Origin of the sequence: Allobosea sp. OAE752 (assembly GCF_050433265.1) — a bacterium.
Taxonomy (GTDB): domain Bacteria; phylum Pseudomonadota; class Alphaproteobacteria; order Rhizobiales; family Beijerinckiaceae; genus Allobosea; species Allobosea spartocytisi.
The window spans coordinates 111,497-225,704 of record NZ_JBNPXO010000007.1 but is presented as its reverse complement, the minus strand read 5'-3'; the positions used below and the strand labels follow the sequence as shown (position 1 = coordinate 225,704).

General features: G+C 67.0%; 103 protein-coding genes (1 of these 103 only partly in view). 55 read left to right on the top strand and 48 right to left on the bottom strand.

The window, feature by feature from the left end:
• From GGC47_RS19305 to GGC47_RS19295, 3 genes are all read right to left on the bottom strand, one after another.
• Positions 1 to 739: the 5' portion of an ABC transporter permease gene (locus GGC47_RS19305; RefSeq protein ID WP_038357710.1), read on the bottom strand. Its footprint begins 233 nt before the window's first position; the window shows 739 of its 972 coding nt (coding positions 1-739); it begins with the start codon at positions 737 to 739; its stop codon lies beyond the left edge, outside the window.
• A 107-nt stretch (positions 740 to 846) separates the two neighbouring features.
• The gene (locus GGC47_RS19300) at positions 847 to 1,746 is read right to left on the bottom strand and encodes a LysR substrate-binding domain-containing protein (RefSeq protein WP_038357708.1); all 900 of its coding nucleotides are present in this window, start codon (positions 1,744 to 1,746) and stop codon (positions 847 to 849) included.
• Between the two features lie 159 nt (positions 1,747 to 1,905).
• Positions 1,906 to 2,715 (bottom strand): GntR family transcriptional regulator, encoded by an 810-nt coding sequence (locus tag GGC47_RS19295; protein ID WP_081925032.1) that lies wholly within the window; start codon positions 2,713 to 2,715, stop codon positions 1,906 to 1,908.
• Between the two features lie 135 nt (positions 2,716 to 2,850).
• On the opposite strand from GGC47_RS19295, the gene GGC47_RS19290 reads away from it, so the two are divergent.
• From GGC47_RS19290 to GGC47_RS19260, 7 genes are read left to right on the top strand one after another with little or no spacing between them, the layout of a single operon-like run.
• Entirely contained in the window at positions 2,851 to 4,176 is a 1,326-nt protein-coding gene (locus GGC47_RS19290) for a M20 family metallopeptidase (RefSeq protein WP_185748072.1), read from the top strand.
• A gap of 11 nt (positions 4,177 to 4,187) precedes the next feature.
• Positions 4,188 to 5,741 carry an ABC transporter substrate-binding protein gene (locus tag GGC47_RS19285; protein ID WP_142023364.1) on the top strand — a complete coding sequence of 518 codons (1,554 nt, stop codon included), beginning with the start codon at positions 4,188 to 4,190 and terminating at the stop codon, positions 5,739 to 5,741.
• Positions 5,742 to 5,760: 19 nt separating this feature from the next.
• Entirely contained in the window at positions 5,761 to 6,708 is a 948-nt protein-coding gene (locus GGC47_RS19280) for an ABC transporter permease (RefSeq protein ID WP_038357702.1), read from the top strand.
• Positions 6,701 to 7,525, top strand: a complete 825-nt coding sequence (locus GGC47_RS19275; protein WP_038357698.1) for an ABC transporter permease — start codon at positions 6,701 to 6,703, stop codon at positions 7,523 to 7,525. Before GGC47_RS19280 ends, GGC47_RS19275 begins: the two co-directional genes overlap by 8 nt.
• 3 nt (positions 7,526 to 7,528) lie before the next feature.
• Complete coding sequence (locus GGC47_RS19270) at positions 7,529 to 9,148, top strand: dipeptide ABC transporter ATP-binding protein (RefSeq protein ID WP_142023363.1); 1,620 nt, start codon at positions 7,529 to 7,531, stop codon at positions 9,146 to 9,148.
• Positions 9,149 to 9,165: 17 nt separating this feature from the next.
• Positions 9,166 to 10,386 carry a M20 family metallopeptidase gene (locus tag GGC47_RS19265; RefSeq protein ID WP_142023362.1) on the top strand — a complete coding sequence of 407 codons (1,221 nt, stop codon included), beginning with the start codon at positions 9,166 to 9,168 and terminating at the stop codon, positions 10,384 to 10,386.
• The gene (locus tag GGC47_RS19260) at positions 10,383 to 11,519 is read left to right on the top strand and encodes a M24 family metallopeptidase (protein WP_142023361.1); all 1,137 of its coding nucleotides are present in this window, start codon (positions 10,383 to 10,385) and stop codon (positions 11,517 to 11,519) included. The genes GGC47_RS19265 and GGC47_RS19260 overlap by 4 nt, the downstream gene beginning before the upstream one ends.
• Before the next feature lie 10 nt (positions 11,520 to 11,529).
• On the opposite strand, the gene GGC47_RS19255 is transcribed toward GGC47_RS19260, so the two are convergent.
• The 7 genes from GGC47_RS19255 to GGC47_RS19225 form a co-directional block, all read right to left on the bottom strand.
• The gene (locus tag GGC47_RS19255; protein ID WP_038357693.1) at positions 11,530 to 12,837 is read right to left on the bottom strand and encodes a TRAP transporter large permease; all 1,308 of its coding nucleotides are present in this window, start codon (positions 12,835 to 12,837) and stop codon (positions 11,530 to 11,532) included.
• Positions 12,834 to 13,376: a TRAP transporter small permease gene (locus GGC47_RS19250; RefSeq protein ID WP_038357691.1), complete on the bottom strand. Its 543-nt coding sequence runs from the start codon at positions 13,374 to 13,376 to the stop codon at positions 12,834 to 12,836. The genes GGC47_RS19255 and GGC47_RS19250 overlap by 4 nt, the downstream gene beginning before the upstream one ends.
• Positions 13,373 to 14,410 carry a TRAP transporter substrate-binding protein gene (locus GGC47_RS19245; RefSeq protein WP_081925031.1) on the bottom strand — a complete coding sequence of 346 codons (1,038 nt, stop codon included), beginning with the start codon at positions 14,408 to 14,410 and terminating at the stop codon, positions 13,373 to 13,375. The genes GGC47_RS19250 and GGC47_RS19245 overlap by 4 nt, the downstream gene beginning before the upstream one ends.
• 33 nt (positions 14,411 to 14,443) lie before the next feature.
• Complete coding sequence (locus GGC47_RS19240) at positions 14,444 to 16,105, bottom strand: FAD-dependent monooxygenase (protein ID WP_142023360.1); 1,662 nt, start codon at positions 16,103 to 16,105, stop codon at positions 14,444 to 14,446.
• 39 nt (positions 16,106 to 16,144) lie between these two features.
• Positions 16,145 to 17,029, bottom strand: coding sequence for a fumarylacetoacetate hydrolase family protein (locus GGC47_RS19235; protein WP_142023359.1), 885 nt, complete (start codon positions 17,027 to 17,029; stop codon positions 16,145 to 16,147).
• Between the two features lie 68 nt (positions 17,030 to 17,097).
• Positions 17,098 to 17,520, bottom strand: a complete 423-nt coding sequence (locus GGC47_RS19230; RefSeq protein ID WP_051987371.1) for a nuclear transport factor 2 family protein — start codon at positions 17,518 to 17,520, stop codon at positions 17,098 to 17,100.
• 23 nt (positions 17,521 to 17,543) lie between these two features.
• A complete protein-coding gene (locus GGC47_RS19225) occupies positions 17,544 to 18,125 on the bottom strand; it encodes a VOC family protein (RefSeq protein WP_210245714.1) in 582 nt (193 codons plus the stop codon).
• A 159-nt stretch (positions 18,126 to 18,284) separates the two neighbouring features.
• Here GGC47_RS19225 and GGC47_RS19220 point away from each other — a divergent pair, with 159 nt between their 5' ends.
• Entirely contained in the window at positions 18,285 to 19,223 is a 939-nt protein-coding gene (locus GGC47_RS19220) for a LysR substrate-binding domain-containing protein (protein ID WP_142023357.1), read from the top strand.
• Positions 19,224 to 19,308: 85 nt separating this feature from the next.
• Here GGC47_RS19220 and GGC47_RS19215 read toward each other — a convergent pair whose 3' ends face one another.
• The 7 genes from GGC47_RS19215 to GGC47_RS19185 all read right to left on the bottom strand — a co-directional run bounded on the left by GGC47_RS19215 (position 19,309) and on the right by GGC47_RS19185 (position 25,673).
• A complete protein-coding gene (locus GGC47_RS19215) occupies positions 19,309 to 19,941 on the bottom strand; it encodes an HAD-IA family hydrolase (protein ID WP_142023356.1) in 633 nt (210 codons plus the stop codon).
• A 128-nt stretch (positions 19,942 to 20,069) separates the two neighbouring features.
• A complete protein-coding gene (gene eutC / locus GGC47_RS19210) occupies positions 20,070 to 20,888 on the bottom strand; it encodes an ethanolamine ammonia-lyase subunit EutC (RefSeq protein WP_142023355.1) in 819 nt (272 codons plus the stop codon).
• Complete coding sequence (locus GGC47_RS19205) at positions 20,885 to 22,273, bottom strand: ethanolamine ammonia-lyase subunit EutB (RefSeq protein ID WP_142023354.1); 1,389 nt, start codon at positions 22,271 to 22,273, stop codon at positions 20,885 to 20,887. Before GGC47_RS19205 ends, eutC begins: the two co-directional genes overlap by 4 nt.
• Before the next feature lie 159 nt (positions 22,274 to 22,432).
• Entirely contained in the window at positions 22,433 to 23,095 is a 663-nt protein-coding gene (gene trhA / locus GGC47_RS19200; protein WP_038357677.1) for a PAQR family membrane homeostasis protein TrhA, read from the bottom strand.
• A gap of 88 nt (positions 23,096 to 23,183) precedes the next feature.
• The gene (locus GGC47_RS19195; RefSeq protein WP_248311052.1) at positions 23,184 to 23,861 is read right to left on the bottom strand and encodes a GntR family transcriptional regulator; all 678 of its coding nucleotides are present in this window, start codon (positions 23,859 to 23,861) and stop codon (positions 23,184 to 23,186) included.
• A gap of 254 nt (positions 23,862 to 24,115) precedes the next feature.
• Positions 24,116 to 24,925, bottom strand: coding sequence for a sugar phosphate isomerase/epimerase family protein (locus GGC47_RS19190; protein WP_429068599.1), 810 nt, complete (start codon positions 24,923 to 24,925; stop codon positions 24,116 to 24,118).
• A 7-nt stretch (positions 24,926 to 24,932) separates the two neighbouring features.
• Positions 24,933 to 25,673 (bottom strand): SDR family NAD(P)-dependent oxidoreductase, encoded by a 741-nt coding sequence (locus GGC47_RS19185; RefSeq protein ID WP_142023351.1) that lies wholly within the window; start codon positions 25,671 to 25,673, stop codon positions 24,933 to 24,935.
• 153 nt (positions 25,674 to 25,826) lie between these two features.
• Here GGC47_RS19185 and GGC47_RS19180 point away from each other — a divergent pair, with 153 nt between their 5' ends.
• The 11 genes from GGC47_RS19180 (at position 25,827) to GGC47_RS19130 (ending at position 36,277) form a co-directional block, all read left to right on the top strand.
• Positions 25,827 to 26,522 (top strand): hypothetical protein, encoded by a 696-nt coding sequence (locus GGC47_RS19180; RefSeq protein ID WP_429068598.1) that lies wholly within the window; start codon positions 25,827 to 25,829, stop codon positions 26,520 to 26,522.
• Positions 26,523 to 26,675: 153 nt separating this feature from the next.
• A complete protein-coding gene (locus tag GGC47_RS19175; protein ID WP_038357674.1) occupies positions 26,676 to 27,506 on the top strand; it encodes a transporter substrate-binding domain-containing protein in 831 nt (276 codons plus the stop codon).
• Positions 27,507 to 27,600: 94 nt separating this feature from the next.
• A complete protein-coding gene (gene aroQ / locus GGC47_RS19170; protein WP_142023349.1) occupies positions 27,601 to 28,035 on the top strand; it encodes a type II 3-dehydroquinate dehydratase in 435 nt (144 codons plus the stop codon).
• Positions 28,032 to 29,090, top strand: coding sequence for a Gfo/Idh/MocA family protein (locus GGC47_RS19165; RefSeq protein ID WP_142023348.1), 1,059 nt, complete (start codon positions 28,032 to 28,034; stop codon positions 29,088 to 29,090). Before aroQ ends, GGC47_RS19165 begins: the two co-directional genes overlap by 4 nt.
• The gene (locus tag GGC47_RS19160; RefSeq protein ID WP_113252896.1) at positions 29,087 to 29,926 is read left to right on the top strand and encodes an aldo/keto reductase; all 840 of its coding nucleotides are present in this window, start codon (positions 29,087 to 29,089) and stop codon (positions 29,924 to 29,926) included. Before GGC47_RS19165 ends, GGC47_RS19160 begins: the two co-directional genes overlap by 4 nt.
• 27 nt (positions 29,927 to 29,953) lie before the next feature.
• Positions 29,954 to 30,616 carry an amino acid ABC transporter permease gene (locus GGC47_RS19155; RefSeq protein ID WP_112764774.1) on the top strand — a complete coding sequence of 221 codons (663 nt, stop codon included), beginning with the start codon at positions 29,954 to 29,956 and terminating at the stop codon, positions 30,614 to 30,616.
• Between the two features lie 11 nt (positions 30,617 to 30,627).
• On the top strand, positions 30,628 to 31,272 hold the full coding sequence (locus tag GGC47_RS19150; RefSeq protein ID WP_038357668.1) for an amino acid ABC transporter permease: 645 nt from the start codon (positions 30,628 to 30,630) through the stop codon (positions 31,270 to 31,272).
• Positions 31,273 to 31,337: 65 nt separating this feature from the next.
• Positions 31,338 to 32,069: an amino acid ABC transporter ATP-binding protein gene (locus GGC47_RS19145; RefSeq protein WP_185748073.1), complete on the top strand. Its 732-nt coding sequence runs from the start codon at positions 31,338 to 31,340 to the stop codon at positions 32,067 to 32,069.
• 139 nt (positions 32,070 to 32,208) lie between these two features.
• Positions 32,209 to 33,153, top strand: a complete 945-nt coding sequence (gene hemC / locus GGC47_RS19140; protein WP_142023346.1) for a hydroxymethylbilane synthase — start codon at positions 32,209 to 32,211, stop codon at positions 33,151 to 33,153.
• 205 nt (positions 33,154 to 33,358) lie between these two features.
• On the top strand, positions 33,359 to 34,909 hold the full coding sequence (locus GGC47_RS19135) for an ABC transporter substrate-binding protein (protein WP_133565823.1): 1,551 nt from the start codon (positions 33,359 to 33,361) through the stop codon (positions 34,907 to 34,909).
• 24 nt (positions 34,910 to 34,933) lie between these two features.
• On the top strand, positions 34,934 to 36,277 hold the full coding sequence (locus GGC47_RS19130) for an MmgE/PrpD family protein (protein WP_142023345.1): 1,344 nt from the start codon (positions 34,934 to 34,936) through the stop codon (positions 36,275 to 36,277).
• Here GGC47_RS19130 and GGC47_RS19125 read toward each other — a convergent pair.
• Positions 36,264 to 37,181 (bottom strand): LysR substrate-binding domain-containing protein, encoded by a 918-nt coding sequence (locus GGC47_RS19125; protein WP_142023344.1) that lies wholly within the window; start codon positions 37,179 to 37,181, stop codon positions 36,264 to 36,266. The two genes, GGC47_RS19130 and GGC47_RS19125, sit on opposite strands and share 14 nt — an antisense overlap.
• A 92-nt stretch (positions 37,182 to 37,273) precedes the next feature.
• Between GGC47_RS19125 and GGC47_RS19120 the strand changes: the two genes are divergently transcribed.
• From GGC47_RS19120 to GGC47_RS19095, 6 genes are read left to right on the top strand one after another with little or no spacing between them, the layout of a single operon-like run.
• Positions 37,274 to 38,392: an NAD(P)/FAD-dependent oxidoreductase gene (locus GGC47_RS19120; protein WP_142023343.1), complete on the top strand. Its 1,119-nt coding sequence runs from the start codon at positions 37,274 to 37,276 to the stop codon at positions 38,390 to 38,392.
• Positions 38,373 to 38,669 (top strand): (2Fe-2S)-binding protein, encoded by a 297-nt coding sequence (locus GGC47_RS19115; RefSeq protein ID WP_112764767.1) that lies wholly within the window; start codon positions 38,373 to 38,375, stop codon positions 38,667 to 38,669. Before GGC47_RS19120 ends, GGC47_RS19115 begins: the two co-directional genes overlap by 20 nt.
• Entirely contained in the window at positions 38,666 to 40,069 is a 1,404-nt protein-coding gene (locus GGC47_RS19110; protein WP_142023342.1) for an FAD/NAD(P)-dependent oxidoreductase, read from the top strand. The genes GGC47_RS19115 and GGC47_RS19110 overlap by 4 nt, the downstream gene beginning before the upstream one ends.
• Positions 40,066 to 41,196 carry an NAD(P)/FAD-dependent oxidoreductase gene (locus GGC47_RS19105; protein ID WP_142023341.1) on the top strand — a complete coding sequence of 377 codons (1,131 nt, stop codon included), beginning with the start codon at positions 40,066 to 40,068 and terminating at the stop codon, positions 41,194 to 41,196. The genes GGC47_RS19110 and GGC47_RS19105 overlap by 4 nt, the downstream gene beginning before the upstream one ends.
• Complete coding sequence (locus GGC47_RS19100) at positions 41,193 to 42,137, top strand: ABC transporter permease (RefSeq protein WP_038357652.1); 945 nt, start codon at positions 41,193 to 41,195, stop codon at positions 42,135 to 42,137. The genes GGC47_RS19105 and GGC47_RS19100 overlap by 4 nt, the downstream gene beginning before the upstream one ends.
• On the top strand, positions 42,134 to 43,003 hold the full coding sequence (locus tag GGC47_RS19095) for an ABC transporter permease (protein WP_112764763.1): 870 nt from the start codon (positions 42,134 to 42,136) through the stop codon (positions 43,001 to 43,003). Before GGC47_RS19100 ends, GGC47_RS19095 begins: the two co-directional genes overlap by 4 nt.
• On the opposite strand, the gene GGC47_RS19090 is transcribed toward GGC47_RS19095, so the two are convergent.
• Complete coding sequence (locus GGC47_RS19090) at positions 42,995 to 43,903, bottom strand: hydrogen peroxide-inducible genes activator (RefSeq protein ID WP_142023340.1); 909 nt, start codon at positions 43,901 to 43,903, stop codon at positions 42,995 to 42,997. The genes GGC47_RS19095 and GGC47_RS19090 overlap by 9 nt on opposite strands.
• A gap of 323 nt (positions 43,904 to 44,226) precedes the next feature.
• Between GGC47_RS19090 and katG the strand changes: the two genes are divergently transcribed.
• The 8 genes from katG to GGC47_RS19050 all read left to right on the top strand — a co-directional run bounded on the left by katG (position 44,227) and on the right by GGC47_RS19050 (position 52,505).
• Positions 44,227 to 46,404: a catalase/peroxidase HPI gene (gene katG, locus GGC47_RS19085; RefSeq protein ID WP_142023339.1), complete on the top strand. Its 2,178-nt coding sequence runs from the start codon at positions 44,227 to 44,229 to the stop codon at positions 46,402 to 46,404.
• 352 nt (positions 46,405 to 46,756) lie between these two features.
• Entirely contained in the window at positions 46,757 to 47,929 is a 1,173-nt protein-coding gene (locus tag GGC47_RS19080; protein ID WP_038357646.1) for an ABC transporter substrate-binding protein, read from the top strand.
• A 185-nt stretch (positions 47,930 to 48,114) separates the two neighbouring features.
• A complete protein-coding gene (locus GGC47_RS19075; protein ID WP_112764760.1) occupies positions 48,115 to 49,041 on the top strand; it encodes a branched-chain amino acid ABC transporter permease in 927 nt (308 codons plus the stop codon).
• Positions 49,038 to 50,027, top strand: coding sequence for a branched-chain amino acid ABC transporter permease (locus tag GGC47_RS19070; protein ID WP_370954778.1), 990 nt, complete (start codon positions 49,038 to 49,040; stop codon positions 50,025 to 50,027). Before GGC47_RS19075 ends, GGC47_RS19070 begins: the two co-directional genes overlap by 4 nt.
• On the top strand, positions 50,020 to 50,769 hold the full coding sequence (locus GGC47_RS19065) for an ABC transporter ATP-binding protein (protein ID WP_142023338.1): 750 nt from the start codon (positions 50,020 to 50,022) through the stop codon (positions 50,767 to 50,769). Before GGC47_RS19070 ends, GGC47_RS19065 begins: the two co-directional genes overlap by 8 nt.
• 2 nt (positions 50,770 to 50,771) lie before the next feature.
• A complete protein-coding gene (locus tag GGC47_RS19060; protein ID WP_142023337.1) occupies positions 50,772 to 51,470 on the top strand; it encodes an ABC transporter ATP-binding protein in 699 nt (232 codons plus the stop codon).
• Between the two features lie 60 nt (positions 51,471 to 51,530).
• Positions 51,531 to 51,989: a cupin domain-containing protein gene (locus tag GGC47_RS19055; RefSeq protein WP_142023336.1), complete on the top strand. Its 459-nt coding sequence runs from the start codon at positions 51,531 to 51,533 to the stop codon at positions 51,987 to 51,989.
• A 162-nt stretch (positions 51,990 to 52,151) separates the two neighbouring features.
• On the top strand, positions 52,152 to 52,505 hold the full coding sequence (locus GGC47_RS19050; protein ID WP_370954779.1) for a PilZ domain-containing protein: 354 nt from the start codon (positions 52,152 to 52,154) through the stop codon (positions 52,503 to 52,505).
• Here GGC47_RS19050 and GGC47_RS19045 read toward each other — a convergent pair whose 3' ends face one another.
• Complete coding sequence (locus GGC47_RS19045) at positions 52,506 to 53,753, bottom strand: flavin-dependent oxidoreductase (protein WP_142023334.1); 1,248 nt, start codon at positions 53,751 to 53,753, stop codon at positions 52,506 to 52,508.
• A gap of 305 nt (positions 53,754 to 54,058) precedes the next feature.
• On the opposite strand from GGC47_RS19045, the gene ppk2 reads away from it, so the two are divergent.
• Positions 54,059 to 54,964: a polyphosphate kinase 2 gene (gene ppk2 / locus GGC47_RS19040; RefSeq protein WP_142023333.1), complete on the top strand. Its 906-nt coding sequence runs from the start codon at positions 54,059 to 54,061 to the stop codon at positions 54,962 to 54,964.
• A 181-nt stretch (positions 54,965 to 55,145) separates the two neighbouring features.
• Here ppk2 and GGC47_RS19035 read toward each other — a convergent pair whose 3' ends face one another.
• The 5 genes from GGC47_RS19035 to GGC47_RS19015 all read right to left on the bottom strand — a co-directional run bounded on the left by GGC47_RS19035 (position 55,146) and on the right by GGC47_RS19015 (position 61,910).
• Entirely contained in the window at positions 55,146 to 56,579 is a 1,434-nt protein-coding gene (locus GGC47_RS19035) for an amidohydrolase family protein (RefSeq protein ID WP_142023332.1), read from the bottom strand.
• Between the two features lie 191 nt (positions 56,580 to 56,770).
• Positions 56,771 to 58,360 (bottom strand): ABC transporter substrate-binding protein, encoded by a 1,590-nt coding sequence (locus GGC47_RS19030; protein WP_142023331.1) that lies wholly within the window; start codon positions 58,358 to 58,360, stop codon positions 56,771 to 56,773.
• 34 nt (positions 58,361 to 58,394) lie between these two features.
• Positions 58,395 to 59,306 carry an ABC transporter permease gene (locus GGC47_RS19025; RefSeq protein ID WP_112764752.1) on the bottom strand — a complete coding sequence of 304 codons (912 nt, stop codon included), beginning with the start codon at positions 59,304 to 59,306 and terminating at the stop codon, positions 58,395 to 58,397.
• Complete coding sequence (locus GGC47_RS19020; RefSeq protein ID WP_112764751.1) at positions 59,306 to 60,247, bottom strand: ABC transporter permease; 942 nt, start codon at positions 60,245 to 60,247, stop codon at positions 59,306 to 59,308. Before GGC47_RS19020 ends, GGC47_RS19025 begins: the two co-directional genes overlap by 1 nt.
• 16 nt (positions 60,248 to 60,263) lie before the next feature.
• Positions 60,264 to 61,910, bottom strand: a complete 1,647-nt coding sequence (locus GGC47_RS19015) for an amidohydrolase (protein WP_142023330.1) — start codon at positions 61,908 to 61,910, stop codon at positions 60,264 to 60,266.
• 322 nt (positions 61,911 to 62,232) lie between these two features.
• Between GGC47_RS19015 and GGC47_RS19010 the strand changes: the two genes are divergently transcribed.
• The gene (locus GGC47_RS19010) at positions 62,233 to 62,811 is read left to right on the top strand and encodes a cupin domain-containing protein (protein ID WP_038357621.1); all 579 of its coding nucleotides are present in this window, start codon (positions 62,233 to 62,235) and stop codon (positions 62,809 to 62,811) included.
• Between the two features lie 54 nt (positions 62,812 to 62,865).
• Here GGC47_RS19010 and GGC47_RS19005 read toward each other — a convergent pair whose 3' ends face one another.
• Positions 62,866 to 63,054: a DUF3008 family protein gene (locus GGC47_RS19005; RefSeq protein WP_113252918.1), complete on the bottom strand. Its 189-nt coding sequence runs from the start codon at positions 63,052 to 63,054 to the stop codon at positions 62,866 to 62,868.
• A gap of 119 nt (positions 63,055 to 63,173) precedes the next feature.
• Positions 63,174 to 64,454 (bottom strand): MFS transporter, encoded by a 1,281-nt coding sequence (locus GGC47_RS19000; RefSeq protein WP_370954781.1) that lies wholly within the window; start codon positions 64,452 to 64,454, stop codon positions 63,174 to 63,176.
• Between the two features lie 106 nt (positions 64,455 to 64,560).
• Between GGC47_RS19000 and GGC47_RS18995 the strand changes: the two genes are divergently transcribed.
• Together GGC47_RS18995 and GGC47_RS18990 are read left to right on the top strand one after the other, a co-directional pair.
• Entirely contained in the window at positions 64,561 to 65,469 is a 909-nt protein-coding gene (locus GGC47_RS18995) for a LysR substrate-binding domain-containing protein (RefSeq protein WP_113252914.1), read from the top strand.
• Positions 65,470 to 65,864: 395 nt separating this feature from the next.
• Positions 65,865 to 68,120, top strand: a complete 2,256-nt coding sequence (locus GGC47_RS18990) for a DNA translocase FtsK (protein WP_429068597.1) — start codon at positions 65,865 to 65,867, stop codon at positions 68,118 to 68,120.
• Between the two features lie 138 nt (positions 68,121 to 68,258).
• On the opposite strand, the gene GGC47_RS18985 is transcribed toward GGC47_RS18990, so the two are convergent.
• Positions 68,259 to 68,705 carry an RbsD/FucU family protein gene (locus GGC47_RS18985; protein WP_133565805.1) on the bottom strand — a complete coding sequence of 149 codons (447 nt, stop codon included), beginning with the start codon at positions 68,703 to 68,705 and terminating at the stop codon, positions 68,259 to 68,261.
• A complete protein-coding gene (locus GGC47_RS18980) occupies positions 68,699 to 69,676 on the bottom strand; it encodes an aldo/keto reductase (protein WP_142023320.1) in 978 nt (325 codons plus the stop codon). The genes GGC47_RS18985 and GGC47_RS18980 overlap by 7 nt, the downstream gene beginning before the upstream one ends.
• A 190-nt stretch (positions 69,677 to 69,866) precedes the next feature.
• Here GGC47_RS18980 and GGC47_RS18975 point away from each other — a divergent pair, with 190 nt between their 5' ends.
• Positions 69,867 to 71,216, top strand: coding sequence for an amidase (locus GGC47_RS18975; RefSeq protein WP_142023319.1), 1,350 nt, complete (start codon positions 69,867 to 69,869; stop codon positions 71,214 to 71,216).
• Between the two features lie 74 nt (positions 71,217 to 71,290).
• On the opposite strand, the gene GGC47_RS18970 is transcribed toward GGC47_RS18975, so the two are convergent.
• A complete protein-coding gene (locus GGC47_RS18970; protein ID WP_142023318.1) occupies positions 71,291 to 72,628 on the bottom strand; it encodes a dicarboxylate/amino acid:cation symporter in 1,338 nt (445 codons plus the stop codon).
• A gap of 197 nt (positions 72,629 to 72,825) precedes the next feature.
• Here GGC47_RS18970 and GGC47_RS18965 point away from each other — a divergent pair, with 197 nt between their 5' ends.
• The 8 genes from GGC47_RS18965 to GGC47_RS18930 all read left to right on the top strand — a co-directional run bounded on the left by GGC47_RS18965 (position 72,826) and on the right by GGC47_RS18930 (position 83,878).
• Positions 72,826 to 74,676, top strand: a complete 1,851-nt coding sequence (locus GGC47_RS18965) for a sensor histidine kinase (protein WP_142023317.1) — start codon at positions 72,826 to 72,828, stop codon at positions 74,674 to 74,676.
• 11 nt (positions 74,677 to 74,687) lie between these two features.
• Complete coding sequence (locus tag GGC47_RS18960) at positions 74,688 to 76,049, top strand: sigma-54-dependent transcriptional regulator (RefSeq protein WP_142023316.1); 1,362 nt, start codon at positions 74,688 to 74,690, stop codon at positions 76,047 to 76,049.
• 213 nt (positions 76,050 to 76,262) lie between these two features.
• The gene (locus tag GGC47_RS18955) at positions 76,263 to 77,855 is read left to right on the top strand and encodes an ABC transporter substrate-binding protein (RefSeq protein WP_038367241.1); all 1,593 of its coding nucleotides are present in this window, start codon (positions 76,263 to 76,265) and stop codon (positions 77,853 to 77,855) included.
• A 123-nt stretch (positions 77,856 to 77,978) separates the two neighbouring features.
• A complete protein-coding gene (locus GGC47_RS18950; protein WP_370954785.1) occupies positions 77,979 to 79,595 on the top strand; it encodes an ABC transporter substrate-binding protein in 1,617 nt (538 codons plus the stop codon).
• Between the two features lie 301 nt (positions 79,596 to 79,896).
• Positions 79,897 to 80,907, top strand: a complete 1,011-nt coding sequence (locus GGC47_RS18945; protein WP_038367236.1) for an ABC transporter permease subunit — start codon at positions 79,897 to 79,899, stop codon at positions 80,905 to 80,907.
• A gap of 58 nt (positions 80,908 to 80,965) precedes the next feature.
• Positions 80,966 to 81,877, top strand: a complete 912-nt coding sequence (locus GGC47_RS18940) for an ABC transporter permease subunit (RefSeq protein ID WP_038367235.1) — start codon at positions 80,966 to 80,968, stop codon at positions 81,875 to 81,877.
• Between the two features lie 4 nt (positions 81,878 to 81,881).
• Positions 81,882 to 82,901, top strand: a complete 1,020-nt coding sequence (locus GGC47_RS18935; RefSeq protein ID WP_038367232.1) for an ABC transporter ATP-binding protein — start codon at positions 81,882 to 81,884, stop codon at positions 82,899 to 82,901.
• Complete coding sequence (locus GGC47_RS18930) at positions 82,898 to 83,878, top strand: peptide ABC transporter ATP-binding protein (RefSeq protein ID WP_112762568.1); 981 nt, start codon at positions 82,898 to 82,900, stop codon at positions 83,876 to 83,878. Before GGC47_RS18935 ends, GGC47_RS18930 begins: the two co-directional genes overlap by 4 nt.
• A 74-nt stretch (positions 83,879 to 83,952) precedes the next feature.
• On the opposite strand, the gene GGC47_RS18925 is transcribed toward GGC47_RS18930, so the two are convergent.
• The 6 genes from GGC47_RS18925 to GGC47_RS18900 form a co-directional block, all read right to left on the bottom strand.
• Positions 83,953 to 84,651 carry an SDR family oxidoreductase gene (locus GGC47_RS18925; RefSeq protein WP_142023314.1) on the bottom strand — a complete coding sequence of 233 codons (699 nt, stop codon included), beginning with the start codon at positions 84,649 to 84,651 and terminating at the stop codon, positions 83,953 to 83,955.
• Between the two features lie 277 nt (positions 84,652 to 84,928).
• Positions 84,929 to 87,220 (bottom strand): glycoside hydrolase family 31 protein, encoded by a 2,292-nt coding sequence (locus GGC47_RS18920; RefSeq protein WP_142023313.1) that lies wholly within the window; start codon positions 87,218 to 87,220, stop codon positions 84,929 to 84,931.
• Between the two features lie 19 nt (positions 87,221 to 87,239).
• Positions 87,240 to 88,307 (bottom strand): ABC transporter ATP-binding protein, encoded by a 1,068-nt coding sequence (locus GGC47_RS18915; RefSeq protein WP_142023312.1) that lies wholly within the window; start codon positions 88,305 to 88,307, stop codon positions 87,240 to 87,242.
• 16 nt (positions 88,308 to 88,323) lie between these two features.
• Positions 88,324 to 89,376 (bottom strand): carbohydrate ABC transporter permease, encoded by a 1,053-nt coding sequence (locus GGC47_RS18910; RefSeq protein WP_112762571.1) that lies wholly within the window; start codon positions 89,374 to 89,376, stop codon positions 88,324 to 88,326.
• The gene (locus tag GGC47_RS18905; RefSeq protein ID WP_038367217.1) at positions 89,373 to 90,395 is read right to left on the bottom strand and encodes a carbohydrate ABC transporter permease; all 1,023 of its coding nucleotides are present in this window, start codon (positions 90,393 to 90,395) and stop codon (positions 89,373 to 89,375) included. Before GGC47_RS18905 ends, GGC47_RS18910 begins: the two co-directional genes overlap by 4 nt.
• A 5-nt stretch (positions 90,396 to 90,400) precedes the next feature.
• Complete coding sequence (locus tag GGC47_RS18900; protein WP_142023311.1) at positions 90,401 to 91,687, bottom strand: ABC transporter substrate-binding protein; 1,287 nt, start codon at positions 91,685 to 91,687, stop codon at positions 90,401 to 90,403.
• 164 nt (positions 91,688 to 91,851) lie between these two features.
• On the opposite strand from GGC47_RS18900, the gene GGC47_RS18895 reads away from it, so the two are divergent.
• Positions 91,852 to 92,883: a LacI family DNA-binding transcriptional regulator gene (locus tag GGC47_RS18895; protein ID WP_051988423.1), complete on the top strand. Its 1,032-nt coding sequence runs from the start codon at positions 91,852 to 91,854 to the stop codon at positions 92,881 to 92,883.
• Between the two features lie 86 nt (positions 92,884 to 92,969).
• Here GGC47_RS18895 and GGC47_RS18890 read toward each other — a convergent pair whose 3' ends face one another.
• Positions 92,970 to 93,443, bottom strand: a complete 474-nt coding sequence (locus tag GGC47_RS18890) for a peptidoglycan-binding domain-containing protein (protein ID WP_142023310.1) — start codon at positions 93,441 to 93,443, stop codon at positions 92,970 to 92,972.
• 283 nt (positions 93,444 to 93,726) lie between these two features.
• Here GGC47_RS18890 and GGC47_RS18885 point away from each other — a divergent pair, with 283 nt between their 5' ends.
• From GGC47_RS18885 to GGC47_RS18850, 8 genes are all read left to right on the top strand, one after another.
• Positions 93,727 to 94,302 carry a TetR/AcrR family transcriptional regulator gene (locus tag GGC47_RS18885; RefSeq protein WP_185748069.1) on the top strand — a complete coding sequence of 192 codons (576 nt, stop codon included), beginning with the start codon at positions 93,727 to 93,729 and terminating at the stop codon, positions 94,300 to 94,302.
• Positions 94,303 to 94,357: 55 nt separating this feature from the next.
• On the top strand, positions 94,358 to 94,837 hold the full coding sequence (locus tag GGC47_RS18880; RefSeq protein ID WP_185748068.1) for a tripartite tricarboxylate transporter TctB family protein: 480 nt from the start codon (positions 94,358 to 94,360) through the stop codon (positions 94,835 to 94,837).
• Positions 94,837 to 96,351 (top strand): tripartite tricarboxylate transporter permease, encoded by a 1,515-nt coding sequence (locus tag GGC47_RS18875; protein ID WP_142023308.1) that lies wholly within the window; start codon positions 94,837 to 94,839, stop codon positions 96,349 to 96,351. The genes GGC47_RS18880 and GGC47_RS18875 overlap by 1 nt, the downstream gene beginning before the upstream one ends.
• A gap of 40 nt (positions 96,352 to 96,391) precedes the next feature.
• A complete protein-coding gene (locus GGC47_RS18870) occupies positions 96,392 to 97,378 on the top strand; it encodes a Bug family tripartite tricarboxylate transporter substrate binding protein (RefSeq protein ID WP_142023307.1) in 987 nt (328 codons plus the stop codon).
• 51 nt (positions 97,379 to 97,429) lie between these two features.
• A complete protein-coding gene (locus GGC47_RS18865; RefSeq protein ID WP_142023306.1) occupies positions 97,430 to 98,761 on the top strand; it encodes a CapA family protein in 1,332 nt (443 codons plus the stop codon).
• Positions 98,758 to 99,699, top strand: coding sequence for an NAD(P)-dependent oxidoreductase (locus GGC47_RS18860; protein ID WP_142023305.1), 942 nt, complete (start codon positions 98,758 to 98,760; stop codon positions 99,697 to 99,699). The genes GGC47_RS18865 and GGC47_RS18860 overlap by 4 nt, the downstream gene beginning before the upstream one ends.
• A 324-nt stretch (positions 99,700 to 100,023) precedes the next feature.
• Positions 100,024 to 100,446 (top strand): tripartite tricarboxylate transporter TctB family protein, encoded by a 423-nt coding sequence (locus GGC47_RS18855; protein WP_038367199.1) that lies wholly within the window; start codon positions 100,024 to 100,026, stop codon positions 100,444 to 100,446.
• Positions 100,446 to 101,960 (top strand): tripartite tricarboxylate transporter permease, encoded by a 1,515-nt coding sequence (locus tag GGC47_RS18850; RefSeq protein ID WP_038367197.1) that lies wholly within the window; start codon positions 100,446 to 100,448, stop codon positions 101,958 to 101,960. Before GGC47_RS18855 ends, GGC47_RS18850 begins: the two co-directional genes overlap by 1 nt.
• A gap of 116 nt (positions 101,961 to 102,076) precedes the next feature.
• Here GGC47_RS18850 and mmsB read toward each other — a convergent pair whose 3' ends face one another.
• The 11 genes from mmsB to GGC47_RS18795 all read right to left on the bottom strand — a co-directional run bounded on the left by mmsB (position 102,077) and on the right by GGC47_RS18795 (position 114,201).
• On the bottom strand, positions 102,077 to 103,192 hold the full coding sequence (gene mmsB / locus GGC47_RS18845) for a multiple monosaccharide ABC transporter permease (RefSeq protein WP_142023329.1): 1,116 nt from the start codon (positions 103,190 to 103,192) through the stop codon (positions 102,077 to 102,079).
• Positions 103,193 to 103,284: 92 nt separating this feature from the next.
• Positions 103,285 to 104,820 (bottom strand): multiple monosaccharide ABC transporter ATP-binding protein, encoded by a 1,536-nt coding sequence (gene mmsA, locus GGC47_RS18840; RefSeq protein WP_142023304.1) that lies wholly within the window; start codon positions 104,818 to 104,820, stop codon positions 103,285 to 103,287.
• Between the two features lie 61 nt (positions 104,821 to 104,881).
• Positions 104,882 to 105,952 (bottom strand): multiple monosaccharide ABC transporter substrate-binding protein, encoded by a 1,071-nt coding sequence (gene chvE, locus GGC47_RS18835; RefSeq protein WP_142023303.1) that lies wholly within the window; start codon positions 105,950 to 105,952, stop codon positions 104,882 to 104,884.
• 105 nt (positions 105,953 to 106,057) lie between these two features.
• Positions 106,058 to 106,981 (bottom strand): SMP-30/gluconolactonase/LRE family protein, encoded by a 924-nt coding sequence (locus GGC47_RS18830; protein WP_370954788.1) that lies wholly within the window; start codon positions 106,979 to 106,981, stop codon positions 106,058 to 106,060.
• Positions 106,978 to 108,075 (bottom strand): aldose epimerase family protein, encoded by a 1,098-nt coding sequence (locus GGC47_RS18825; protein ID WP_142023302.1) that lies wholly within the window; start codon positions 108,073 to 108,075, stop codon positions 106,978 to 106,980. The genes GGC47_RS18830 and GGC47_RS18825 overlap by 4 nt, the downstream gene beginning before the upstream one ends.
• A complete protein-coding gene (locus GGC47_RS18820; protein ID WP_142023301.1) occupies positions 108,069 to 108,995 on the bottom strand; it encodes a Gfo/Idh/MocA family protein in 927 nt (308 codons plus the stop codon). The genes GGC47_RS18825 and GGC47_RS18820 overlap by 7 nt, the downstream gene beginning before the upstream one ends.
• 2 nt (positions 108,996 to 108,997) lie before the next feature.
• Positions 108,998 to 109,930: a dihydrodipicolinate synthase family protein gene (locus GGC47_RS18815; protein WP_142023300.1), complete on the bottom strand. Its 933-nt coding sequence runs from the start codon at positions 109,928 to 109,930 to the stop codon at positions 108,998 to 109,000.
• A 68-nt stretch (positions 109,931 to 109,998) separates the two neighbouring features.
• Positions 109,999 to 110,721, bottom strand: coding sequence for a FadR/GntR family transcriptional regulator (locus tag GGC47_RS18810; RefSeq protein ID WP_038367182.1), 723 nt, complete (start codon positions 110,719 to 110,721; stop codon positions 109,999 to 110,001).
• A complete protein-coding gene (gene yjfF / locus GGC47_RS18805) occupies positions 110,718 to 111,695 on the bottom strand; it encodes a galactofuranose ABC transporter, permease protein YjfF (RefSeq protein WP_038367180.1) in 978 nt (325 codons plus the stop codon). The genes GGC47_RS18810 and yjfF overlap by 4 nt, the downstream gene beginning before the upstream one ends.
• Entirely contained in the window at positions 111,692 to 112,675 is a 984-nt protein-coding gene (locus tag GGC47_RS18800) for an ABC transporter permease (RefSeq protein ID WP_142023327.1), read from the bottom strand. The genes yjfF and GGC47_RS18800 overlap by 4 nt, the downstream gene beginning before the upstream one ends.
• Before the next feature lie 8 nt (positions 112,676 to 112,683).
• Positions 112,684 to 114,201, bottom strand: coding sequence for a sugar ABC transporter ATP-binding protein (locus GGC47_RS18795; RefSeq protein WP_142023299.1), 1,518 nt, complete (start codon positions 114,199 to 114,201; stop codon positions 112,684 to 112,686).
• Between the last annotated feature and the right edge of the window lie 7 nt (positions 114,202 to 114,208).

The following is a 114,208-nucleotide window of genomic DNA, read 5'->3' as shown; positions in this document are numbered from 1 at the left end:
CGAGCGGGATCATGATCGTCTTCAGCACATGCACCAGCACGACCCGGCGCTCGGTGAGGCCCTTGGCCCGGGCGAATTTCACGAAATCGAGCGGCATGGTCTCGCGCACGCCGGTCCGCGTCAGACGGATGACGAGCGCCAGCTTGAACAGAGCGAGATTGATCGCCGGCAGGATGAGGTGGCGGATGCCTTCCCAGGAGGCGAAACTGGTCTCGATGCCGAAGATGTGCCCGGTCGGGCCGCGCCCGCTCGAGGGCAGCCAGCCCAGCCAGACCGAGAAGATCATCACCAGCATCATGCCCTGCCAGAAATTCGGCAGGCTGAAGCCGAGGATCGACCCGGTCATGATCGTCTCGTCGGTGACGGAGCGCGGCTTCAGGCCAGCGATCAGGCCGAGCGGAATGCCGAGCACCAGCGCGATCAGGATCGCGACCAGAGCGAGCTCCAGCGTCGCCGGTAGGCGTTCCAGGATCAGCGAGATCGAGGGCTGGTTGAACACGAAGGAGCGGCCTAGGTCGCCGTGCAGCGCATTGCCCAGGAAGGCGAGGAACTGGACGGGGAGCGGCTTGTCGAGGCCGAGCGAGGCCTCGACCTGCGCCCGCTCGGCCGCGGTCGCGTCGGGCGCGATCAGCATCTCCGCCGGGTCGCCGATGGCGTAGACGCCGATGAAGACGATGACGGCCGTCGCGGCCAGCACCAGAATGCTCTGCATCAATCGTCGGATGACGAAGACGGTCATCGAAGGCTCCCGGCGTCCGGCACGGCGGCGTGATCGCCGTTCACGTGTCCCGGCGACCATGGGCGGCGCCGGAAACGCGCGCAACCGTATGCGCAAAGCGCATCGGGCTATGCCGTCGCCTCCGCCTCCAGCCGGCTCTTCAGGATCTCGATGAAGGCCTCGGCAGAGCGCGACATCGGCGCGCCCTTGAGGGTGACGATGCCGTAGGCGCCGTGGATGCACGGGCTGAAGGGACGCTGCTCGATCGGCAGATGCCGATAGAGCCCGGCGATGAGCTCGGGCACCACGGCGACTCCGAGCCCGCGCGCGACCAGCCCGCAGGTGGCCTCGACCGAATGGACCTCGATACGCACGATCGGAAAGACGCCCGCGCGCCGCAATTGCCGCTCGAAGGCGAGACGCGCCGGCCGCTGGCGGCCGAGCATGATGATGCCGTGCCCGGACAGGTCGCGCGGCGTCAGGCTCGCCCTGGCGGCCAGCGGATGGCCTGCCGGCATGATGCAGACGGATTCGGAGCGCACGATCTCGCGGGCATCGAAGCCCTTGTCGCGCGGCGGCAGGCCGACGAAGCCGATATCGGCGACGCGCGCCAGGATCATCTGCTCGATGGCGTCGTAATGGCCGCCGATCAGCTCGATCGAGGCGTCGCGACGCTGCGACAGATAGGTCTCGATCACCTCCGGCATCAGCGTCGCGATGAAGGAATGCGGCACCGCCACCTTGAGGAAGCGCTGGCCGACGGTGCCCGCCCGCAGATCCTCGGTATAGCGCTTTAATCGCGCGACGAGAGAGGTCAATTCGCCGACCTCGTCCATCAGGGCGAAGGCCTCCGGCCGGGGAAGCAGGCGCCCCTTGCTGCGCTCGAAAAGCTCGAAGCCCAGCTCCTCCTCGAGCTGCGCGAGCTGGCGGCTGACCGCCGATTGCGACAGGCCGAGCGTCGCGGCGGCGGCGATGGTCGACCCGCCCGCCATCACGGAGCGGAATATCTCGATCTGCCGGATCTTCATGGGCTGGTGTTCACAGGCTGCGGCGGCACGAGGTCACGCGAAATCGTCTTGATCCGAAAGCGATGCCGGTGCTCGCCGGCCGATCAGCAAACCGGACAAATTGGGTTGGTGTCAAAGTCCGCGCTGCACGCCCGTTCCAGATGGGCCAGAACCGCGCGCCTATCGCACCTCATTGACATAGATATGGGCAGCCGTCGTGGCGCGATGCCAGCCGAGGATGGTGGGCACGCCCGCCTGGTCGTAGGCGACCTCGTCGATGGTCAGGATCGCCTCTCTGCCGCCGAGCTGGAGCAGCGCGATATCCTCGTCGCTGGCGAGATCGGCCGTGATCTGCTCGCGCACGGCGGAAATCCGGATGCCGTAGCGCTCCACCAGATGGAGATAGAGCAGCGGCGGCAGCTCGGCAGGATCGCGCGGCAAGCCGGGCAGCCTTTCCTCCGCCATCACCAGCTTGTCATGCATCACGGGGCGGCCATCGACCTGACGGATGCGATGGATCTTGAGCACGCCGCCGGTCCTGATCCGCAGTGCCTCGGCCTGCGCCTCCGTCGCCGGCTGCGCCTCGATGCTCAGGAACTGGCTCGTCGAGCGCACGAGGCTGCCATCGGCGCGGTGCAGGCGGAAATACTGGAAGAAGAAGCGCAGGCTGTGATGCGGCGTGCGCCCGGTCACGACCGTTCCGGTCTTGCGGCGGCGCGTGAGCAGGCCCTCCGCCACGAGATCGCTCATCGCCCGGCGGACCGTGCCGACAGCGATGCCGAAACCCTGGGCCAATGCGGTCTCGTTGGGCAGCACCATACCGGGCGGCCACTCGCCGACGAGGATGGCCTCCGACATGTGCCTCTTGACGCGCTCATAGAGCGGAGCGGCCTCGCCGGCACCGAAATTGGGCAGGATCGGCGGCCCATCGGCGCCGTTGCCTGTTCCGGCGGCAGCACGCGTCGGTTTTTTGGCATTGACAGAAGGCATGCCGTTCGGTCCTATTTCTATATAGTTTATATGAAAGAAGAGGATCCGCAAATGGCGCAGCCAACTGCGGCGTTTCAGTGGTTCCATCGCAGATCGTGCCAGCGCTGGACAAGCGCGGCGTGGCGGAGCTGAGGCATGTCAGGGACCACCTCCCCGCGGCAGGATGCGTCGGCGCTGGCCCAGGCCGGCGACTGGATTTCGGCCCATGCCGAAGGTGCCATCGCGGACCTCGGCCGGATGATCGCGGTCGACACCTCCTTCCCGCCCGGCCTGGGCTATGACGACTTCGCCGGGCTGATGGAAGAGCTCGTCGCGCCGCTCGGCTTCGCGACCGAGCGCGTCACCGTGCCGGAAGCGCTGTGGCAGGTTCCGCACGGCCCGGCCGCCGGCCCGCGCACCAATCTGATCGCCCGCCGCGCCAGCGGGCGGCCGGTCTGCGGCCTTTATTTCCACGTCGACACCGTGCCGGCCGCGGCCGGCTGGAAGACCGATCCGTTGCGGATGGAGCGCGAGGGCGAGTGCCTGATCGGCCTCGGCGCCGCCGACATGAAGGGCTGCGTCGCCGCGGTGCTGCTGGCCCTGCGGGCGGCCGAAGCCTGCAGCGTCCCGCTCGCCTACGACCCGATGCTGCTGCTTTGCACCGACGAGGAAGGCGGGCTGTACCCCGGCATCCGCTACCTCGCCGAGCAGGGCCGGCTCGAAGGCCACATCGTCAACTTCAACGGCAGCGCCGAGGCGCGGATCTGGGCCGGCTGCTTCGGGCTGTTCAACCTGCTGGTGCGAATCCATGGCGAGGCCGTTCATGCGGGCGAGGGTAACCGCCGCGGGCTCGGGCACAACGCGATGGACGGAGCGCTGCCCCTGCTCAATGCACTCGCCGCTCTGAAGGCACGGATCGCCTCGCGCGCATCGGCTCTGCCGCCGCCGCCCGGCAAGCCGCCGCTCACGGGACAGCTCAACGTCGCCACGATCAAGGGCGGCACCTCAGGCGGCCAGGTTCCCGCCCTTGTCGAGATGACGCTGAACCGCCGCTACGCGCCGGAAGAATCCTTCGAGGCCGCCCTGGCCGAAATCGAGGAGACCATCAGGCGCGCCATCGCCTCCGTCCCGGGCCTGACCGTCGAGACGGCCCTCGTCGGCCATCTCGCCCCGACGGACGATCCGGGCGGGCCGCACTGGCCGCGCTGGCAGGCGGCGGTTGGCTCCGGCTTCGGCTATGCGCCGGAGGAGTTCCGCCGCTGGGGCGCTGCCAGCGCCTCCGATTTCGGTTGGGTCCAGCGCGCCACCGGGCACAGGGAAGTCCTGCTCGGCGGCCTCGGCCGGCCCTCCCGCAATATCCATGCGCCGGGCGAGCACACCACCAGCGGCGACATCGTCTCGCTGGCGCAGGCCGTGTTGAATTACCTCGCCGCCGATTTCCGGCCCGACATCAATCCCGATCTGAGCCCGTCCCTGAGCTGAAGGAGCGTTCCATGCCGAGCATCCATCGTCGCGATTTCCTCGCCGCTTCCGCCGCTCTGAGCGGCCTCGCCCTGTCCGGCGTCCCGGCCTTCGCGCAGACGCCGCGCCGCGGCGGCACGCTGCGCGTCAGCGTCGACCAGGCGGTCTCCAAGCTGAACCCGCTCGTGACCCGCGTGAACCCGGAATATCTCGTCGCCGAATTGCTCTATTCGAGCCTGACGCGGCTGAAGGTCGATATGAGCGCGGAGCCCGACCTCGCGGAGTCCTGGACGAATTCGGCCGATCTCACCGAATGGACCTTCGTGCTCCGCAAGGGCCTGTCCTTCCATGACGGCTCGCCTTGCACGGCCGCCGATGTGGTCGCAACCTTCGAGGCGATCCTCGACCCGAAGACGGCTTCGCCCGCCCGCCAGAATATCGGGCCTGTCGCGAAGGTCGCCGCCAAGGACGAGACGACGGTCGTCTTCACGCTCTCGGCGCCCTTCGCCGACCTGCCGGTGACGCTGGCCTATCTCAACGCCAAGATCGTTCCCGCCGCCGTCATCAAGGGCGGCCTTGAAAAGCTCGACCGCCAGGCGATCGGCACCGGCCCGTTCAAGCTCGTCTCCTTCGAGCCGGAGCGGCAAGTCGTCGTCACCCGCAACGACGCCTATTACGACAAGGCCCGCCCCTATCTCGACAAGATCGAGGTCCTGGTCTTCCCGGATGTCAGCGCCGAGGCTTCCGCTCTGATCTCCGGCGACACCGACCTGCTCGGCACCACGCCGCCGACCGAGTTCGGCCGGCTGCAGAAGGCCTCCGGCGTCAAAGCGCTGCGCCTGGCCTCCGGCCAGTTCTGCAACGTCAATTTCGGCTGCGACCAGAAGCCCTTCAACGATGTCCGCGTGCGCCAGGCCCTGGCGCTCACCGTCGACCGCGCCGCGATGGTCGACTTCGTGACGGAAGGCTTCGGCTCGCCCGGCAACGACACGCCGCTCAACCCCGCCTACCGCTTCTATGCCGATTTGCCGGCCAAGAAGGCTGATATCGCCAAGGCCAAGGCACTGCTCGCCGAAGCCGGCTACCCCAAGGGGCTCGAAGCGACGCTGATCGCCTCCGACCGGCCGGGCCAGCGCACGCAGCTCGCCGTCGCGCTGCGCGAGATGGCCAAGCCCGCCGGCTTCGACATCAAGGTCGAGACCATGCCGCACGCGACCTATCTCGACCAGGTCTGGAAGAAGGGCTCCTTCTATGTCGGCTTCTACAACATGCAGGCGACGGCCGACGCCATCTTCTCGCTGCTCTACACCTCCAACGCCGCCTGGAACGAGACGCGCTGGAACAACGCCGCTTTCGACAAGCTGGTCTCCGAGGCCCGCACCACGATCGACGACGCCAAGCGCCGCGCGCTCTACGCCGAGGCGCAGAAGCTGATGTATGAGGAGGTGCCCTCGATCATCCCGGCCTTCTTCGATCTGCTGGCGGGGCAGCGCGATTGGGTGGAGGGCTATGAGCTCCACCCGCGCGGCTCGGTCTACCGGCTCGACTTCGTCTCGCTCGGCGCCAACGCGCCGAAGCGCGGCTGAGCGGAAACGGGCAGCGGACGTGTCGCCGGCCTATATCCTCAAGCGGATCCTGCTGATCGGCTACACGCTTCTCGTCGTGTCGCTGATCGTCTTCGCGATCACCCAGATCCTGCCGGCCGATGCCGCCGTCATGATGCTGGGCGAGAATGCGACGCCGGACGCGCTGGCGGCGCTGCGTCTCAAGATGGGGCTGAACGACCCCATCTGGATGCAGTATCTGCACTGGCTCGGCGGGGTCGTGCGCGGCGATTTCGGCGTCTCGATGCGCACCGGCCAGCCGGTCGCACCGGCGATGATCGAGGCGCTCGGCCGCTCGCTGCTGCTCGCCCTGTTCTCGATCGTGCTGATGCTGGCGGTCGCGATCCCGCTCGGCATCGTCGCGGCGGTGCGCCGCGGCCGCGCGGCCGATCTCGGCGTCAGCTTCCTCTCCTATATCGGCGTCTCCTTGCCGGAGTTCGTCACGGCGACGCTGGTCGTTCTGGTGCTGGCCGATTGGCTGCAATGGCTGCCAGCGACCGGCTATGTGCCGCTGACCGAAGACCCGCTGCGCGGGCTTAAGCATCTCGTCCTGCCGGTGCTGACGGTGTCGATGATTCTGATCGCCCATGTCTCGCGCATGGTGCGCTCCGAGCTCGTCGACGTGCTGCACTCCGACTATATCCGCGCCGCCCGGCTGAAGGGCCTCTCGAAGCGGCAGGTGCTTTTCAAGCATGCTTTGCGCAACGCGCTGCTGCCGACGATCACCATCGTCGCGCTCGATGTCGGCTACCTGCTCGGCGGCGTCATCGTGGTCGAGGAGATCTTCGCCCTGCCGGGGATCGGGCGCCAGCTCATCGTCGCGATCCAGGCGCGCGACCTGCCCTCGATCCAGGCCGGCGCGCTGATCATGGCGACGACCTATGCCGTCGCCAATTTCCTCGCCGACATCGCTTACGCCTGGCTCGACCGGAGGATCCAGTATGATTGAGATCCTCAAGCGCATGCTGCGCTCGCCGCAAGGCGCGCTCGGCCTCGTCATCGTCGGGCTGATCCTGCTCGTCGTGATCGTCGGGCCGTGGTTCGCCCCTTACGACCCCGAGAAGATGGCGCCGCTGATGCGCTACAAGCCGCCGAGCGCGCAGTTCTGGCTCGGCACCGACCAGTACGGCCGCGACATCCTGAGCCGGCTTCTGCACGGCGCCCGCGCCACCGTCGTCCTGGCCATTCTGGCGACGGCGCTCGGTACGCTCGTCGGTGCCGTCATCGGCACCGTCTCGGCCTTTCTCGGCGGGCGCAGCGACGAGGCGATCATGCGCACCGTCGATGCGATCATGTCGATCCCGAGCCTGCTGCTGGCGCTGCTGATCGTGAACCTGCTCGGCAAGAGCAGCCTCAATGCGCTGCTCGCCATCGCGCTCGCCTTCGCGCCGGGCATGGCGCGGGTGACGCGTTCGGTCGCGCTTTCCGTGCGCAAGCAGGACTATGTCAATGCCGCCATCGCGCGCGGCGAGAGCGCGGCCTTCATCGTCGGGCGCGAGATGCTGCCGAATGTGGTGGCGCCGATCATCGTCGAGATGACCATCCGCGTCGCCTTCGCGGTGATGCTGTTCGCGACGCTCTCCTTCCTCGGGCTGGGGGCGCAGCCGCCGGCTTCTGAATGGGGGCTGATGGTCTCGGAGGCGCGCCGCTTCATGCATCTGAGCGCCTGGATGATCCTGTGGCCGAGCCTTGCCGTCGCGCTGGTCGCGATCGGCTTCAACCTGCTCGGCGACGGGCTGCGCGACGCGCTGAACCCGAGGAGCTGAGCGATGGGTGCGATCCTCGACATCGCCGGCTACGGCCTCGACTACGCGACGCCGGCCGGCTTCACCCGCGCCCTCGACGATGTCTCCCTGTCGGTCGCCAAGGGCGAGGTGCTCGGCCTCGTCGGCGAATCCGGCTCCGGCAAGACCTCGCTCGCCTGGGCGATCATGCGCTATCTGCCGCAGAGCGCGCGCGAGGCGGGCAGCATCGCCCTGACGGGCCAAGACCTGCTCAAGGCTTCCGAGACCGAGATCGATGCGATCCGCGGCAAGCGCATCGGCATGGTCTTCCAGGACCCGAGCACCTCGCTCAACCCGACACTGCCGCTCGGCGAGCAACTGGCTGAAGTGCTGGTGCGCCATCGCGGCCTGACGCGGAAGCAGGCCTGGGCCGAGGGCGAGGAGCGCCTCGCCCATGTCGGGCTGAAGGTGCCCAGGCAGATGATGCGGCGCTATCCGCATGAGGCTTCCGGCGGCGAGAAGCAGCGCGTCGTCATCGCCACCGCCTTCGCCTGCCAGCCGGAATGCATCATTTTCGACGAGCCGACGACCGCGCTCGACGTCATCACCGCCCGGCAGATCCTCGACCTGTTCAAGGAATTGCAGGCCGAGACCGGCGTCGCCTCGCTCTACATCTCGCACGACCTCGCGCTGGTCTCGCAGATCGCCACCAAGGTCGCGGTGATCCATCGCGGCAGGATCGTCGAGCAGGGCGCGCTCAGTGAGGTCTTCGCCCGGCCGCAGGACGCCTATACGAAGAAGCTGCTCGCCGCCGTGCCGCGGCCGGACCATCGGCTGGTCGAGACGCAGGCTCCTGAAGCCGGCAAGCCGCTGGTCGAAGTCGAGAAGGTCAGCGTGCTCTATGGCCGCAAGCCCTTCCTCGGCAGCCTGCTCGGCCGGACGAATACGCAGTTTACCGGCAATCGCGAGGTCAGCCTCTCGGTGATGCCTGGCGAGATCCTCGGCATCGTCGGGGAGTCCGGCTCGGGCAAGTCGACGCTCGCCAAGGCGATGACGGGCTTGAACCGTTTCGAGGGAGAGATCCGCTTCGCCGGCCGCCGTATCACCGGCCTCTCCGACATGGACCGGAGCTATCGCCGCGACGTCCAGATCATCTTCCAGCACCCGGATTCCTCGCTCAATCCGCGCCAGCGCATCCGCGAGATCCTGTCGCGGCCGCTCGCGCTCTATGGCGAGCCGGGGGCGAGGCGGGATGCCGCGAGGATCGGCGAATTGCTGGAGCAGGTCCGGCTGCCGGCAGCTTACGCCGAGCGCTACCCGCACCAGCTCTCCGGCGGCGAGAAGCAGCGCGTCGCGATCGCGCGGGCCTTCGCCTCGAAGCCGAAGCTCGTGATCTGCGACGAGATCACCTCGGCGCTCGACGTCTCCGTGCAGGCTTCCGTGGTCGAATTGCTGGTCGACCTGCAGAAGCGCTTCGGCACGGCCTATCTCTTCATCACTCATGATCTCAATCTGGTGCGCCAGATCGCCCATCGGATCGCGGTGATGTATCGCGGCGACCTCGTCGATCTCATCGATATCGCGACGCTCTCGACCGGGCCCCTCCATCCCTACACCCAATCCCTGCTCGAAGCCGTGCCTGCCCCGGCCACGGCTGCTGCCTGACATCAGAGGCCACATCCATGAACCCGCGCGACCTGATCCATTCGCTCGACGAGAAGGCCTGCCTCGCGCTGCTCTCGGACTGGGCCAAGCACAAGAGCTATTCGGAGACCGAGGGCGAGAAGGCGCTGGTCCGCCACGTCGTCGGCCAGATGCAGGCGATGGGCATCGAGGCGGAAGAGCAGCCCTTCGACGAGGGGCGCCGCGCCAATGCCATTGGCCGCTGGAAGGGCACGGGCGGGGGCAAGAGCCTGCTGTTCAACGGCCATCTCGACACCAACCCGGCAACCGAGGGCTGGACCGTCGATCCCTGGGGCGGCCTCGTCGACGATGAGTTCATCTACGGCATCGGCGTCTCCAACATGAAGGCCGGCGATGCCGCCTCCTATTGCGCGGTCAAGACGCTGCTCGATGCCGGGGTGAAGCTGAAGGGCGACGTGATCCTGACCTATGTCGTCGGCGAATTGCAGGGCGGCGTCGGCACCGTCGCGGCGATCCGCAACGGCATCCGCGCGGACTATTTCGTCAACAGCGAGCCGACCGACGTGCAGGCCGTGACCATGCATGCCTGCGCCTTCTCCTTCGTGATCGAGCTCACCGGCAATACCCGCCACCTCTCCAAGCGCGAACAGGCGGTCGACGCGATCATGGCCGCCTGCGACCTGATCCCGCGCCTCAACGCCATGACCTTCTCCGGCGCGCCCTCGCCCGAGCATGAATCGATCAATCGCGTCCATGTCGGCGTCGTCCATGGCGCGCTCGGCAAGGAGCTGCATGAGTGGCGCGCGCCGCAGGTGGCGGATTATTGCAAGCTCAAGGGCTCCGGCCGCTATGCGCCTGGCCAGACGCAAGAAGGTGCGCTCGGCGACATGCAGCGCGAGCTTATCGCGCTGGAACAGCGCTTTCCGGGGCTGAAGACGTCGATCCGCATCGAGAAGAAGGAAGGGCACCAGTCGATGCCGGCCTTCGAGGTCGCCAAGGACGCCCGCATCGTCAGGACCGTCAACGCAGCCTATGAGGCGGTGCGCGGCGAGAAGCAGCCGACGGGCGCGATCAAGCCGCCGGGCTTCTTCGGCACCGATGCCGGCCATCTCTATGCCGAGGCCGGCATGGAGGGCATCGTCTGCGGGCCGGGCGGGCGCTACAACACCATGCCCGACGAACGCGTCGAGATCCGTGATTTCCTCGACATGGTCCGCATCTACATGCTGACCATCCTCGACATCTGCGAAGTCGCGTGAGCCCGCTCTTCCCGCGCGAGGAATTCGTCGCGCGGGTGGCCAAGGCCCGCGCGGCGATGGCGGAGGCCGGCGCGGAGCTTCTGCTGGTCGACCATGCCGAGTTCCTGGCATGGCTGACCGGCTACACCGTCTCGGAGACGATGTATCGCGCCGCCTTCCTGCCCCGCCAGGGCGAGCCCTGGTTCGTGCTGCGCGAGCTCGATGCCGGCCCTTGCCGCGACGCCTGCTGGTTTTCCGATGTCGTCGGCTTTCCGGACACGGCCGAGCCGCAGGCCGTGATGGTCGAGGAGCTCCGCCGTCGCGGCTTCGCGAAGGCCCGCATCGGCGCCGACCACGCCTCCTATGGTTTCACGGCCGCGGCGCGGGACCGCTTCGCGGCGCTGTTGCCGGATGTGCGCTTCATCGATCTGCCGCGGGCGAGCGACCTGCTCCGAGCGGTGAAGTCGCCGGCCGAGATCGCCCTGATCGCGGAAGCCGCCGGCATTGCCGACAAGGCGATGGCCGCCATCGCCGCGCAGGCCCGACCCGGGCTTTCGCCACGCGCGGCGGCGGCGATCGCAGCGGCCTCCTTTCTGGAGAACGGCGCCGATACCGGCGAGACGGGGCCGATCCTGCCGGGCGTCGGCGATCATGAATTCCTGCACGGCGTCATGACCGCCGATCCGCTGGCGGATGGCGATATCCTGCATGTCGAATTGATCCCGAAGCGCCGCAATTACGGCGCGAGGCTGATGCGGCCGGTGCTGATCGGTGCCGACCGGCGCGGGCTCTCGCCCCTCGCCGAGCGCCTCGTCGCCTTGCAGGACAGGCAGTTCGCGGCGATGCGGCCCGGCACCCTCGCCTGCGAGGTCGATGCGGTCCTGCGCGAGGCCGTGCTCGCCGAGGGCCTGCGCCCGGCCTATGACAACGTCACCGGTTACACGCTGGGCCTCTACGGCCGCACGCCCCGGACCAGCGACTTTTCGCGCGTCTTCCTGCCCAATGCCCGCTGGCGGCTGGAGGAGGGCATGGTCTTCCACATGTATGTCTCCGCCGCCGGCCTGGGCTTCAGCGAGACCGTCGTCGTCGAGGCCGAGGGCGGGAGGCGGTTGACCTCGACGCCCCGCGCGATGCTGACAAGCCGTCTGCGCTGAGGCGCGAACGTCACAGCCCCCCGAGATGGCGCGGCAGCCAGAGCGCAAGCTCGGGCCAGGCGAGCAGCAGCGCGATCAGCACGAAAGGCGCGACCAGGAACGGCAGGACCCCGCGATACATCGCGCCCAGGCCGATCTCCGGCGCCTGCGTGCGGATGACGAAGAGGTTCATCCCGACCGGCGGGTGGATGAGCCCGATTTCGACGACGATGACCAGCAGGACGCCGAACCAGATCGGATCGTAGCCCGTCGACAGCACGAGCGGCAGCAGCACCGGCACCGTCACCAGCACCATGCCGATCCCTTCGAGGAAGCAGCCGAGGAAGACGTAGAAGGCGACGAGCAGCAGCATGACCGCCAGCGGCGGCAGGCCGAGGGCATTGATGCCCCGGACCACGGATTGGGCCATGCCGGTCTGGACGACGAAGTAGGAAAAGATCGTCGAGCCCAGCACGATCAGGACGAGATTGGCGGTGATCCGCGTCGTCTCTGTGAAGGCCGTGCCGACATCGCCGGGCTTGAAGCCACGCCGCAGCAGCCCGAGCAGGAGCGCACCGAAAGCGCCGACGGCGGCGGCCTCGGTCGGGCTGAACCAGCCCAGATAGATGCCGCCGAAGGTGACCGCGAACAGCAGCACGACGTCCCAGATCGAGAGAACCAGGCGTAAGGACTGGGCCCGCCCGTCCGTCGGCAGGCGCGGTGCCGCCTCGGGCCTGAGCCTGACCCAGATCGCGACGGTGGCGAGGTACAGCGCGGTCAGAACGAGGCCGGGAATGAGCGCTGCGGCGAACAGCTTGATGATCGAGAGCTGCGCGATGATGCCGTAGATCATCAGGATCAGCGATGGCGGGATCAGGATGCCGAGCGTCCCGCCGGCGGCGACCACGCCCGCGGCGAGCGCAGGCGAATAGCCCGCTTTCAGCATCTGCGGGATCGAGATCCGGCTCATCGTCGCCGCCGTCGCCAGCGAAGAGCCGCAGACCGCGCCGAACGCCGCCGAGGCACCGACCGCCGCCATGGCGAGCGAACCGCGCATGCCGGCGAAGACGGCATTGCTGGCGCGGAAGAGATCGCCCGAAAGCCCGGCCATGGTCGCGAGCGCGCCCATCAGCGTGAACAGCGGCAGCACCGAGAGCGCATAGGCCGAGGAGAGTTCGAGCGGCACCGCGCCGAAGACGAGCCGCGCCTTGGCGAAACCGTCGATCGCGGCATAGCCGACGAAGCCGACGAGGCCGAGCGCGACCGCGACGGGGATGCGGGCGAGGATCATGCCGACGAGCGTCGCCATGCCGATCAGGCCGATCGAGGTCGCGCTCATGGGGTAGCCTCCTCGTGGCGGTGGAGGGTTGGGGCCTGCGTCTCGGCGCCCGGCGGCTGCAGGGCGGCCCTGATCTGCGCCCCGATCCGGCGCAGGACGACGAGCATGGACACGACGAGGGCCAACTCGATCGTCAGCAGCAAGGTCCAGATCGGAACCGGCAGATCGGGCTTCTGATCGCCGAAACGATAGGCATCCGCGAGCGGCTGCCACAGCGTGGCAGCCAGCAGGCCGAGGAAGGCCAAGGTCGCGATCTCCCCGATCAGGGTCATGCGCCCGAGCGTGCGCGGGCTCACCATCGTGTCGAAGAGATCGACCTTGATCAGTTCGTCGCGCCGGAAGCACTCCGGCAGCGCGAGAAAGGCGACGAGCACCAGCGTGACCTCGACGAGATCGAGCGTGCCGTGGATCGGCCGGTTGAAGGCGAGGCGCCCGCCGATGTCGAACATCGTCCAGAACAGCATCACGGCGAGGGCTATCGCGCCGCAAAGGGTGAGAAGGCGGGCGGGATCGAGCCGCGAACCCGCGCGACCGTTCACTGCGCCCTCCCCACGGCGGCGCGCAGCCGCTCGTAGAAGCCGCGCGCCTTCGGGTTCTTCGCTTCGGCCTTGGCCAGGAAGGTCGCGGCCAGCGGCTTGGTCTTCTCCTCGAAGGCGGCGCGCTCGGCCGGCGTCAGGTCGAGGATATCGACCTTGGCCGCACGCAAATAAGCCTCGCCCTCATCCTCCGCCGCGTCATAGAGCGCGCCGATCTTGCGGGCGGCTTCCGGGCCGGTGGTCTCGTCGATGAGCTTGCGCAGGTCCTCCGGCAGCGATTTGTAGCGTTCGGCGTTCATGACCAGCGCGAAAGTGCCGGCGGAAGCCTTGACCGGCGTCACCGACTTGATGCTCTCGGCCATCTGGAAGGATTTGGCGGCCTCGTAGTTGAACAGCATCCCCGCGATCGTGCCCTTGGCGAGCGCGTCCGAGAGTTCGGCCGGCGCGACGGCGGCGGGGCTACCGCCCCAGGCCTCGATGATCGCCGAGGCGATCGGCCCGTTGTGCCGGATGCGCAGGCCGCGCACGCCTGCGGGATCGCGCACCGCGCCCTTGTTGAAGAACAGGCTCACTGTCGGCGTCGCGATGAAATAGAGCAGCTTGGTGCCCTCGTGCTCGGCGGCGAGATCGTCGGCCATCCCCGTCACGATCGCGGATGCCTCTGCCGTGCTGATCGCCTTCGAGGCAGCGCCCTCACCCCGATTGAAGACATAAGGGAGCTGGGTGATCTCGGTCAGCGGGAAGCGGCCAGGCAGCGCGCCATGCAGGAAGAAGGCGATATCGGCGACGCCGGTGCGGGCGAGGTCGTATTGCCGCGGCATCGGCCCCATCTGCGCCGCCGGGAAGATGGTCAGCTTGAGCCGACCGTTCGAGCGCTTGGCGAGTTCCTCGCCCCATTCCTCCAGTTTCTTGTGAAGCTGATGGTTCGGCGGCAGGTAATGCGAGACCTTGAGCTCGATGGTTTGCGCGAATGCCGCCACCGACAAGGACAGGCTGAACAGCGCACCCAGCAGGGCGCCCACCACTCCTCGTATCATCGTTTCCTCCCCGGTTGTTTTATCGTTGGGTCTTCAGGCTGCCGTCGCGGATACCGGCGTGACGGCTCCCTTTTCGATGGTGCCGGTGACATGGGCGAGCAGCCCCGCCGCATCGGCCGGCAGGGCGTCGCCGCGCCAGGCGACGTGCTGGTCGGGCCGGATCAGGGCGAAACGCGCGCCATAACGCGCCGGCAGACGCCGGTCGGCCGGAGCGAGAACCGTCAGCGGGATGTCCAGAGCCGCGGCCCTGGCAGAGAAATCCGCCGCCTGCCCGGCCTCGCCCGCCGTGACCAGCAGCGTGAACCCATCTCCGAAATGGTCATAGAGCGACGAGTCGTCGGCCAGCCAGAGATGCGGGGCAAGGCAGCCGGGATGGGCCGAGGGCACATAGAGCATGAAATGCTCCGGTGGCGGCTCGCTGCCATCGGAAACGATGATCGGCGAATCCTCGTAGCGCGAGCCCAGCACGATGCCGAGCGTCCGGAATTCGCGCAGCTTGGTCGCCTCGATGATCTCGCCGACCTCGCGGCGCGTCGCCTCGCCGAGTGGCCCCGGATCCTCCAGCCCCGGCCGGACGAGCTGGTTGCTGAGCACGCCGTAATTGATCACCGCTTCCGCGATGGTGCGCTCATGCACCTTGCGCCGCTCGGCCTCGTAGCTCGCCAGCAGTTCCGGCCCGCCCCAGCCCTGGAGCGTGGCCGCGAGCTTCCAGCCGAGATCAACGGCATCGCCGATGCCCATATTCATCCCGAAGCCGCCGAAGGGCGGATGCAGATGGCAGGCATCGCCCGCCAGGAAGACGCGGCCCTTGTCGTAGCGATCGGCGACGAGCTTGTGCGCCACCCAGGGATCCTTGCCGACGATCTCGATTGCGAGGTCATGGAGGCCCGTGCCTTGCCTGATCAGCGCGACCGGGTCGACGCTCGCCGGATCGACATCGTTGGCGAGCTTGGTGACCATGAAGAACCACAAGCCCTCGCCGTCCATCGGGCCGAGCAGCGAGGGCAATTCCTCATTGACCATCCAGTACATGATCGCCTCGCCATGCGCGTGGCGGCGGGCGAGGTCGGGCGCGCGGAAGATGATGTTGTAGTTGCGCGAATAGGCCCGGTCGCCGGTCATCACCGCGCCGATCGCGTCGCGGACCAGGCTGCGCGCGCCATCGGCACCGATCAGGTAGGAACTCCTGACGCGGCGGACCGCCCCGGTCACGAGATCCTTCAGCTCACCCGTGACGCCGCTGCCGTCCTGCTCGAAGGCGGTCAGTTCGGTGCTGAAGCTGATCGTCACGCCGGGCAGCGAGGCGGCATGCTCACGCAGGACTTCTTCCAGCACATATTGCGGCACCCATTGCGCCGATTCCGAATAGAGGTCGTTGCGCGCCGGGCTGCCGTTCAACGCATTCTCGAAGCGCGCGAGCCCGGGGCCGGTCATCCGCGTGGCGAAGACGACGTTCGAGGGATAGTCGCGCGGGATCGGCGAGACCTCGCGCAGCCTGTCCGCGATGCCCCAGCGACGCAGATGCTCGCGCGTGCGGACATTCGTCGTCTTGGCGCGCGGCGCATAGCCGACGCGGTCGTTGCGCTCGACCACGAGGCAACGGATGCCGCGGCGGCCGAGCTCGATGGCGGCGGCCAGCCCCACCGGGCCGGCGCCAGCAATCAGCACGTCGACATCCCAACCGCTGTCTTTCACCGCGCGCTCCTTCTGTCCTGCGCCGCACCGCCCGCCCGTTCAGGCGGCGCTCCGCACGGCTTCTTCCTGGGCAATGGGGTTGACCAGCAGGCCGATGCCCTCGACCTCGACCTCGCAGACATCGCCCGGCTTCATGAAGAGCGGCGGCTTGCGCGCCACGCCGACGCCGGCCGGCGTCCCGGTGACGATGACGTCGCCCGGCTCCAGCGTGATCGCCTCGCTGATGATCGCAATCAGGCTCGCCACGTCGAAGACCATGCTGTCGGTCGAGGCGCTCTGGACGGTCTGGCCGTTGAGCCGGGTCTCGAGCTTCAATCCCCTGGCGCCCGGCGGCAATTCATCGGCCGTGACCAGGGCCGGTCCGAAGGCGCCGGTTCCGTCGAAGTTCTTGCCGACGGTCCATTGCGGCGCCTTGAACTGGTATTCGCGCACCGAGCCTTCGTTGAAAACGGCGTAGCCGGCGACATGGTCGAGCGCACGGGCCTTGGGAACATGCTTGGCGCGCCGGCCGATCACCGCCGCGATCTCGCCCTCGTAATCGAGCTGATCGGAGAGGTTCGGGCGGATCATCGGTGCGCGGTGGCCGATCAGCGTCGTCGAGAAGCGGCCGAACAGCGTCGGATAATCCGGCTGCTTGAAGCCGCTCTCGGCCGAATGGTCGGCATAGTTCAGGCCGACGCAGATGATCTTGCCGGGGCGGGGCAGCACCGGCAGGAAGGTCGTCCGCTCCGGGTCGAGCAGCGCCGATGAAGGCGCCTTGTCGAGCGCGGCGGCGATGGCCGCCCGCGCCACCTCCCCGCCCTCGACGAAAGCGAGCATGGTCTCCGGCAGGCCGGAACCGGCTTCCGAGAGATCGATGAGATCCTGGCCGCGATAAGCCGCGAGCCGGGCCTTGCCGTCGCGAAGAATGGTGGCGAGACGCATGAAGGCTCTCCTTCCAATGGGGTAAAAGGCATCGGTCGCCACTGCGGCCGGAGCGGAAGCGATCGGTGTCAGGCTTCGCCGAAAAGCACGGCGAGGCGTCGCTCGGCGAAGCGCCAGGCCCCGTCCGGCTCCTTGCGATAGCGGTCGGCGTATTCGCAGATCAGGAACGGCGCGGCCGCACCCGGCCCCGGCCCGTCATGGCGATAGAGCGTCAGCACGACGCAGCCGTGCGCCGCATCGGACGAGACCGGCTCGATCAGGATGTTGCTCTGGACATGGCGGGAGCGGCGCTCGCGCATTGCGGCACGTTCCGCACCCCATGTCGCGATGGCGGCACGCCCGAGCTTGTCCGGGCCGACGCCATAGAGCCCGGCATCCTCCGTGAAGAGCGCGCCGATGCGATCCGCCTCGCCATGGTCGATCAGCCAGGCATGGCGCTGGATCAGATCCTCGATCGCCGCACGATCCTCTGGGTTCAACGACAGCGTCATCGCGGACGAACCTCCGCCCGCCGTCAGACCGGCAGCCCGAGATCGGGCGGCGCGCCCGCCGGCTCGTAGTCGCCCTTGCGCATGCCGGCATGTAGCGCATCGAAGCCCGAACCCGCCCTATGGGCCTGGTAGACGCGCTCGGGGTCGAAGAAGGTGCCGATCGGATTGGCCTTGAAGTCCGTCGAGGTCCGCATCCACTCGCTGGACCGCTTCCAGTCGCCGTAGGTATCGCATTGCAGCTCGACGAAATTGCCCTCGGGATCGCGATAGTAGATCGAGATCGTCATGCCGTGATCGAGGCTGAAGGCCGGCAGGATGCCCTCGTCGCGCAGCCGGGCATAGGACGACATCAAATCGTCGAAACTCTCATATTCGAAGGCGCTGTGATGCATGCCGTTATGGCTGCGCTTGTCGGGGTCGTCGCCGAGCCCGGGCGCCGACAGGAAGGCGACGCGGTGATTGGCCGCGTCATTGGTGGTCCAGGCATTGTTCGCATCCTGGAAATTCGGCGTGGCGCCGACGACTCGGCCATACCAAGCGACCATTTCGGCGAGCCGGCTGGTCTTGAAGGTGACGTGATGGAAGGCGGGCTTGATGATGTCCATGCGTTCCTCCTGCGGTGCCATTCTTCCCCGGAGGGCGCGGCGCCTGCGTTTTCGGTGGAACAGAGCTAGCGGAGGGAGATATACCTGAACAGATGACAAGAATGCCGGAGCGATACTCATCTGATATCGCTTGAGGCTCTTCGCGAGGGAGACGCGAGGATGAAGCTTCATCATTTCGAGGAGGTCGTCGCGATCGCCGAGCGCGGCAGCGTCCGGGCGGCATCGCGCCATCTGCGCGTGGCGCAGCCGGCACTAACGCGCAGCCTCGCGCTGCTCGAACGCGAGTTGGGCGCGCCCTTGTTCGAACGCCGCGCCCGTGGTGTCGTCGCCACCCCTTTCGGCCAGGCCTTCATCACGCGTGCGCGTTCGATCCTGTCGGAGATCCGGCGCACGCGCGAGGAGATGGAGCAGTTGCGCGGGGCGGGCACCGGCACCGTGACGGTCGGGCTTTCGATCGCCGCGCATCTGGCGCTGCTGCCGTCGAGCCTGCGGCCCTTCCGCCAGCGCTATCCGAACATCAAGCTGCATATCATCGAAGGCTTCTATCCCACGCTCGAAACAAGGCTGCGGGACGGCTCCGTCGATTTCTACATCGGCCCGGAGGGTGGGGCGCAGTCTGTCCCCGAGCTCAGCCTCGAAGTGCTGTTCCAGAACCGGCGCGTCGTGCTCTGCCGGACCGGGCATCCGCTGGCGGGCGCGACGTCGCTGCGCGATCTCGTCGGGCAGGATTGGGTGACGACATCGATCACGGCAGACGACAGCGCCGAGATCAACGCGTTCTTCGCGCGCCACGACCTGCCGGCGCCGCATCTGGCCGTGCGCAGCCAGTCCGCCCTGACCTTGCTGACCTGTCTCGCCAACACCGACCTGCTCGCGATGGTGCCGGGCCAATGGCAGGATTTCGAGATGACCGGACAGGCCCTGACCACGATCAAGATCGCCGAGACGCTGACGGCTCCGGCGCTCGTGGCCGTGCGCCGGGCCGACCTGCCGCTCACGCCAGCAGCACTTCACCTTCTCGACCTGATGCGGCGGGCGACGTCCCGGCTCGAGCCGCCCGGCAGGTTATCGCGCCCGACAGGAGACGCGGCGATCTAGAGCATTTCCGCGTTTCTCCGAATCGCAGAGATGCTCTATCGCATTTTCTTCACGCGAACCGGTGCCCACTTCGCTCGAAAATGCTCTAGCGGGCGAGCAGAAGTGCCGTCAGCTCCTCGGGCGTTGTCGCGAGAGCGCCCGCCTTCGCGGCCAGGAGCGCGTCGGGATGGGAAAGGCCCCACCCGACCGCGATGCAGTCGATGCCGGCGCGCCGGGCCGCCTCGACATCGCGAACCTCGTCGCCGACGGATATCGCCTGCACCGGCATCAGCTTCAGCTGCTTCAGCACGCGCTTGAATTTCGCCGACTTGCCGAAAAGCGACGCCCCGCTCTCATAGACATCGATCAATGCGGCCGATCGGCCGAGCAGGGCGCGGACATTCTCTTCGCTATTGGAGGTGACGATCGCCAGATGCAGCCCCTGCCCCTTCAACAAGGCCAGGAGGCCACCGACCCAGGCATAGAGCTCGATCTGATCCAGATTCTCGGAGGCCAGGCTGCGCATATGCCTTGCGATGATCGGCAGTTTCCATTTTGGAACGCCGAGCGTCTCCAGAATCTGCAACGGCGTCTGCCGCCGGAGCTGCTCGCGCTCCTCTTCCGTCGTTTGCCGAAAGCGATAGCGCTGAGCGACCTCGTTGAGGACGCCATAGAACCACTCCACGCTGCTCGCGAGGGTTCCATCGAAATCAAAGATGACCAACGTCTTTGGGGCCATTCAGGCCGCTTAAATGCTGCAGTGCGACTTAGCAACAATCGATGTGACGCAGGTACCCGCCGCACCCCTCGCCATCGCATCGTCGCTCGAGGCGCTCCGGCCTTCCCGCACGCCTGCGAGACGCTGGATCATGCGCTCGTCGGTCGTACCGACAGCCGAACGATCTCCGGCTCCGGTTCCCGGTCGCTTTCATCCTTGAGGCGCGTGCCGGTGACGTTCAGCGCGAAGGCGCGCTTCATCAGCCAGGCGATCTTGTAGGCCGCCGCTTCGCTGTCGAGGCCGCCCGGACGGATATTGGACACGCAGTTCCGGCTGGCGTCGCTCAAGCCCCGCCGCGGCGACAAGGTGAGATAGGCGCCCAGGCTGTCCGGCGCGGAAAGGCCGGGACGCTCCCCGATCAGGACGAGGCTCATGCGTGCCGCCAGCCGCTCGCCGACCTCGTCTCCAAGTGCGACACGGGCGCCTTCCGCCAGCACGACCGGCGCGACGCTCAGCCCCAGATGCGCGCAATAGGCGAAAAGATGCGCGAGAAGAGGCGGCGCGTTGCCGGCCACGGCGCGCGAAGACAGGCCGTCCCCGATGACGATGACCAGATCGCAGCCATGCTCTGCCGCGCCGTCGAGCCGTGTCGCGCTGTCCTGATCCAGCCGGCGTCCGAGATCGGGACGCCGCAGATAGAGATCGCGCTGCGTCGCATCCGACCTGACCCGCAGGCAGGAGCTTCCGAGCGCCTTCACCTCGGCTTCGAGGGCGTCGATATCGAGGGCGATATGGACCGCGTCGCGCGCCGCCGCATGGGCCATCTGGAAGCGCAGAACCTCGCGTGTCGGCAGGCTCGCGCCGACGCGGCCGAGCGCGACCCGCGCCGGGGTCAGCTCGGCGAGCCGCGACCACAGGGCATCGGCCTTCTTTCCACGCTCCATCTCGCCACGGTCGCGCTCGCTCATGCCGCCAGACCGATCGAGCGGGAGAGCAGCGGCAGCGCCCCTGGCTCGGCACGCAGCCGGCCGGTCGCGTCGGTGATCCCGACCTGCTGCAGCCAGGCCTCGAACTCCGGGGCGCGGCCGAGCCCCAGCAGCTCCCGGACGTAGAGCTGGTCGTGGAAGGAGGTCGACTGGTAGTTCAGCATCACGTCGTCGGCACCCGGCACGCCCATGACGAAGTTGATCCCCGATGTCGCCAGCAGGGTCAGGAGCGTGTCCATGTCGTCCTGATCGGCTTCGGCATGGTTGGTGTAGCAGATGTCGCAGCCCATCGGCAGGCCGAGCAGCTTGCCGCAGAAATGGTCCTCGAGCCCGGCCCTGATGATCTGCTTGCCGTCATAGAGATATTCCGGGCCGATGAAGCCGACGACGGTATTGACCAGGAGCGGGGAGAAGGCGCGCGCCACCGCATAGGCCCGCGCTTCCAGCGTCTGCTGGTCGACGCCGTGATGCGCCCCGGCCGAGAGCGCCGAGCCCTGCCCCGTCTCGAAATACATGACGTTGTCGCCGAGCGTGCCGCGCTTCAGCGCGAGGGCAGCCTCGCGCCCTTCGGCCAAGACCGCCAGATCGACGCCGAAGGAGCGGTTGGCCGCTTCGGTTCCCGCGATCGACTGGAAGACGAGGTCGATCGGCAGGCCCTTCTCGATCAGGCCGATCGTCGTCGTCACATGGGTCAGGATGCAGGATTGGGTCGGTATCTCCAGCTTCCCGATGATCTCCTCGAAGAGCCGCGCCAGATCGGCCATGACCTCCACCGAATCCGAGGCCGGGTTGACGCCGATGACCGCGTCGCCGCAGCCATACATCAGCCCGTCGACGACGGAAGCCGCGATGCCGCGCCGGTCATCGGTCGGGTGGTTGGGCTGCAGGCGGACGGAAAGCCTGCGGGGCAAGCCGATCGTGTTGCGGAACCGCGTGACCACCCGGCACTTGCTCGCCGCCAGGATGAGATCCTGATTGCGCATCAGCTTGGAGACGGCGGCGGCCATCTCCGGCGTGATGCCTTTCGCCAGCGCCGCCAGCATCCGGGTATCGGCGCTCTCGGAGAGCAGGAAGTCGCGGAAATCGCCGACGGTCATATGCGCGACCGGCGCGAAGGCCTGGGCATCGTGGCAGTCCAGGATCAATCGCGTGACCTCGTCGCTCTCATAGGGAACGAAGGTCTCGGTGAGGAAGGCCTTGAGCGGCACCTCGGCGAGGCAGAGCTTCGCCGCCACGCATTCCTCCGCCGAGCCGGCGGCGATCCCGGCGAGCATGTCGCCGGAGCGCAGGGGCGTGGCTTTCGCCATCACCTCCTTGAGATCGGCGAAGGCCCAGTTCTGATTTCCGACCGCCATGCGGTAGGCCATGGCCTCACCTCGCTTCAGAGACATCCGGACGCGGGCGGCCAAGCTGCGTTCTGGCCAGCATCCATCCTACATGAAGAGACTTAGCACGAAGAATGCCAGCTTTCGGCGGTGAGCGACCAGCCGGACCGCCCGGTGCGAGACCTTGCCCGCGAGGCGCGCTCAGGCCACTGAGACGACCGCATAGGCCCGAAAGACGGCCCCATAGAAGCAGCCGGAGGCCACGAGCACGAAGCCGTGCCAGATCGCGTTCTGGAACGGCAGGCTTTCCCAGACGTGGAAGATGACGCCGATCGAGTAGAGCAGACCACCCGCGAGCATGAGCCAGAGGCTGGTCGCGGGCAATTCGGCGATGCTCTGCCACAGCAGGATGCCGCTCCAGCCGATGACGAGATAGAGCACGATCGAAAGCCGATCGAGCCGGCCGGGAAAGGCGAGCTTCAGCACGACGCCCAGGACCGACGCGGCCCAGACCACGGCGAGCAGGATCTGCGCCATGAGGCTCGAGCCGAGCTTCATCAGGAAGGGCGTATAGGTTCCCGCGATCAGCACATAGATCGCCGAATGGTCGAAGCGCCGGATCAGCCACTTCATCGGCGAGACCGGCCATAGATTGTAGATTGCCGAAACGATCAGCACGGCCAGCAGCGCGGTGCCGTAGATCGCGACGGGGACGAGATCAGTCAAGGGCGCCGCCGTGAGCACGCGCAGGATGAGCGCGGCCACCGCAACAAGGCCGAGCACGATCCCGAGCCCATGGACCACGCCATCGGCCCACAGCTCGGCGCGGCTGACATCGAAGCGCCCATGTCTCGGTTGCAGCAAATGATGCCCTTTCACGATCGCGCCATGCTGCGCGAATCCGGAGCAGAGCGCAAAGCGTCACTTTGACCTGTGTCGGCGCAGGCTTCGATCAGTCCAAAAGCGGAGCGAAATGCTCCAGCGACGGGCTTCGCGAGGCCCGGCTCGTCGCCACGCGCTCCTGCGACGGCTCGACGCTATAGCGTTTCGCCATCTTCAGGATGTGGTTCGAGAGCGCCTCGAGCGCCGCCGGCAGATCATCCTCTTCCAGCCTGGCGATGATCTCGAAATGCTCGGCGCTCGCTTCGCCACGGATCGAATCCGTGGAGCGGTGCGAGCGCAGCGCCGCGACCTTTCCCGAGACGAGCCGATAGGCATTGATCAGGTAGCTGTTGCCGCTGTTCTCGATCGACACGCCATGGAACGCCGTATCCCCGTGCGAGCTGCGCAGATGATCGCCGGCGAGGACGGCCTCCTGCATGCCCTGCGCGGCCGCCTTCAGCGCGGCGAGCGTCTCGTCACGCCGGCGCCGCATGGCCAGGCGAAGCGCCTCCGCCTCGATCATCAGCCGGAACTCGCAGAGATTCTCGATGTCCTCCTTCGTCGGCAGGAAGACGAAGCTGCCGCGCTGCGGCTTGATGTCGATCAGCCCCTGCTGCTCCAGCGCCGTCAAGGCTTCGTGCACCGGGCTGCGGCTGACGCCGAGCCTGGTCGCGAGCTTGTCCTCCGAGAGCGCGTCGCCGAGCTCCACCTCGCCGTCGACGATCGCCTGACGCAGGCGTTCGGTCACGCGCAAGGTCAGACCTCCCCGCTGTCTTGCACCCACCTCGCCACATCTCCTTCCTGGCCACCGGGGCCGGACGATGCCCGGCTTCTCCCCCCGGCGGCACGCCTCGGCGCGCGGTATCCGCCGCTAGAGCCGGATGATTTCAAATGGGATCACGAGGTGATCCCATTTGAAATCTGAATCCGTCTCTCACCTAAGAGTTGGAGCAGGATTTTCGCGAAAAACCGGTTCCCACTTTTTCGCATCCTGCTCCGAACTTAAAGCGCATCGAGGAAATTGCGCGTTCCGGCGATGCCCCGGCGCGCCTTTTCCACAAAGCTCAACGACGCGTCGCCGCGATGCGGCGTCTCGACGCTGATCGCGATGTCCGGCGGCAGCTCCGCCATCAGCTCCCCCAGCCACAGGCCGCCCTCACCCGGAATCATGCGCGCGCCGCGCGCCTCGGCGATGCAGCCGGCATCATCGGAAGGCTGGCTCGCGGGAGCGTCGCAGAGCTGGAGATAGAGCACCTTGTCCCGCAGCGCCGCGACCGCCGCCGGCCCGCCGCCGGAGCGCGACAGATGCAAGGCGTCGAGCAGGATGCCGACATTCCCGCGTCCTGACGCGGCGGCGAGCTGCGCCGCATCCTCGATGGTCGCCGCGGCGCGCCAGCGCATGAACTCGATCGCGATCGCGATGCCGTGCCCGCCGGCGACATCCGCGATCCGCCCGAGATTGTCGGAGGCCCGCGACAGATCGGGATCCTCCGAGGTGATCTGCATCAGTGGCATGCCGAATTCCGCCGCCGTCTCGATGACGGGCAGCCAGGACTCAATCGCTGTGTCCGCTCGGAGGGTGAAGACCTCGCCATCGAGAAAGCCGATCCCGAGATCGGCGGCCGTCGTCCGGATCTCGCGGATCAGCGCCTTGTCGCCGACGATGGGATGCGCAAGCTCGAGCCCGAGCGGCGCGATCAGCCTGAGGCCGGCTGCGTCGTAGCCGGCCACCGCGGCGCAGCGGACATGCTCGACCGGCGGGCAACCCTGGACGGTGAGATAAGCCAGCGACAGGCTGTGCTGCTTGTACATGCCGTCCTCAATAGGTCGCGCGGCCGCCCGAGACGTCGAAGACGGCGCCGGTCGAGAACGAGCACTCCTCCGACGCCAGCCAGCCCGCCAGCGCCGCCACCTCCTCCGCCTGTCCGAGCCGGCCGACCGGAATCTTGGACACGACATAGGCCCTGAATTCGGGCGTGAGCTGCTGGAGCATCTCGGTCTCGATCGCGGCCGGCGTCACGCAGTTCACCCGGATCTGCGTGGTCGCGAGCTCCTTGCCGATCGACTTGGTCAGGCCGATCACGCCGGCCTTGGAGGCGGAATAGGCGACCGCGTTGGGATTGCCCTCCTTGCCGGCGATCGACGCCATGTTGACGATGCGGCCATAGCCCGTCTTGAGCATCTCGCGCACCGCCGCCTGGCAGCAATGGAAGACGGCGTCGAGATTGAGCGACATGACGAAACGCCAGCCCTCGCTGGGATACTCCGCGAACGGGGCCAGCGGCCCGTTATGGCCGGCGCAGGTGACGAGGATGCCGAGCGGGCCGAGTTCTCCGACGACGCGGGTCGTCGCACCCGCGACCGCCTTCTCGTCGGTCACGTCGACCGCATAACCCCTGGCGCCCGGCAGCTTCGCGGCCGCAGCGACGGCGCGGTCGCCGTCGATATCCCAGATCGCGACCTTGTGGCCTTTCGCGGCCAGGCGCGCAGCGATCGGAAAGCCCAGCCCGCCTGCCCCTCCCGTCACGATCGCGACGCGCGGTGTCTCGCTTCCCTGCATTTCATCCTCCCGGGAGCCGGGCCCTTCTGACAACGGGCACTTGACTCATTCGACATACTAACATTCTAGTAGGTTAGTTGGAGAGGAAACGAGCTCCTTGTCAAGCGGCCGATTGCAGAGCCCGCAGGCAGGAGCGTCTGAGAGACGGGTACGATGGGACTGAAGGGATCAGCTTTCCTCGCGATCTGGCACGATATCGCCGAGGGCGGACATGAAGCCTATATCGAGTGGCACACGCGCGAGCACATGCCGGAACGGCTGTCGATTCCCGGCTTTCGCACGGGCAAGCGCCTGCATGCGCCGCAGGCAGACCGCCATGTCTTCGGGACGATCTATGCGGCCGATGATGTCGAGGTCTTCCGCTCCCCGGCCTATCTCGAACGGCTGAACAATCCCACGCGCTGGACGGCGGAGATCGCGCCGAGCTTCCAGAATTTCCTGCGCGTCGCCTGCGACAGGGTCGCGTCGGCCGGGACCGGCGACGGCGGCAGCATGGCGACGCTGCGCTTCGATTTCGCGGAGGCCGGCAGCGGCGCAGTCCTGCGACAGGCGGCGCAGGGCCTCGTCGATGCCGTGCTCGCCCTGCCCGGCGTCGCCTGCGTCCATCTCGGGATCGCCCGCAGCGAGGTTTCCGGCGTCCGCACCCGCGAGACGGAGCTGCGCAGCGCGATGGCGGAGAGAGGCTTCGACGCCGTGCTGCTGCTGGAAGGCGCGTCCCAGGCCGGAATCGAGGCGGCCCTGCCCGAGGCACAACGGCTAGCGATAGCCACCGGGGCTCTCGCGGCACCCCGCGCCGATGTCTACGAAACCGCCTTCAGCCTCACCAGCGAGGATATGCAGGCGCAATAACCGCGCACAGCCTCGCGCGGGATGAACGACCCCGAAAGCCGGATTCAGCTTCCAGGCTTTCGACGAGGGGCAAGAGATCGAAGCGGCAACGCTTCGAGGTCAGGCAGCCGGCCCAAGAAGCCGGCGACATATCAGCACATCAGAGGAGGATTCATGTTGGGCATTTCTTCACTTCGCGCCGCCGCATTTGCCTTGGTGGCAGGGCTCGGCTTCGTCGGCGCCACCGCGCAGGCCGACGCCCAGTCGCTCGAAAAGATCAAGAAGGCGGGCGTCATCCGCATCGGCGTGATGGGCGAGCAGGCTCCCTGGGGCTCGATCGACGCGAGCGGCCAGAACATCGGCTACGACGTCGATGTGGGCCGGCTGATCGGCGAGGAGCTCGGCGTCAAGGTCGAGTTCGTGCCGAACGCGGTGGCCGCCCGCATCCCCAACCTGCTGACCAACAAGGTCGATCTGCAGATGGCCGTGATGGGCATGTATCCCGACCGCGCCAAGGCCGTGCAGTTCTCGAAGCCCTATTCGGGCCTGAAGATCATCCTGCTCTCCAGCAAGAAGAACAAGATCGAGACCATCGAGGATGCCCGCAACCTGCGCATCGGCGTGCCGCGCGGCGCCGCGCAGGACAAGTCGATCACGACGCTGCTCGGCGACGTCCCCAATATCCGCCGCTTCGACGACGACAGCTCGACGATGCAGGCCCTGGTCTCCGGCCAGGTCGATGCGATCGGCGGCAACACGACCTACAAGATCAATCTCGACAGGGCCTCGCCCGGCAACGACTACGAGCAGAAGCTGGTCTTCAACGAGCAGTGGCAGGGCATCTGCACCAAGCTCGGCGATGCCGAGATCAATGCCTGGCTCAACCAGTTCATCGACAAGGTCGCGGCCGATGGCCGGCTCGCGAAGATCAGCGAGAAATGGCTGGCCCAGCCCCTGCCGAGCTTCCCGGCTGCCGTCGAGGGCGTGCCCTTCACCGTGAAGTGACGGGCCGCACCGAGCGCCACCCGCCCCCCCTTAAAACGAGACGCGACCGCATCCATGCGGCCGCGGCCGGCTGCCGATCTCGCCAGGAACCGCCATGCGAACGATCTTCATCCTGAACGGGCCGAACCTCAATCTGCTCGGCCAGCGCGAGCCCGAGATCTACGGCCGCACCACCCTCGACGAGATCCGGGGCTGGTGCGAGGCCGATGCAGCCGAGCTCGGTCTTGCCATCGACTTCCGCCAGTCGAATTTCGAGGGCGAGATCATCGAGGCGGTCCATGCCGCACGGAAGGATGCCGCCGGCATCATCATCAATCCGGCGGGCTATACCTTCACCTCGATCGCCATACTCGACGCGCTCAAGATGTTCGATCGCCCGAAGATCGAACTGCACATCTCGAACATCCATCAGCGCGAGGCGATCTACCACAACTCGCTGGTCTCGAAGACGGCCACCGCCGTAATCGCCGGGCTCGGCGCCTATGGTTATCGGCTCGCATTGCGCGCCATGGCAGAGCTGACCCGATGATCCGCATCGCCCTGCTTGGAGCGGGCCTCATCGGCCGCGAGCACGCGGACCTGATGGCGTCGCATCCCGACATCGCCATCGCCGCCATCTGCGACCCCTCCCCTGAGGCCGCGAAGCTGGCCGAGCGGCTGTCGGTGCCGTACCGGTCCGACTATGTCGCCATGCTCGACGAGTTGCGCCCCGACGGCGCGATCATCGCGCTGCCGAACCAGCTCCACGCCCCGGCCGCGCTGGCCTGCATCGAACGCGGCATCGCCTGCCTGATCGAGAAGCCCGTTGCGGAAAGCATCGCTTCCGCCGCCCGGATCGTCGAGGCGTCCGAACGCACCGGCGTGCCGGTGCTGGTCGGCCATCAACGCCGCCACAGCCCCGACATCCGCGCGGCCAAACAGGCGATCACAGCCGGCGAGCTCGGCGACATCGTCGCCGTCAACGGCATGACGCTGTTCGACAAGCCGGCCAACTATTTCGACGTCGCCTGGAGGAAAAGCGCCGGCGGGGGCGTGCTGCTCATCAACCTGATCCACGACATCGACATCCTGCGCCATCTGGTCGGCGAGATCGACAGCATCCGCGCCTTCACCTCCCATGCGCGCGGCTTTGCGGTCGAGGATGGAGCGAGTCTCTCGATTCGCTTCGCCAATGGCGCGCTGGGCAGCTTCATCATCTCCGACAACGCCGTCAGCCCCTGGGCCTGGGAATACAGCTCCGGCCAGGCGCTCTACCATCCCACGCAGCCGGGGCCTTGCCTGTTCCTGGCCGGGCGCAAGGCTGCCCTGTCGGTCTCGGACATGTATCTGTGGCGTCACGAGCGCGACGACGAACACTGGCAGCACCCGCTGGCGCGGCATTACCGCGGCGCTGCCGGCCTGCCGACCTATGTCGCCCAGCTTACCCATTTCGCCGCCGTCGTCAGGCGGGAGCAGCAGCCGTTGATCACCGCCCGGGACGGCATGGCCACGCTGGCCGCGACGCTCGCGGTCGATCTTGCCGCCCGCGAAGACCGCACAGTCACGCTGGCGGAGATGCTCGCACAAGGAGGAGCAGCCCCATGACCGGCACGATCGCAGCGACGACCAAGACGATCCAGGGCGAGGTCATTCCGGCGCTGGGGTTCGGAACCTTCGAGATCACCGGCCCGGCCGGCGAGGCGGCGATCCGTACCGCGATCGATCTCGGCTACCGGCAGATCGATACGGCGATCCGCTATGGCAACGAGGCCGAGGTCGGGCGGGCGATCCGCGCCTCCGGCGTACCGCGCGGCGAGCTCTTCGTCACGACCAAGATCTGGTTCAACGACCTCGCGCCGGAGACCGTCCATCGCCGCGTCGACGAAAGCCTCGACCGGCTCGGGCTCGACCAGGTCGACCTGCTGCTCGTCCACTGGCCGACGAAGGATGTCCCGCTGGCTGAGACGCTGGCAGCCTTCGCCGAGGAGAAGCGGAAGGGACGCACGCGATTGATCGGCGTCAGCAACTTCCCGGTCGCGCTGCTCGACGAGGCGCTGGAGATCCACAAGGCCGAATTGTTCTGCAATCAGGTCGAGTATCACCCCTTCCTGTCGCAGGAGAAGCTGCTGGCCCGGATGCGGCGCGCCGGCATGCTGCTGAACGCCTACCAGCCGATCGCGCGCGGCAAGGTCTTCGACAACGATCTGCTCAATGCGCTCGGCCGCAAATACGGGAAGTCGGCGGGACAGGTGACGCTGCGCTGGCTGGTCCAGCAGGATGGCGTCGGCGCGATCCCGCGCTCGTCCAAGCCCGAGAACATGCGGGCCAATCTCGAGATCTTCGATTTCGAGCTGTCGCCGGAAGACATGGCTGCGATCCACGGGCTTGCGCGCGGCCAGCGCTATTCCAGCTTCGAGTGGGCGCCCGCCTGGGATGACTGAGACAAAGCGCACCGCAAGGGAAGAACGATGACTCTCGACTTCAGCGTCGTGGCCGACGCCTGGAAATCGCTGCTGTTCGGAGCGCTGGGAACCTTGTTCCTGGCCTTTTCCGGCATGGTCATCGCCATGGTCGTCGGTGTCATGGGCGTGGTCATCCTGCGGATGCAGATGCGGATCCCCTCGCTGCTGGTGACGCTCTTCGTCGAGATCATCCGCAACACGCCGTTTCTGGTGCAGATCTTCTTTCTGTTCTTCGCGCTGCCGCTCGCGGGCGTCCGCCTGAATCCGACGGTCACGGCCATCCTGGCGCTCGGCCTCAATGGCGGCGCCTATGCGATCGAGATCATCCGCGGCGGCGTCGAGAGCATCCCGAAGGGGCAGACGGAAGCCGGCCTGGCGCTCGGCCTGCACAAGCATGAGGTCTTCCGGCTGATCGTGCTCATCCCGGCGCTGCGCGCGATCTACCCGTCGCTCGCCAGCCAGTTCATCCTGCTGACGCTGACCACGGCGATCTGCACCTCGATCTCCGCCTATGAACTGACCTCGGTCGGCCAGCGCATCGAGGCGGAAACCTTCCGCAGCTTCGAGGTCTATTTCACGCTGACCTCGATCTATCTGGTGATCTCGCTCGTGACGATGTGGCTGCTCGCGGCGCTGGGTCGCTGGGCCTTCAGCTATCCGCAGCGCTGAGGAGGCAGGACATGGGCATCCAGGAACTGACCTATCTGCTGCAAGGCCTGCTCTGGACCTTGTTCCTCACCGTCATCGGCTTCGTCGGCGGCATCCTGTTCGGCATCGTCGTCGCGGTGCTCAGGGTTTCGCCTTCGCCCTGGCTGCGGATTCCGATGATCTGCTGGATCGGGGTGTTCCAGGGCACGCCGCTGCTGATGCAGCTCTTCGTCGCCTATTTCGGCCTGCCGCTGCTCGGCTTCAACTTCCCGGCCTGGGCCGCCGTCTCGGTCGCGCTGACGGCGCATGCCTCGGCCTTCCTCGGCGAGATCTGGCGCGGCGCGATCCAGGCCGTGCCATCAGGCCAGAGCGAGGCCGCCAATGCGCTCGGCCTGCCCGGCTGGAGCCGGATGGTCGACGTCGTCATGCCGCAGGCCTTCAAGCTCTCGCTGCCGGCGACCGTCGGCTTCCTCGTGCAATTGCTGAAGGGGACGTCGCTTGCCGCGATCGTCGGCTTCATCGAATTGACCAGGGCCGGCACCATCGTTTCCAACCAGATCTACAAGCCCTTGCTCGTCTTCGGCGTGGTGGGCGCGCTGTACTGCGCCATGTGCTGGCCGCTCTCGCTCTGGGGCCGCAGGCTCGAGCAGCGAATGGCGGCCGGGGCGGCAAAATGAGGGAGATCGACATGACCCGGACCCATGACAGCACCAGCCGCGCCGCCCAAGAAACCGCCGCTCCGATGATCGAGATGCGGCAGGTCGAGAAGTTCTACGGCCCGTTCCATGTCCTCAAGGGCATCGACTTCTCGGTCACCAAGGGCGAGAAAATCGTGCTTTGCGGCCCCTCCGGCTCGGGCAAGTCGACACTGATCCGCTGCATCAACCATCTCGAACCGATCGCGAGCGGAGAGATCACGGTGGCTGGCCACCGGCTGAGCGACAGCCAGGACGCCGTCGATGCCGTGCGCCGCGAGGTCGGCATGGTGTTCCAGCAGTTCAACCTGTTTCCGCACAAGACGGTGCTGGAAAACTGCATCCTCGCGCCGATGCGGGTGCGCAAGCTCTCGCGCGCCGAGGCGGAAGAGACCGCCCGGAAGTACCTGGAGCGGGTGCGCATCGACGACCAGGCTGCGAAATACCCGGCCCAGCTCTCGGGCGGCCAGCAGCAGCGCGTCGCGATCGCGCGCGCCTTGTGCATGGAGCCCAAGGCCATGCTGTTCGACGAGCCGACCTCGGCGCTCGATCCGGAAATGGTCAAGGAAGTGCTGGACACGATGGTGTCCCTGGCGCGCGACGGCATGACCATGATCTGCGTCACCCATGAAATGGGCTTCGCGCGCCAGGTGGCCGACCGCGTGATCTTCATGGCCGATGGCGAGATCGTCGAGGAGAACGCGCCGGACGCGTTCTTCTCGAACCCGCGGCACGAGCGCTCGCGTGCCTTTCTCGGGGAAATCCTCGCGCATCATTGAGCAGATCCGCCGGACATTGGCGGCCTGCCCGCATTCAGTCGCGGCTCGTTCCCGCATGGCGGCACTAGGCGCGCCGGGTGAGCGATGTTACAGCCCCGGTCACATTGGGCAGTCCGCTACCTGAATTCGGAAAGAACAAATGTTGCTTCGAGTCGGCACCCGCCGAAGCCCGCTGGCGATGGCTCAGACCAACTTCGTCATCGGTCTGATCAAGGCGGCATTCCCGGAGATCGAATTCGAGATCCGATCGGCTTCGACCGTCGCCGATCGCGACAGGGTGTCGGAATTCCACCAGTTTCGCATGGTCGGCGTCTTCACGACCGAGCATGAGGAACAGCTTCTTCGCAACGAGGTGGACTTCGTCGTCCATTCCCTGAAGGACCTGCCGACGACCCTGCGCGACGGGCTCGTGCTCGCCGCCGTGCCCAAGCGCGAAGATCCGCGCGACGCTCTCTGCGGCGCGACGCTGGAAAGCCTGCGTCCCGGCGCACGGGTCGGCACAGGCTCCTTGCGCCGGCGCGCGCAGATCCTGAGCCTGCGGCCGGACGTGACGGTCGTGCCGATCCGCGGGAATGTCGGCCCCCGGCTGGCCAAGATCGAGGGGGACGACGCCCTCGATGCCGTGATTCTCGCCGAGGCCGGCCTGAGGCGCCTCGGCCTCGCCGATGCGACGACCGAGACGCTCGATCCCCATGCCTTCCCTTATGCCGTCGGCCAGGGCGCCCTCGGCATCGAGGCGCGCGCGCAGGACAGCGACATCCTCAAGGTGCTGCAGGCCATCCAGTGCCCGCAGACGCGCGCCGAAGTCGATGCCGAGCGCGCTATGATGCATACGCTGGGAGCAGGCTGCAGCCTGCCGGTTGGGGCCTGCGCCAGCTGGAAGGACGGCCGGCTGACGCTGCAGGCTCAGGTCACCTCGCTCGACGGGCAGGAGCGCATCATCGCCACCGAGGAAGGGCCGGCGGAGACAGCGGCCGATCTCGGCGTGGCGACCGGCGAGGCGCTGAAGACACAAGGCGGCACCAGGATCCTGGAAACCAGCTACCGGGAATTCAACAGCCACTTCAAGCTGTTCAAGTCCTGACACGACCCGCAGGCCCGTCCGGCCATCGGCATCGCAGCCTTTTCAAACGTCGCGGTATCGCGTCACCCGCGTGATGCCGTCGATGGCGGCTGCCGCGAGCCCCTCTTCTATAACCAATCAGAATACGCCCCACCCGATTTCGACTTGGACAGCCTGGGATCGCAGCGCCCAGACTGGAGCCAAGAAACAAAGTCGAGGGGATTGCATGATCAGGAACTCTGTCGTCGGGCTCGCCGGCCTGGTGCTCGCCGCCTGCCTGCCGGTCGCGGGCATGGCCCAGGAGACCGTGCTGCGCGTCGCCGGGGACGGCAACGTCTCGACGCTCGATGCGCACCGCGCCAGCTCCACCAGCGACAAGACCGTGATCGGCTGGATGTATAACGGCCTCGTCCGGTTCAAGCCGGGGAGCGCCGATCCGAAGGATATCGAGCCGGATCTGGCCGAGCGCTGGGAGCAGTCGCCGGACGGCAAGGTCTGGACCTTCCATCTCCGCCAGGGGGTCAAGTTCCATGGCGACTGGGGCACGCTCTCGGCAGACGATGTCGTCTATTCATTGCAGCGCTCGGCCGACCCCAAGCGCTCGACCTTCTCCTCGGATTTCGCGGCGATCGAAAAGGTCGAGAAGCTCGACGACCTCACGGTTCGGGTCACGCTGAAATATACGGACGTCAATTTCCTCGGCCGCGTCACGAACTACCATGGCGGCAACATCGTCAGCCGCAAGGCGGCCGAGGAGCTGGGCGACAAATTCGGCACGAATCCCGTCGGCACCGGCCCCTTCACCTATGTCGAGCAGGTGACCCAGCAATACGTCAAGCTCGCCGCCAACCCGAACTATTTCCGCGGCAAGCCGAAGATCGACAGCATCGTGATCCGCGCCATCCCCTCCGACAGCGCCCGCGAGCTCGCCTTCACCTCCGGCGAGGTCGACCTGATCTATGCCAAGCGCGAGCAGCGCTGGGTCGATTCCGCCCGCAAGCGTGCGGGCTTCAATGTCGAGATCTTCCGGCCCGGCGAATACCGGCTGCTGCACCTCAACCAGAGCCAGCCGCCGCTGGACGACATCCGCGTGCGCCGCGCCATCGCCGCCGCGGTCAATGTCGACGATCTCGTGCGCTATGTCGGCAAGGATGTCGGCCCCAAGGGCTGCTCGATCGTGCCGCCCGGCTATCTCGGCGAGGACTGCTCGGTCCGCTACGACTTCAACCTCGCCAAGGCCAAGGAACTGCTCGCCGAGGCCGGCCACAAGGATGGCGTGACGATCAAGGCCATCGTCTCGAACATCTCGGCGCAGCAGCCGATCATGGAGATCATCCAGGCGCAGCTCGCCAAGGCCGGGATCAAGCTCGAGATGCAGGTCGTCGACCACGCCACCTATCAGAGCCAGACGCGCAAGGATCTGAGCGGCCTGGTCTTTTACGGGGCGGCGCGCTTCCCCATCGCCGACACCTATCTCAGCGAGTTCTTCCATTCGCGGGCGACGGTGGGCACGCCGACCGCCGCGACCAATTTCTCGCACTGCAAGGTCGCCGACAAGGAGATCGAGGAAGCACGCACCGCGCCGGATGCCGACACGCAGAAGGCCCTGTGGAAGGAGGCGCAGCGCAAGATCATGGAGGATGTCTGCGCCATCCCGCTCTTCGAGCTGCGGCAGGTCTGGGCGCGCAGCGACCGGCTCGATCTCGGCTACGAACTCAAGGGCGCGATGAACCTCGCCCCGCCGATCACCGAAGCCACCACGCTGAAGCCGCGCTGAGGCGTCCGAGCCGGGAGCTCCGCCGTGGAGATCGTGCGACACCTCGCGGCCTCTATCGGTGCCGCCCGCCGCGAGCCCCTGACGGCGGAACTGCGGGAGGCGGCCTGCCGCAGCGTGCTCGATCTCGTGGCGGCCGCGGCCGCCGGCATCGCGGCGCCAGGCCCGCGCGCGGTTCGGCAGGTCGCGCGGGTGACCATGGCCGGCGGTGCCCTGCCCGTCTGGTTCACGGGGCAGAGCTCGGGCCTTGCCGGCGCGATCTGGTGCAATGCCTCGGCTTCCGCCGCACTCGATCTCGACGACGGGCACCGGATCGCGCGCGGCCATCCCGGAGCCGCGATCATCCCGGCCGCCTTCGCAGCGGCACAGGAGGCAGGGGCCACGACGGACGAGCTGCTGCAGGCGATCGTCGTCGGCTACGAGGTCGGCGTCGCGGTCGGCGCGGCCCGACGCTTCTATGCCAATACCGGGATGTGGTCGGGCTACGGCGTCGTCGCGGCCCTCGGCTTTCTGAGGCACACGCCGGCGGAGCAACTGGCGCATGGTTTTGCCATCGCCGGCATCAGCGCGCCCAACCAGCTCCATGCCGGGGCGGGGCCCGCCTTCCGCGCGCAGGAAGGCAGCGACGTCAAGGAAGGCATTCCCTGGTCGAGCGTGACGGCCGCGAACGCGCTGCTGCTGGCCGAGGCGGGACATACCGGCCCTCTGGCGCTCCTCGACAATGACGAGCATTTTTTGCTCGAAGGGCTGGCGGAGGGTCTTGGCCGACAGCATTGCATCGCGCGCAACTACATGAAGTTCCATGCCTGCTGCCGGCATGTCCATGCGCCGGCCGAGGCACTGCTGGACCTCCTCGCCGAAAACCGCATCGACCCGCACCGCATCGACGCCATCGAGGTCGCGACCTATTCCGGCGCCCTGCGCCTGGCGAACCGGCCACGGCCCCAGAGCTTCACCGATATCCAGTTCTCGATCCCCTATTGCCTCGCCCTGCTCGCAATCGACGGGCCGGAGGCGCTGCTGCCGCTGACGGAAGCGGCCGTCGACCGGCCCGAGATCGTCGCCCTCGCGGAAAAGGTCTCGCTGAGTCTCGACCCCGCGCTCGACGCCCGCTTTCCGGCTCAGACCCTGTCCCGCGTCACCATCCACACTGAGGGACGCTCCTTCGCCTCGCCCGTCACCGCGCCGCGCGGCGAAGCCTCGGATCCGCCGTCCTGGGCCGATCTCGAGGCCAAGCTGGAACGGGCCTGCCGGCTCGTCGCCACATCGGCGCAACGGCAGACGTTGCTTGTCGCGCTTCGCCGCCTGCGCGACGGCGATCACGCTCCGCTGCTGCAGGCCTTCGCGACCCTGAGGCTCAGCCCGGCGTAAGGATCGTCTGCGAAATCTCGGCCGCCACCTCGCGCGCACCCCGCAGAAAGGCATCGACCAGCCGGGCGTTGCGGCTGTCGCGGATGCGGCAGAGCTGGAAATGGAGCTGAACGCCCGGCTCGAAGCGCCGGATGGCAAGCTTGTCACGCAATCCGCCGACGATCAGCGGATGCACCAGCGAGACGCCCGTTCCCGCGGCGACGAATTCGCAGAGCGTGGGCGAGACGTTCGCCACCATGACGATGTTCGGCACGACGCCATGGGCATCCAGGACCCGGCCGATGCTCCGGCTGGTATGGCTTTCGGGATCGAAGGAGACGAAGGGAACGCCTTCGAGGTCGCGAGGCGTGATCACCTCCCGCGCCGCGAGCGGATGGTCGAGCGGCAGGATGCAGACGACCGGATGCGCCATGAGCGGCTCCGCCACGATATAGGGATTGTCGATCGGCGCGACGATCAGCCCGACATCGAGCTTGCGGGTGACGAGCCCGTCCGCGATCCATTGCGAGCTGCGCGACTGCACCGAACAGAACACCCCGGGCTGCGCCTCCAGGAAGCGCGAGGTCGCTTCCTGGATGAAGGAGCCCGACAGCGCCGGCATGACGCCGATCAGGAGCCGGCTCTGCTCGTCGCGGCGGATGGCCTCCACCGCATTCTCGACCTGGCGCACGCCCGCGAAGATGCGGTCGATCTCCTCATAGAGCCGCATGCCGCGCCGCGACGGCGCCAGCCGCCCCTTCACCCGATCGAAGAGCTGCAAGCCCGTATCGGCCTCGAGATGGGCGATCAGCTTGCTCATCGCGGGCTGCGAGATGTTCATCATCTCGGCAGCGCGGCTCACCGTGCCGTATTCGATGACCGCCTTGAAGGCTTCGACCTGACGCAGGTTGAGCCGCCGAACCATCGCATAACCCTGAAGAATAGGAACCAGCAAAAAACGACTTTGACGAAATACAAGATGGCTCCCTAACGTCTCAGCCGGCAAGGGAAATTCACATGCGGCCTGACATCGTCGTCATCGGAGGGGGAACGGTCGGGGCAGCCATCGCCTACGGCCTGGCGAAGCGGCGCCAGAACGTGCTGCTGCTCGACGGCGACGATGGCGACTTCCGCGCGGCCCGCGCCAATTTCGGCCTGGTCTGGCTGCAGGGCAAGGGGCTCGGCATGCCGGCCTATCAGGCCCTGACACGCCGGAGCATCGCGCTATGGCGCGGCTTTTCCGATGCGCTCGAAGCCGAGACGGGCGGCGATCTCGCTTACGAGCAGAATGGCGGCCTCGCCTTCTGCCTCGGGGAGGAGGCCTTCGAGAAGCGCCGCCTCGACCTGATGCGCCTGCACAACCAGCGCGGCGACGGCGAGCCGGACTGGGAGATGCTCGACCGTCCGGCGCTGGAGCGCCTGCTGCCCAAGGCCGGGCTCGGTCCCGACGTGACGGGCGCGAGCTTCGGCCGGCATGACGGCCACGCCAATCCGCTGCGGCTTCTGGCGGCGCTGCATGGCGGGCTGGTCCGCCTCGGCGGCAGCATCCGCCATCGCGCCCGCGTCGAGCGGATCGAGCGGGCCGGTGCGGATTTCCGTCTCGTGCTCGACGGCGAGACATTGACGGCGCCGCGCATCGTCATCGCCGCCGGGCTCGGCTCGGTGGCTCTCGGCCGGCAGGTCGGGCTCGACGTGCCGGTGCATCCGGAACGGGGCCAGGTGCTCGTCACCGAGCGGCTCGCCCCCTTCCTGCCCCTGCCCGCCAGCGGCCTGCGCCAGACCGCGGAAGGCACGGTAATGATCGGTGCGACCAAGGACGAGGTCGGCTTCGATGCCTCGACCACCACCGAAGCCGCCTCCTCGCTGAGCCGCAAGACGGTCCGGACCATTCCCGCGCTCGCGCATGTCGGGCTCGTCCGGCAATGGGCGGGCCTGCGGATCATGACGCCCGACGGCTACCCGATCTACGCGCAATCGGAGAGCCATCCCGGCGCCTTCGTCGCGCTCTGTCATTCCGGCGTGACGCTCGCGGCCTTCCACGCCGATCCCCTCGCCGAGGCGATCACGGCCGGTTCGCTCCCCGAAACCTTTTCTCCCTTCCACCAGAGACGCTTCGATGTTCCGCAAGCTGCATGATCCAGGGCCGTCCGCCGTCACGGTCCATATCGACGGGCGCCCGGTCCGGGCCGAAGCCGGAGAGAGCGTCGCCGCCGTGCTGCTGCGCCAGCCCGAAGGCTGGAACCGGACCACGCCGGTCTCGGAAAGCCGCCGCGCGCCTTATTGCATGATGGGCGTCTGTTTCGAATGCCTCGTCGAGGTCGATGGCCAGGGCTCCGTGCAGAGCTGCCTGACCCCGGTGCGGGACGGGATGTCCGTGACCCGCCAGCAGGGACGCCGGAGCCTCTCGGCATGAGCGATCAACACACCGATCTCCTGATCGTCGGCGCGGGGCCGGCCGGCATGGCCGCTGCCGTGACAGCCCGCCGCCATGGCTTGTCCGTGCGGGTGGTCGACGATCAGTCGGCGCCCGGCGGCCAGATCTGGCGCGCCATCGAGACTGTCGCTGCGACGCCGCGCCTGGCGCGGCTGGGAGAAGCCTATCGCGCCGGCGTCGACCGCGCCGCCGCCTTCCGCGCCTGCGGCGCCCTCTACGAGCCGCAGAGCCAGCTCTGGCAGATCGAGCCGGGGTTTCGCGCCTTCCTGACCCGCGACGGCCGGGCGCGCAGCGTGACGGCCGAGGCGATCATCCTCGCCACCGGCGCGCAGGAGCGCCCGGTGCCCTTCCCGGGCTGGACGCTGCCGGGCGTGCTGACGGTCGGCGCGGCGCAGATCCTGCTGAAGACCGCCGATTCCGTCCCGGACAAGCCGGTCTGGATCGCCGGCTGCGGGCCGCTGCCACTGCTCTACATGACGCAGCTTCTGGCGGCGGGCGGCAAGATCGCCGGCTTCCTCGACACCACGCCGCGCGGACGGGTCGGCGCTGCGCTGCGCCATCTGCCGCAGGGGCTCGGACGCTTCGGCGACCTCGTCAAGGGCCTGTCCTGGTCGCTGGCGCTGAAACGGGCCGGCTTCCCGATCATCCGCCATGTCGCGGAGCTGCGTGCCGAAGGCGACGGGCGTCTCGAAAGCCTGCATTACCGCACGCAGGACGGCCGGGAAGGCGATGTCGCCGCCGAGGTGCTGCTCGTCCATGAGGGCGTTGTGCCCAATATCCATGCCCCGCTCGCGCTGGGCTGCGCGGTCAGATGGGATGCCGGCCAGCATTGCCAGATCCCCGTGCTCGACACCTGGGGCGAAACCTCTCAGGCAAACGTCTTCGTCGCCGGCGACGGCGCCGGCATCGGCGGGGCCGAGGCGGCCGAGCCGCGTGGGCAGCTCGCGGCGCTGCGTGTCGCCACCAAGCTCGGAAAGCTGCGGGACGATGCGGCCGAGGCCGCCGCGCGCACGGAGCAAGCCGCGCTGTCACGCGCGCTCGCGCTGCGGCCTTTCCTCGATGCTCTCTACGCGCCGCGGCCGCAGGTCTTCGCGCCCGCCGACGAGACGCTGGTGTGCCGCTGCGAGGAGGTCACGGCCGGCGAATTGCGCATCCGCGCTGCGCAGGGGCGGCCCGGGCCGAACCAGCTCAAGGCCTTCACCCGCGCCGGCATGGGCCCCTGCCAGGGGCGGCAATGCGGCTACACCATGGCCCATATCGTCGCGGCGGTTCAGAACCGACCTGTCGAGGAGGTCGGCTTCTACCGGATCCGGCCGCCCTTGAAGCCCGTGACGCTCGGCGAACTCGCCAGCCTCGACGAGCAGGAGCCGGCGGCATGAGCATCGAGGCCTTCGATGTCGCGGTGGTGGGGGGCGGGCTGCACGGCCTGTCCGCCGCGCTGCATCTGGCCCGCGCCGGCCGCCGCGTCACGGTGATCGAGCGGCGCTGGACGGGCCGGCACGCCTCGGGCGCCACGGCTGCCGGGGTGCGCACCCTCAACCGCGACATCGCGGAGGTGCCGATCTCGCTCGAGGCCATGGCGATGTGGCATCGCATCGCCGAGATCGTCGGCGACGATTGCGGCTTTCACGCCCGTGGCCAGGTCAATGTCGCGGAACGCGACGAGCATATGCCGGCCCTGCTCCAGCGCGAGGCGAAGATGCGCGCGCTCGGGCATAGTCATGAGGAGCTGGTCGATGCGAAGGAGCTGCGCCGCCTCGTGCCGGCGCTGAGCCCGCATTGCGTCGGCGCGCTGGTCGCGCGACGCGACGGCGCGGCCGATCCGCACCGGACCATCCTCGCCTTCCGCCGTGCCTGCGAGGCCGAGGGCGTCGTCATCGCCGAGGGCTGCGGCGTCGAGGCGGTCGACCGGCAGGGCCCGGACTGGCTGCTCGCCTGCGGCGATCGCCGCTTCCGCGCGCCGGTCGTGGTCAATGCGAGCGGCGCCTGGGCGGCTCGGCTGGCGGCCTTGTTCGGCGACGACATCGCGCTCGGCGTGCGCGCCTCGATGATGATCGTGACCGAGCGCCTCGCGCCGCTGCTCGCCCCCGTGGTCAGCGTGGTCGGCCGGGCGCTCTCCTTCAAGCAGTCGGACCAGGGCACGCTGGTGATCGGCGGCGGCCTGCAAGGCGCGGCCGATCTCGACCGGGAAAGCAGCACGGTGAATTTCAGCGAGCTGGCCAAGGGCGCGCGCGCGTCGAGCGATCTCTTCCCGGCCGTGCACGGGGTCCGCATCGCCCGTTGCTGGACCGGAATCGAGGCGCAGACGCGCGACCGCCTGCCGGTGATCGGCGCCTCGCCGAATGCGCCCGGCCTCTTCCATGCCTTCGGCTTCTCCGGGCACGGCTTCCAGCTCGTCCCGGTCGTCGGCTCGATCCTGGCCGAGCTCGTCGTCGAAGGCCACACCCGGCGCGAGATCGCGGCCTTCGCGCCGCAACGCCTGATGCAGGAAAGGGCCGCGGCATGACGAGCTTCGTTGTCAGGCGCCTCCTGCTCGCCATTCCCACGCTGTTCGTGATGCTGACGGCGATCTTCGTGCTGGTCAGGCTCGTGCCGGGCGATGCCGCTTCCGTCATCCTCGGCGATCAGGCGAGCGCCGCCTCGCTCGCGGCGCTGCGCGAGAAGCTCGGCCTCGACCAGCCGGTCCATGTCCAGTACCTCGCCTTCATCGGCAAGGTGCTCACCGGCGATCTCGGCCAGTCCCTGAGCAGCGGCCGCAGCGTCATCCAGGAGGTGCTGCTCGTCCTGCCCTCGACCATCGAACTGACGGTCGCCGCCGTCGCCATCGGCCTCGTCTTCGGCCTGCCGCTCGGCGTCGCCGCCGCGCTCAGCCGCAATGGCTGGATCGACTATGTCGCGCGCGTCGTCTCGCTGGTCGGGCTCTCCTTCCCGGCCTTCGTCTCCGGCATCCTGATGCTGATCGTCTTCGCCATCCAGCTCGGCTGGTTCCCGGTGCTGGGCAATACCAGCGGCTCGGGCGACCTGACGGAGCGCCTGCGCGCGCTGGCGCTGCCGGCGCTCAATCTCGGCATCATCATGACGGCCTATGTGATGCGGGTGACGCGTGCGGCGATGCTCGGCGTCCTCACCGAGGACTATATCCGCACCGCCCGCGCCAAGGGGGTGAGCCCGACCCGGCTCGTCGTCACCCATGCGCTGCGCAACAGCCTGATCCCGATCATCACGGTGGTCGGGCTCTATTTCGGCACGCTGATCGGCAATTCGGTGCTGACCGAGATCATCTTCAACCGGCCGGGCCTGGGCAAGCTGATCATCGGCGCGCTCAACGCCCGCGACTACACGCTGCTGCAGGGGCTGATGATCATCTTCGCCATCTGCGTGATCATCGTGAACACCGTGACGGACATGGCCTATGGCCTCGTCGATCCGAGGGTGAAATACACATGAGCGCCGTCGCCTCCACGACCATCGAGATTCGGCCGGGCGGCCTCTGGCTCGCCTTCAGCCAGAACAAGCTCGCCTGGATCGGCCTCGTCCTGCTCGGCCTGATCGTCTTCGTCGCGGTTTTCGCGCCCTGGCTCGCGCCGCACGATCCGCTCGAGCAGAACATCGTCGCGCGGCTGGAGCCGCCTTCGGCCGAGTTCTGGCTCGGCACCGATTCCTATGGCCGCGACGTGCTCTCGCGCCTGATCTACGGGGCGCGCATCTCGCTCTTCGTCGGCTTCGTCGCGATCCTCATCGCCATGCTGATCGGCACGGCGATCGGCGTCATCGCCGGCTATATCGGCGGCCTCTTCGACCAGCTCGTCATGGGTGTGCTCGACGTGCTGCTGGCGTTCCCGACCCTGCTGCTCGGCCTGATGATCGCGGCGATGCTGGGGGCGAGCCTGGAGAACCTGATCATCGCCATCGCGGTCACCGAGATCGCGCCCTTCGCCCGCGTGGCCCGCGCCCCGACGATCACGCTGCGCCAGCGCGACTTCGTCGAGGCGAGCCGCTCCTATGGCTGCGGGCCGTTCCGGATCATGACGCGGCACATCCTGCCCAACATGCTGTCGGATGTGGTGGTGATGAGCTCGCTCTGGCTGGCATCGGCGATCCGCACGGAAGCCTCGCTGAGCTTCATCGGGCTCGGTGTGCCGCCACCGGCAGCGACCTGGGGTGGCATGATCCGGGAAGGCTTCGAGAACATCCTGGACGCCTGGTGGCTCGCGGTCTTTCCGAGCCTCGCGATCCTGGCAACGGTGCTCGCGCTCAACCTGCTCGGCGATGCCCTGCGCGACGCCTCGGACCCGCGCTCCCGCTCACGGTGAGGGCAACGGCTTCGCCGACTGGCGAACCACCTCCGATATCTCGCGGAGCTGGGGGGCCAGCGGGCTCGTCCTGCGCCAGACCATGCCGATCGTGCGGGAGGGCTGGGGCGCCTCGAAGCGGACGATGGAGACGGAAGCCGAGCGCGTCTCGACCGCCACGGCCATTTCCGGGATCAGGGTGACGCCGAGACCGGCATCGACCATCTGGACCAGCGTCGACAGCGAACTCGCATCCAAAAGGTCACGCGGCTGCGCGGCACGCGGTCTGGTATTGCAGAAGGAGAGGGCCTGATCACGGAAGCAATGCCCCTCCTCGAGCAGCAGCAGCCTCATCTCGCGCAGCGCCTCGCGGCTCGGGGCGGGCTTCCCGTCATCCGCGCGCGGGCGGAGGAGGACGAAGCTCTCGGTGAAGAGCGCGACCTCGGTCAGGGACGGCTCCGACACCGGCAAGGCGACGATCGCCATGTCGAGGCGCCCCTCGTTCAATTCCTCGACCAGCTTCGGCGTCAGCGTCTCGCGCACATGGAGGTCGAGGCCGCCATGCAGACGGGTGAGATCGCCGATGAGGTTCGGCAGCAGATAGGGCGCGACCGTCGGGATCACGCCGATGCGCAACCGCGCGACCTGCCCGCCGCGGGAGGCGCGGGCATAGCCTTCCAGCTCGTCGAACGAGCGCAGGATCTCCCTCGCCCGCTCCGCGATTCCCTCGCCGAAACGCGTCAGGCGAACCTGGCGCCCGCCTCTCTCGAAGAGATCGGAGCCGAGCTCGCCCTCGAGAACCTTGATCTGCATCGACAGGGCCGGCTGCGAGATCGAGCACGCCTCGGCCGCGCGTCCGAAATGACCGTGCCGCGCCAGCGCCTCGAAATAGCGAAGCTGCTTGAGTGTCAGGTTCGTCATAATTTCAACTTATCGATGCAATCAGAAAATCGGAATTAAAATAATGAAACCGCTTTGCTAAGAGGCTAGCAGCGAAGAGGGGTGCAGCAGATGTCACGACCGCCACGCACCGCGAAGGCCAGCGCTGTTTCGGCCCCCGGCTTCCGCCGGCCCGCTCGCGTGCCGTGCCCCGCCTTCGCTCGGCAAGCCCGTCCGGTTCGGATGCCCCGATCGCCCGACGCCCTTTCGCCCCACTGATCCTGACAGGAGGAGCCGCTCCCCGAGGGCAAGGCTCCGATCGTCATGGAACCATGCCTTCAGCCCAGCCAAGCCCGGAGAGACACATGAACGCGAAGACTGAAGACAGCACGGGCAAATGCCCCGTCGCCCATGGCGGCGGCGCCCGGCAGAATCGCGACTGGTGGCCGAGCCAGCTGCCCGTCGACCTGCTGAACCAGCACTCGGCCAAGTCCGATCCGCTGGATCAGGCCTTCAGCTACCGCAAGGCGTTCGAGAAGCTCGACTATGAGGCGCTGAAGAACGACCTGCGCAAGCTGATGACCGAATCGCAGGATTGGTGGCCGGCCGATTTCGGCCATTACGGCCCGCAATTCATCCGCATGTCCTGGCACTCCGCCGGCACCTACCGCCTCGCGGACGGTCGCGGCGGCGGCGGCCGTGGCCAGCAGCGCTTCGCCCCGCTCAACAGCTGGCCGGACAATGTGAACATCGACAAGTCGCGCCGCCTGCTCTGGCCGATCAAGCAGAAATACGGCCAGGCCATCTCCTGGGCCGACCTGATGATCCTGACCGGCAATGTCGCGCTGGAGACCATGGGCTTCCGCACCTTCGGCTTCGCCGGCGGCCGCGAGGACACATGGGAGCCCGACAATGACGTGAACTGGGGCGCCGAGACCGCCTGGCTGACCCATCGCCCGCTCGACACATTCGACGCGCCGCTCAGCGCCACCGAGATGGGCCTGATCTACGTCAATCCGGAGGGCCCCGGCGCCAATGGCGATCCGGTCTCGGCCGCGCATTTCATCCGCGAGACCTTCGCCCGCATGGCGATGAACGACGAGGAGACCGTCGCGCTGATCGGCGGCGGCCACACCTTCGGCAAGACGCATGGCGCTGCGCCGGAATCCCACAAGGGTCCTGATCCCGAAGCCGCCGAGCTGGAGGCGCAGGGTCTCGGCTGGGCCAGCAATTACGGCACCGGCCATGGTGCCGATGCGGTCGGCAGCGGCCTCGAGGTCACCTGGACGCAGACCCCGGCGCAGTGGAGCAACCACTTCTTCGAGAACCTGTTCAAATACGAATGGGTTCAGACCCGCAGCCCCGGCGGCGCCATCCAGTGGGAGGCGAAGGATGCCGAGGCGGTCATCCCCGACGCCCATGACCCGTCGAAGAAGCACAAGCCGACGATGCTGACGACCGACCTGTCGCTGCGCTTCGACCCGGTCTACGAGAAGATCTCGCGCCGGTTCCTGGAGAACCCGCAGGCCTTCGCGGAAGCCTTCGCCCGCGCCTGGTTCAAGCTGACCCATCGCGATCTCGGCCCGCGCTCGCGCTATCTCGGCCCGGAAGTGCCGAAGGAAGAGCTGATCTGGCAGGATGTGGTGCCGGCCGTCGATCATCCGCTGGTTGGCGAGGCCGATATCGCCGCCCTCAAGGAGAAGATCCGGGCCTCCGGCCTCACCGTCTCCGAGCTGGTCGGCACGGCCTGGGCCTCGGCCGCGACCTTCCGCGGCGGCGACAAGCGCGGCGGCGCCAACGGTGCGCGTGTCCGGCTCAGCCCCCAGAAGGACTGGGAGGTCAACCGGCCTGCCCAGCTCGCCAAGGTGATCGAGGTGCTCGACGGCATCCGGCGCCAGTTCAACAAGGAGGCCGACGGCGACCAGAAAATCTCGCTGGCCGACCTCATCGTGCTGGCCGGGAATGTCGGCGTCGAGCAGGCGGCGAAGGCCGCCGGCCATGACGTCAGCGTGCCGTTCACGCCGGGCCGCACCGACGCCAAGCAGGAGCAGACGGACATCCATTCCTTCGCGGTGATGGAGCCTGTCCTGGACGGCTTCCGCAACTACCAGAAGGCCGGGGCGAAGGTGCCGGCCGAGGTGGCGCTGATCGACCGGGCACAGCTGCTGACGCTGACCGCGCCGGAGCTGACGGTGCTGATCGGTGGCCTGCGCGCGATCAACATCAACGCCGATGGCGGGACGCATGGTGTGCTGACCAACCGGCCGGGCGCGCTGACGAACGACTTCTTCGTCAACCTGCTCGACATGGGCACGCAGTGGAAGGCCGCCTCCGAGGCCAAGGACGTGTTCGAGGGCACCGATCGCAAGACCGGCGCCGCGAAATGGACCGGCACCCGCGCCGACCTCGTCTTCGGCTCGAACTCGATCCTGCGTGCGCTGGCGGAGGTCTATGCCAGCACGGACGCCAGGGAGAAGTTCGTGAAGGACTTCGTGGCGGCCTGGACGAAGGTGATGAATCTCGACCGTTTCGACATCGCCTGATGCAACGACGCCCGGCCGCCATCCTGCGGGCGGGCGCTCACGCGAACCGGTCCGTCATTCGCTGAACGGACCGGCCTCTCGCAGGATCGCGCCGTCGTCCCGGGCTTGCCCCGGTACGACGGCGTTTTCCTGAAAACGCCCCGGCCTTCCAAACGCGCCCCGGGGATGCAGCCCGCCGGCAAAGATTTTGCGCGGCCGGGGATGGACGGCGGGCACCGTCTGCGCGAAATTTCAGCATGCAGCCCTTGCAGATATTTTAAGCTTGAAACATTATGCTCCGGCGCGAGCCAAAGAAGTCCGAGGGAACCCGGCCGCGCCTCCTTTTTCGCTCGTTCGTCCCGGGAGGGCATCGATGACGACTCTCAAATTCGCACTCGCGCTCGGTTGTGGCGCGCTGGCCCTCTCCATGGCCTCGGCCCAGGCGCAGGAACCGATGAAGATCGGCGTGGTCAGCGTCCTGACCGGCCCCGGCGCCGCTCTCGGCCAGCAGGTCCGCGACGGTTTCCAGCTCGCGGTCGACAAGAATGGCGGCAAGCTCGGCGGCGTGCCGGTCAAGATCACCGTGATCGACGACGAATTGAAGCCCGACGTCGCAGTCGACCGGGTGCGCAGCTTCGTCGAGAGCGAGAAGCCGACCTTCGTCGTCGGCCCGGTCTTCTCGAACATCCTCGGCGCGATCGCCAAGCCCGTGCTCGATTCCGGCGCCTTCCTGATCAGCCCGAATGCCGGCCCGTCCACCATGGCGGGCAAGGCCTGCAACAAGAACTTCTTCGTCACCTCCTACCAGAACGACCAGGTGCACGAGGTCCTCGGCAAATACGCGCAGGACCAGAACTACAAGCGGGCCTATATCATCGCGCCGAACTATCAGGCGGGTAAGGACTCGCTCGCCGGCTTCAAGCGCTACTTCAAGGGCGAGATCGTCGATGAGGTCTACGCCCCGCTGAACGCGCTCGACTTCTCGGCCGACCTCGCCAAGATCGCCTCCACCAAGCCCGACGTCGTCTTCGCCTTCCTGCCCGGTGGGCTCGGTGTCAACTTCGTCAAGCAGTGGTCGCAGGCCGGCCTGCAAGGCAAGATCCCCTTCCTCTCCGCCTTCACGGTCGATGAATCGACCCTGCCGGCGCAGCAGGATGCGGCGGTCGGGCTCTATGGCGGGATGACCTGGGCGCCCAACATGGACAATCCGCAGACGAAGGACTTCGTGAAGGCCTATGAAGCCGCCTACAAGATCGTGCCGGGCTCCTACGCCCAGCAGGCCTATGATGCGGCGATGCTGATCGATTCCGCCGTGAAGGCGGCCGGCGGCACCGGCAATGCCGACAAGCTGCGCGACGCCATCAAGAAAGCCGACTTCACCTCGCTGCGCGGCAAGTTCAAGTTCAACACCAACGGCTTCCCGATCCAGGACTTCTATCTCGTCAAGGTCGCCAAGCGCGCGGACGGCAAGTTCCAGACCGAGATCGCCGAGAAGGTGTTCACCGACTACGCCGATCCGCACGCCAAGGATTGCGGGTTGAAATAAGGCGCCTCGGCGCCACATCCGCCACCGTCATCCCGGACAAGCCGCGAAGCGACGCCGATCCAGGATCCATCGAAGGGCAGAGTCCTGCAAGGAATGCGCTCTACGATGGATTCCGGGCCTTCGCTTCGCTACGCCCGGAATGACGGTCGAGGTTGATCGCGACGGCAGAGCGAGCCACCGATCCCATGACCACAAGCCTCCTGATCGTCCAGCTCCTCAACGGGCTCCAGTTCGGCATCCTGCTGTTCCTGGTCGCGGCCGGGCTGACGCTGGTCTTCGGCGTGATGGACTTCATCAACCTCGCCCATGGCGTCCAGTACATGCTCGGCGCCTATCTCGCCGTGACCTTCGTCGGCCTGACCGGCTCCTTCATGCTCGGACTCGCGCTTGCGCTCGCCGCCGCGCTGCTGCTGGGTCTGGTGCTGGAATTCCTCGTCTTCCGCCATCTCTACGAACGCGACCATCTCGACCAGGTGCTGGCGACCTTCGGCCTGATCCTGCTGTTCAACCAGGCGGTGAAGATGATCTGGGGCGCGGCGCCGCTTTCCGTGCCGGTGCCCGAATTCCTGTCGGGCAATGTCCGGCTGATGGACGGCATCCTCTATCCCGTCTACCGCTTCGCGCTGATCGGAGCAGGCCTGGGCGTCGGCGCGCTGCTCTGGTTCGTCGTCGAGAAGACGCGCACCGGCATGCTGCTCCGGGCCGGCGCCTCCAACGCGCCGATGGTCTCGGCGCTCGGCATCGATATCCGCAAGCTGTTCATGATCGTCTTCGCCTTCGGCACCATGCTCGCGGGCTTCGCCGGGGCGATGGCGGCGCCGATCCTCTCGGTCGAGCCCGGCATGGGCGACACGGTGCTGATCCTGGCCTTCGTCGTCATCGTCGTCGGCGGCATCGGCTCGATCCGCGGCGCCTTTGTCGGCGCGCTGATCGTCGGGCTCGTCGACACGCTCGGCCGCTCCTTCATGAACGACCTGCTGCGGCTGTTCATGGCGCCCGCCTCGGCCCGCGCAACGGGAGCCGCCCTCTCCTCCATGCTGATCTATCTCGTCATGGCGGCGGTGCTGTTCGTGCGGCCCGAGGGGCTGCTGCCGGCCAAGGGGCGCTCGTGAGCGCGGTCACGACATCCGCGGCCATCGGGCGCCCGGCGCTGCCCGCTGCCCGCCGGCTCGCGCCGCTCGTCATCCTCGGCCTGCTCGCGCTGCTGCCGCTGGCGACTGCGCTCGGCCTGCCCGCGCATTGGCTGACATTGGTGACGCGGGCGATGATCTTCGCCATCGCGGCGCTCTCGCTCGACCTCATCCTCGGCGTCGGCGGCCTCGTCTCCTTCGGCCATGCCGCCTTCATCGGGATCGGGGCCTATGGCGCCGGCATCCTGATCACCGAGGGCCAGACCGAGCTCCTGATCGCGCTGCCGGCCATCCTGCTCGTCTGTGCCGCCTTCGCGGCGGTGACCGGCTACGTCTCGCTGCGCACGCGCGGCGTCGCCTTCATCATGATCACGCTCGCCTTCGGGCAGATGGCCTTCTATTTCGCGCAGGCGCTCTCCGCCTATGGCGGCGATGACGGGCTGACGCTCTACGAGAAGAGCACGCTGCTGGGCCGGGAAATCTTCGCCAACCGTACCGGCTTCTACTACATCGCGCTCGGCACGCTGGCCTTCTGCTACTGGCTGGCGCGGCGGCTGGTGGCCTCGCGCTTCGGCCGCGTGCTGCGGGCCGCGCGCGAGAACGCCGTGCGCGTCACCGTCACCGGCTACGATGTCGACCATGTCCGGCTCGGCGCCTATGTGATCAGCGGCATGATGGCGGGGCTGTCCGGCTTCCTGCTCGCCAACCAGACCGATTTCGTCAGCCCTGCCTTCATGTCCTGGCAGCGCTCGGGCGAATTGATCTTCATGGTCGTGCTCGGCGGCGTCGGCTCTCTCCACGGAGCCATCGTCGGGGCGCTGGCCTTCCTGATCGCCGAGGATGTGCTTTCGGCGTGGACCCAGAACTGGAAGGCGATCTTCGGGCCGCTGATCGTGCTCTTCGTGCTGTTCACCCGGGGCGGCATCGCCGGCCTCATGACCAAGCTCAGAGGGCGCCGCGATGGCTGAGCCGGCGCTCGCACTGAAGGGGCTCGCCAAATCCTTCGGCGCGCTCAAGGTCACCGACGGGGTCGACCTGTCGATCGCGCCGGGCGAGCTTCACGCTCTGATCGGCCCCAATGGCGCGGGCAAGACGACGCTGGTGCACCAGATCTCCGGAACGCTGCGGCCGGATTCCGGCGCGATCCTGTTCGGAGGCACGGACATCACCCATCTGCCGCCGCAGAAGCGGGCGCGAGCGGGACTCGCCCGCACCTTCCAGATCACCTCGACCATCGCCTCGCTTTCGGCGCTGGAGAATGTCGCGCTCGGCGTGCAGGCGCATAGCGCTCACCCGCTCTCCCTCTTCCGCGACGCGGCGCGCGACGAGGCGCTCAATGCGCCCGCCTGGGAGGCGCTGGAGGCGGTCGGCCTGACCGAGCGCGCCCATGCTCCCGCCGGCAGCCTCTCGCATGGCGAGAAGCGCGCGCTGGAGATCGCGATGGCGCTGACCCTCAAGCCAAAGCTCATCCTGCTCGACGAGCCCCTGGCCGGCGTCGGGCATGAGGAGGGCGAACGATTGATCGCGCTTTTGAAGAGCCTTAAGGGCCGCTTCGCCATGCTGCTGGTCGAGCACGATATGAGCGCCGTCTTCGCGCTCGCCGACCGCGTCACGGTGCTGGTCTATGGTGGCGTCATCGCCTCGGGCGAGCCGGCGACAGTGCGGGCCGATCCGGCCGTGCGGCAGGCCTATCTCGGCGAGGAGGTCTAGCGATGCTCCACGTCGAAGGGCTCGATGCCGGCTATGGCGAGGCGCAGATCCTGTTCGGGGTCGATCTCTCCGTCGGCGAGGGCGAGGTGGTGACTCTGCTCGGCCGCAACGGCATGGGCAAGACCACGACGGTGCGCGCCATCATGGGCCTCTTGCCGGCCAAGGCCGGACGCATCGCCTTCGGCGGCCGCGACCTGACCGGCGCCCCGCCCTTCCGCGTCGCTCAGGCCGGCATCGGCCTGGTGCCGGAAGGCCGGCAGATCTTTCCAACGCTTTCGGTCGAGGAGAATCTGATTGCGACCGCAGCAGATCGTTCCGGCAAGAAGCGCTGGGACTTGGAGCGGATCTATGCCTTCTTCCCGCGTCTCAGGGAAAGGCGAGAGAATCGCGGCAACCAGCTCTCCGGCGGCGAGCAGCAGATGCTGGCGATCGGCCGGGCGCTGATGACCAATCCCAAGCTGATCATCCTCGACGAGGCGACAGAGGGGCTCGCGCCCCTGATCCGCGAGGAGATCTGGAACTGCCTGACGGCTTTGAAGGCGGAAGGCGAATCCATTCTCGTCATCGACAAGAACGTCGATGCGCTGGTCCGGATCGCCGACCGCCATGTCGTGCTGGAGAAGGGGCGCGTCGTCTGGCGCGGCACCAGCGCCGAACTGCGCAGCGACAGCGCCGTGAAGGACCGCTTCCTGCATTTTTAGCAGCAGCGACCGCCAACCGCCGCCCGGTCCGCTGGCCGGCTTGATGAGGAGAGCAAGATCATGAAGCCGCTGACTGCCGGCGTGACACGCGCCAATGAAGGCCTGGACGCGATTTCCTGGAACATCCTCGGCCAGACCTATGTACCGAAGACGCTGTCGCAGGACAGCTTCTCCTGGCACGCGACCTTCCCGCCGGGCACCTTCGTGCCGCCGCATATCCACACGACGCAGGACGAGTTCGTCTACATGCTGGAGGGAAGGCTCGATCTCGTGCTCGACGGGCAGGAGAGCTTCGCCACCGCCGGAGACCTGATCCGCCTGCCCCGCAATGTGCCGCATGGCCTGTTCAACAAGAGCGACGCGACGGTGAAGTGCCTGTTCTGGGTTTCGCCGACCGGCCGGCTCTACGATCTGTTCTGGGGCATCCATTCCATGGCGGAGCAGAAGCCGGCGGATGTCGTCGCGCTCTCGGCCAAGCACGAGGTCGATTTCCTGCCGCCGCCGCCCGAAGGCGCCTGAGCCGGCACATTCCCGTGAAAAGCATCGCCTCGCCGGCCGATCGCCCCCTGGCCGGCGATGGCCCGTTAAGGATAATCAATCGTTAAGCGTGAGCGCGCGGATCTGATCTGCTTAACTGCCCCTGCAACCTTGGGTCGTTGTCTTTCGGGGAACGCAACAGCGATGGATACCGAACGTCGTCGCGCGCCGCGCCAGCGCACGCTGCTCGGCGGGATCGTGGCCTTCAACGGCCGGCGCTCGACACTCGATTGCACGATCCGGAACCTGTCCGGCAGCGGCGCGCTGATGGCCGTGCCGGATGCCGTTGCGCTGCCGCCGTCCTTCGAGCTCGAAATCCCTTCGCGGCAGCGTCAGTATTCGGCACGCACGGTCTGGCGCAGCGGCGAGCGGATCGGCATCGTCTTCACCGATCCGGCCGAGGCCGTGCCGCTCGACCTGATGCGCCGGCTCAAGGCTTGCGAAACGGCGAATGCCAGTCTGAAGACCCGCATCCGCCAGCTGACCGAGGCCGGTTGATCAACCCTTGCGGGTTGCCAGTTGCTCGGCCGAGAAGCCGGCCTTGCCGGCATAGGACTTCACGATCTGCTCGCGCCTCGCGTAGCTCAGCACACGCTCGACATCGTCGAAACCGTTCGGAGCCAGCGCCTCGACCGCGTCGATCACCCGCTCCGGCCCGCCGACCCGGTTCATCGCCACCACCTCCGCCGTCGCCGGCAAGCGCTCAGCCTCATAGGCCGCGAGTGCCTGGCGCGGATGCTCGGCCCTGGCCAGCCGGTCGGCGAGGCAGCGCGCATCGAGGATCGCCTGCGAAGCGCCGTTCGAGCCGACCGGATACATCGGATGGGCGGCATCGCCGAGCAGCGTGACGCGGCCATGGGTCCAGCGCGGCAGCGGGTCGCGGTCGCACATCGGGTACTCCCAGAAGGTCGCAGTCGCCCGGATCAGGCCGAGGATGTCGAAGCCCGGCACGCTGAAACGGCGCGCGAAGGGCAGCACGTCCTCGAGGCGGCCCGACTTCGACCAGGCCTCCTTCGGCGGCGGCCGCTCGGGATCGCCATTGCGGATGTTGACGACCCAGTTGGTCAATCGCGTCTGTGGCGTCGCCCCCTTGCCGATCGGGTAGAGCACAAGCTTGCCGGCCATGCCGCCGGCGATGATCATGCTCTCGCCGTCGAGGAAGATCGGCCAGTCGCAGGCGCCGCGCCACATCTGCACGCCCTGCCAGCACGGCGGCCCCTGGTTCGGGAAGTAGAAAGCCCTGACCGCCGAATGGATGCCGTCGGCGCCCACCAGGATGTCGCCGCGCGCCGTCTCGCCAGCCTCACCGAAGCGGGCATCGCTGAAATGCGCGGTGACACCGCCCTCATCCTGCAGGAAGCCAAGCAGGCGCCGGCCGGTGCGGATCGCATCCTCGCCAAGCCGCTCGGCGACCGCGTCGCGGATGAGGCGCTGAAGCCTCCCGCGATGGATCGAGAATTGCGGCACCGGCGCGCCGGCATGCAGGCCGCGCGGCTCGCGCCAGACCGCCTGTCCGAAGCGGTTCATATAGATGAGTTCGCGCGTGCGAATCCCGGCCTCGTCGAGCGCCGGCAGCAGGCCGAGCTCGGTGAGCTCGCGGATCGCGTGCGGCAGCGTGTTGATCCCGACACCGACCTCGCGGATTTCCCCCGCCTGTTCGTAGACAGTCGCGCCGATGCCCCGTGCATGCAGCATCAGCGCCAAGGTTAACCCGCCGATGCCGCCGCCAACGATGATAACCCGCATGCACCGTTCCCTGATGTGCCCATTGTCCTGGGTCTGATATTTTAAGTTTGAAATATCTCTTTTCGATTTGTCAATTGCCGCCGGGCGCGGCGTTTCCGATCCACAGCCGCAATCGGCATCGACCGAAATCGGACAGCGAAGACGGAACAACGCCCCGGCGCTCCGACGTTGTTTTTCATCGAATTGTCACGTCGGCCACAGATAAAGCCGATGTTGGCTGGACGATGGCTCGGACTGTGTCCCGGCGGCTGTCGGTCGAACCGCGCGCCGTCTTCTTTCAACCCGTCACGCATAGAGTTGACAGCATGTCTCCCGACAATCTGGACCGCATCAAGGACGAGATTCTCGACAGCTTCGACGAGGAGCTGGAATTGCAGCTCGAAGATGACCGCCTCGACGAGCTCGTTGCGGAAGGGCTGGAAGGCTCGGGCGGCAATACGCTCGACCGCAAGGTCTATTTCCGTGAGCTCTTCCGCCTGCAGCACGAGCTCGTGCGCCTGCAGGATTGGATCCAGTACAAGAAGCTCAAGGTCGTCGTGCTGTTCGAAGGGCGCGACTCCGCCGGCAAGGGCGGCGCGATCAAGCGCGTGACGCAGCGTCTCAACCCGCGCATCTGCCGCGTCGTCGCCCTGCCCGCCCCGACCGAGCGCGAGCGCAACCAGTGGTATTTCCAGCGCTATGTTCCGCATCTGCCGAGCGCCGGCGAAATGGTGCTGTTCGACCGCTCCTGGTACAACCGCGCCGGCGTCGAGCGGGTGATGGGCTTCTGCACCCCCGAGGAGCTGGAGGAGTTCTTCCGCTCGGTTCCGGATTTCGAGCACATGCTCGTGCGCTCCGGCATCATCCTGATCAAGTACTGGTTCTCGATCACCGACGAGGAGCAGGAATTCCGCTTCCGCATGCGCATCGAGGATCCGTTGAAGCAGTGGAAGCTCTCGCCGATGGATCTGGAGAGCCGCGTCCACTGGGAGGACTACACCCGCGCCAAGGAAGAGATGCTGGAGCGGACCCATACGGAGCATGCGCCGTGGTCGGTCGTGCAGGCGGTCGACAAGAAGCGCGCCCGCCTCAACATGATCTCGCATCTGCTCGGCCAGATTCCCTATGAGAACGTGCCGAAGCCCGAGATCGTGCTGCCCGCGCGCGTGCGCAATCCGGATTATCTGCGCCATCCGGTGCCGCCGGAAATGTATGTGCCCGAGGTTTTTTGAGGAAGCGCGCCGGCTGCGCACCGACTAGCCCGGTACGCGAACCGTCATGGCGAGGAGCAAAGCGACGAAGCAATCCAGGGCAGCCAGGTGAAACCTCTCACTCGGTCCTGCTGGATTGCTTCGCTCCGCTCGCAATGACGGGCGTGTAAGCTCGCGACGCCCTTACTCGCTGAGAACCGCCTCAGCCCTTCGGGAAGGTCAGCGGCGAATAGTCGGTGACGGGGCGCTTGGCCCAATCATATTCCGGCGCGGCGGCCTCGGTGCGCTTCTGCGCCTCGTGCAGGCGGCGGGCGGCATCGGGGTAGTCCATCGTCAGCACCGTGCCGTCGGCCACGACCAGCCGACCATCGACATAGACGCGGTCGACGGCACGCTCAGCGGCCGCATAGACCATGCTGCGCACGGGGTCGCGGCGCGGCTGCATCATCGGATGGGCGAGATCGACCATGACGAGGTCCGCCTTGCAGCCGGCTTCCAGCCGCCCGATGTCGTCGCGGCCGAGCGCGGCGGCGCCGGCCGTGGTCGCAGCTTCGAAGATATCGGTTGTGGTGAGCGTGCGCGGGCTCTCCGCCATCAGCCGGGCGACATAGCCGGCATGGCGCATCTCCTCGAGCATGTTGTGCGGATAGGTGTCGGTGCCGAGCCCGATGCGGACGCCGGCCCGGCGGTAGCGCCCGAAATCGTCGAGCGCGATGCCACGGCGCATGAAGACCGTGGGGCAATGGGCGACGGTCGTGCCGGTCTCGGCGAGCAGTGCGAGGTCGCGCCGGCTGTGCCAGGCGACGCGCGGATAGTCGTCAAGGAAGATGGCGTGGCCGACGATGCTGGTATCGCCGAGCACGCCGAGCTTCTCGAGCCACTGGATCGGCGAGACGCCGTGGCGGCGGGTGATCTCGTGGAACTCCACCGTCGATTGCGCGGCATGGATCTGCCAGCGCAGCCCGCGGCGCCCGGCTTCGGCATGGCTTTCCTTGATCAGCCCCTCGCTGCAAGTGTCGATCTGGGCGGGGCAGACCATGCCGAAGAGCCGGCCGGAGGGATGGTTCTGCGCCTGCTCGATCACGTCGAGGGCCTGGGCCATGGCTGCCTGCCCGGCCTTCTCGTCCCATTCGTATTCGACGACATGGCCGTTCCTGGTGAACCAGCGGGCCGAGCGGAACATCGGCGACAGGCAGACGCGCAGGCCGCTATTGGCCGCGAGGTCGAGCCAGCCGGGATGGGCGACCGACAGGTCCGCGACCGTGGTGACGCCCGACAGCAGCAATTCCGAATAGGCAACCTCGACGCAGGCCGGCACCGCCTCGGCATCCGGCCGCAGGATCGGCATGAACTCGTAGAGCGAGGAGTTGTAGAGGGCGGGCGAGCCGAGCTCGTCGAGGAAGCCCTTGTTGAGCGGCTCGCTCGACGGGTGCGAATGGATGTTGACGAGGCCCGGCATGACCATACGCCCGCGCCCATCGACGGTTTCGTCGGCCTGCCCCTCATAGCGCTTGCCGACGAAGCTGATCGCGCCATCCGCGAAGGCGACATCGGCATCGTGCAGATAGACGTGGCGGGACGCTTCCGCATCCCAGGCGACAACGATGTCGGCGTTCTTGATGACCGTGATCGTCATGGTGTTCTCCTCCGCTCCCAAAGGCATGGCGCAGGCTGGTTTTACGGAACGGCGCCGTCATTCCGGACAAGCCGCGACAGCGGCGCCGATCCGGAATCCATCGTCAAGCGCAGCGCCCTTCGATGGATTCCGGGTCAAGCCCGGAATGACGGCTCGTTTCCGCGGAGAATCAGCCTGCGCTCGAAAAAAACTCAGCGCTTCAGCTTGATGTCGAGGCCCTTGTAGAGCCCGGCACCGTAGATGCCGTGGGCGCGGACGCCCTCGACCCGGTCACCCGCCACGACCCAGAGCGGCTGCGAGGCCAGCGGCACCCAGACATTGGCGTCGGTGAGCTGCATCTGGACGGCGCCGATCGCCTCCTTGCGCTTGGCCGGATCGACGGCGGTCGCGGCTGCCTTGAGCAGCTCGTCCGTCTTCGGGTCCTTCCAGTTCATGCGGTTCGGCGTCGGCACCTGCCGGCTGGCGAAGTAGAGGTTCAGCGCCTCCGTCGCCGTGACATATGGGTAGGACATGTAGAAGGCGTCGAACTCCTGCGTCGCCAGCTTGCCCCAGGCGACGGTGGCGTCCCAGAGCTGGATCTTGAGGTCGATGCCGATCTTGCGCAGATCGGCCTGCATCGCCTCGGAGATGCGCGGGTTCACGTCGTTGCGGATGCCGTAGACGATGAAGGTGGCCTTCTGGCCGTCCTTCTCGCGGATACCGTCGGCGCCCGGCTTCCAGCCGGCTTCGTCGAGAAGCTTCGCCGCCGCCGCCGGATCGTGCTTCGGCATCTTCGCGGCCGTGTCCTTGTCGTAGTCGAGCACGGCCGGATTCAGCAGCGATGGCAGCGCGGTGCCCTTGCCGAAGAAGATCGCCTTGGCGATGGCCTGCTTGTCGGTGGCCATGTTGACGGCCTCGCGGATCGCCTTGTCCTTCGAGACGGGCTTGTCGACCTTGAAGCCCATGAAGACGTCGTAGATGTAGTTTTCCTGGCGCTGCACGGTCATGCCGGGGATGCGCTGCATCGTATCGAGCGCGATATAGGGCATGTAGTAGGTCACGTCGGCCTGCTTGGCCTGGATCGCGGCCATCAGCGTATTCGGCTCGGGAATGACCTTCCAGACGATGTCCTCGATCTGCGGCTTCGGGTCCTTGTAGATCGACGGACCCCAATTGTAATAGTGGTTCTTCTTCAGCACGATTTCCTGGCGCGGCGTCCACTTCACCCAGCAATAGGGGCCGGTGGCGTTGAAGCCCTGCACGCCGAAATTCGCCCCGAGCTTCTCGACCGCGTTCTTGTCGACGACCGAGGCGAAGGACAGCGCCATTTGGAAGAGCAGGTCGCTATAGGGCTCCTTGAGCTCATAGATCAGCGTGGAATCGCCCTCGGCACGGATGTCCTGAACCGGGCCGCCGCGGAAGGAGACCGGCGACTTGTTGGCCGGATCGACCCAGCGCTTCAGTGAATAGACCACGTCGTCGATGGTCATCGGCCGGCCGTCGCAGAACTTGACGTCCTTGCGGATCTTAAAGGTGTAGGTCTTGCCGTCCGGCGACACCGTCCAGCTCTCGGCGAGGCCGGGCTTGATCGTCTTCATGTCGAAATCGACCGTCACCAGCGTGTCGGCCATCATGTAGATGACCTCGGCCGCCGCCGTCGCCGTGGTGCGGATCGGGTCGTAATTATCGGCGTCGATCACGCGCAGGATCGAGAGCGGCGCCTTCTGCTGTGCGATGGCGGGCGCAGCGGCCAGAACCGCACCGGCGGCGCCGGCGAGAAGCAGAGCGGAAAACTTGATCATCGAGCAGGTCCCCTTTTTTTGATGGTGTCGGATTCTATTTGCGCAGCTTCGGGTCGAGGGCGTCGCGCAGCGCATCGCCGAGCACGTTGAAGGCGAGCACGACCACGAAGATCGCCAGGCTCGGCAGCACCGAGACATGCGGCGCGAAGAACAGGAAGTTGCGCCCGTCGGCGGCCATCGCGCCGAGCTCCGCCGTCGGCGGCTGGGCGCCGAGCCCGAGGAAGGAGAGCGCCGCGCCGAGCAGGATCACCTGCCCGAAGCGCAGCGTGACGAAGACGAAGATCGCCGAGAGGCAGTTGGGCAGCACGTAGCGCAGGATGATGTGCAGATCCCGCAAGCCGAGCGAGCGCGCGGCCTCGATATAGCCCTGCTGCAGCACGACCAGCGCCGAGCCGCGCACGACGCGCGCCATCAGCGGCACCGTGGCGATGGCGAGCGCGATGATGACCGAAGGCAGGCCCGGCCCGAAGATCGCGGCGATGGCGAGGCCGAACAGGATGGCCGGGAAGGACAGGAGCACATCCATCAGCCGCATCAGCACGCCGGAAATCTTCGGGTAATAGGCGGCTGCGAAGCCGATGACGCCGCCAATGGAGCCGCCGATGATGACGGAGGCGAGCCCCATCACCAGCGTCGTCCTGAGGCCGAAGAGCAAACGCGTGATCATGTCGCGCCCCTGCCCGTCGGTCCCGAGGAGGCCGAGCTCGCCCGGGGCCTTCAGCGTGTTGGCGAGATCGTTGCCATAGGGATCGGTGGGGGCGAGCCAGGGCGCGAAGACGGCACCGAGGATCGACAGCACGACCAGAGCCAGCGCGATGCAGGCTCCGACATCCGACAGCAGCATCCTGAGCACCGTCTTCCGGCGGACGGGCGCGGCGGCGGCTACGCCGATGGCGGCTTCCACCGCCTTGGCGCCCGGCTGGAGCGGACTGGTCGAGGAACTCATCAGGCGCCCCTCACACGCGGGTCGAGCACGGCATAGAGGACGTCCACGGCAAGATTGACCAGGATGAAGCCGAGCGAGAGCACGATGATCGTGCCCTGCGCCATCGGCAAATCGCTCGACAGGATGGCGCCGACCGCGAGCCGGCCGATGCCGGGCCAGGAAAACACCGTCTCGGTGACGACCGCGCCGCCGAGGAGGAAGCCGATCTGCAGGCCGATCAGCGTGACCACCGGCACCAGCGCGTTGCGCAGCGTGTGGCGCAACAGGACCGTGCGCTCGCCGAGCCCCTTGGCACGGGCGGTGCGGACATGGTCGGCGCCGAGCTCGTCGAGCACCGAAGTCCGCGTCATCCGCGCGACCGGGCCGACGAAGACGCCGCCGAGCGTGATGGCCGGCAGGATGATCCCCTGCAACCCTTCCCAGGTCCAGAGCGGGCCGGTGCGGCCGGTGAAGGGCAGGATCGGATATTTGAAGCCGAAGAGCCAGATCAGCCCCAGTCCAAGGAAGAAGACCGGCAGCGAGACGCCGGCGACCGAGACCGCCATGATGGCGCGGTCGAGCAGGGAACCGCGGAAATAGGCGCCGACCGTGCCGAGCAGCATCCCGAGCGGGATCGCCCAGACGAGCGATGCGAACATCAGCTCCAGCGTCGGGCCGATGGTGTTGGCGAGTTCCTGTGAAACCGGGACATTGTTGATGATCGAGACGCCGAGATCGCCCTGCGCGAGACGGCCGATATAGATCGCAAACTGCTTCCAGAGCGGCTGATTGAGGCCGAGCTCCTGACGGATGGCCTCGACCACGTCCTGCGTCGCGGTCGGCCCCGCGCGCACCTGGGCCGGATCGGTCGGCACGACCTGCATCAGCAGGAAGCCGACGAGCAGCACACCGAGCAGGACGGGCAGAACCAGCAGAAGCCGTTGCAGCGTATGGCGCAGCATGAAGACCTATCCCGCCCTACTGCGCGGCGGCGGCAAGCTGACCGTGACGATCGAAGACGACCTCACCGCCCAGCAGGGTCAGATCGCAGCGCACCTCGTTCTCGAGCGCTTCCACCGGGATCGAGAAGATGTCCTGGGAGAGCACGGCGATATCGGCGAACTGGCCCGCAACGAGCCGGCCCATCCGATCCTCGGCAAACTGAGTGTAAGCACCGAGCGCGGTATAGGCGTGCACGGCCTCCTCCATCGACAAGCGCTCGGCCCCGCCGATCACGGTGCCACGCTTGGTCCGGCGCGTCACCATGCTGAAGAGGTTCTTGAACGGATCGGTGGCGCAGACCGGCGCATCGGAGCTCGCGGCGGCGTGCATGCCGGCATCCAGCCATTTGCGCATCGGATAGGAGGCATTTGCCCGCTCCTGGCCGAGATTGGTGACGTAGAGATCGCCGAACTCGTAGATGAAGATCGGCTGCGGCAAGGGGTCGATGCCGGCAGCGGCCATGCGGGCGAGCTGGCCGTCGGTCAGGAAGCCGCAATGCTCGATGCGGTGGCGGCGGCCCTTGATCGGATGCTCGGGACTGTCGGCCTTCTCCATGCCCGACAGCACCTGCTCGATCGCAGCATCGCCGATCGCGTGAATCGCGAGCTGGTAGCCGAGCTCGTGGTAATGCCGGAGATAGCGGTGCATGTCGGCATCGGAATAGATGAAGATGCCGCGATTATCGGGATCGCCGACAAGGTAGGGCTCGCTCATCGCGGCGGTCAGCCCGCCGGCGCTGCCGTCGCCGAAGACCTTCATCGCGCCGTAGCGCAGCAGCCCGACCTCGCGGCCGAAACGGTAGCCGGCACGATGGGCCTCGTCGCCGATGCCGTCGGCATTGCCGTAGATGCAGACCCATGTACGGACCGGCAGCGTCCCAGTCCGGGCGACCTCCTCATAGGCCGCGATCTCGGCCATACCGGCGGTCATGCCGACACCGGCATCCATCACGCTGGTGAAGCCCTGCGACAGCATATAATGCCCGGCCTTCTCGATCGCGGCCTTGAGTTCGGCAACGCTCGGCTGTGGCATCGCCTCGACGATCAGGCGCATCGCGCTTTCGGCCAGCAAGCCGGTGAGCTTGTTGTCGCGTCGCTCGATCAGGCCGCCGGCCGGGCTCGGCGTGTTGTGGCCGATGCCGGCCGCGGCCATCGCCCGGCTGTTGACGACGCCGACATGGCCGCAGGTGCGCTTGATGTAGACGGGGTTGTCGGGCGCGACGCGATCGAGTTCCTCGGCGGTCGGATGGCGCAGCTCGGCGAACTCGTTGTGATCATAGCCGCGGCCCAGCACCCATTCGCCCGGCTTCTTGCCCCTGGCGGCCACCGCGATGCGGCGCAGCGCCTCGTCGATGCTGTTGACCCCTTCCTCGGGCCGCAGATTGACCTCGCTCATGCCGAGGCCGAGCGGCAGCAGATGCATATGCGCGTCGTTGAGGCCGGGGATGGCGACCCGCCCGGCAAGGTCGACGACCTTCGTGCCTGGGCCTTGCAGCCCGGCAATCTCGGTGGCAGACCCCGCCGCCAGAACCTTTCCATCCGCGATTGCCAGCGCCTCGGCGAAGCCGTCCGCCAGGCCGCAAAAGATGCGGCCGTTCAATAATACGGTATCGGCCTTAGTCATGATGCGCGCTCACCCTGCTTTCAACCCGGTTTCCCGCAGGGCACAGAACGAGACGATAGCATTCGAAAAACAACAACCGATACGCGAAGAGAGTATTCGCCTCCGCGCGGCCCTATTGGACAAAATTGGGCATCCTGATCTAAACGGTCGCTTCGATCGAAAAAACTATTCCGCTACGCCTGTTCCCCGCGACATGATTTTCTTGTTGGCTTTCCGTCAGCATTGCTCAGAATATTGAGCAACGCAAGAGGCGCCGGGCAGACGCCCACTGCATGGCGCGCGGGTTTAACGAATATGGGCGGCATGGGGAGGAAAGGCAGAAATGAGCTTCGATGTCGGGGGCAGACTGCGCGAAATCCGACTGGCTGCCGGGCTTTCCCAGCGGGAACTGGCCGGCCGCTCCGGCGTGACGCATAGCCTGATCTCGCTGATCGAGCAGAATCGGAACAGCCCGTCGGTCGCATCGCTGCGGAAGATCCTCGACGGCATCCCGATGAGCATGGTCAATTTTTTCGACGAAGCGCGCACGCCGCGCGACAAGGTCTTCTTCGAAGCCGACGACCTCATCGACCTGACCTCGCGCCTGCATCAGGTCAATGGCGGGGAGAGCCGGGGCAGGATGTCGTTCCGCCAGGTCGGAGACGCCAAGGCCCACAATCTCCAGATCCTGCACGAATATTACGAGCCCGGCGCCGATACCGGCGTCGCCATGCTCAAGCACAACTCGCATGAGGGCGGCGTCATCCTCTCGGGCGAACTCGAGATCACCGTCGGCGACCAGATCAAGGTGCTGAGTCCGGGCGAAGCCTACCTCTTCGACAGCCGCGTCCCGCATCGGTTCCGCAATATCGGCACGGAACGCTGCGTCGTGGTCAGCGCCTGCACGCCGCCCTATCTGTAGGCGCCCGGCGCCGGCCGACGCAGTGCCGGTACGCGGCCGACGCCTCGGCCACCGTCAGTGCTTGGAGACGTGCTCGGGCTTGCCCTTGCGCTTGGTGGAAGCCATCTTCTCCAGCTCGCTCTCGCTCATCGATTTCTCCATCGACTTCGAGGCGCCCTGGAGCTTGCTCTTCTTCATGTCGCCGCGCTTGGCCGCAAGCGCGGCTCCGGCGGCCTTCTGCTGGGCAGCGGATTTGGCTGGCATCTCGTCCTCCTTCATCCGTCACAGCGGATGAACCCGCTGATCCGGCCAGGAGTTCCGCGAAGGACTCGCTTCGAGCCGCTCTCCAAAGGGCAAGACTTGGTCGACGCAGCCTCGCAAACTCAGGCGCGAGCGCCCGGTCCCGCCGGCCCGGACCGCATCGTCAGCCAGGCGGCGCAGACAAAGCCCACGAGAAGGAGCGCGCTGATCAACCCGACCACGCCGCCCCAGCCCGCCTGCGCCCAGAAGACACCGCCGAGCGTGCCGACCGCACTCGAACCGAGATAGTAGGCGAAGAGATAGAGCGAGGAGGCCTGGGCCCTGGCGTGCTGAGCCTTCGCGCCGACCCAGCCCGATGCGGTGGCGTGCGCCCCGAAGAAGCCGCCGGTCAGCACGGCCATGCCGAGCACGATCACCGGGAGGGAGGAAGACAACGTGGCCAGCACGCCAAGGAGCATCAGGCCGAGCGACAGGCACAACATCGGTCCCCGGCCGAGCCGCCCCGCCAGATCGCCGATCCAGGCCGAGGACAGGATGCCGACGAGATAGACCGCGAAGATGAAGCTGACGGCCACCTGGCTCAGCGAGAAGGGCGGCTGCATCAGCCGGTAGCCGGTGTAGTTGTAGACGCAGACGAAGCTGCCGAGCAGGAGGAAGCCTTCCAGGAACAGAAGGCGCAGGCGCCCGTCGCGCAGATGCACCGCGAAGGAGCCGGCGAGTGCCCTGACGGAGGGCGCGACGCGCCGGAAATGCCGCGAGGCCGGCAAGGTGCGCCAGAGCACCAGCCCGCAGACGACGCCGACGAGGCCGACGGCGAAAAGACCGATGCGCCAGGACGAAAAATCCGCGATGACGCCGGTGATGGCGCGGCCGCCAAGCCCGCCGAGGCCGCTGCCGCCGATATAGAGCCCCATGGCGAGGCCGGCCGACTCGGCATGCATCTCCTCGCTGACATAGGCCATGGCCACCGCCGGCAAACCGCTGAAGGTGATGCCCGCCAGCGCGCGCAGCAGCACGAGGTCGTGCCAGTTGCGCGCGAAGGCGCTCAGCATCATCAGCACGGCCGAGGCCAGGAGCGAGGCCACCATCACGGGCTTGCGCCCGACGATCTCCGAGAGCGAGCTCGCGACCAGCATGGCGAAAGCGAGCGTGCCGGTGGTCGCCGACAGCGCCAGGCTGCTCTGGGCCGGGGTGATGCCGAATTCCTGCGAGAACACCGGCATCAGCGGCTGCACGCAATAGACCAGCGCGAAGGTGGAGAAACCGGCGGAGAACAAGGCAAGGTTGGTCAGGCGGAAGCCGCGCGTGCCCCGGCGAATCCGGCTGTCGGCCTCGGGCTCCGCGATGTCGAGCGCGACAGGCGTCTCGATGCGCAGCGACTGAGGGGAGGTCATTTCGGTCATGATTGTCAGTTCCGCAGCGCAGGTCACGCTGCGCGCGTTGGTTGAGATGGAAGTTGGGCCCGATATTGTCCAATATCGATTTGGTTCCGATCGATAGGTTTTGCGAATGGATCTCCGCCATCTCCGCTATTTCGCCGTGCTCGCGGAAGAGCTGCATTTCGGCCGTGCCGCGCAGCGTCTCGGCATCTCGCAGCCACCGCTGAGCCAGCAGATCCACGCGCTCGAACGGGAGCTCGACGCCGAGCTCTTCGCCCGCACCAGCCGCCGGGTCGAGCTCACTGCGGCCGGCCGGATCTTCCTGCCCGAGGCGCGCGCCGTGCTGGCGCGGGCGGAACTGGCACTGACCATCGGCCGCCGGGCCGGGCGCGGCGAGATCGGCGAATTGCGCATCGGCTTCACTGCGTCCGCGCCGCTCGCGACGATCATGCCGACGCTGATCCACAGCTTCCGCGAGCAGCGGCCGGACGTGCATCTGACGCTGCGGGAAATGAACAGCCATGTGCAGATGCAGGAGCTTCTGGACGGCGGGCTCGACCTCGCCTTCCTGCGCATGCCGGACGATCCGGCGCTCGCCGATCCGCGGCTTGCGACGCTGGAGATGCAGCGCGAGGAACTCCTGCTCTTCCTGCCACGCAGCCACCGCCTCGGCGGTTCCCCTGCCCGGCAGCGCGTCGCGCTTGCCGAACTCGAGCGCGATGCCTTCGTGCATTTCTCGCGGGAAGCGGCGACCAGCACCTACGACCAGTTCATCGAGCTGTGCCGCCAGGCCGGCTTCCGGCCACGTATCGCGCAGGAGGCGCGGGAGCCGGCCACCATCATCGGCCTCGTCGCCGCCGGCGTCGGGCTGACGGTGATGGCCTCCTCCTTCGCCAATATCCGCTTCGACAATGTGGTGACGCGGCGGCTGACGGAGCCGGCGCCCTCGCTCGCCACCTGGCTCGCGCATCGCCCCGACCGAGCCTCTCCCGCCATCGAGGCGTTCCTGGCGCTCGGCGCAGCGACGCGGCCGGCGTGAAATTCGTTTGGAAAGCCGAGCCCTCATCCTGAGGAGGCCAGCGCGAATGTCCAGGCAGGTTCCCGGCCGATTTATCCGGCCTCGCCCTGCACCCGTTTATGCGCCGTTAACCCTGCCCGGTTAGGCCAGAAGACCGAGTTGGCCAGTAGTAGTGTTCGCTGTCTCCGATGTATAAACGCGACCGTCATCAGCGAACCAACAGCTTCGCACCCGGCGATTATCAGGCTGATCCTGCAGACGAATCCCTGCGAAGTTCAGGCGCGCCTCACACGCCCGGCGTCGCGACGAATCGCGGCCCCGCCGCTGAGCCGTCCGCACCGGTCTATGTCCGCTCGACGCGCAAGGCGCGGCAGGCGCCGACGGAGCAGGCAACCGAGAGGCAGAGCCCTCCGCTGATGTTCAGCGGCGGCCACCCCCACGCCGTGACCCTGGCCGATTCGACGCGTGTCCGCTTCTGGCGCACGCCCAAGCATCTGATGCGGGAGATCTGGGGCACGCCCGACAGCGAGACCTATCTGCAAGCCGCAGCGCCGGTCGAGACAATGCCCGAGCCCGATCTCGCATCGATCGAGGATATCGCGCCCGAACTCTGGCCCGAGGATGATGCCCCGGAACGCGACGAGGCCGCCTTCGCGAACGCGCGCCAGTCGACGGAGATCCCGGCGGAGCCGCGCTCGACGCCCTTCGCCTTCCTCTCGGACCACGCCTTCTGGGATCTCGTGCCCGAGATTGGCCGCGACGAGAGCGAGGTGACCGCTCCCGTTCCCAGGACCATGGAGACGATGGCGTGGGAAGACGATTCCATCGCCGATGAACCGTGGGAGGCGGAGGAACCGATCTTGCCGGTGGTCGAAGCCGCTGCACCCGTTCAAGCGATGGCCAATCCGGGCGTCCGCTCGCTGTGGTCGGGCTATTCGGTGAATCTGCGCATCTCGATGGCGCCTCAGCCGGCCGCGCTGCCGTTCGCCCCACCGGTCGTCGCGGAAGCGTCCGAGGCGCTTGCGAAAGCCGCGACCGACCTCATGACGACCGAAGCCGTCGAAGCCCCCGTTCGGCCCGTCGCCCCAGCCGCTCGGGTGCGGAAGGCGCCCGCCCGCCAAGCGGAGCAGCCGATCGGCTTCCAGCTTCCGCCGATCGAATTCCTGGCCGAGCCTCCGCAGACGCCAGAGGAGACCATGCCGGTCGAGGTGCTGCAGCAGAATGCCGGCCTCCTCGAAGGCGTGCTCGAAGACTTCAACGTCAGGGGCGAGATCGTCCAGGCCTGCCCCGGCCCTGTGGTGACGCTTTACGAGCTTGAGCCGGCGCCTGGCACGAAGTCGTCGCGGGTGATTTCGCTGGCCGACGACATCGCGCGTTCGATGAGCGCGGTCTCGGCGCGCGTCGCGGTGGTGCAGGGCAAGAACGCCATCGGCATCGAACTGCCCAACGCCAAGCGCGAGACCGTCTTCCTGCGCGAGCTCCTCGCCAGCCAGGATTTCGAAGCGACCAAGCACAAGCTGGCGCTCTGCCTCGGCAAGACCATCGGCGGCGAGCCGGTCATCGCCGATCTCGCCCGCATGCCGCACCTGCTCGTCGCCGGCACCACCGGCTCGGGCAAGTCGGTCGCCATCAACACCATGATCCTGTCGATCCTCTACCGGCTGAAGCCGGAGGAATGCCGTCTGATCATGGTCGATCCCAAGATGCTGGAGCTCTCCGTCTATGACGGCATCCCGCATCTGCTCACCCCCGTCGTCACCGACCCCAAGAAGGCGGTCGTCGCGCTGAAATGGGCGGTGCGCGAGATGGAGGAGCGCTACAAGAAGATGTCGAAGCTCTCGGTGCGCAACATCGACGGCTTCAATGCCAGGGTCGGCGAGGCCAAGGCGGCCGGCGAGGTCATCACCCGCGCCGTCCAGACCGGCTTCGACAAGCATTCCGGCGAGGCGATCTACGAGGAGGAGGTCATGGACCTCGAGCCTCTGCCCTATATCGTCGTCATCGTCGACGAGATGGCCGACCTGATGATGGTCGCCGGCAAGGAGATCGAGGGCACGATCCAGCGCCTCGCCCAGATGGCCCGCGCCGCCGGCATCCATGTCGTGCTCGCGACACAGCGCCCCTCGGTCGACGTCATCACCGGCACGATCAAGGCGAACTTCCCGACCCGGATCTCCTTCCAGGTCACCAGCAAGATCGACTCGCGCACGATTCTCGGCGAGATGGGCGCCGAGCAGCTTCTGGGCCAGGGCGACATGCTCTACATGGCCGGCGGCGGGCGCATCACCCGCGTCCACGGCCCCTTCGTCTCGGACAACGAGGTCGAGAAGGTCGTCGCCCATCTCAAGACGCAAGGCCGGCCGCAATATCTCGACGCCGTCACCTCCGAGGAGGAGGAAGCGGCCGAGGACGAGGACGGCGCCGTCTTCGACAAGACCGGCATGGGCTCGCTCGACTCCGACGACCCCTACGAGCAGGCGGTCGCGGTCGTGCTGCGCGACAAGAAGGCCTCGACCTCCTACATCCAGCGCCGCCTCCAGATCGGCTACAACCGCGCCGCATCCATCATGGAGCGCATGGAAAACGAGGGCATCGTCGGGCCCGCCAATCACGCCGGGAAACGCGAGATTCTCGGGGAAGGCCCCCGCCCGCGCGACGACGAGGAAGAGTAACGCCCGTCATTGCGAGGAGCACGGCGACGAAGCAAACCAGGAGCAGCAGGGCTGAACCGTTCGCCTTAGCCCCCTGGATTGCTTCGCTACGCTCGCAATGACGACACAGGCGCAAACGCGCGAAGCGTTCAGCGCCTATCACCCCGCGATGACGCCCTTCCTGAGCAGGAAGCAGCCATAGGGGCGGGCATCGCCGACCTGCACGACGCCGAAAGCCTTGCGGGCCGCCTCGTAGAAGGCGAAGCGCTCGATGCCGGGCAACGGCGTCGGTGCCGCTGCCGCCTGCGCCACCACGGCTTCGACCTCCTTCTGCACCGCCGGCACGGCCGCAGCATCGCCGACGACGAGCATGCGGCGGATCGGATCGGGCTCGAAATCGTCGATCGGCAGCACAGTGAGGACGGCGCGCACGACCTCCGCCATGGCGAGGCCCGGCAGGCGGACGATGCGTCCCGAGGTGGTCGCCCGCGCGATCGTCTCGGCCGGATGGTTGGCGTCGACCACCGCGAGATCGTCGCCATGGCCCATCGCTGCGAGCAGCCAGAGCAGGTCGGGACCGAGGATCGGGTCGATGGTCTTCAGCATGCCGGCACCGGGGCGTGATCGGGGATGAGCTTTTCGGCCTTGAGATCCACCCAGAGAGCGTTCGGCACGGGGCGAGCCACGAGGTCGAGATTGCGCGCGACCTCGTCCGGCGTCACGGCGCCGAGCACGACGGTCGCGACCGCGGGATGGGCGGCGGCAAAGGCGAGTGCCGCTTGCGGCAATGCCACGCCATGGGCGGCGCAGACCGCCTCGATCCGCGCGACCCTGGCGAGGATCTCGGGCGGGGCGGGCTTGTAGTTGTAATAGGCGCCTTCGCGGGCGCCGGTCGCGAGGATGCCGGAATTGAAGACGCCGGCCAGCATCACCGCGATGTTCTTTTCCAGCGCCAATGGCAGGAAGCCGTCGAGCGCGCCCTGCTCCAGCAGCGAATAACGCCCAGCCAGCATTATCACGTCGAAATCGCCGGCGCGGGCGAAGCGCTCGCACATCTCGGCTTCGTTCACCCCGACGCCGATCGCCTTCACCGCGCCGGAGGCCCGTAAGCGATCCAAGGCGCGGTAGGCGCCGTCCATGGCCTCGGCAAAGCGCTGCTCCATTCGCTCGCCATGAGTCCAGACGTCGACATCATGGATCAGCAGGATATCGACATGATCGGTGCCGAGCCTGAGCAGGGACTGGTCCAACGAACGCATTGCGCCGTCATAGGAATAGTCGATCACCGCCGGATGCGGCAGGCCGCCGCGATAGCCGGAACGGTCCGTCTTCGCCTCGCCCGGCTTCATCCAGCGACCCACCTTGGTCGAGAGGATCACGCTCTCGCGCGGAACGCTTCGCAAGGCCGCGCCGATGCGGTGCTCGGAAAGGCCATGGCCGTAGAGCGGCGAGGTATCGACCAGATTGATGCCGGCCTTGAGCGCGGCGACCACCGTCGCCTGCGCCACCCCTTCGTCGAGATGCTGGTAGAGATCGCCGAGCGGCGCGCCGCCGAAGCCGATCAGGCTGGGCTTCATGCCGGCGATCGGCCGGCCCATTGTCGTTGCGCCCAAATCCGTATGACTCCCCAAAGCCCCGCGATGTCCTGCCCCCGCGCCGGGCGGCGCAGCAAACCATGTCCGTAGCGGAAATCAATCGCCCGTCCAGCGGGACTCTGCTAGGCGTCGAGCCTCGAACCGACCGACCTGGCACCACGGCGAGCTGACGATGACCGAGACCCTTTCCGCCCTGCAGCACGCGCTTTCCACTGGCCGCACGACCTCCGAGGCCCGAACGGAAGCGGCTCTCGCCCGCGGCGGCACGGGCGAAGGTCCGCGCGTCTTCACCCGTCTCTATGGCGAGCGGGCGCTGGCTGCGGCGCGCGCTTCCGATCTGATGCGCAAGGCCGGCTTCGTCCGCTCGCCGCTCGAAGGGCTGCCGATCTCGATCAAGGATTTGTTCGACGTCGCCGGCGAGACGACCAAGGCCGGCAGCGTCGCATTGGACGATGCACCGGCTGCAACGGCGAATGCGCCGATCGCGGACCGGCTTCTGGCAGCGGGCGCCGTGCTGGTCGGCCGGACCAATATGACCGAATTCGCCTTCTCGGGGCTCGGCATCAACCCGCATTACGGCACGCCGCTCAATCCCTTCGACCGCGCCGGCGCGCGCATTCCCGGCGGCTCGTCCTCGGGTGCGGCGGTGTCCGTGACGGACGGCATGGCGGCCGCCGCCATCGGCACCGACACGGGCGGCTCGGTGCGCATCCCCGCCGCGCTCTGCGGCATCGCCGGCTTCAAGCCGACGGCGCGCCGCGTGCCGCGCGAGGGGTGCGTGCCGCTCTCGGCCAGCCTCGATTCGATCGGCCCGCTGGCGCCGAGCCTCGCCTGCTGCGCCTTGCTCGATGCCGTGCTGTCCGGCTCAGGCGAGAGCGTCCCGGGCCCGGCCGGAATCGCCGGACTGCGGCTCGCCGTGCCGACGACGCTCGCGCTCGACGGTCTGGACGACACCGTGGCAGCGGCCTTCCGCCGCGCACTCGACACGCTGTCGCGCGCCGGGGCGCATATCAGCGAGATCGCCGTGCCGGAATTCGCCACGCTCGGCAGCCTTCAGGCCAAGGGCAGCTTTGCCGGTGCCGAGGCCTGGCACTGGCACCGTGCGCTGATCGCCAGGGCCGGCGACCGCTACGACCCACGCGTGCTGGTCCGCATCCAGCGCGGCGCCGAGATGGCGCTGGCGGATTATCTCGATCTGGTCGCGGCGCGCAAAGCCTGGATCGCCGCGGTCGAGGCGCGCATCGCCGGCTTCGACGCCCTGGTCCTGCCGACCGTGCCGGTGATCGCGCCGCGCATCGCCGATCTCGCGGAGGAGGCCGCCTATGGCGCGACCAATCTCCTGATCCTGCGCAACCCGACGCTGATCAATTTCCTCGACGGCTGCGCGGCGAGCCTGCCCTGCCATCGCCAAGGCGAGGCGCCGGTCGGCTTGATGGTGGCCGGCGCCGGCGGGCAGGATCGCCGCATCCTGGCGATCGGACAAGCGATCGAGGCGGCGCTTGCCCCTTCCCGCGCCGCCTGAGGCTCCGAACAGAAACGCCGGCCGGACCTTCTGGTCCGACCGGCGCATCGTGATACCCGAAGAACCGCCGTGCCTTATTCGGCCGGCAGCGGCAGCGGCGCGCCATCCTCGCTGGTGACGACCGCGCCGCTCAGCGCCGCGTGCAGGCGGTTCTGGTCGAGTTCGCCTTCCCAGCGCGCCACGACGATGGTCGCCACCGCGTTGCCGATGAAGTTGGTCACCGCGCGGCATTCCGACATGAAGCGGTCGATGCCGAGGATCAGCGCCATGCCGGCCACCGGGACGGCGGGGACGACCGAAAGCGTCGCGGCCAGCGTGATGAAGCCCGCACCGGTGATGCCGGCCGCGCCCTTCGAGCTGAGCATGGCGACGAGCAGCAGCAGCACCTGGTCGCCCAGCGGCAGGTGGATGTCCATGGCCTGCGCGATGAACAAGGCCGCCAGCGTCATGTAGATGTTGGTGCCGTCGAGATTGAAGGAATAGCCGGTCGGGATGACGAGGCCGACGACGGAGCGCTTGCAGCCGGCCGCCTCCATCTTCTCCATCAGGCTCGGCAGTGCCGCCTCCGAGGAGCTGGTGCCGACGACGAGGAGGATCTCCTCCTTGATGTAGCGGATCAGGGCGAAGATCGAGAAGCCGTTGTAGCGGGCGACCGCGCCGAGCACGACGAGGATGAAGATCGCCGCCGTGAGGTAGAAGGTCAGGATCAGCATCGCGAGATTGGCGACGGAACCGATGCCGTAGCGGCCGATGGTGAAGGCCATGGCACCGAAGGCGCCGATCGGGGCCGCCTTCATCAGGATCGCGACCAGCTTGAAGATCGGCGAGGTCAGCGCCTGCAGGAAATCGAGCACCGGCTTGCCGCGCTCGCCCACCATCGAGAGCGCAAGACCGAAGAGGACCGAGAAGAACAGCACCTGCAGGATGTCACCCGAGGCGAAGGCGCCGACGATCGTATCCGGGATGATGTTCTGCAGGAAGCCGACGACGCTGGAATCATGCGCCTTGGCCGCATAGCTCTGAACGGCCTTGGCATCGAGGCTGGCCGGGCTGATGTGAAGCCCGGTTCCCGGCTGGATGAGATTGCCGACGATCAGGCCGACGATCAGCGCCAGCGTCGAGAAGACGAGAAAATAGATCATCGCCTTGCCGGCGACGCGCCCGACCTTCTGCATATCGGTCATCCCGGCGATCCCGGTCGAGACCGTCAGGAAGATCACCGGCGCGATGATCATCTTCACCAGCTTGATGAAGGCATCGCCGAGCGGCTTCATCGAGGCGCCGGTTTCCGGCCAAAAATGGCCGAGCGCGATGCCGAGCGCGATCGCGACGAGCACCTGGACATAGAGCTGCTGGTAAAGCTTCTTCGGGCGCGCCGGCGCAGCCGTCGCGGGTTCAAAATGGGCAGCCATCGCTTCCTCCGGTGGGCTTTTGTTTGGCTTGATCTAAGCGAGCGGTTTTTCGCAAGCCGCGTGCCAGCCGGACCGAACTCAAAAAATATAACGATATCAGATACGTATATTCTTCTTTGCCTTTGCCACCGCGCCATCTATGCGAAAATCCGCACAATCTTTTGTTGCGCAATGCGGAAATCCGCTCATGATCGGGCATGGGCTTCATGCAGCGCACGCCACCGCAAGCAGGAACGGCCGCTTCACCGGGCGGCTGGAGCTGGCTGGCCTTCGGGCTCGCGGCGGCGATCCTGCTCGCCATCGGGCTGATCGCCGCCGGCGATCTCGGCCGCAGCCGCGCCATCGAGACCGTGAATGCGCGCGCGGAGGACGGCACCACGCTGGCCATCGCGGTGCTGCGCGGCGAACTGGAGAAGCAACGCGCCCTGCCGATGATCCTCGCCCGCGATCCCGATGTCCGCAGCGCGCTTTCGGGCAACAGCCGTCATGCGCTCGACCTCAAATTCGCGAGCATCGCGCGGGAGACGCGCACGGCCGTGATCTACCTGCTCGATGTGACCGGGCTGACCATCGCGGCGAGCAACTGGGACGAGCCGACGAGCTTCATCGGCAACGACTATGCCTTCCGCGACTATTATCTCGGCGCGATTCTGAAGGGCTCGGCCGAGCAGTTCGCGCTCGGCACGGTCAGCCAGCGGCCGGGCCTCTACATCACCAGCCGGATCAATGACGGCGACAGGCTGCTCGGCGTCATCGTCGCCAAGGTCGAGTTCGACCGGGTCGAGGCCGATTGGCGGGCGCTCGGCGGCCAGATCTACGTCGCCGACGAGCGCGGCGTGGTGCTGCTCTCGACGGTCCCCGAATGGCGCTTTCATGTCGAGGCCCCGCTCGACGAGGACACGCAGAAGGACATCCGCCGCTCGCTGCAATTCGGCGAGGCACCGCTCAAGCCGCTGCCGCTGGCGCCGGATGACGACCTCGTCCAGAGCACCGCCCCGACGCGCGGCCTCAACGTGATGACCCGTCGCGACGTGCCGACCACCAGTTGGCACATCGACATGCTGCTGCCGATCGACCAGGCCATTCGCGCCGAACAATCGCGCTTGCAGACGCTGGTCGCACTCGTGCTGCTGCTCGGGCTGATGCTGGCCGCGTTCCTGCTGCGCCGCCGCCAGCAGGCGGCGATGCGGATGCTGGCGGCGGCACAGGCGAAAGCGGAGCTCGAACGGCGTGTCGCGGAACGCACGGCGGAACTCGCGGGCAGCAACCGCAAGCTCGTGGAGGAGATGGCCGAGCGCGCCCGCGCCCAGGAGCGGCTCGCGGATACACGCGAGGAGCTGGCCAAGGCGAACCGGTTGGCGACGCTCGGCCAGGTCACGGCCGGCGTCGCCCATGAGATCAACCAGCCGCTCGCAGCCTTGCGCACCTATGCCGAGAACGCCCGCGCCTTTGTCGCCGGGCGCGACGAGAGCGCCGCGACAGGCGCGCTCGGCAAGGTCATCGGACTGACCGAACGGATCGGCGCCATCACGGAGACCCTGCGCGGCTTCGCCCGGCGTGGCAACGGCAGGCTCGAACCGGTCCTGCTGAGCGAGGCGGTCGCAGGCGCGCTGATGATCCTCGATGCGCCCCTGCGGCAGGCCGGCATCGCGCCGCAGGTCGATGTGAGCCCGCCAGGGTTGCGGGTGCTCGCCCGGCATGTCGAGCTGGAGCAGGTGCTGGTCAACCTGCTGCGCAATGCCGTCGAGGCCGTCGAGAGCGCCGACCCTCGACCAGCACCGCCGTTGCTCTCGCTCGGCATCCGCGACGCGGGCGAGGAGGTTGCGATCACCGTCGCCGATCGCGGCCCCGGCCTCGACGAAGCGGCGCTTGCGGCGCTGTTCACCCCGTTCCGCAGCTCGAAGCCGCGCGGCCTCGGCCTCGGCCTCGTCATCTCGCACGACATCGTCACCGCCTTCGGCGGCACGCTGACGGCGTCGTCGCGGCCGGGGGACGGCTGCGTCTTCACCATCACCCTCCGGAAAGCCTCGTCCGGCTCCAACCCATGACCCCAGCTTCGATGACACGCGCGCCCGATCTCGCCGGCCTCGACATCGCCTTCGTCGACGACGACGAGGATCTGCGCGAGGCCAATGTGCAAGCCCTGCAGATCGCCGGCTTCAAGGCCGCCGCCTTCGCCTCGGCCAGCGCGCTGCTGGCCGAGATCGGGCCCGGCTTCGCCGGCGCGGTCGTCAGCGACGTCCGCATGCCCGGCATGGACGGCATCGAGCTGTTCCGCCGCCTCAAGGCCCTCGACGCCGATATCCCGGTCGTGCTGATTTCCGGCCATGCCGACATCGCCATGGCCGTCGCCGCGATGAACGAGGGCGCCTATGATTTCATCGCCAAGCCCTATGCCGGCGAGCGGCTGAGCGAGACCTTGCGGCGTGCCGTCGAGAAACGGGCACTGGTCCTCGAAAATCGCAGGCTGCGCGCGCTGACGGCATCGGCCGAGAAGGACGAGGGGCTGATCGGCGAGACGCCGGCGATCTCGCGGCTGCGCCAGACCATCCACGACCTCGCCGATGTCGAGGTCGACGTGCTCGTGCTGGGCGAAACCGGCACCGGCAAGGAGGTCGTCGCCAATCTGCTGCACCGGCTCGGCCGGCGCCGCGACAAGCCGTTCGTCGCGCTGAACTGCGGCGCCCTGCCCGACAGCGTCATCGAAGGCGAACTCTTCGGCTACGAGCCCGGCGCCTTCACCGGCGCGCAGAAGAAGCGCATCGGCCGGATCGAGCATGCCAGCGGCGGCACGCTCTTCCTCGACGAATTGGAGAGCATGCCGACGAGCGCACAGGTCAAGCTCCTGCGCGTGCTGGAGATGCGCGAGATCACGCCGCTCGGCTCCAACGACACGCGCAAGGTCGATCTCAGGGTGGTGGCCGCCACCAAGGTCGATCTCGGCGACCCCGCCCAGCGCGGCGATTTCCGCGAGGATCTCTATTACCGGCTGAACATCGTCACGCTGCGTCTTCCGCCGCTGCGCGAGCGGCGCCGCGACATCCCGCTGCTCTTCGCGCATTTCCTCGGCCGCGCCGCGCGCAAATACGGGCGGGAGGTTCCCCGGCTCGACCGCTCGGTCGAGCGCCACCTCGTCGAGAACGACTGGCCGGGCAATGTCCGCGAACTCGTGCATTTCGCCGAGCGCGTCGCGCTCGGCCTTGCCGGCGACCTGCCGATCACGGCGGCGCGCGAGGATGCGGGCGCGCTCAGCCTGCCCGAACGCCTCAACGCCATCGAGGCGAACCTGATCCGCGAGGCGCTCGAGGCCCATCGCGGCGATGTCAGGGCGACGCTGGAAGCGCTGGGGATTCCGCGCAAGACCTTCTACGACAAGCTCGCGCGCTACGGCATCACCCGCGCCGCCTATGAGAGCGAATGACGGACGGACGCAACGGCTTCAGATAGCACAACGCTGTCGTTTACTGTCATTCCCGGAGAATTTCCTCCCACCTTTAGAACGACTGTTCCCGACCCTTTTCTTTCAATAAGCTGTGAACAAGGCGGCCCGGGGAATTCCGCCCACGGAGCTTCCGATGCAACGGGGCCATAACCTCGCCTGACAGAGGCGGGGAAGGGTTGAGGAGAGTTTCACATGAAGAAATTGCTGTTGGCGACGCTGTCGGCGTCCGCCCTCATGGCGGCGCAGCCGCTCATGGCCAAGACGCTGGTCTATTGCTCGGAAGGAAGTCCCGAGAATTTCGCGCCGAGCGTCAACACGACCGGCACCTCCTTCGACGCCGGCACGCAGATCTACGACACGATCGTCCAGTTCGAGCGCGGCGGCACCAAGGTGCAGCCGGCGCTTGCCGAGACATGGGACATCTCGGCCGATGGCCTGACCTACACCTTCCACCTGCGCAAGGGCGTGAAGTGGCAGTCCAACAAGGGCTTCAAGCCGACCCGCGATTTCAATGCCGACGACGTGATGTTCATGATCGAGCGGCAGTGGAAAGAGGACAACCCGTTCTTCAAGGTCACCAGCTCGAACCACTCCTACTTCAACGACATGGGCATGCCGAAGCTGCTCAAATCGGTCGAGAAGGTCGACGACTACACCGTCAAGGTGACGCTGAACCAGCCTGAGGCGCCCTTCCTCGCCGACCTCGCCATGCAATATGCCGGCGTGCAGTCGAAGGAATATGCCGATGCCATGCTCAAGGCCGGCACGCCCGAGAAGCTCGACCAGGACCCGCTCGGCACCGGGCCGTTCTATCTGGTCCAGTACCAGAAGGACGCGATCATCCGCTACAAGGCGTTCCCGGAATACTGGGGCGGCAAGGCCAAGATCGACGACCTGATCTTCGCGATCACGCCGGATGCGTCGGTGCGCTGGGCCAAGCTCCAGAAGGGCGAATGCCATGTCATGCCCTATCCGAACCCGGCCGATCTCGAGGCGATGAAGAAGGACGCCAATGTCCAGATCCTCGAGCAGCCCGGCCTGAACATCGGCTATCTCGCCTACAACACCACCAAGAAGCCGTTCGACAACGTCAAGGTGCGCCACGCCGTCAACAAGGCGATCAACAAGAAGGCGATCATCGACGCGGTCTATCTCTCCAGCGGCATCCCGGCGATCAACCCGATCCCGCCCTCGATGTGGTCCTATAACGAGACCATCAAGGACGACCCCTACGATCCGGAGGCGGCCAAGAAGGAGCTCGCCGAGGCCGGCTACCCGAACGGGCTGGAGATCGACCTCTGGGCCATGCCGGTGCAGCGCCCCTACAACCCCAACGCCAAGCGCATCGCCGAATTGATGCAGGCGGACCTCGCCAAGGTCGGCGTCAAGGCCGAGATCAAGACCTATGAATGGGGCGAGTACCGCAAGCGCATGCAAGCGGGCGAGCACCAGACCGGCATGCTGGGCTGGACCGGCGACAATGGCGACCCGGACAACTTCCTGCACACGCTGCTCGGCTGCGACTCGGCCAAGACCAACGGCTCGAACGTCGCCAAATTCTGCTACCAGCCCTTCGAGGAGCTGGTGACGAAGGCGAAGACGGTCACCGACCAGGCCGAGCGCGAGAAGCTCTACCGGCAGGCGCAGGTGATCTTCAAGGAGCAGTCCCCCTGGTTCACCATCGCCCATGCGATCCAGCTCAAGCCGGTCCGCAAGGAAGTGAAGGACTTCAAGCTCTCGCCCTTCGGCCGCCACACCTTCTACGGCGTCGATATCGCGAACTGAGCTGGCGCAAGTCATGCATCAATGACGGATGCGGCCCGGCGGGCCGCATCCTTTTTCGGGCGGGAGACGACGGGGCGAGCGCCCTGCGCCAGATCCCGCCCTTTTCCATCGAGAGAAACCGCCATGGCCGTTCGCGCTTGTACAGCCGCCCTTACCCTCGGGCTCAGCGCCCTCCTGCTTCCCGCCGCCGCCCGCGCGCAGGCGCTGGTCGTCTGCACCGAGGCCAGCCCCGACTTCCTCAATCCGCAGTTCAGCAGCCAGAACACCGCCTACGACGTGGCGGCGCAAGTCTATGAGCGGCTGACGGCGACGGAGCGCGGCGGCTCGCAGATCATCCCCAGCCTCGCCGAATCCTGGACGATCTCGGATGACGCGCTGACCTACACCTTCAAGCTGCGCAAGGGCGTGAAGTGGCATGCGAACAAGGCCTTCACGCCGAGCCGCGACTTCAACGCCGACGACGTGGTGTTCTCCTTCGGCCGGATGCTCGACCCCGCCAATCCCTACAACAAGGTCAGCAACGGCAACTACCAGTTCTTCGACGAGATCGTGAAGCCAAGCCTCGCCTCAGTCGAGAAGGTCGACGACTACACCGTCAAGCTCACGCTGAAGAAGCCGAACTCGCCGCTGCTCAGCGCGCTCTCCGTCGAGCCCATGTCGATCCTTTCGGCCGAATATGCCGCCGCGATGAGCAAGGCCGGCACGCCCGAGCAGGTCGATTTCGCTCCGATCGGCACGGGCCCCTTCTCGCTGCTCTCCTATCAGAAGGACGCGACGATCCGCTTCAAGGCGGTGCCGGACCATTGGACCAAGGCCGCCGGCAACCGCGACCGCATGGCGCTGGTCAGCGACCTGATCTTCGTCATCACGCCGGACGCCGCCGTGCGCTTCGCCAAGGTCAGGTCCGGCGAATGCCAGATCGCGCGTTATCCCAATCCCGGCGATCTGCCGGCGATGAAGGCGGACCCCAACCTCACCATCGCGCAGGGCAGCATCGCCGACCAGAGCTTCCTCGCCTTCAACGAGCGCAAGAAGCCCTTCGACGACCGGCGTGTGCGCGAGGCGCTGGCCTATGCCACCAACATCCCGGCGATCATCGACGCGGTCTATCAGGGCACCGGCAAGGCGACCGCGGCGGCCGTGCCGCCGGCATTGTGGTCGCATGACGACGATCTGAAGCCGCGCGCCTACGATCCCGAAAAGGCCAAGGCGCTGCTCAAGGAGGCGGGCCTGCCGAACGGCTTCGAGACGACGCTCTGGGCCATCCCCGTCGTGCGCGCCTATATGCCGAACGGGCGCCGCGCCGCCGAGCTGATCCAGGCCGACTGGGCCAAGATCGGCGTCAAGGCGACGATCCAGACCTTCGAATGGGGCGAGTACCTCAAGCGCGGCCGGGCCGGCGAGCACGAGGTCGGCATGTTCGGCTACACCTGGGACTATCCCGACCCGAGCCAGATCCTGCTCACCGGCTGGACCTGCGAGGGCGTGAAGACCGGCGCCAACCGCGCCGGCTGGTGCAACCAGGAGGCTTCCGACGCCCTCGCCAAGGCGAGCACGATCACCGACCAGGGCGAGCGCGCCAAGCTCTACAAGCGCTTCCAGGAGTTGTTCCACCAGGACGTGGCCGGGCTGCTCTTCGCCAATGCGCAGGCCTTCACGCCGGTGCGCAAGGAGGTGAAGGATTACAAGATCCACTTCTTTGGCGGCCAACCTTTCTACGGTGTGTCGATCGCGAAATGAGGCGCCGCGCCGCTTGGCGGCGCCTGTCCTCACAGATCGTGCCGGCGCCGCATTCATTGCCGCGCCGGCACAAGACTCGATCATATTATTGCGTACGCACGGCCATATCTTCGCAAGTCTTGCATTCCGACCGCCGCGACGTACCGCGCGGTACTAAGAGTGCCCGCGATTCTTCAACAAGGCCGGCTTGATCTTTCGTCCAATCTGGTGTTTGCGCTGCGCCGGATTTCGAACTTGAATAAAACGACAAGACAAAACGCCGCGCACCGCGACCGTGCCGGCCGATAAGGCTGGAAGAACCATGCTCCGCTTCATCCTGACCCGGGTCAGCCTCGTGATACCGACCTTCATCGGGATCACTTTGCTCGCCTTCTTCCTTGTCCGGCTCGTCCCCGGCGACCCGATCGAGACCATGGCGGGCGAGCGCGGCATCGACCCGGCCCGCCATGCCCAGCTCGTCAAGGAATACGGCTTGGACAAGCCGCTGCTGACCCAGTACGGCGTCTATATCGAGCGCGTCGTCCAGGGCGATCTCGGCAAGTCGATCGTGACACGCGAGAACGTGCTCTCCGAATTCGGGCAGCTTTTCCCGGCCACCATCGAGCTCGCGCTCTGCGCCATCCTGATCGCGCTGCTCCTCGGGCTGCCGGCCGGCATCATCGCGGCGGTGAAGCGGAACTCGATCTTCGACCATGGCGTGATGGGTATCTCGCTCACCGGCTATTCGATGCCGATCTTCTGGTGGGGTCTGCTGCTGATCCTGCTGTTTTCGGTGCAACTCGGCATCACCCCGGTCTCCGGCCGGATCGCGGTGCAGTACTTCATCGAGCCGGTCACCGGTTTCCTCACCATCGACAGCCTGCTGGCCGGCGACACCGACGCCTTCTGGTCGGCGCTGTCGCATCTCGTCCTGCCGGCGATCGTGCTGGGCACCGTGCCGCTCGCCGTCATCGCCCGCATGACCCGCTCGGCGATGCTGGAGGTGCTCGGCGAGGATTATATCCGCACGGCCCGCGCCAAGGGCATGGCACCGATCCGCGTGGTCGCCCTGCATGCGCTGCGCAATGCGCTGATCCCGGTCGTCACCGTCATCGGCCTGCAGGTCGGCACGCTCTTCACCGGCGCGATCCTGACCGAGACGATCTTCTCCTGGCCCGGCGTCGGCAAATGGCTGATCGAGGCGATCAGCCGGCGCGACTATCCGGTCCTGCAAGGCGGAACCTTGCTTCTTGGAATGGTGGTGATGAGCGTCAACCTGCTGGTCGACCTGCTCTACGGCCTGATCAACCCGCGCATCAGGCACGCCAAATGACCCGCACTCCATTCGAGTCCCGCGCCCGCCGGAGCCGTCGCCCAAGGAATTTTCGCCCATGAGCGCCGAAACCCTCGAAGTCCCTGCCGTCGCTGCGCCAAGCGGCGCACCGCCGCATCCCGTCCGCGAGTTCTGGAGCTATTTCAGCGCCAACCGCGGCGCGGTCGCCGGGCTCGTCGTCATCGTGCTGGTGCTGCTCTGCGCGCTGTTCGCCCCGCTGATCGCCCCGCACAACCCGGACCTGACCAATAATACGGTCTTCCTGAAGCCGCCGTTCTGGCAAGAGGGCGGCTCGCTGTCCTACCCGCTCGGCACCGACGCAATCGGCCGCGACATCCTTTCGCGCCTCATCTTCGGGGCTCGGCTCTCGCTGGTCATCGGCATCGCCGTGGTGGCGCTCGCGATCGTCGTCGGCGTGGTGCTCGGCCTGATCGCCGGCTATTTCAAGGGCGTCGCCGACATCGTCATCATGCGCTTCATGGACATCCTGATGACGATGCCGAGCCTGCTGCTCGCCATCGTCATCGTCGCAATCCTCGGCCCCGGCCTGATGAACGCCATGCTCGCCGTCGCCATCGTCGTGCTGCCGCATTACGTCCGCATCACCCGCGCCGCCGTCATCACCGAGGCGAGCAAGGATTATGTCGTCGCCGCCAAGGTCAGCGGCGCGCAGACAGTCCGGCTGATGTTCTCCGAGATCCTGCCGAACTGCGCCGCCCCACTCATCGTGCAGGCAACGCTCGGCGTCTCCACCGCGATCCTCGATGCCGCCGCACTCGGCTTCCTGGGCTTAGGCGCCCAGCCCCCGACACCGGAATGGGGCACGATGCTCGCCGACGCGCGCGAATTCGTGCTGCGCGCCTGGTGGGTCGTCACCTTCCCGGGCCTTGCCATCCTCATCACCGTGCTCGCCTTCAACCTTCTCGGTGACGGCCTGCGCGATGCGCTCGACCCCAAGCTGAAGCGCTGATCCCATGCCCCTGCTCGAAATCGAAAACCTCAGCGTCGAATTCCCGACCTCCCAGGGAACGCTGCGCGCCGTCGACCGCATCGACCTGACCCTCGACGAAGGCGAGGTGCTCGGCGTCGTCGGCGAATCCGGCTCCGGCAAATCAGTCACCATGCTCGCGCTGATGGGCCTCGTCGGCTATCCCGGCCGCGTCCGCGCCGACAAGCTGCGCTTCGACGGCCAGGACCTGCTCACCATGTCCGCCCGCCAGCGCCGCCAGCTCACCGGCAAGGACGTGGCGATGATCTTCCAGGAGCCCACCACCAGCCTGAACCCCTGCTTCACCATCGGCTTCCAGCTCGCCGAGACGCTCCGGAAGCATGAGGGCATGGACGGCAAGGCGGCGAAGCACCGGGCGATCGAGCTTCTGGAACAGGTCGGAATTCCCGCCCCGGAAAGCCGCCTCAAGGCCTTTCCGCACCAGCTCTCGGGCGGCATGAACCAGCGCGTCATGATCGCCATGGCGATCGCCTGCAATCCGCGCCTGCTGATCGCCGACGAGCCGACGACGGCGCTCGACGTCACCATCCAGGCGCAGATCCTCGAATTGCTGATGTCGCTGCAGCGCGAGCGCGGCATGGCACTGGTGCTGATCACCCATAATATGGGCGTCGTCGCCGAGACGGCGCAGCGCATCATGGTGATGTATGCCGGGCAGATCATGGAGGAGCGCAAGGTCGACGCGCTGTTCGCCGATCCGCAGCATCCCTATTCCGCCGCCCTGCTCGCCGCCTTGCCGGAGCGCAGCGAGCATGCGAGCCGCCTCGCCACCATTCCCGGCATGGTGCCAGGCCTGAACGACCGGCCGAAAGGCTGCCTGTTCAGCCCGCGCTGCGCCTATGCGACCGACCACTCGCGCGCTGTCCAGCCGGAGCTCCGGAACTGGGCGGACGGGCGCGTGCGCTGCCACTATCCGCTCGGCGACCCGAACCGGGATGCGGAGCGCGCCCGCGACGACCGCTCGACGACGGAGGCGACGCGATGAGCAACCCCGTCATCGAAGCCCGCGAACTCACGCAGACCTACCCGGTCAAGCAAGGGTTCTTCCGTCCGCCGGCGCAGTTGCAGGCAGTGAACAAGGTGTCGTTCTCCGTCGAGGCCGGGCGCACGCTGGCCGTCGTCGGCGAATCCGGCTGCGGAAAATCGACGCTGGCCCGCATGGCGACGCTGATCGAGGCCCCGACCTCGGGCACGCTGATGCTGGACGGGCTCGACGCGGTGCACCCACCCGCGAGCGAGCGCAAGCGCCTGCGCCGCACCGTGCAGTTCGTCTTCCAGAACCCCTATGGCTCGCTCAACCCGCGCAAGAAGATCGGCACGATCCTGGAAGAGCCGCTCAAGATCAACACGGACCTCTCCAAGGCCGAGCGGACCGAGAAGGCGCGTGCGATCATGGCCAAGGTCGGGCTCAGGCCCGAGCACTACGCCCGCTATCCGCATATGTTCTCAGGCGGCCAGCGCCAGCGCATCGCGATCGCGCGCGCGCTGATCCTCTCGCCCAAGCTGGTGGTGGCGGACGAGCCGGTCTCGGCGCTCGATATCTCGATCCAGGCGCAGGTGCTGAACCTGCTCGCCGACCTGCAGGACGAGTTGAAGCTCGCCTATCTCTTCATCTCGCACGATCTCAGCGTCGTCCGGCACATCGCCCATGACGTGATGGTGATGTATCTCGGCAATGCCATCGAGCATGGCCCGAAGGAGCGCATCTACGCCCGGCCGCTGCATCCCTATACGCAGGCGCTGCTCGCCTCGACGCCACGCGTCGGCGGGGCCAAGCGCGAGCGCATCGTGCTGCGCGGCGAACTGCCCTCCCCGCTCAACCCGCCGAAAGGCTGCGTATTCTCGACGCGCTGCCCCTTCGTGACCGATCGCTGCCGGGCCGAGCGCCCGGAGAAGCGCGAGATCGACGGACGGCAGGTCGCCTGCCACTTCGCCGAGGATTTTTTGGCGAAAGCGGCGTAACTCCGCAGAACACTGTCATTCCGGGAGAGGCCGAAGGCCTGGGCCTGGAATGACGGCGGAGCAAAAGAACCCGCTCAAATCCCCTTGGTCACGCCACCGTCGATCCGGATGTTCTGACCGGTGATGTAGCCGGCATCGGGCGAGAGCAGGAAGGCGACGGTGCCGGCGATCTCGTCGGCGCTGCCATAACGCTGCATCGGCACGCTGGCGCGCCGCGCATCGGTTGCCGGCAGGCTGTCGATCCAGCCCGGCTGGACATTGTTGATGCGGATGTTGTCGGCCGCGTATTTGTCCGCATAGATCTTGGTGAAGGTCGCAAGCCCCGCGCGGGCCATGGCCGAGGTCGGGAACATGTCGCTCGGCTCGAAGGCCCAGGCGGTCGAGATGTTGACGATCGCGCCGGATTTCTGCTGCTGCATCACCGGCGTGACCAGCCGGATCGGCCTGACCGCGCTGAGGAAATAGACGTCGAGGCCCTTCTGCCAATCCTCGTCGGTGAGATCGAGGATCGGCGCTCGCGGGCCATGGCCGGCGCTGTTGACCAGCGCGTCGATCCGGCCCCAGCGGTCGAGCGTGGCGTCGACCAGCCGCTTGACGTCGTCGTTGGACTGGTTCGAGCCGGTGACGCCGATGCCGCCCAGTTCAGCGGCCAGCGCCTCGCCCTTGCCCGAGGAGGACAGGATCGCGACGCGATAGCCGTCCTTCGCCAGCCGCCGCGCCGCGCTCGCGCCCATGCCGCTGCCGCCTGCGGTGACGATCGCTACCTTGTCCATGTCCTGCTCCCGCGCCTGATCGCTGCGAATAGGCGGCTATTCTTGGACGGTGCGTCCGCATAGCGCCACAGCAAAGCTGCATGAGCCGGTTCGCGAAGCCGCATGGCCGCGGCCGACGGACGTGGCGCAGCGGTCCAACACGATGAAACTCCGCGTCATCCCGGACAAGCCGCGAAGCCGCGTCGATCCGGGATCCATCGTAAGGCAGTGCGCTCTAAGATGGATCCCGGATCTCCGCTTCGCTACGTCCGGAATGACGGAGTGTTTCCGATCGACCTCAGCGCGGGCCGACCGCCTCGCCGATCTGCCGGATGGCGATCCGGTCGACGAAGGGAGCGTCCGCCCCCTCCTGCTCGATCGCGATCTCGCCGCCGCGCACGCGGAAGCGGATGACCGTTCCGCCAGCGCCGCGCCAATCGACCGTCTCGCCGTCGTCCTCGTAGAGTTCGCCGGTCGCGCCCTCGACGAGACCGCAGACGAGCACCTCGCGCTGGTCGTCGATGCCCTCGGGATTGCCGAGCGGGATCAGCGCGCCGGCGCGCACGAAGACCGGCAGGCGACCGAGCGGAGCCGCCACGGTCGCGACCGCGCCGCCGGCAAAATGCTTGCCGTCATGCCAATCATACCAGCCGCCTTCGTGCTCCGGCAGGTAGATGCTGCGCTCGCGCGCGCCCTCCTCCAGCACCGGCGCGACCAGCACGTCCGGGCCCAGCATGAAGGCGTCGTCGGCCTTCGCCGCTATCGCGTCCTTCGGGAAATCCCAGAGCAGCGGGCGGATCGCCGGGGTGCCGTCGCGGCTGGCGCGCCACATCAGCGTGTAGAGATAGGGCATCAGCCGGTAGCGCAGCGCGATCGCCTCGCGCACCTGCGGCACCATTTCCGGATACATCCAGGGCAGGTTGACGACGCCGTCATCGTTCCAGGAGTTCATCACCATGCGCGGCCAGAGCGAGCAGAACTCGTTGAAGCGCACGAAGAGCTCGGGGCCGGGAGTCGGGCCATGGAAGCCGCCGACATCATGGCCGATCGAGAACATGCCCGACAGGCTCATATTGAGCCCTTGCGTCAGGTTGTAGCGCAGCGTCTTCCAGGCGGTCTCGTTGTCGCCCGACCAGGTCTGGGCGTAGCGCGAGATGCCGGCGCAGCCACCACGCGTCACCGAATACTGGCGCTTGGCCGGCTGGCGCGCGACCTGAGCCTCATAGGAGAGCTTGGTCATCAGCAGCGGCTGGGCCGGACGCGCCAGCGCCTGGCGGAAGGGGCGGCCGTCGCCGTCGCAGACGGCATCCTCATCCCAGATTTCGTATTCGTTGTTGTCGTTCCAGACCGTGGTGAAGCCATAGTCGAGCAGCGCGGTCTCGATGCCGTCGCGCCACCAGGCCCGACCCTTCGGGTTCGTGTAGTCGAGATGGAAGCCGAGCCCGTCCCAGAACTGGGCCACCGCCGGCTCGCCCGTCTTGCCGTCCTTGACCAGGAAGCCGCCGTCGAGCGTCTCCTTCAGGCGCGGATGGTCGTCGAGCAGGCAGGGCTTGAGATTGGCGACCGTGAAGATGCCGGCGTCGTTCAGCCGCTGCATCGTCGCCTTCGGATCGGGGAACTTGTCGCGGTTCCAATTGAAGGCGTAGCGGCGATGGCCGATCTGCGTATAGCCCGAGCCGAAATGGAAGCTATCGCAGGGGATGCGATGCGTCTCCAGCTTGCCGATGAAGTCGCTGATGCGGGCATCGGCATCCGGCGCGTCGGCGATCGCCATGGAGGTGACGCCGAAGCCGAAGGACCAGAGCGGCGCAAAGGCCTGTCCGCCGGTCAGCCAGGAGAAGCGGCGGACGACGTCGGGAACGGTCGGGCCGGCCATGACGTAATAGTCGAGATCGCCGTCATCTCCTTTCCAGGAGCGGAACAGGCCGTGATAATTATCGAGCGTGCAGCCGAAATCGACGCTGCCGGTGGCAAGGTTGTCGTAATAGAGCCCATGCGCGCCCGCCGGCCCATCGACGATGAAGAAGGGCAGCATCTTGTAGAGCGGGTCGGACAGTTCGGCGTCGAAGCCGCAGGGGTCGACCGCATCGATGGCGAAGCGGCGGCCGGTGCGATCGAGCGGACCGGCCTTGTCGCCGAGACCATAATGCCGCTCGGTGTAGTCGCGGGCCATGAAATGCGCGACCGCGCCGGTGCGCGGCGAGACCAGATAGGCCTGCGTCGTGCGGTCCTGCAGGAAGGGCTTGTCCTCGCCGGCCCGGCGCCAGGCGATGCCGAAGGGCGAGAGCGTGACCTCGGCGGCGAGACCGCCGGCCGACAGCGTGACCTTGCCGTTCTCTTCGCTGACGCTCGCCTTCGGGCAGGAGAAGCCCTCGAGGCTGTCGCGCAGACGGCCCTCATAGGCCGGCTCCAATCCGCCGGGCGCGATCGACCAGCCGCGGTCGAGGCGGTAGCCATCCTGCGGCTTCAGCGTCACCCGGCCGATATCGCCTTCGAGGATGCGCACAATGAGGGTGTGGCCGAGCCCGACATCGAACAGGGCAGCTTCGCCATCGCGGCCGAGATAACGGCCTTGCGTGAGGGCTTTCATGGAATCTCTCTCGGCAGTCTTAGGGTCGGATCGCCTGGCCGGCTTCGTCGAACAGGTGCAGCTTCTGCTGCGGGAAGGCGAGCGGGACCGAATGGCCCCGTTCATGCTCGCTCTGGCCATCGAGCTTGAGCGTGATCTGGGGCAAGCCAGCGGCCGAGCCATAGAGATAGCTCTCACCGCCGAGACGCTCGACGAGCTCGATGGTCAGCGGCAGGCCCTGCCCTTCCGGCGCCAGCTCCAGATGCTCGGGCCGGATGCCCGCCGTCACGGGCGCGCCGGCGGCAAGATCGCCGGTGGCGCAGGCAATCTCATGACCGCCCTCGCCCAGCGCGACCTTGCCCGCAGCCGTCACGCGGCCCGGCAGCAGGTTCATGCGCGGCGAGCCGATGAAGCCGGCGACGAAGAGATTGTCGGGGCGGTTATAGAGTTCGAGCGGCGTGCCGATCTGCTCGATGCGACCAGCGCGCAGGACCACGATGCGATCGGCCAGCGTCATCGCCTCGACCTGATCATGGGTGACGTAGATCATCGTGCCGCCGATCTCGCCATGGAGCGCGGCGAGCTCCTTGCGGGTGGCGACGCGCAATTCCGCGTCGAGATTCGACAGCGGCTCGTCGAACAGGAAGATCTTCGGATCGCGCACGATGGCGCGGCCGATGGCGACGCGCTGGCGCTGGCCGCCCGAGAGCGCCCTGGGCTTGCGCTCGAGATAGTCCGTCAGCCGCAGCATCTCGGCCGCGCGCCTCACGCGCTTGTCGATCTCGTCGCGCTTGAACCCCATATTCTCCAGCGCGAAGGCCATGTTCGCGTAGACGCTCATATGCGGATAGAGCGCATAGGACTGGAACACCATCGCAAGCCCGCGCTCCGACGCCGGCAGATGCGTGACATCGGCCCCGTCGATGGCGATCGCGCCCCCGGTGATCTCCTCCAACCCGGCGATCGAGCGCAGCAGCGTCGATTTTCCGCAGCCGGACGGACCGACGAAGACGACGAACTCGCCATCCGCGACATCGAGATCGATGCCGTGGAGCACGGTCGTGGCGCCATAGGCCTTGCGGACCGCGGAGAGCTTCAGCCCGGCCATGCGGAACCCTTTTCGCTCATTTCATACCCGTATTGGCAATGCCGGTGGTGATGAAGCGCTGCAGGAAGACGAAGACGAGCGCGACCGGCAGCAGCGTCACCACGGTCATCGCGAGCAAATAGTGCCACTGCGTCTGCAACTCGCCCTGGAAGGCGTTGAGGCCGATCTGCAGCGTGTAGGATTCGGTCTTGGTCAGCACCGCCAGCGGCCAGAGGAACTCGTTCCAGCGCCACATGATCGAGAAGATCGCGAGCACGGCCAGCGCCGGCATGGCGAGCGGCATGACGATGCGCCAGTAGATCTGCCACTCCGAAGCCTTGTCCATGCGCGCCGCCTCGATCAGGTCGCGCGGCAGGGTCAGCATGTACTGGCGCAGCAGGAAGACGCCGGTGGGGGTGGCCGCGCCGGGCAGGATCACCGCCCAGAGCGAATTGACCAGCCCGAGCTTGGTGATGACGAGATAGACCGGCACCAGGATGATCGTGATCGGGATCATCAGCGTGCCGACCACCATCAGCATCACCGCCGTCTTGCCACGGAACTCGTAGATCGAGAGCGCATAGGCCGCCATCGAGTTGATGATCAGCGTGATGATCGTCGCGATCAGCGTGACGAAGACCGAGTTCCAGAGGAAGCGCGTGAAGGCGAAGCGCTCCAGCGGCTCGGTGTAGTTCTCGGTCGCGAGCTTGAACTCGCGCACCGGCACACGGCCCTCGATCGGCACGCGGATCGTCTCGCCGGGATTGGCGGGGTCGATCATCTGCGCCTGGATGCCGATGCGGCGGACCTGCGCCAGCACGCGCTTCGTGCCGTCCGGCATCGTCACCTCGAAGAGCGGCAGCGGCTGGGACTGGCCGGGAACCGTCACCTCCTTCTGCGACATCGGCAGCAGCGAAGGCGGGAATTCGAGCAGGCCGGCCTGCGTCTTGAACGAAGACATGCCGAGCCAGAGGACGGGGCCGAACATCAGCACGACGCCGAGCGCGAGATAGGCATAGGCCGCGATATCGGTCCAATGCCAGCGGCCGGGCTTGCGGCGGGCGGTGGCGAGCTTGGTCACGAGGCTCATGCTGCCCCCTTGCGGCGGCTCGCCGCGAGCTGGGCCAGCGTCAGCGCGAACAGCACCACGCCGAGCACGACCGAGGCGGCGGCGGCCAGCCCGAAATTCTGGACCTGATTGGCGAAGGCCGTCTCGTAGATGTAGTGCACGATCATCAGCGTCGCGGTGCCGGGTCCGCCGCCGGTCAGGACGAAGACCTCGTCGAAGGTCTGCACGCCCTTGATTAGCGCGAGCACGATCACGACGATCATGTTCGGCCAGAGCAGCGGCAGGGTGATGCGCCAGAACATCCGCCAGCGTGGCGTCGCATCCATCTCGGCCGCTTCATAGAGATCGGCGGGGATGGCCTGCAGGCCGGCGAGCAGGATCAGCGTGTAGAAGCCCATATGGGCCCAGACCGAGACGAAGACGATCCAGAACATCGCCCAGCTCGGATCGACCAAGAAGAGGATGCGCTCGCCGCCGAGGGAGGTGAGCGCGGCGTTGAGCAGGCCGTCGCGCTGGAGGATCCATTTCCAGGTCAGCGCGACCACCACCGGCGAGAGCAGCACGGGGAAGAAATAGACGGCGCGGAAGAAGCCGCGTCCGCGGATCTTCATGTTCAGCACGACCGCCGTCAGCAGCGAGAACAGCACCATCGCCGTCACCTGGAAGACGGTGAAACGCGCGGTGTTGTAGACGCCGCGCCAGAAATGGTCCTCACGGCAGGAAGAGGGGTCGAGGAAGGAGCCGCAATCGAAGAGATAGGCGTATTGCTGCGCCCCGACATAGGGGCGCTCGCTCGGGAACAGCCCCGCCCCGCCCGTCACCGAGAAGACGAAGTTGATGACGAGCGGCAGGAAGACGAAGAGCGAGAAGAAGGCGAGGTTGGGCAGGATGAAGACATAGGCCATCCGCCGCTCGCCGATCAGGCGCTGGAGCGCCCGCATCGGCCAGTCGACGAGCCGCATGACGAGCGCGAGCGGCGCGGCGAGAGTGCCTGCGGCGCCCGCGCCATCCCGGCGCGGATTTGTTTCGGCAGAGGCCATAAGTCTTACTTCTTGCGCTCGGCGATCTGCTGGGCGACGTCGGATTCGATGCGCTTATAGGCATCGTCGAGGCTGCCCTCGCCCGAGATCGCCTGACCGAGCCGGCTGATCACCGCGTTAAAGATCACGCGGTTGTTGGCATAGCCCTGCAGCTTGTAGGCCGCCGGTGAGATCTGCGCGACCTGATCCGAGAAGACCTTGAGCGCGGCCTTGCCCTGCGGCGTCGCGCCGGCATAGTCGAGCCCCTTGGCGGCGATGCCGAGATGGCCGGGCACGAAGAGCGAGCGGGCGTAGAACTCGCTCAGCACCGGCTCGCTCGCCAGATAGTCCATCACCTTGGCGACGGCTTCCGGGCTCTTGGTCGTCTTGATCGCGACGAGGCCGGCGCCGCCCGGCATGGGCGAGCAGCCGCCCGCCCCGCAAGGCGAGGGCACCGCGACCCAGTCGAAGGCGTCGCCCACCGTCTTGTCGAACTGGGCGATCTGCCAGGAGCCGGACTGGTACATCACGACCTGGGCGTTCTTGAACTCGTCATTGGCGCCGCGATAGGCGGTGCCGGAGACCGAGCCCCAGAGCTCCTTGGCCATGGTGCCGTTCTGGTGCCAGTCATAGACGAGCTTGGCGCCGCGCTTGAAGCCCTCGTCGATCACGGCCGGCTCGCCCTTGTCGTTGAAGACCTTGGCGCCTTCCGAGACCGCGACCGAGAAGAAGCGGTGGCCGGAACGGTCCATGGCGAGCGGGAACGGCGCCTTGACCTTGGCCGCCACCTCCTTCACCGCCTTGCCCCACTCCTCCCAGGTCGCCTTCGGACCCGGCAGCGGCGTGCCGGCCTGCTCAAACAGGGTCTTGTTGACGAAGGGGCCGGTGACGGTGAGCTGCGTCATGAAGCCGGTGATCGCGCTGGAATCGCCCTCGGGGCGCATCCAGGGCAGGAACGGCCCGAAATTCTTATCCCAGTAGGAGGCGTCCTTGAGATAGGGACGCATGTCGAGCGCGTAGCGGGCGACGCCGCCGAGATCGACGACGCGGGCGATGTCCGGCCCCTGCCCCGAGGCGAGCTGGACGGGCAGGTTCTCGGTGATCGCCTTGTAGGGCACCTGGTCAAGCACGACCTTGATGTCCTTGTTCTCAGCCTCGAAGCGCTTCAGCAGATCGGCGAGGACCTCGCCCTCGTTGCCGTCGGAATACCAGGCGATGCGCACCGTGGTCTGGGCGAATGCGGTCGAGGCCATGAGGCCGATCGCGAAGCCGGCCGTCGCGGCAACGGCGGAAATCCAGTGTTTCCTCTGCATGGGCTCCATCCCCTGAGCAATCGCGACGCCTCAACGAGCGTCTTGACATCTACTAAGGCAAACGTTTGCCTAGCTTGTCAACGGGGAGATGCGTCAGCATTGCTGCGTAGGCCGGCTTTCCACCGGTGCGTAGCGGGAACCCCCATGGAAGGGCTGGCAGGGAAATGACGGCCAGGACGACGGCGAAACCGGGGAAGATCCGGCATGAGACGGCCTCGCTCGCGACAGTGGCGCGCGAGACCGGCGTCTCGGTCGCGACCGTCTCGCGCATCGTCAACGGCAAGAGCGGGCGTGCCTCGAGCGAGACCGTCGCGCGCGTCGCGGAGGCGATCGAGCGGCTCGGCTATCGCCCCAACCCCATCGGACGGGCGCTGCGCCGCCGGGCCAGCCGCGTCGTGGCGATGCTCTCGCCCAATCTCGACAACCCCGCCATGGCCGCGATCGCCGTCTCGACCGAAGCCGCGCTGCGCGATGCCGGCTACGTCATGATCCTCTGCGATACGCATGACCGCCCGGAGCTGCAGGACGACTATCTGCTGGCGATGCGCGACCAGCTCGTCGCCGGCTACATCATGGTCAGCGCCGTGCGCAGCCAGGGGCTGGAACAGGCGCTCGGGCGCGGCGATCCGATCGTCTTCGTGGCGCGGCGCAACCCCCTCGGCGGCGGCGCCTTCGTCGGAATCGACGACCGCGGCGCCGGCGCCGATGCGGCCGACTTCATGCTCGCGCGCGGGATCGAGCGCCCCGCCGTGCTGATGGCGGCCCAGAACATTTCGAGCACCGCCGAGCGCGCCGCCGGCTTCATCGAGCGGCTCGTCGCGCGCGGCGTTCCGGCGGACGCGATCCGCCGGGCAAGCGCGCCCGGCCTGTCGCATATCGAGATCGGTTATGCGGCGGCCCAGGCCCTCGTTCGGGATGGCGGCTGGCCGCAAGGCGCGCTCTGCGTCAGCGACCTGATCGCCTATGGCGCCTATCGGCTGGCGGCCGAGTCGGGCGTGGCGATCCCGCGCGACTGCATGCTGGTCGGCGTCGACGGCAACGCGATCAACAACTGGATCGCCCCCTGGCTGACCTCGATCCGGATTCCCTACGAGATCTTCGGCCGGCATGTGCTGGAGCAGTTGCGGCTGCAATGGAGCGGCGCGGCGACATCCGAGATCCACGTGCCGCATGAGCCGCTGGCGGCAAAGCCATAGAGCAAGCGAGCACCGGCTTCAGAACGCGATCCCGCCGATCCCAACGATACGCCGTTCGGCTTTCGGGCGGCCGCTCCTGTCGACCCTCAAAAGTGCGGGGATGGCGGCGGCTTCACCGCCCCCTTCTGCAACGACTGCCGCAAGAGGGGATGAGTGGTTTCGTGGAACGGCAGGTACTCATGCCTCCAGCCCGAGGCATTCAATGCCGAGCGGTTCATGAGGATGATCTTGTACAGGACGCCGGAGCGCGTATAGCCGTCCTTCGGCGATGGCTCCACGATGCCATCAGCGACGAAGAAGCGTCGATGGAGCTTCTGATCATCCTCGAAAGCGACGATCATGCGCTTGGTCTGAGGCCCGAAATAGCCATCGACAGCAATCTCGGCACTCCTTTCGACAGGCCCCAAAGCGGGCGTGAAGCGCACGAAATTTGCCAGCTTCAAGAGCGTCTGCACCAGCAGGACATCGTCACGGGCGTTCGGCATCCTCGGCCCGACAGGGAACGAGACATTGTAGACCTGATGCATGCCCGTCAGGTCTGTCTGCATCGTATAAGCCATCAGACGTCCCCGCATGTGCCCCTTCATCAGGCTAGACGCATGCGAGAGAGCGCCACATCCACCAGATGAATGAAAAGCGCCCGATCAGGCGCTCCGATCGGCCTGATATGGCGACGCCTCCTCGATCGCCGCGCGGGTCGCGGCCGAACCGGCAGGCAGCCGCGCGACATATTGAATGCCCCCATCGGTTGACCGCCGAACGGATTGCCCCGTACAAAGTCAGACAGGTCTGTCTCGCTTGATGGATCTGGGGAGAAAAGCCCGAAAAAATCGGGAGGAAACGGTGCAAGGAAGCGGGCCGAAGATCGACGCGCCGTCGATGCGCGAGCGGATTCTCGCTGTCGCGGGCGAGCTCTTCTATGGCCGCGGCATCCGCGCCGTCGGGGTCGACGAGATCATCGCCAAGACGGGTATCGCCAAGGCGACCTTCTACCGCCACTTTCCGAGCAAGGAGGACCTGATCGTCTCCTATCTCGACGCGAGGCGGGAACGGCTGCAGGCCGCGTTCATCGACTGCGCCGAAGGCCCCGCCACGCGCTGGCAGGACAGGGTCCTCAACGTCTTCGACGGCCTCATGCGCAATCTTCGCATGCCCGGCTTTCGCGGCTGCGCCTTCGTCATGGCCGTCGCCGAGCATGGCGATCTGCCGCGCGTGCGTGAAGCGGCCCGTGTCTACAAGCATTTCCTGCGGGACGGGCTCTGCGCCCTGATCGACGGTCACGTGCCGGAGCCGCTGCGCCTGTCGGAACAACTGATGCTCATCTACGAGGGCGCGATCGCGACCGCTGCCATCCGGCCCGAGAGCGACCCCGGGCTGCATGCGAAGAGCTGCGCCGCGACCCTGCTCGCAACGGCTTGAAACTTAATGCCGGCGCGAGACCGGCAAACGAAAACAGCGACCGGGGAACAGGATCTTGCAGCACGACACCACGTACCGGCCGCTGGGCGCCGCCTGCATCGCGCTGGGCCTGCTCGCGATCTGGATCGCATCGGATTATCCCTATGGCAGCGTCACCGCGATGGGGCCGGGCTTCGTCCCCACGGCCGTCGCGGCCCTTCTCGCGCTGCTCGGCGCCCTGATCCTGCTCGACGGCGGCAAGGACCTTTCCCCGCAACCCGAGGGGGAGGAACCGGCCTCCGCTCCGGCCGACTCTCTCGGGCGCCTGCGGGCGATGCTCTCGATCGGGGTGGCGATCATGCTCTTCGGGCTTGCAGTGAAGCCGCTCGGCCTCGGGCTGACGGTCTTTCTCACGGTGATCGTCGCGAGCCTCGGCCATCCCGGCACGCGGCTGTTGCCGACGCTGCTCCTCGCCGCCGCGCTGGCCATCGCATCCTGCCTGATCTTCGTCGTGCTGCTGAGCCAGTCGATCCCGATGTTCCCGAGGATCGACTGATGGATTTCGCTTCGCTCTTCTCGGGTCTCGGCATCGGCTTCGGCGTCGCGCTAGACCCGGTCAATATCCTGTTCGCCTTCATCGGTTGCCTCGTCGGCACGCTCGTCGGCGTCCTGCCCGGCCTGGGGCCCACAGCGACGATCGCCATCCTGCTGCCGATGACGACGAGCCTCTCGCCGGCCACGGGCCTGATCACGCTCGCGGGCATCTATTACGGCGCACAATATGGCGGCTCGACCACCTCGATCCTGCTGCGCCTGCCGGGGGAAGCCTCGTCGGTGGTCACCGTGCTCGACGGGCACGGCATGACCCGCAAGGGCCGAGGCGGCGCGGCACTCGCCATCGCCGCCTGGGGTTCGTTCTTCGCGGGCACGGTCGGCACGCTGTTCATCGCGGTGCTGGGGCCGGCGGTTTCGGCCTTGGTGCTGAAATTCGGCGCGCCCGAATATTTCATGCTGATGGTGCTCGGGCTCGTCGCCTCCGTCGTGCTGGCACAAGGTTCGGTGATACGGGCGCTGGCGATGGTGGCGCTGGGGCTGCTGCTTGGGCTGGTCGGCACTGACCCGAATTCCGGCCAGTACCGCTTCACCTTCGGCGCGCTGGAACTGCTCAACGGCATTCCCTTCGTGCCGCTCGTCGTCGGCCTGTTCGGCATCGCCGACATCCTGGTCGCGCTCGAGAAGGCGACGAAGTCCGAGGAGGAGGTGCGCCCGGCCGCGATCGGCAGCCTGTGGCCGACGCGGCAGGAAGCCCGTCGTGCCGCGCCCGCTGCTGCCCGCGGCACGCTCATCGGCCTCATCCTCGGCCTGCTGCCGGGCGGCGGCGCGCTGATGAGCTCCTTCGTCGCCTATTCGGTCGAGAAACGCGTCTCCGGCAAGGACGGCGATTTTGGCAATGGCGACCCGGCCGGGGTCGCGGCGCCCGAAGCCGCCAACAATGCCGGCGCGCAGACCTCGTTCCTGCCGCTGCTGACGCTCGGCATCCCCTCGAACGCCGTGATGGCGCTGATGACGGGCGCCATGCTGCTGCAAGGTATCGTGCCGGGTCCGAAGATCATGACCAACCAGCCGCAGCTGTTCTGGGGCCTGATCGTCTCGATGTGGATCGGCAACCTGATGCTGCTCGTCATCAACCTGCCGCTCGTCGGCCTCTGGGTGAAGATGCTGAAGATCAGGTACACCATCCTCTATCCGATCATCCTCATCGTCAGCCTCGTCGGCATCTACAGCGTCGATTACTCAACCTTCGATGTCTTCCTGACGGCGCTCTTCGGCCTGCTCGGCTACCTGCTCCAGCGCTGGAGATGCGAGTCGGCGCCGCTGGTGCTCGCCGTCGTGCTCGGGCCGATGATGGAGGAGTATTTCCGCCGCGCGATGCTGATCGCGCGCGGCGATGCGGGCATTTTCGTCTCGCGCCCGCTCGGCCTCGGCCTGCTCGTCATCACCCTGGCCATGCTGGCGAGCATTCTGGCGCCGAATGTCCGCAGGTTCAGATCGAAGGCCTTTCAGGAATAACCGCAAACAGCCGCCAGAAGCATCGCAGGGAGAAGCAGTCATGAAGAGCGTGATCCATCGCAGGGCGTTCCTGGCCGGAGCCGCCGGACTCGGCTCCGTCGCGCTGTCCGCGCGGAACGGTTTCGCGCAGCAGGCCTGGCCGGCGCGCGACATCACCTATGTCATCCCCTATGCGCCCGGCGGCATGAGCGACAACATCTCCCGCCTGCTCAGCGACAAGCTCGGCGGGATGCTGGGCCGCCAATTGCTGAACGATTACCGGGCGGGCGCGGGCGGCGCGATCGGGGCCAACTACTACATGGCGCAGAAGCCGGACGGCCATTCGCTCCTCCAGGCAACGAACAGCTTCTTCGGGGTCATTCCGAACGTCACCAAGGTCGAGTACGATCCGAAGACCGACCTGACGCCGCTCGTCCTGGTCGGCGATGCGCCGATGGCGATCGCCTGCAATCCGGCGGTTCCGGCCAAGAGTCTCGAGGAATTCGTCGCGCTCGCCAAGAAGAACCCCGGCAAGTTCGCCTATGGCACCTCCGGCCATGGCACCGTCGGGCATCTCTGCGGAATCTGGCTGGCGAAGCGGGCCGGGATCGAGATCCTGCACGTGCCCTATCGCGGCGCAAGCCAGGCCCTCCAGTCGACGCTCGCCGGCGAAACGCAACTCTTCTTCGGGCCCGAGGCGGCGGAGCAGATCTCCGGGAAGGCCCTGACGGGGCTCGGCGTCATGGGTTCCGAGCGCTGGAGCGCGATGCCCGACCTGCCGACGACGGCGGAATCCGGGCTGGCGGGCTGGGCGCCACGGAGCTGGCACACCGTCGTCATCCACAGCAAGGCGCCGGAGGAGATCCGGCTGAAGCTCGCGAAAATGCTGAACGACATCCTCGCCATGCCGGAGGTGAAGCAGCGACTGATCATGTTCGGGCTGATCCCCGGCTTCGAGGACCTGGCCGGCATGCGCAAGCGCGCCGATGACGACTATGCCGAATTCCGCGTCCTGCTCGTCGAAGCCGGACTCGCCCTGAAGAAATAGCCTGCGAGCGGGATCGGCTTTCCGGCCCCGCAACGACTGACGGAGTTATCGATGCGGATAGTAGCCTGCGGCGACGCGTTGTTTTCCTCGAGCAATCTGGCGCGGCGGCTCGATCCGCGGCTGGTCGGGCTGCTGAAGGAGGCCGACGGCACCTTCGCCAATGCCGAGTTCGTCTGCCCGAAGCCATCGACGCCGCCGGCGCCGCGGCGCTTCGTCACCGCGGTCAAGCCGGCCGCGATCGACGAACTCGCCGCGATCGGCGTCAACATGTTCTCCTTCGCCAACAACCATACCGGCGATTTCGGGCCGCAGGGCGTGGTCGACACCATCGAGGCGGCCGAGGCCCGCGGCATCCTCTGGAGCGGCATCGGCCGCAGCCTGGAAGAGGCGCGGATGGCGAAGTTCCGCGACACGCCGAACGGGCGCATCGGGCTGGTGTCGGCAAGCTCGACCCGCTCGGCCGAGTTCGCCGCGAGCTCGCCCGGCCGCGGCATCGAGCCCAGGCCCGGCCTCAACCCGCTGCGCTGGGGCCGCGCCTATGTCCTGCCCGATGCCGATTTCAAGGAGCTCCAGCGCATCGAGGCCTCGCTCGGCATTGCGGACAGCCGCAAGGAGGTGCTGCGCGTCGAGGTGGTCAAGGATCCCGGGCCGGACCGCTTCGGCTTCGGCTCCTTCTTCGAGGGCTCGCTCCAGATCGAGCGCGGCAGCCACGCCCATGTCCGCTATTACAGCAACGACAGGGACCGCAAGGCTATCCTCGACAACATCCGCGACGCCAAGAACCGGGCCGAATGCGCGCTCGTCAGCCTCCACACCCATGAGGGCACGCACGAGAACTGGTATACCCCGCGCGTCGCCTCCTTCATCGAGGAGTTCGCCCATCAGGCGATCGAGGCCGGCGCCGACGCGGTGCTCTGCCACGGCGCCCATATGCTGCGCGGCATCGAGTTCCATCGCGGCCGGCCGATCTTCTACTCGCTCAACAGTCTGTTCATGGAGTTCGAGGCCGGCGAGCAGCGCATGACGCCGGAGATGTACGAGGCCTACGGCTTCACCAAAGACCATCTGCCGTCCGACCTGCACATGTCGCGCATCCACGACGCCAACGGCAACAAGCAGGGCTTCTATGCCGAGCCGCGCTTCTCCCGCTCCATCGTCGCGATCTGCGACTATGCCGAGGACGGCGTCACGGTGAAGCTCGTCCCGCTCGATCTCGACCTCAACCGCAAGCGCGTCAGCGACCGCGGCGTGCCGGCGATCGCAGGCCGCGAGGAAGCCCAGGCCATCGCCAACGACATGACCAGGCTCAGCAGCTATTACGGCACACGCTACCAGCTCAACGAAGACGGCCTTATCGCGGTCACGCCGGGGCCTGCCCAGTGAGCGCCCCGCCCCTCGTCATCGCGAGCAGCCTCACCGACCAGCAGAACGAGCGGCTGGCGGCGCATCCGAGCGCCCCGGTCATCGTCAAGGTGAGCGAGCCATGGCAGGCCCCGGCCCAAGCTCAGGCCCTGTTCACCTATCAGACCCAGTGGCGCAACGCTCCGGCGAAGCCGCCGGCCGGCTGGCCCGGCACGCTGGCCTGGGCGCAAATCGCCTCGGCCGGCGTCGATACCTTCCCGCACTGGTTCTTCGAGGTGCCGCTCGTCAGCCGCGGACGCGGCGTGCAGGCGCCGGCTATCGCCGAATATGTCATCGCCGCCGTGATGGCGCATGAGAAGCGCTTCTGGGACGTCCGCGTCGATGCCGCCGTCCACTGGCGAGCCCGCTCCCTCGGCAGCGTCGCGGGCAAGACGCTGGGGATCGCCGGGATGGGCGCGATCGGCGAGGAGGTCGGCAAGCGCGCGCTCGCCCTCGGGATGCGGGTGATCGGCCTGGCGCGGTCGCGGAGCTTCCCGATCGACGGCGTCGAGCGAGCCAATAGTTTCGATGATCTGCTGGCCGACAGCGATCACGTGGTCCTCGCCATGCCCTTGACCGAGCAGACGCGCGGGATCGTCAACCGGAAGAGCCTCCAGGCCGCGCGCCGGGGCCTGCATCTCATCAATGTCGCGCGCGGTGCGCTGATCGACGACACCGCCCTGGCGGAGGCCTTGGATTCGGGCCGGCTGGCCGCGGCGACGCTGGACGTCACAAATCCCGAACCCTTGCCGGCCGACCACCCCTTCTACCGCCACCCGCTGGTCCGACTGACCCCGCATATATCGGGAAGCTGCGAGGATGGCGAAGAACGCCTCTCGGCGTTCCTTGCCCTGAACCTGTCGCGTTTCACCCGAGGCGAACAAGTCGAAGGCGTTGTCGACCCGGTACGGGCCTATTAGAGCGCCGCCGAAATGACATGCTCGACATCAGGAAACACGATTGGCAATCTCGATTATTGCGTTTAATAATTCATTCAAATAAAATAATTTGACACTGGAATGCAACGATACTCACGCCTCCCGGAGAACCGAATACAATAATCAACCAACTACCGGTTCTGAATTTCGGTTAATTGTAATTATAAATTTTATTGCCGCGGCATATTTCCGACCCCTACTTGTTTTAAGCGGCCCTGAACGTTGGAATTAAGATAGAAAAACTCGAAATGCAGAGCTTCAAGAACCAATAATACCAACCAATACGGGACGAGACGCGGAGAGACAATGCCAAATCAACAGATTGCGCGCGGGGTCTTTCTGGCCGCCGTCGCGTTGTTCTTTGCCGTGAACGCGCTGCGCTATCCGATCGGCACCCTCGCCCATGCCGGTCCCGGGCTCTTCCCGCTCCTGATCTGCGCGCCGCTGCTGATCATAGCCTTGGCGACGATCGTGCAGGCACGCCTCGCCGATCCGGAGCCTCTCCAGTTCAGCCCGCGGAACATCGCGCTGATCATGGCGAGCCTCATCGGCTTCGTCATCGCTTCCGAATATGTGAACGTGACCGTCGGCATCATCGTGCTGGTCTTCGTTGCCGGCTTCGCCGCCAACAGCTATTCTTGGGTGCGAAATCTCAAGATCGCCATCGGCCTGATCGTCGTGGCCTTCATCTTCCAGCGCTTCCTCGGCCTGAATCTGAGGCTGCTGTGATGGAGGTGCTCAACAACCTCGCCTTCGGCTTCGGCCATGCGCTGACGCCCGAGAACCTGCTCTACTGCGCCATCGGCTGCGTCGTCGGCACGCTGGTCGGGCTGCTGCCGGGCCTCGGCCCACTGGCCACGATCAGCCTGCTCCTGCCGCTGACCTACTCGATCCCGACCGGCGGCGCGCTGATCATGCTCGCCGGCATCTATTACGGCGCGCAATATGGCGACAGCGTCAGCGCGATCACCATGAAGATCCCGCATGCCTCGAGCATCGTGGCATGCATCGACGGCTATCAGATGACGCTCAAGGGCAAGACGGGGCTCGCCCTGTTCACCGCTGGCGTGTCGAGCTTCATCGGCGGCACCGTCGCGATCGTGGTGCTGGCCTCGCTTGCGCCGACGCTCGGCACCATCGCCCTGAAATTCGGCCCGACCGACTACTGCGCGCTGATGCTGTTCGGCTTCTTCTGCGTCAGTTTCGTCACCACCGGCAGCCTGCTGAACGGGATGGCGATGTGCCTGCTCGGCGTGCTGCTCGGGCAGGTCGGCACCGATCTGGAGACCGGCCTCGAGCGCTTCACCATGGGCCTGCCCTCGCTCGTCGACGGCGTCAGCCTGGTCAGCCTCGCGCTCGGCTGCTTCGGCATCGCCGAGATCACCAAGAACCTCGATGCGAAAGAGGAACGCACGCCGTTCAACGGCAAGATCAAGCTGATGCCGACCTGGCCGGAGTTCAAGCGCATCATCCCGAGCGCCCTGCGCGGCAGCGTGGTCGGCTCCTTCCTCGGCATCCTGCCGGGCGGCGGGCCGACGATCGCCCAGTTCGCGGCCTACGGTCTCGACAAGAAGGTCAGCAAATACAAGGACGAGATCGGCTCTGGCGCGATCGAGGGCGTCGCCGGGCAGGCTGCGGCCGACGAGGCGGCGGCGCGCACCAGCTTCATCCCGCTGATGAGCATCGGAATTCCCGAGAACGCGGTGATGGCGCTGATGATGGCCGCCTTCATCATCAAGGGCATCCAGCCCGGACCGAACATGATCGCCAAGCATCCGGACCTGTTCTGGGGGCTGGTTGCCAGCATGTGGATCGGCAACTGCTTCCTCTTGCTGCTGAACGTGCCGCTGGTCCGCTTCTGGCTCTCGGTCTTCAAGATTCCCTATAACGTGCTGTTCCCGTCGATCCTGTTCTTCTGCTGCATCGGCACCTTCAGCATCAACAACAGCCTGCACGACATCTACACCACCGCCGCCTTCGGCCTGATCGGCTACATCATGATGCGGCTGTCCCTGGATCCGGCGCCGCTGATGCTCGGCTTCATCCTCGGGCCGATGCTGGAGGAGTATTTCAGGCGCTCCATGCTGCTCAGCCGCGGCAGTTTCCTGACCTTCTTCGAACACCCGATCAGCGCGACGCTGCTCAGCATCCTCGGGCTGTTCATCGCCTGGCAGATCTACGCCACGCTGAAGGGGCGGCGCACCACGCTCGCCCCCGCCGATCCGCACGCCGCGTCGGGCTGACCAGAGCCGCCAACCCTGGAGCATTTCCGCATTTCTCCGAAACGCGGAAATGCTCCATCTCTTTGTTTATCGCATTTTATTCACGCGAATCGGTATCCGTTTCGCTCGAAAATGCTCTAGCCGCGCTTCTGATTGTAGACGTCGAGGCAGACGGCACCGAGCAGCACCAGGCCCTTGATGACCTGCTGATAGTCGATGCCGATGCCCAGGATCGACATGCCGTTGTTCATCACGCCCATGATCAGCGCGCCGATCACGGCGCCCGAGACGCGGCCCACGCCGCCATAGGCCGAGGCGCCGCCGATGAAGCAGGCGGCGATGACGTCGAGCTCGAAGCCGAGGCCGGCCTTGGGCGTCGCGGTGTTGAGGCGCGCGGCGAAGATGAGCCCCGCCAGCGCCGCCAGCACGCCCATATTGACGAAGGCGAGGAAGGTCAGCCGCTCGGTCCTGACGCCCGAGAGCTTGGCGGCACGCGCATTGCCGCCGACGGCGTAGATCTGGCGGCCGATCGTCGTGCGCGTCGTGACGAAGGCGTAGAGCGCGATCAGCACCCCCATCACGACGAGAACATTAGGCAGGCCGCGATAGGAGGCGAGCAGATAGCTGGCGTAGAGGACGATCCCCGCGAAGATCGCGGTCTTGGCGATGAAGAAGCTCCAGGGCTCGACGGGAATGTCGTGGTCCTGCTGGCGCCTGCGGCTCTTCAGGTTGAGGACGACGAGCAGCAGGGCCAGCGCCACGCCCAGCAGCATCGAGGTCGGCTGCAGGCCCTGAATCTTGTCGAACAGATCGACGATGAAACCGGAAGAGAGCTTCTGGAACTCGGCCGGGAACGGCCCCACCGACTGGCCCTGCAGGATCGCCAGCGCCAGCCCCTTGAAGACGAGCATGCCGGCCAGCGTGACGATGAAGGACGGTATCTTGAAATAGGCGACCCAGTAGCCCTGCGCGGCCCCGATCAGGCCGCCCAGCGCCAGGCAGATCAGCGTCGCCGGGACGAAATGCATGCCGTACTGCACCATCAGGACGGCGGCGACCGCGCCGACCGCGCCGGCGACCGAGCCGACCGAGAGATCGATATGGCCGGTGACGATGACCAGCAGCATGCCCAGCGCCATGACGACGATGAAGCTGTTCTGCAGGATCAGGTTGGTCAGGTTGAGCGGCAGCAGCAGCTTGCCGCCGGTCACGACCTGGAAGAACAGCATGATCGCGACGAGCGACATCAGCATGCCGTATTCGCGCAGGTTTCCGCCCTTGGGCCTGGCGGTTTCGACGCGGGCCGCGGCGGGTTTGACGATGCCGTCGTTCTGGACGTCGGTGCTCACGCTCTTGCCTCCCGGTTGCGCATGATGGCGCGCATGATCTTTTCCTGTGTCGCCTCGGCGGCTGGGAACTCGCCGACGAAGGCGCCCTCGTTCATCACGCAGATGCGGTCGCAGATGCCCAGAAGCTCCGGCATCTCCGACGAGATCACCACGACGCCGCGCCCGGCGTCGGCGAGTTCGTTGATGATGCAGTAGATTTCATATTTGGCGCCGACGTCGATGCCGCGCGTCGGCTCGTCGAGGAAGAGCACCTTGGGATCGGTGAAGAGCCATTTCGACAGAACGATCTTCTGCTGGTTGCCGCCCGAGAGCTGGCCGGCCTCCTGATAGACGCTGGCGCAGCGGATCCGCATGCGGCTGCGATAGGCATTGGCGACCTTCAGCTCGGCCATGTCGTCGACCACGCCCGAGCGTGCGACCTCGGGCAGGTTGGTCAGCGTGATGTTCTTGCGGATGTCCTCCGCCAGGATCAGGCCGAGCTCCTTGCGATCCTCCGTCACATAGGCGAGACCGGCCGCGATCGCTCCGGGCACGTCGGACAGCTCGATCGGCCGGCCTTCCAGCCGCGCCGTGCCGGAGGCCTTGCGGCCATAGGAGCCGCCGAAGACGCTCATCGCGAATTCGGTGCGACCGGCCCCCATCAACCCGGCAATGCCGACGATCTCGCCGCGCCGGACGTGGAAGTTCACGTTCCGGACGACCTTGCGATGGGTGTCGAGCGGATGGAACACGGACCAGTCCTCGATCTCCAGCACCGTCTCGCCGATCTTCGGCTCGCGCTGCGGGTAGCGATGCGCCAGATCGCGATCCACCATGGCGCGGATGATGCGATCCTCCTCGACAGGGCCGGCGCGGCAGTCGAGCGTGTCGACGCAGCGGCCGTCGCGCAGCACGGTGATCCGGTCGGCGACGCGGGAGACCTCGTTGAGCTTGTGCGAGATGAGCACGGAGGCGATGCCCTGGGCCTTGAATTCGAGCAGCAGATCGAGCAGCGCCTCGCTGTCGCGCTCGTTGAGGCTCGCCGTCGGCTCGTCGAGGATCAGCACGCGCAGGTTCTTGGCCAGCGCCTTGGCTATCTCGACGAGCTGCTGCTTGCCGATGCCGAGATCGGCGATGCGCGTATCGGGCGCCTCGTCGAGCCCGACCCTGGCCAGCAGCGCCTGCGTCCCGCGATAGACGGCGCTGCGGTCGATCATCCCCATCCGGGTCGGGGGATCGGCGAGATAGATGTTCTCGGCGATCGTCATCAGCGGGATCAGCGCCAGTTCCTGATGGATGATGATGATGCCGAGCGCTTCCGATTCATTGATGTCGCGGAAGCGCCGCTCCTCCCCCTCGAACAGGATCGAGCCGTCATAGGAGCCGTGCGGATAGACGCCGCTCAGCACCTTCATCAGCGTCGACTTGCCCGCGCCGTTCTCGCCGACGAGGGCATGGATCTCCCCGGGTTCGACGGTGAAGGACACATCGTTCAGCGCCTTCACACCGGTAAAGGATTTGGAGATGCCGCGCATTTCCAGCACAGGGCTCATGGTGGTTCTCCCGCCTTCGGGCCGGTGGATGAGGCCCGGCAGCGAAGCCGGGCCTCAGGCGTCACTTGACCTGCGAGGCCTTGTAGTAGCCGGAGCCGATCAGGACCGGCTCCCAGTTCGACTTGTCGACCACCACGGGCGTCAGCAGATAGGACGGCACGACCTTGACGCCGTTGTTGTAGGTCTTGGTGTCGTTGACCTTGACCTCCTTGCCCGACAGCATCGCATCGACCATGTCGGCGGTGACGCGGGCAAGTTCGCGGGTGTCCTTGAAGATCGTGGCATATTGCTCGCCGGCGATGATCGACTTCACCGAAGGCACCTCGGCATCCTGGCCGGAGACGACCGGCATCTTCTGCCCGCCCGACCCGTAGCCGACGCCCTTCACCGAGGAGAGGATGCCGATCGAGATGCCGTCATAGGGCGAGAGCACGGCATCGAGCTTCTTGTTCGCGTAAAAGGCGCTCAGGAGGTTGTCCATGCGAGCCTGGGCGGTGGCGCCGTCCCAGCGCAGCGTCGAGACCTTGTCCATGCCCATCTGGCCGCTGGCGACGACGAGCTTCTTCTCGTCGATCAGCGGCTTCAGCACCGACATGGCGCCATCGTAGAAGAAAAAGGCGTTGTTGTCGTCGGGCGAGCCGCCGAAGAGCTCGATGTTGAACGGGCCCTTGGCTTCAGGCAGGCCGAGCCCTTTCAGCACGGATTGGGCCTGCAGCACGCCGACCTGGAAATTGTCGAAGGTCGCGTAGTAATCGACGTTCGGCGTGCCCCTGATCAGCCGGTCATAGGCCACGACCTTGATGCCCTGCGCCTTGGCCTGGGCCAGCACATCGGACAAGGTCGAGCCGTCGATCGCCGCGATCACCAGGACCTTGGCGCCCTTGGTGATCATGTTCTCGATCTGCGAGAGCTGGTTGGGGACATCGTCCTCGGCATATTGCAGATCGGTGTCGTAGCCGCGCTCCTTGAGCACCTTCACGATGTTGTCGCCGTCGGCGATCCAGCGCGCGGAGGATTTCGTCGGCATCGCGATGCCGACCGTCGGCTTGCTCTGCGCGGCGGCGGAGTGCGGCTGGCCCATGGCGAAGGCCGCGAGCGTCAGAGCGGAGAGAAGTGTCGTCAGGCGTTTCATACTGGACTCCCGGGTTGTGAAAGGGTCGGCCGCATTCGCGGACCGGTTTCTTGGCGGCGGGTCGGCCGCTGATCGTTCGGGGAGGGCTGGCGGCGTCTGACGCGGTCAGGATCCTCCCCAGCGCAAACTCGGCTCCGCACGTCCGATGGACCCGACCTCGGCCAGAAAGGTCCGCCCGTGGTCGGGGTCGGCGGCGCGGGCATCCGCATTCATGTTCTCATGGGCCGAGGTGACCAGCAGGCGGTCGAAGCGCGGCCCGACGAAAACCGGGCAGCTCGGCTGGCGTGCCGGCATCGCGATGCTGCGCAACCGGTCCCCGCGCGGCGAATAGACGTCGACGCAGCCGCCACCCCAGATCGCGCACCAGATCAGGCCCTGCGCATCGGTGACGGCGCCGTCGAGGCCACCGGCGGCCTCCCGCTTGTGCAGGATCGCGGGCGCTTCGACCGGGAGGCCGGTCGCAGGGTCGAGCGCGACACGATAGAGCGTGTTCTCGCGGGTGTCGGCGAAATAGCCGGTACCGCCATCCGGCGAGAAGCAGATGGCATTGGGAATGGTCAGGCCGCTGAAGAGCAGCGACAGCTTCCCGTCACGGAACGCATGGATCGCACCGGCGCCCGCTTGCGCACCGCGGCCCATCGTGCTGACCCAGAAGGTGCCGCTGTGATGGACGCGCGCATCGTTGGAACGGATGGGACCGTCCTTGCCGACGAGCTCCGCGACTCGGGTCAGCTTTCTGCTCGCGATCTCGCGCAGATAGAGCCCGTCCTCGGCCGCGAGCATCTGGCGCCCGGCATCGATCCGCGCCAGCGCGCTGGCCATGACCGGCAGATCGTGGATCGTGATGCGGCCGGTTTCCAGATGCGCCTCGAACAGACGGCGCTCGAGGATGTCGAACCACCAGGCCGTGTCGCTCCCGGCATCGTAAGTCGGGCCTTCGCCAAGATGGCAGCGCTCCATGCAGAGCACCGAGACCGGAACCGTCTCGGGCGCGGTCATCTGCGAAGGCGGTGTGTGAAGCATGGTCATGCGCGCATGCCTCCGTCGCGGGTGGTGGAGAAACGATAGATCGAGACGTGGCGATAGGTCTCGCCCGGATCGAGCCGCGCCGAGGGAAAGTCGCCGCGGTTGGGAGCGTCCGGCCAGGCCTGCGGCTCCAGGCAGAACGCATCGGACTGGCGGTGCAGGCGCCCGTATTTTCCCGGCGCGGCACCATCGAGGAAGTTGCCCGAATAGAACTGCAACCCCGGCTGGTTCGTCAGCAGTTCCATGACCCGCCCCGAAGACGTTGCCTCGACACGGGCGGCGAGGCGCGGCTGCGCCGATATGCCGAGGCAGAAATTATGGTCGTAGCCGCGCCCGGCGCGCAACTGGGCGTCGTCCTCGCGGATGCGCGCGCCGACCGCCGCGCCCGATCTGAAGTCGAAGGGCGTTCCCGCGACCGGACGCGGTGGCCCCGGCAGCGGGATCGCCTCGGCGTTCGTCGGCAGGAAGCTGTCGGCGGCCAGCGTCAGGACATGGTCGAGAATGTCCCCGCCCGCAGCGACGCCATCGAGATTGAAGAAGCTGTGATTGGTCAGGCTGACCACGGTTGGACGGTCGGTCACCGCTTCATAGCCGATCGTCAGCTCACCGGGGGCCGACAGGCGAAAGCTCACACGCGCATCGAGCGAACCGGGAAAACCGCTCTCCCCATCGGGGCTCACATGGCGAAGCGTGACGGCCGGAGCCTCGCCGTCCTCGATCGTTTCGACCGACCACAGCGCCCGGTCGAATCCGCCCGGGCCGCCATGAAGCGTATTCGTGCCATCATTGACCCGCAGCACGATGCGCTCGCCGTCGAGCGTGAAGGCGGCGCCGGCGATGCGGTTGGCGAAGCGCCCGATCGTGGCGCCGTAGAAATCCCGCCGGGCTTCATAACCGCCGGCATCGTCATGGCCGAGCACGATATCGGCGAGCGCGCCCTTCGCGTCGGGCACGAGGAGCGCCTGCAGCGCCGCGCCATAGGTGATGATCCGGGCCTCGAAACCGCCGGCACCACGCAGCCTCACGCGTTCGACCGCGCGCCCGTCGGCAAGCGTGCCGAAGCCGTCTCGCGTGACGGCGGGCGTCGGTTTCACCATGAGAACGGTGCCGCCTTGGTCCGGCGCCCCAGCATGAAGGCGTCTGCGACATGGCCGAGCGGGGCAAGATCGACGTCGCAGGCGCCGCGCCCGATCAGATCGACGAAATGCCGGTAGATGCCGGCATATTCGGCCTCCTTCTCATCGACCAGCACCGCGCCGTCGCGCGTCAGCCGCGCACCGCCCGCGGAGAGCAGCAGCCGGCCGCCGGCGCTGTCGATCGCGATGTCCCAGCTCTGCGGGCCGGTCTGAAGGAAGTCGAAGACGGCATGGATGGGCAGGCCGGTCGCATCCGTGAAATCCAGCTCGGCCGCGATGGGGGCGGCGCGGTTCTCGGGGAAGGCGAGCGTGGCTCCCGTGAGGAACAGCGGGCGCGGCAGGATGCGCGTCAGGATCGACAAGGCGTTGATGCCGGGGTCGAAGACGCCGAGCCCGCCTGGTTCGAAGATCCAGTCCTGGCCGGGATGCCAGACGCGGACATCCTCTTTCCACGTGATCTCGACGGAGCGCGGTGCATGGGCGGCCAGAAAATCGCGGGCGGGCTCGACGGCCGGGGCAAAGCGCGAATGCCAGGTGGCGAACAGGGTCAGCCCGGCCTCCCTGGCGGCATCGACCAGCGGCGCTATCTCGCTCACCGTCGCGCCGGGCGGCTTTTCCAGCAGCACATGCTTGCCGGCCGCGAGCGCCAGCGCCGCCTGGGCGCGGCGGCCCTGCGGCGGCGTGCACAGTGCCACCGCCTCGATCTCGGGAGCCTCAGCCAGGAGCGCCTCCAGCGTGTCGAAATGGGCGACGCCGTCGAGCGCGGCATTCCGGCTGGCGATGGCGGCGAGCGCGATGCCCGGCGTCGCCGCGATCGCCGGCAGATGCTGGTCGCGGGCGATCTTGCCGAGGCCCACGATGGCGAGGCGGATCGGATTCACGCTCAGCGCCCCCAACGCAGCACGACCGGATCGAGCCGCCGGGCGATCTCGATCAGTCCGGCGCGGGTGGCGGGATGCATCGCCGGCAGCGGCGCGCGCAGCGTCTCGTGCGCGATGACGCCGCCCTCCTTCATCAGCGCCTTGCAGGCGGCGAGCCCGCATTGGCGGTTCTCATAGTTGATCAGCGGCAGCCAGCGCTGATAGGCGTCGATCGCCTCGTCGCGCCGGCCCGCGAAATAAGGGTCGGTGATCTGGCGGATGCCGTCGGGATAGCCTCCGCCCGTCATCGCGCCGGTCGCACCGGCATCGAGATCGGCCATCAGCGTGATCGCCTCCTCGCCGTCCCAGGGTCCCTCGATCGCGGCACCGCCGGCTTCGATCAGAGCGCGCAGCTTGGCGGCGGCCTGGGGCACCTCGATCTTGAAATAGGCGAGGTTTTCGATCTCCTTGGCCATGCGGGCGAGGAACGGCACCGATAATGGCGTGCCGGCCACCGGCGCATCCTGCACCATGATCGGGATCGAGATCGCATCGGAGACGTGACGGTAGAAATCGTAGATCGAGGCTTCTGGCACGCGGAAGGTCGCGCCATGATAGGGCGGCATGACCATGACCATCGCCGCGCCCAGCTCCTGCGCGCGGCGCGAGCGCTCGGCGCAGACGAAGCTGGAAAAATGCGTGGTGGTGACGATCACCGGGACGCGGCCGGCGACATGCTCGAGAACGGTGACCATCACTCGCTCGCGCTCCTCATCGGTGAGCACAAACTGCTCCGAGAAATTGGCGAGGATGCACAACCCGTGCGAGCCGGCATCGATCATGAAGTCGACGGCACGCTTCTGGCCTTCGAGATCGAGCCGCCCTTCAGCGTCGAACACGGTGGGAGCGACCGGAAAGACGCCTTTGTAGGTCTGCGCGGCGGAAAGCTTCGGCATCTGTCACCTTCATGGGTTGTCGCGCGGACCGGCAAAGCCGGGGCGTGCGGGTCGTGCTGTCTGCGTATTCATTCGGCTGCGCCGTGACGGCGCAAACCGTCGAAGATCACGCCGGTCATCGCCGCGGCGGCCGCATCGGCGTCGCGGGCGGCGATCGCCTCGACGATGCGCCCATGTGCCGCCACGGAAATCTCGTACTCGCTCTCGTCGACCGGCGCGCTCAAAAGGAAGGACGCCCGCAAGGCCGCCTCGACGACCGCGCCGATGGAGCGCATGAACGGATTGCCGGAGGCATTGGCGACGAGCAGGTGCAGGCTGAGATCCGCCTCGGCGAAGCCGGGCGCCTCCCGTGCCGATTCGATCCGCATCCTGTCGATCGCAGCGGCCATCAGCGCGAGGTCGGCCTCGGTCCGACGCTCGGCGGCGAGCGCGGCGGCACGCGGCTCCACCGCCAGACGGATATCGGCGAGGTCACGCAGGAAGCGCTTGTCGATGCCGCCGTCGAGATGCCAGGCCAGCACATCGGCGTCGAACATGTTCCAGGCGGCGCGCTCGCGCACCACCGTGCCGATCCTGGCCTTGGTGCTGAGCAGCCCCTTGGCGACCAGCGTCTTGACGCTCTCCCGCAGGACCGGGCGCGAAACGCGGAAGCGCAGGATCAGCTCGGCATCGCCGGGGATCTTGGTCCCTTCCGGGTAGCGCCCTGCGATGATGTCGATGCCGATGGTGCGCGCCACCTCGGCATGGTTGGAATGCCCGCGCCTGGCGGGAATGACGAGGAGCGGGTTCATGGCGAGGTGACCCCGGCAGGGCGCCGGCGCCGCGCCACATGGAGCGTCGCCTGCTGGAACGCGATGAAGGCGAACAGCAGGAGGCCGGTCGCGATCTTCGCCCACCAGCTCGAAAGCGTGCCGTCGAAGGTGATGTAGGTCTGGATCAGGCCCTGGATCAGCACTCCGACGAAGGTGCCGAAGACGAAACCGTAGCCGCCCGACAGGAGCGTGCCGCCAATCACCGCCGCCGCGATCGCGTCGAGCTCGACCCCGACCGCCGAGAGCGAATAGCCACTCGAGGTGTAGAGCGAGAAGACGATGCCGGCGACACCGGCGAGAACGCTGGAGAGCGTGTAGATCGCGACCGTGGTGCGGCCGACATCGATGCCCATCAGCGCCGCCGAGCCGCGACTGCCGCCCAGCGCGTAGACATTGGCGCCGAAGCGCGTGAAATGCAGCAGCGCCGCGCCCCCGAGCACCACCGCCAGCATGATCATCGCCGGGACGGTGAGGCGCGCTCCCCCACCCAGGCGCAAGGCGTTATCCGCGAGATCGGCATAGAGCGGCGCGTTGATCGGGATCGACTCGGTCGAGAGCAGGAAGCTCGCGCCGCGTGCCAGGAACATGCCCGCCAGGGTCACGATGAAAGCCGGCAGCTCGAAATACTGGATCGCAGCCCCCATCAGGGCGCCATACAGCGCGCAGATGACGAGGATCAGCGCGAAGGCCGCCACAGGCGGGATGCCGGCACGCTCGATCGCCAGGGCCAGGAACACGGTCGTGAAGCCGATCACCGCGCCGACCGAAAGATCGATCCCGCCCGAGATGATCACGAAGGTCATGCCGACCGCGACGATGCCGAGAAAGGCATTGTCGGTCAGGAGGTCCATCACCACCCGGAGCGAGGCGAAATTCGGAAAGGCGATCGCGCAGGCGAGGAAGCCGAGGAGGAAGACGACCGTGGTGGCGGCAAGCGGCATGAAGCGGATCATCGGCTTTTCCTGCGCAGAAACATGGCCAGGCCCGACAGCCGCGGCGACTGCGCCAGCAGCACGGCAAGCACCACCATCGCCTTGACGATCAGGTTCGTCTCCGGCGGGAAGCCCGACAGCAGGATGCCGGTGTTCATCGCCTGGATGATCAACGCGCCGACCACCGCCAGCACCAGGCTGAAGCGGCCGCCAAGCAGCGAGGTGCCACCGATCACGACCGCGAGGATGGCGTCGAGCTCGAGCCAGAGCCCGGCATTGTTGGCGTCGGCGCCGAGGATGTCGGCGGCCGCGACGACGCCGGCCAGCGCGGCGCAGAGGCCGCACCAGACATAGGTCGCGATGGTGATCAATCGCGTGCCGACGCCCGCCAGAGCGCTCGCCTTGGCATTGGCGCCGGTTGCCTCGATCAGCAGCCCGAGCGCGGTGCCGCGCACGATGACGAGCGTCAGCACCAGCATCGCCAGCGTCAGGACCACGGGCGGCGGCAGGCCCAGCACCGAGCCGCCGCCGAACCAGGCGAGCGACGGCGAGGTGAAGGTGACGATGCGCCCCTCGGTGATCAACTGGGCGATGCCGCGCCCCGCCACCATCAGGATCAGCGTCGCGACGATGGGCTGGATGCCGAACACCGCCACGAGGATGCCGTTCCACAGCCCGCACAGAAGGCCGGCTCCCAGGGCCGCGGCCAGCACCACAGGCAGCGAATGGCTGTCCGCGAGGCTGGCTGCGATGGCCCCCGCGATGGCCATCACGGCCCCAACCGAGAGATCGATGCCGCGCATGGCGACGACCAGGACCATGCCGAGCGACAAGAGCGCCACCGGCGCGCCGCGGTTCAGCACGTCGATCAGGCTCCCGAACAGCCGGCCATCCTGCAGGCGGATCTCGAAGAATTGCGGCGAGACCAGCCAGTTCATCGCGAGGATGGCCAGCAGCGCCGCGACCTGTGACGTGCCGATACGGGGCAGACGGAAGGGCATGGCGCTCATCAGGCCGCCTGTGTTGCGTCGGCGGCGATCGCGCCCAGGATGCCGGAGACGCTGAGCGCGTCGCCCGTCAGGCGCGCGACATGGGCCCGGTCGCGCAGCACGATCACCTCGTCGGCATAGGTCACGATCTCCTCGAGTTCCGAGGAGACGATCAATAGCGCCATGCCCTCGGCACAGAGCTTGCGGATGAGCTGGATGATCTCGGCATGGGCGCCGACATCGATGCCGCGCGTCGGCTCGTCGAGGATCAGCAGGCGTGGCTCCGTCGCGAGCCAGCGGGCGAGCAGGGCCTTCTGCTGGTTGCCGCCCGACAACAGGCCGATCGGACGTTCGGGGTCGGGCGGGCGGATGTCGAGCAATTCGATGAAGCGGCGCGCGATCGCATCCTGCTCGCGGCGCGACAGCGGCTTCAGCACGCCGCGCCGGGCCTGCAGCGCCAGGACGATGTTCTCGCGCACGCTCAGTTCGGCGACGATGCCCTCGGTCTTGCGCTCTTCCGGGCAGTAGCCGAAGCCCAGCCGCAGCGCCTCGCCCGGGCTCGCGAGCTTGACCTCGCGGCCGACGACGGTCGCCGAGCCATGATCGGCGCGCTCGGCACCGAAGACGAGGCGGGCGGTCTCGGTGCGGCCGGAGCCGAGCAGCCCGGCCAGCCCGACGACGCGGCCCTTCTGCAAGGTGAGGTCGAAAGGCTCGACATAGCCGACCTTGCCGAAGCCGGAGAAGGTCGCAAGGGTCTCCCCGCCTTCGCGATGGGGCGGGCGCGTGTGGGTTGCCTCGCTGAGCTCGTGTCCGAGCATCATGGTGACGAGGTCCATGCGCGGCATCTCGGCGACAGCAGCCGTTCCGGCGAGCCGGCCGTTGCGCAGCACCGTGATCCGGTCGCAGATGGCATAGACCTGATCGAGGAAATGGGTAACGAAGACGATGCCGATGCCGCGCGCCCGGAGCTGGCGCATGACGGCGAACAGCACCTCGACCTCATGGGCGTCGAGACTCGCGGTCGGCTCGTCGAGGATCAGCACGCGCGCCGAGAGGTCCACCGCTCGCGCGATCGCGACGATATGCTGGACCGCGACCGAATAGCGCTCGAGCGGGAGCGACACGTCGATATCGAGGCCGAACTCGGCCACCAGCGCCCGCGCGCGCCGCCGCATCTCACCTTCGCGGACGAAGCCGAGACGGGTCGGCTGGCGCCCCAGGAAGAGGTTCTGGGCAACCGAGAGGTTGGGCGCGAGATTGACCTCCTGATAGACGGTGGCGATGCCCGCCTTCGCGGCCTCCTTCGCCGAATGGGGCGCGATCTCCTCGCCGTTCAGCGTCAGGCTGCCCGCATCGCGCTGCACGACGCCGGTCATCGTCTTGATCAGCGTGGATTTGCCTGCCCCGTTCTCGCCCAGCAAGGCATGAATCTCGCCCGCATGCAGGGTGAAATCGACATGGTCGAGCGCGACAAAGCCGGCGAAGGACTTGCAGAAGCCGGTGGCGGTCAGGAGAGGAGATGCTTGAGGCTGGTCCATGAAACGG

Coding starts and splice junctions, on each gene's coding strand:
- GGC47_RS19300 (WP_038357708.1), bottom strand. CDS start 1,746: ATGAAGATCCGGCAGATCGAGATATTCCGCTCCGTGATGGCGGGCGGG.
- GGC47_RS19295 (WP_081925032.1), bottom strand. CDS start 2,715: ATGCCTTCTGTCAATGCCAAAAAACCGACGCGTGCTGCCGCCGGAACA.
- GGC47_RS19290 (WP_185748072.1), top strand. CDS start 2,851: ATGTCAGGGACCACCTCCCCGCGGCAGGATGCGTCGGCGCTGGCCCAG.
- GGC47_RS19285 (WP_142023364.1), top strand. CDS start 4,188: ATGCCGAGCATCCATCGTCGCGATTTCCTCGCCGCTTCCGCCGCTCTG.
- GGC47_RS19275 (WP_038357698.1), top strand. CDS start 6,701: ATGATTGAGATCCTCAAGCGCATGCTGCGCTCGCCGCAAGGCGCGCTC.
- GGC47_RS19270 (WP_142023363.1), top strand. CDS start 7,529: ATGGGTGCGATCCTCGACATCGCCGGCTACGGCCTCGACTACGCGACG.
- GGC47_RS19265 (WP_142023362.1), top strand. CDS start 9,166: ATGAACCCGCGCGACCTGATCCATTCGCTCGACGAGAAGGCCTGCCTC.
- GGC47_RS19255 (WP_038357693.1), bottom strand. CDS start 12,837: ATGAGCGCGACCTCGATCGGCCTGATCGGCATGGCGACGCTCGTCGGC.
- GGC47_RS19245 (WP_081925031.1), bottom strand. CDS start 14,410: ATGATACGAGGAGTGGTGGGCGCCCTGCTGGGTGCGCTGTTCAGCCTG.
- GGC47_RS19235 (WP_142023359.1), bottom strand. CDS start 17,029: ATGCGTCTCGCCACCATTCTTCGCGACGGCAAGGCCCGGCTCGCGGCT.
- GGC47_RS19230 (WP_051987371.1), bottom strand. CDS start 17,520: ATGACGCTGTCGTTGAACCCAGAGGATCGTGCGGCGATCGAGGATCTG.
- GGC47_RS19225 (WP_210245714.1), bottom strand. CDS start 18,125: ATGGACATCATCAAGCCCGCCTTCCATCACGTCACCTTCAAGACCAGC.
- GGC47_RS19220 (WP_142023357.1), top strand. CDS start 18,285: ATGAAGCTTCATCATTTCGAGGAGGTCGTCGCGATCGCCGAGCGCGGC.
- GGC47_RS19215 (WP_142023356.1), bottom strand. CDS start 19,941: ATGGCCCCAAAGACGTTGGTCATCTTTGATTTCGATGGAACCCTCGCG.
- eutC (WP_142023355.1), bottom strand. CDS start 20,888: ATGAGCGAGCGCGACCGTGGCGAGATGGAGCGTGGAAAGAAGGCCGAT.
- GGC47_RS19205 (WP_142023354.1), bottom strand. CDS start 22,273: ATGGCCTACCGCATGGCGGTCGGAAATCAGAACTGGGCCTTCGCCGAT.
- GGC47_RS19190 (WP_429068599.1), bottom strand. CDS start 24,925: ATGTACAAGCAGCACAGCCTGTCGCTGGCTTATCTCACCGTCCAGGGT.
- GGC47_RS19185 (WP_142023351.1), bottom strand. CDS start 25,673: ATGCAGGGAAGCGAGACACCGCGCGTCGCGATCGTGACGGGAGGGGCA.
- GGC47_RS19180 (WP_429068598.1), top strand. CDS start 25,827: ATGGGACTGAAGGGATCAGCTTTCCTCGCGATCTGGCACGATATCGCC.
- GGC47_RS19175 (WP_038357674.1), top strand. CDS start 26,676: ATGTTGGGCATTTCTTCACTTCGCGCCGCCGCATTTGCCTTGGTGGCA.
- aroQ (WP_142023349.1), top strand. CDS start 27,601: ATGCGAACGATCTTCATCCTGAACGGGCCGAACCTCAATCTGCTCGGC.
- GGC47_RS19165 (WP_142023348.1), top strand. CDS start 28,032: ATGATCCGCATCGCCCTGCTTGGAGCGGGCCTCATCGGCCGCGAGCAC.
- GGC47_RS19160 (WP_113252896.1), top strand. CDS start 29,087: ATGACCGGCACGATCGCAGCGACGACCAAGACGATCCAGGGCGAGGTC.
- GGC47_RS19155 (WP_112764774.1), top strand. CDS start 29,954: ATGACTCTCGACTTCAGCGTCGTGGCCGACGCCTGGAAATCGCTGCTG.
- GGC47_RS19150 (WP_038357668.1), top strand. CDS start 30,628: ATGGGCATCCAGGAACTGACCTATCTGCTGCAAGGCCTGCTCTGGACC.
- GGC47_RS19145 (WP_185748073.1), top strand. CDS start 31,338: ATGATCGAGATGCGGCAGGTCGAGAAGTTCTACGGCCCGTTCCATGTC.
- hemC (WP_142023346.1), top strand. CDS start 32,209: ATGTTGCTTCGAGTCGGCACCCGCCGAAGCCCGCTGGCGATGGCTCAG.
- GGC47_RS19135 (WP_133565823.1), top strand. CDS start 33,359: ATGATCAGGAACTCTGTCGTCGGGCTCGCCGGCCTGGTGCTCGCCGCC.
- GGC47_RS19125 (WP_142023344.1), bottom strand. CDS start 37,181: ATGGTTCGGCGGCTCAACCTGCGTCAGGTCGAAGCCTTCAAGGCGGTC.
- GGC47_RS19120 (WP_142023343.1), top strand. CDS start 37,274: ATGCGGCCTGACATCGTCGTCATCGGAGGGGGAACGGTCGGGGCAGCC.
- GGC47_RS19115 (WP_112764767.1), top strand. CDS start 38,373: ATGTTCCGCAAGCTGCATGATCCAGGGCCGTCCGCCGTCACGGTCCAT.
- GGC47_RS19110 (WP_142023342.1), top strand. CDS start 38,666: ATGAGCGATCAACACACCGATCTCCTGATCGTCGGCGCGGGGCCGGCC.
- GGC47_RS19105 (WP_142023341.1), top strand. CDS start 40,066: ATGAGCATCGAGGCCTTCGATGTCGCGGTGGTGGGGGGCGGGCTGCAC.
- GGC47_RS19100 (WP_038357652.1), top strand. CDS start 41,193: ATGACGAGCTTCGTTGTCAGGCGCCTCCTGCTCGCCATTCCCACGCTG.
- GGC47_RS19095 (WP_112764763.1), top strand. CDS start 42,134: ATGAGCGCCGTCGCCTCCACGACCATCGAGATTCGGCCGGGCGGCCTC.
- GGC47_RS19090 (WP_142023340.1), bottom strand. CDS start 43,903: ATGACGAACCTGACACTCAAGCAGCTTCGCTATTTCGAGGCGCTGGCG.
- katG (WP_142023339.1), top strand. CDS start 44,227: ATGAACGCGAAGACTGAAGACAGCACGGGCAAATGCCCCGTCGCCCAT.
- GGC47_RS19080 (WP_038357646.1), top strand. CDS start 46,757: ATGACGACTCTCAAATTCGCACTCGCGCTCGGTTGTGGCGCGCTGGCC.
- GGC47_RS19075 (WP_112764760.1), top strand. CDS start 48,115: ATGACCACAAGCCTCCTGATCGTCCAGCTCCTCAACGGGCTCCAGTTC.
- GGC47_RS19065 (WP_142023338.1), top strand. CDS start 50,020: ATGGCTGAGCCGGCGCTCGCACTGAAGGGGCTCGCCAAATCCTTCGGC.
- GGC47_RS19060 (WP_142023337.1), top strand. CDS start 50,772: ATGCTCCACGTCGAAGGGCTCGATGCCGGCTATGGCGAGGCGCAGATC.
- GGC47_RS19055 (WP_142023336.1), top strand. CDS start 51,531: ATGAAGCCGCTGACTGCCGGCGTGACACGCGCCAATGAAGGCCTGGAC.
- GGC47_RS19050 (WP_370954779.1), top strand. CDS start 52,152: ATGGATACCGAACGTCGTCGCGCGCCGCGCCAGCGCACGCTGCTCGGC.
- GGC47_RS19045 (WP_142023334.1), bottom strand. CDS start 53,753: ATGCGGGTTATCATCGTTGGCGGCGGCATCGGCGGGTTAACCTTGGCG.
- ppk2 (WP_142023333.1), top strand. CDS start 54,059: ATGTCTCCCGACAATCTGGACCGCATCAAGGACGAGATTCTCGACAGC.
- GGC47_RS19035 (WP_142023332.1), bottom strand. CDS start 56,579: ATGACGATCACGGTCATCAAGAACGCCGACATCGTTGTCGCCTGGGAT.
- GGC47_RS19030 (WP_142023331.1), bottom strand. CDS start 58,360: ATGATCAAGTTTTCCGCTCTGCTTCTCGCCGGCGCCGCCGGTGCGGTT.
- GGC47_RS19025 (WP_112764752.1), bottom strand. CDS start 59,306: ATGAGTTCCTCGACCAGTCCGCTCCAGCCGGGCGCCAAGGCGGTGGAA.
- GGC47_RS19020 (WP_112764751.1), bottom strand. CDS start 60,247: ATGCTGCGCCATACGCTGCAACGGCTTCTGCTGGTTCTGCCCGTCCTG.
- GGC47_RS19015 (WP_142023330.1), bottom strand. CDS start 61,910: ATGACTAAGGCCGATACCGTATTATTGAACGGCCGCATCTTTTGCGGC.
- GGC47_RS19010 (WP_038357621.1), top strand. CDS start 62,233: ATGAGCTTCGATGTCGGGGGCAGACTGCGCGAAATCCGACTGGCTGCC.
- GGC47_RS19005 (WP_113252918.1), bottom strand. CDS start 63,054: ATGCCAGCCAAATCCGCTGCCCAGCAGAAGGCCGCCGGAGCCGCGCTT.
- GGC47_RS19000 (WP_370954781.1), bottom strand. CDS start 64,454: ATGACCGAAATGACCTCCCCTCAGTCGCTGCGCATCGAGACGCCTGTC.
- GGC47_RS18995 (WP_113252914.1), top strand. CDS start 64,561: ATGGATCTCCGCCATCTCCGCTATTTCGCCGTGCTCGCGGAAGAGCTG.
- GGC47_RS18990 (WP_429068597.1), top strand. CDS start 65,865: ATGTTCAGCGGCGGCCACCCCCACGCCGTGACCCTGGCCGATTCGACG.
- GGC47_RS18985 (WP_133565805.1), bottom strand. CDS start 68,705: ATGCTGAAGACCATCGACCCGATCCTCGGTCCCGACCTGCTCTGGCTG.
- GGC47_RS18980 (WP_142023320.1), bottom strand. CDS start 69,676: ATGAAGCCCAGCCTGATCGGCTTCGGCGGCGCGCCGCTCGGCGATCTC.
- GGC47_RS18975 (WP_142023319.1), top strand. CDS start 69,867: ATGACCGAGACCCTTTCCGCCCTGCAGCACGCGCTTTCCACTGGCCGC.
- GGC47_RS18970 (WP_142023318.1), bottom strand. CDS start 72,628: ATGGCTGCCCATTTTGAACCCGCGACGGCTGCGCCGGCGCGCCCGAAG.
- GGC47_RS18965 (WP_142023317.1), top strand. CDS start 72,826: ATGGGCTTCATGCAGCGCACGCCACCGCAAGCAGGAACGGCCGCTTCA.
- GGC47_RS18960 (WP_142023316.1), top strand. CDS start 74,688: ATGACACGCGCGCCCGATCTCGCCGGCCTCGACATCGCCTTCGTCGAC.
- GGC47_RS18955 (WP_038367241.1), top strand. CDS start 76,263: ATGAAGAAATTGCTGTTGGCGACGCTGTCGGCGTCCGCCCTCATGGCG.
- GGC47_RS18950 (WP_370954785.1), top strand. CDS start 77,979: ATGGCCGTTCGCGCTTGTACAGCCGCCCTTACCCTCGGGCTCAGCGCC.
- GGC47_RS18945 (WP_038367236.1), top strand. CDS start 79,897: ATGCTCCGCTTCATCCTGACCCGGGTCAGCCTCGTGATACCGACCTTC.
- GGC47_RS18940 (WP_038367235.1), top strand. CDS start 80,966: ATGAGCGCCGAAACCCTCGAAGTCCCTGCCGTCGCTGCGCCAAGCGGC.
- GGC47_RS18935 (WP_038367232.1), top strand. CDS start 81,882: ATGCCCCTGCTCGAAATCGAAAACCTCAGCGTCGAATTCCCGACCTCC.
- GGC47_RS18930 (WP_112762568.1), top strand. CDS start 82,898: ATGAGCAACCCCGTCATCGAAGCCCGCGAACTCACGCAGACCTACCCG.
- GGC47_RS18925 (WP_142023314.1), bottom strand. CDS start 84,651: ATGGACAAGGTAGCGATCGTCACCGCAGGCGGCAGCGGCATGGGCGCG.
- GGC47_RS18920 (WP_142023313.1), bottom strand. CDS start 87,220: ATGAAAGCCCTCACGCAAGGCCGTTATCTCGGCCGCGATGGCGAAGCT.
- GGC47_RS18915 (WP_142023312.1), bottom strand. CDS start 88,307: ATGGCCGGGCTGAAGCTCTCCGCGGTCCGCAAGGCCTATGGCGCCACG.
- GGC47_RS18910 (WP_112762571.1), bottom strand. CDS start 89,376: ATGAGCCTCGTGACCAAGCTCGCCACCGCCCGCCGCAAGCCCGGCCGC.
- GGC47_RS18905 (WP_038367217.1), bottom strand. CDS start 90,395: ATGGCCTCTGCCGAAACAAATCCGCGCCGGGATGGCGCGGGCGCCGCA.
- GGC47_RS18900 (WP_142023311.1), bottom strand. CDS start 91,687: ATGCAGAGGAAACACTGGATTTCCGCCGTTGCCGCGACGGCCGGCTTC.
- GGC47_RS18895 (WP_051988423.1), top strand. CDS start 91,852: ATGACGGCCAGGACGACGGCGAAACCGGGGAAGATCCGGCATGAGACG.
- GGC47_RS18890 (WP_142023310.1), bottom strand. CDS start 93,443: ATGGCTTATACGATGCAGACAGACCTGACGGGCATGCATCAGGTCTAC.
- GGC47_RS18875 (WP_142023308.1), top strand. CDS start 94,837: ATGGATTTCGCTTCGCTCTTCTCGGGTCTCGGCATCGGCTTCGGCGTC.
- GGC47_RS18870 (WP_142023307.1), top strand. CDS start 96,392: ATGAAGAGCGTGATCCATCGCAGGGCGTTCCTGGCCGGAGCCGCCGGA.
- GGC47_RS18865 (WP_142023306.1), top strand. CDS start 97,430: ATGCGGATAGTAGCCTGCGGCGACGCGTTGTTTTCCTCGAGCAATCTG.
- GGC47_RS18855 (WP_038367199.1), top strand. CDS start 100,024: ATGCCAAATCAACAGATTGCGCGCGGGGTCTTTCTGGCCGCCGTCGCG.
- GGC47_RS18850 (WP_038367197.1), top strand. CDS start 100,446: ATGGAGGTGCTCAACAACCTCGCCTTCGGCTTCGGCCATGCGCTGACG.
- mmsB (WP_142023329.1), bottom strand. CDS start 103,192: ATGCTGATGTCGCTCGTCGCGATCATGCTGTTCTTCCAGGTCGTGACC.
- mmsA (WP_142023304.1), bottom strand. CDS start 104,820: ATGAGCCCTGTGCTGGAAATGCGCGGCATCTCCAAATCCTTTACCGGT.
- chvE (WP_142023303.1), bottom strand. CDS start 105,952: ATGAAACGCCTGACGACACTTCTCTCCGCTCTGACGCTCGCGGCCTTC.
- GGC47_RS18830 (WP_370954788.1), bottom strand. CDS start 106,981: ATGACCATGCTTCACACACCGCCTTCGCAGATGACCGCGCCCGAGACG.
- GGC47_RS18825 (WP_142023302.1), bottom strand. CDS start 108,075: ATGGTGAAACCGACGCCCGCCGTCACGCGAGACGGCTTCGGCACGCTT.
- GGC47_RS18815 (WP_142023300.1), bottom strand. CDS start 109,930: ATGCCGAAGCTTTCCGCCGCGCAGACCTACAAAGGCGTCTTTCCGGTC.
- GGC47_RS18810 (WP_038367182.1), bottom strand. CDS start 110,721: ATGAACCCGCTCCTCGTCATTCCCGCCAGGCGCGGGCATTCCAACCAT.
- yjfF (WP_038367180.1), bottom strand. CDS start 111,695: ATGATCCGCTTCATGCCGCTTGCCGCCACCACGGTCGTCTTCCTCCTC.
- GGC47_RS18800 (WP_142023327.1), bottom strand. CDS start 112,675: ATGCCCTTCCGTCTGCCCCGTATCGGCACGTCACAGGTCGCGGCGCTG.
- GGC47_RS18795 (WP_142023299.1), bottom strand. CDS start 114,201: ATGGACCAGCCTCAAGCATCTCCTCTCCTGACCGCCACCGGCTTCTGC.